The following is a 113,876-nucleotide window of genomic DNA, read 5'->3' on the forward strand; positions in this document are numbered from 1 at the left end:
CTGGCCGGGGAGCCGGGGACGGCGGCATTCCGACAGCTCGCGGGGGCGGCGGCCGCCCTGCGCGCCCCGCGGCAGGCGGTGGCGCACCCGCGCCCCGGGGCACACCCGGTCGCGGGGGCGGTCCGCGACTGCCCGAGGGGCTGGGTCCGTGCCGGCCAGCTCACACCGGCTGGTCTGGCCGGCGCGACCGAGTGCTTCGCCGGCACCCCCGAGCCGGAGCGCGAGTCGCCGCTGGCGAACCTCACCAAGGCCGAGCACGCGGTAGCCGGGCTGGTCGCCGAGGGGCTCACCAGCCGCCAGATCGCCGAGCGGCTGTTCGTGTCGCCGCGCACCGTCGACGCGCACCTCGCGCACATCTACCGCAAGCTCGAGATCCCGTCCCGGGCCAAGCTCGCCGCGCTGATGGCCGAGGTCGCCTGACCACAGCTGCTGCGCCGCGCCGGTGTGCCGTGGCCGCGCGGGGAGTCAGGCCGGCTGGGGCTCGGTGGCTGCCGCCGGCGCGGGCTGGCCGTCGTCGCCACGCCTGACCGCGGCGAGCAGCATCTGGGCGACGTCGACGACCTCGACCTCCTCGCCGCGTCCGTCCGCTTGGGCGGCGGTGAGGCCGTCGGAGAGCATGACGCGGCAGAAGGGGCAGCCGATGGCGATCCGCTCGGCGCCGGTGCCGAGGGCCTCCTCGGTGCGGTTGGTGTTGATCCGGGTGCCGAGCTTCTCCTCCATCCACATGCGGGCACCGCCGGCGCCGCAGCAGAAGGACTTCTCCTTCGAACGCTCCATCTCGCGGTACTCCACGCCGGGCAGTGCACCGATGAGCTCACGCGGCGGTGCGTAGACACCGTTGTGCCGGCCCAGGTAGCACGGGTCGTGGTAGGTGACCGACGCACCGGTCGACGCGGCGCTGCTGGTGATCTCCGCGTCCTCCGGGCGGGCGACCGGCACGAGGCGCTTGTCGCGCACCAGCTTGTTGAGCAGCTGCGTGTGGTGCAGCACCTCGTAATCGCCACCCAGCTGGGGGTATTCGTTCTTCAGCGTGTTGAAGCAGTGCGCGCAGGTGACGACGATCTTGGTGGCGCCGGCCTCGTTGAGCGTCTCGACGTTCTGCGACGCGAGCGCCTGGAAGAGCATCTCGTTGCCCGCGCGGCGGGCCGGGTCACCGGTGCACGCCTCGCCGTCACCCAGCACGGCGAACGAAACCCCAGCGGTGTCAAGGAGTTCCGCGACCGCGCGGGTGGTCTTCTTGGCGCGGTCCTCGTACGCGCCGGCGCAGCCGACCCAGAAGAGGTAGTCGACCTCGTCGAGCTTCTCCACATCCTGGCCGAAGACCTTGACGTCGAAGGGCAGGCCCTTGGCCCAGTCGAGGCGGGCGCGGGCCGCCATACCCCACGGGTTCTGTTTGCCTTCAAGGTTTTTGAAGAGTCCACCGAGCTCGGACGGGAACGCGGACTCGATGAGCGTCTGGTAGCGACGCATGTCGACGATGTGGTCGACGTGCTCGATGTCGACCGGGCACTGCTCCACGCACGCGCCGCAGGTGGTGCAGGACCACAGCACGTCCTCGTCGATGATCGCGCCGGCGTCGCCCAGCGGGTTGTATGCCGTCAGTGGCGACGCTTCGTCATACCCGGTGGTGCCGATCAGCGGGATCTCCATGATCGGGTTGTCGGCGGTGGCCGGGCCGGTGCCCTTGGCGGCTTCCGCCGCCTGCAGGTATGGCGCCCGCGCCTGCGTGTGATCGCGCAGCGTCATCATCAGCAGCTTGGGGGACAGCGGCTTGTCGGTGTTCCAGGCGGGGCACTGCGACTGGCAGCGACCGCACTCGGTGCAGGTCGAGAAGTCCAGCAGGCCCTTCCAGGTGAAGTCCTCGACGTTGCCGACACCGAACGTGGTGTCCTCGTCCATCTCTTCCAGTGACTCCATGGTCACGGGCTTGCCGTCGACCTGCATCGGCTGCAGGGCACCCAACGAGGTGCGACCGTCGGCGTGCCGCTTGAAGAAGATGTTGAAGAACGCCAGGAAACGGTGCCACGCGACACCCATGGTGATCCGCCGCGAGAGGACGATCAGCCAGGTCATCGCGGTGACGATCTTGATGGTGGACACGACCACGATGAGCGCCTTGACGGTGCCCGCGTCCAGGTGGTGCAGCCAGCCGCCATACCAAGCGGTGAGCGGGAAGTGCAGGCCGCTGGCCGAGCCCTCGCCCTCGTACTTGCCGACCGCGTATTCCAGGCCGCGCAGCGTCAGCACGCAGATGATCTCGATCAGGATGACCAGCTCGACGAAGTAGGCCTGCCAGAAGGTGGAGCCGAAGAAGCGCGAGCGGCGCCCGTCCTGGCCGGCGGAGCGGGCCGGGTGGTTCTTGCGGCGGTTCCAGATCAGCCAGCTGATGCCGGCCAGGCCGGTCCAGCCGAGCAGTTCCACGACCCACTCGTAGAGCACGAAGTGGCCCAGGATCGGCAGTGCGAAGGTCGGGTCCCACACCTGGAAGTAGGACGTGAGCACCGCCAGCGACAGGACGATGAACGAGATCATCGTGACCCAGTGCGCCATCGCAACGATCGGCAACCGCGACATCCGGGTGTGTCCGAAGATCTCCCGCACCAGGGTCGCGGTACGCCGGCCCTTGTGGTCGCCACGGTCCTCCGGGCGGCCGAGGTGGAACGTCCGGATGAAACCTTGGACCGCAGGGACTGCAAGGGCGATGCCGACGACGGTGATCGCCAGGGTGATGATCGCGGCGACGATCTGCAGGGCTGTCATGCGTCGCAGTCTAACTGCCTGTTACCCGTCAGTAACTTCCGGAGTGCTGCCGGGGAAGGGTGACGACAGATGGACACTGTTTGCGCGTTCAATAACGAGGTGTTGGAATACACATAACCGGTCCGGGTGTTGGACCGACCGCTGCCGGGCGTGACCCCGGCGACTCCGCGCAAGGAAGGCTACAGACGTGCCCATTTTCGACGACGTCACCCAGGCAATCGGCAACACGCCGCTGGTGCGCATCAACCGGATCATCGACGCCGCGGAGGGCACCACTGTCGCCGCGAAGCTCGAGTTCAACAACCCGGGTGCTTCGGTCAAGGACCGTATCGGTGCCGCCATCATCAAGGCCGCCGAGGACGCCGGCGAGCTGAAGCCGGGCGGGACCGTCGTCGAGGCGACCAGCGGTAACACCGGCATCGCGCTCGCGATGGTCGGCGCCGCGAAGGGTTACAAGGTCGTGCTGGCGATGCCGGAGAGCGCCAGCAAGGAGCGCCGTGCGCTGCTGCGGGCCTTCGGCGCGGAGCTGGTGCTGACCGACCCGGCCGGTGGCATGAAGGGCGCCGTCGAGAAGGCCGAGTCGATCGTGCAGGAGCGCGGCGGAGTACTCGCCCGCCAGTTCGCCAACGAGGCCAACGCCCGGGTGCACCGCGAGACGACCGCCGAGGAGATCTGGCGCGACACCGACGGCAAGGTGGACATCCTGGTGTCCGGCATCGGCACCGGTGGCACGATCACCGGCGTCGGCCAGGTCCTCAAGGAGCGCAAGCCCGAGGTCAAGATCGTCGCCGTCGAGCCGGCCGAGTCGCCGATCCTCAACGGCGGCAAGCCCGGCCCGCACAAGATCCAGGGCCTGGGCGCCAACTTCGTCCCCGAGGTGCTCGACACCAAGGTGTATGACGAGGTGCTCGACATCAACTTCGACCAGGCGATCGAGTGGGCCCGCAAGGCCGCCACCCAGGAGGGCCTGCTGGTCGGCATCTCCTCGGGCGCCGCGCTCGCCGCCGCCGCAGAGGTCGCTGCCCGTCCGGAGTCGGCCGGCAAGACGATCGTCGTCGTCATCCCCAGCTTCGGCGAGCGCTACCTGTCGACGGCGCTCTTCGAGGGTCTGGTTGACTGATCAGTCATGGCTCACGGCGCTCTGCTCACCAATGGTCACCGGTCGAAACCGGTGACCCAGACGGTGCGTGCCGCCGTGGCTTCCATCCGCGAGGACCTCGACGCCGCGCTCGACCGGGATCCGGCCACCACGTCACGCCTGGAGATGGCGCTGGCGTCGCCGGGCCTGCACGCGATCTGGGTGCACCGGTTCGCGCATGTCATGTGGCGTCGCGGCGGTCGCTGGCGGCTGCCGGCGCGCCTGGTCTCGCAAGCTGCCCGTACCGCGACCGGGGTGGAGATCCACCCCGGTGCGCGCATCGGGAAGCGCTTCTTCATCGACCACGGCATGGGCGTGGTCATCGGTGAGACCGCCGAGGTGGGTGACGACGTGATGCTCTATCACGGCGTCACCCTCGGCGGCCGCTCCCTGGATCGCATCAAGCGACACCCCACGGTCGGTAACAAGGTCACCATCGGTGCGGGCGCGCGGCTGCTCGGCCCGGTCACCGTCGGCGACGAAGCGCAGATCGGCGCCAATGCCGTTGTCGTGTCTGACGTTCCGTCATACAGCGTGGCGGTGGGGGTGCCGGCAAAGGTGCGCTCGTCGAAGCCGATCGCCGCACAGCCGGATCCCTACGCGGATCCCGCGCTGTTCATCTGAGGCAGCTTTAATCGCTCGCGCCCCCTCTAGGCTCGGTCCATGACTGAGCAGGAGGCACGACGCGTTGCGGTGGTGACGGGGGCGGGCAGCGGCATCGGGCGCGCGGTCGCCGTCGGCCTGGCCGGAGCAGGTTTCGACGTCGTGCTCGCCGGCCGGCGAGCCGATGCGCTCGAGGAGACCGCGGCGCTGATCGGCGGTGCTTCGTGTCTGGCGATACCTACCGACGTCACCGAAGAGGCAGCGGTGGCAACGCTTTTCGACCGCACCGTCGCTCGCTTCGGGCGGGTCGACGTGCTCTTCAACAACGCGGGTGTGTCGGCCTTCGCGGCACCGTTCGACCAGATCCCGCTGGCCGAGTGGCGGGCGGTGATCGACGTCAACGTCACCGGCATGTTCCTGTGTGCCCGTGAGGCGTTCCGCACGATGCGTGCGCAGCAACCGGCCGGCGGCACGATCATCAACAACGGGTCGATCTCCGCGCACGTGCCTCGGCCGGAGGCCGCGCCATACACCGTCAGCAAGCACGCCGTGAGCGGCCTGACCAAGCAGATCGCGCTCGACGGTCGGCCGCACAAGGTGCGGTGCGGCCAGATAGACATCGGCAACGCGGCGTCCGCGATGACGGCAGGTATGGCGACCGGCATGCTGCAGGCCGACCGGTCGACCAAACCGGAGCCGACGATGCACGTGCAGTCGGTGGTGCGCGCGGTCGTGCTCATGGCGACCATGCCGGACGACGCTGCCGTTTTCGACCTGACGATCGCGGCTCCGGACATGCCGTTCGTGGGTCGCGGCTGACACCGCGCAGGCCCGGCACGGAGACCCGTTCCCGCGGGCGCGAGCGCGAAATCGCCCGGCGTCATTCCTGCTCATTCGGAGCACAATGGAGGAACAACTACTCCCCCACATAGGAGGTGGGTCATGGCAACGCAGCACAGTTTGGACACGTCGATGGCACACCACCCGGACATCGTGGCCCTGCGGGACCGCTTTGACCGGGCGGCGGGGACTCCACGTGCTCAGGTGGCCGAGGGCTTGATGGTCCTCGCCGGCGGGTACGCAGCGATCTCACCATGGGTCATCGGCTTCAGCGGCAGTACGACGCCGCTGGCGATCAACGATCTGATCGTCGGGTTGTCGATCATGGCGATGACGCTCATCTGTGCGGACTCTCGCGGCCGCATGTATGGAATGGCCTGGGTCGCACCGGCGATGGGCGCGTGGCTCATCGTCGCGAATTGGGTCATGAACGGCATCAACCCATCCACCGGCACGATGATCAGCAACATCGTCGTCGGCGCTTGTGTGCTGTTACTGGGCGCTGCGGTCATGGGCGTCACCACGATGAAGTCGGACCAAACCTGATCCGATCCGGCACCGCCGCATGGCCTGTCGCTGCGCGGCATACGCCAAAGGGCTCGGCGACCTCGCGGTCGTCGAGCCCCTTGACGTGTGGTGCGGGGGTGAGTTGTCACTCGCCCTTCGCGGCGGCCTTCAGCTTGGAGCCGACGGTCACCTTGGCGGCCTTGGATGCCGGGATCTGGATCTCCTCGCGGGTGCGGGGGTTGCGGCCGGTGCGGGCCGCGCGGTCGACGCGCTCGATGGTGAGCAGGCCCGGCAGCTGGACCTTCTCGCCGCGGCCGATTGCCTCGAGGATGACGTCGTTGAAGCCGCCGATGACGGCGTTGGCGTCCTTGACGCTCACACCGGTGCGCTGAGCGATGGTGCTGGCAAGGTCAGTGCGGTTCATGAAGTGGGTCCTGTTCCTTGTCTCGGGGATCGGTGCAAACCGATCCGTCGATCGTGGCTAGCCCGCCGAGGATCGGCGTGCCGTTGGGTCCGCATCTTTCAAAGCCCGGATATTCCGCGCCATTGCAAGGGTGTGGCCCGCGCCCCACGTTAGACGCACACTGCGACAAGGTCCACGACACCCCGTCAGCGCGTCGTTTCAGCCGTTTCCGGGACGGGCGCGGTGGCGCTGCTCGCGGGAGCCGTCGACTGCGGGTCGCGGCTGGCTGCTTCGGCGAGACTGCCGTTGACGACGGGGCCCTCCCGGTGGCCCACTGCGGCGTAAAACCCAGCAGTTGCAGCGCTTTTCGCGGCCTGGCCGACTCCCTTGATCGCAGCCTGTCCCGCTGCTGCAGCGACCTCGGGACCGCGCTGCTTGATCTGCTCGGTGGTCCTCGCGCGCTGTTCGACCACTGCCGGGTGATTCCAGGCGTGGCCGCTGACCTGCTTGATCTGCTCGTAGCGGTCGCGTCCGGCGCGTGCGCCCAGGACGTAGCCCGCAGCGATGCCGACGGCGAATGCCAGCTTGCCCATCGGGGTTCCTTTCGTCGGTTTCATCCGACCCTACCTGCCGAGGTATGGCGTCAGTAGCGCCGTTGCGCACGGTGGCTGCCTGATGGCGCCGTGGCGGTTCGGTGGCGGCTCGGTGGTGGCCCTGTGGCGGTTCGGTGGCGGCTCGTTGTTGGCGGCCGCGCACTTCTGGCGACCGTTGCCGGAAAAGTACGCTCCCACGAGGTCTGCGCGTGCTTTGCGCGCGACCGTTGCCGGAAAAGTACATGGTGGCGTATGGCGATTTGTTCGCGAACGCGCGCCACGTAGGATGGCGTGCGCTCGTGCGGCACTGTCGTCGAGCAAGGAGGGCTCGCATAGTGGCCTAGTGCGGCGGTCTTGAAAACCGCTATGGGTGTAAGCCCATCGTGGGTTCGAATCCCACGCCCTCCGCTTACCGAACGTAGTGAGGTTCCGTCGAGGGCCCCTCATGAGGGAGGAAGTCTCGCGAGGGACGAGCGAGACTGACGGTTCCCACGCCCTCCGCTCACGTCGCGACGCTGATTCGCCATACAAGAAGCCCGAGAAGTCACTTACTTGCGAGCACGGCGAGATACCGGCAAGTAAGTGACATCTCGGGCTCGCAATCTCAGCGGCGCAGACGCCGCCGCAGGCCGAATCCGGTCACTGCGCAACCGAACGCACACGCGAAGCCGCCGGCGATCAGTGCTCCGTTCGCGTGGTCGTCGCCGGCCGCCCCGTCGGTAATGATGGCCGGCCCGGTCGACGGGGCCGGGTGCCTGGGAGGTGTCGGAACCTGCGAACCCGTGCTCGTGGGCTGCGGCGCCGTGGCCGTTGCGGTCCGGGTCGTGCTCGGTGACGGCGCAGCACAGTTCTGCGGCACCGTCAGGGGCTCGATGCTGAACAACGTGCCATCATCCGCCGGCGCGGAGATGACGTCCAGTTTCGAGTACTTCGTGCGGAAGGTGAATGTCCCGCTCGGGGCGAGTTCCTCGTCGCCCTCCCACTTGAAGGTGCTTGCCCGGGCCCAGCTGAAGGCGATCCGGTACGACGCACCGTTGGTCACGGTGACACTGCCGCAATGCGTCGTCAGGGTGGGAAGGACACATTCCGGGCTCGGAATCTCGATGTGCCACGAAGTCTTGCCGACCAGCGCGTATCCGGCGAGTGCACGGGCTGTGACGTCGGCGCTGCTCCCATCGTGCCCGAAGTTGGTGACCAAGTTTGCGCCCGATCGTGCGACGATGCCGTTCACGACGTATTCGACGCCCGTGACGCGCGGAATGGTGATCAGATTGTCCAGGCCACCGCAGCCGACCGTCTTCCACGTCGGCGCAACGGCCGTGACTTGCGTGAGCGCAGCGGTTACGCCGGGGCTGGGACTGGCACTCGCAGTCGGGCTGGAACTCGGACTTGGGCTCCCACTCGAGGTGGCTGCGCTGCTGGTCGGTGCCACGAGCACGAACAGTCCGATGAAGAGCGCCAGCACCTGCACCGTGATGCGCCGTGTGTGTCTGAACCCCGCTGCCGCCATGGCGACCCCCTGTATGTGATTGAGAAGACGCCCCGAGTCCACTCAGAGCGGGCAAAGCCTACTCACAGGATCCGCGCTCCCGCGTCGAAATCAGCGGACTTCCCAGGAGGCTGGCAGCGAGGCGTTGCGTCAGAACACCGACCAGTCGGTGAGCGCGGTGAAGCGGTCGAGTGCAGCCACGCCGGCGACCGAGTTTCCGCGCCGGTCGAGGCCGGGGCCCCACACCGCGACGGAGCACCGCCCCGGCACGACCGCCAGGATGCCGCCACCGACGCCGCTCTTGCCCGGCAGGCCGACGCGATACGCGAATTCCCCTGCGGCGTCATACATTCCGCAGGTGAGCAGGACGGCGTTGATGCGCTTGGTGTTGCTGGGCGACAGCATCCGCGTGCCGTCACGGCGGATGCCGTGACGAGCAAGGAACAGGCCGGCGAGCGCGAGGTCGCGGCAGTTGATCGCGATGGCGCACTGGCGGACGTACTGATCGGCGATGCGCCGGACGTCACCGTGGATGTTGCCGTATGACGCGAGGAAGTGCGTCAGGGCGAGATTCCGATCGCCATGCGCTGCTTCGGATTCGGCGACCTCCTCATCGCAGTGGATGTCCGGGTTGGCCGACTCCGTGCGCAGGAGGTCGAGCACCGCCTCGCTCGCGTCACCGCAGGCTCCCGCCAGGTGATCGGTGACCACGAGCGCGCCCGCGTTGATGAACGGGTTGCGCGGTATGCCGTTCTCGTACTCCAGCTGCACCAGCGAGTTGAAGGCGTTGCCGGACGGCTCCCGGCCTACGCGCCACCAGATGCTCTCGTCGTCTCCCTCAAGTGCGAGAGCCAGCGTGAAGAGTTTCGAAATGCTCTGCAATGAAAAAGGTTTGGTCCAGTCGCCAGTGCCGAAACACTCGCCATTCGGGAGGGCGACGGCGATCCCGAACTGCGTCGGATCCACCGCCGCGAGGGCAGGGATGTAGTCGGCGACCGAGCCGGCGCCGATCTGTGGCTCGATCTCACGGGCGATCTGCTCGAGCAGCTGATCCATGTCCACAGCCGCCATGATGGCAGAGCGCTCGTGGGCGTCGGCTGACCGTGCCGTCGGCTTTGGTGGTGCGTACGGCGGTCCTCAGTCCAGGCCCGTGGTGGAAGCACGGACGACGAGCTCCGGCTCGAAGACGACTTGGCGGTGCTGGTGCGTCGGGGACTGGCGTTCGTCGACCAGCAATTGCGTTGCGGTGCGGCCTAGTTCGGTGCGCGGCTGCCGCACCGAACTCATCGGGATCGCCGCCGCCTCGGCGAAATCGATGTCGTCATACCCGATGATCGCGAGGTCCTCGGGAACGCGCAGCCGACGCAGGGTCATCTCCTGGAGGATGCCGAGGCCCAACAGGTCGTTCGCGCAGAAGACAGCGGTCGGTCGCTCGCCGGCATGCAAGCTTGCGAGCTTCGCACCCGCCGTCCGGCCCTCGGCGACGTTCAGTGCCGGCGTCGAAATCACTTGCAGCGCAGTGGGATCGAGTCCGGCGGCGCTGAGGGCAGACCGGGCGCCGGCGAGGCGTTCGCCCACCTGCCGAATCGAGCGCGGGCCGCCGACGAAGCAGATCCGCTCATGACCGATCGCCAGGAGATGCGCCACTGCGAGCTCACCCCCTACCCGGTCGTTGACCGACACCGAGCAGTGGGCACGGCCGGAGCCACGGTCGACGAGCACGACCGGCGTGCCACTGCGCCGGATCTCCTCTATCGCGGGGGTCTTGGCGGCAACAGGCGTGACGAGCACCCCGAACGCACGCTGTTCACGCAGCAGGTTGAGGTGATGGCTCTCGCGGGTGCGATCCTCGCCGCTGTTGCACAACACGACGGACAGGCCGGCGGCCTCGGCGACTTCCTCCGCGCCCTTGGCGACGTCTGTGAAGAACGGGTTCGCGATGTCGAGCACGACCAGGCCGATCGTCCGGCTCGACCCCGAACGCAGCTGGCGCGCGGCTTCGTTGCGCACGTAGCCCAGCGAGTCGATGACCTGCTGGACCCGCTCGCGGGTGGCCGGCGAGACCCGACTGGGGCGGTTGAGCACGTTGGACACGGTGCCGAGAGACACGCCGGCTTCGCGAGCGACGTCGACCACGCTGATTTTGTCCGGCATCTGCCTCTCCTTGTCGTACGACGGCTAAAACGTATCAGCGCCGGCATATCGACCGGGCGGCGGCGGCTCGCGCACTCGTATCTGCTTGAAATCACTGGGGTCCCAGTGGTATCGCGCAGATGTGGTGCCGCAAGTTGCTGCAAAGCGCTTGACCGGTATCTGTGACGCAGATTACATTCATTCGTCATACGGTGAAAGGTTTCATAACGAAGGGCGACAGCCGATGACACCCGCCGACATACCCGAACCGACCCTTGTGCTGAGCCACGCACGCAAGGACTTCGGCGCCGTCCGCGCACTCGTGGACGGACGGATCGCCCTCGAACGCGGAGAAGCGCACGCGTTGGTCGGCGAGAACGGTGCCGGCAAGTCCACGCTGGTCAACATCCTCGCCGGGGTGTACCAGCCGGATGGCGGAACACTCACGGTCGACGGGCAGGACGTCGTGTTCAGCGGGCCCGCCGCAGCACGCGAGGCCGGCGTCTCGATCATCTACCAGGAGCCGACGTTGTTCCCGGACCTCACGGTCGCGGAGAACGTCTTCATGGGCCGCCAACCCATGCGCTCGGGACGGCGGATCGACCGCGCCCGCATGAACGACGAGGCCCGCGCGATCTTCAAGCGACTCGGTGTCGCACTCGACCCTCGCCGCGTGGCACGAGGGCTGTCCGTCGCCGACCAGCAACTCGTCGAGATCGCCAAGGCGCTGTCCCTGTCGGCCAAGGTGCTGGTGATGGACGAGCCGACCGCAGCGCTGACCGGCGTCGAGGTGCAGCGGCTCTTCGATGTGATGACGACCTTGTGCCGCGACGGCGCTGCGGTGATGTTCATCAGTCACCGGTTGGAAGAGGTGTTCGCCAGTTGTCAGCGGGTGACAGTCATGCGTGACGGGCGGTTCGTATCGACCTCGGCCGTCGAGGACACCGACGTCGACACGATCATCCACCAGATGGTCGGGCGCGACCTCGACTCGTTGTTCCCGAAGACGGCGACCACGCCCGGCGACCCGGTGCTTGAGGTGGAAAACCTCGGCCAAGAGGGCGTTTTCGACGATGTCTCGTTCACGGTTCACCAGGGGGAGATCGTCGCGCTCGCAGGCCTGGTGGGTGCCGGTCGCAGTGAAGTCGCCCGCGCGATATTCGGCATCGACCCGCGAAGCCGAGGTGTCGTGCGGGTTGCCGGCACGCCGCTCGAAGCGGGCCGCCCGCTGGCAGCCATGGCAGCCGGAGTCGCGTTGGTGCCCGAGGACCGGCGCCAGCAGGGCCTGGTCATGGACATGGGCATCGACCAGAACTTCGCCCTGGCGTCCTTGCACGCGCTGCGCCGCGGCGGGCTGATGCGTCGTTCCTCCGAGCAGCGGTTGGCAAGGGAATGGGCGGCCAAGTTGCAGGTGAAGTTCGGGCGATTGCGGAACCCGGCGTCGACGCTTTCCGGTGGCAACCAGCAGAAGGTCGTACTCGGCAAGTGGCTGGCCCGTCACCCTTCCCTGCTCATCATCGATGAACCGACCCGTGGCATCGACGTCGGCACCAAGTCGGAGGTGCACCGCATCATCGACGGGCTCGTTCAGGACGGTATGGCGGTGCTGATGATCTCCTCCGAATTGCCGGAAGTGCTCGGTATGGCGGATCGGATCGTCGTGCTGCACGAAGGCAAGGTCACGGGCAACTTCGCTCGCGACGAAGCGGACGAGACGACGATCATCCGCGCCGCCACGGGCCAGAGCGGGAAAAGCGCTGCCGCATGATGACGACGACTGCTCCCCGGACTCCGGTACCCGCCCTTGCCGAAGCAACCTCTGCCGGGCGGCTCGACGCGCTCCTTCGGGCCCGCGAGATCGGGATTGCGCTCGCGATCGTCGTGGTCATCGCGATCACCACTCTCAAGAACAGCCACTTCCTGAGCGCCGACAGCGTGCAGCAGATCCTCAACGGTGGCGCACTGATCGGGCTGATGGCGGTCGGCGAGACATTGGTGATCGTCACCCGCAACGTCGACCTGTCGATCGGATCGACGCTGGGCCTTTCGGCATACGTCGTGGGAGATCTGTTCGCGCACAACGCGATCGATGTCTGGATGGGCTTCGTCGTGGCGATCGCGATCGGCTCCGTCATCGGCCTGATCAACGGGCTCGTGACGGTGTTCTTCCGGGTGCCGAGCCTCGTGGTGACCCTTGCGATGCTCTATGTCATCCGAGGGGTCGACGGGATCATCGTCAACGGCAGGCAGATCGGCGCCAGTGACGTCCCCGGTGGTTTCACCGCGATCGGTTACAAGACGGTGCTGGGCGTCCCGTGGCTGTTCATCCTCGTGGCGGTCATCGTGGTCATTGCGGGCTACGCCATGCGGACCTTCCGCAGCAGCCGCGAGCTCTACGCGATCGGATCGAGCCCGCAGGCCGCGACGCTCGCCGGCATACCGGCAGCCCGCAGGGTCATGACCGCATTCGTGATCAGTGGTGCTCTTGCCGGACTGGCGGGTGCGCTGTTCCTCGCGCAATACGCACAGGTCAACAACAACTCGGGGCTGGGTTACGAACTGACCGTCATCGCCGCCGTCGTCGTCGGTGGGGTCGCGATATTCGGTGGCAGCGGCTCGGTCTTCGGCGCGGCCCTGGGTGCTCTGCTGCTGAACACGATCAACCTGGCGCTGGTGGCAGCGCGGATCAGTGCCTCCTGGAACCAGGCGATCGCCGGGGCACTGCTGCTGGCGGCGATCGCCTTCGACCGATGGCTGAGCCAGCGGGTCACCCGAAGGCTGCGGAACACAGAGGGGGCACACCGTGACATCTGACGTGCAGGCAGCGCCGGCCGGTCGCCCCGAGTCGACTTCCAGAGCGACGTCGTGGCGGGACGCGATCCGGTGGGAGGGCGGCCTTCTCATCGTGCTCGTCGCCGTCATCATCTTCGGCTCGACGCAATCATCGACATTCCTGAGCCAGTCGACGATCTTCTACGCGGGCATCAACACCGGGTTCATCGCGCTGATGGCGCTGCCGATGACCTTCATCGTCATGACCGGCGAGATCGACCTCTCGGTCGCATCCATGCTCGGCCTCGCCGGTTCGTTGATGGGATTCCTGTGGCATCACGGCTGGGGCATCTGGCCGGCGATGATCGCGGCACTGGCCATCGGCGCGCTCGGGGGTGCCCTGAACGGCGTCCTCGTCGCCTACACCGCGCTGCCGTCGATCGCCGTCACCATCGGCACCCTCACGCTGTTTCGCGGCGGAGCCCAGATCCTGCTCGGCCCGTTGACGGTGCCCGGTGTGGGGGACGACCAGTTCCCGGACAGCCTGACCAAGATCGGCACTCAGTCGATCCCGGGCGGCGCGCTGTCCTACTCGACTTTGATCTTCATCGTGCTGGCGATCATTGCCGGGATCGTCCTGCACGCAACACCTTTCGGGCGTTCGTTGCACGCCATCGGGCTGCAGCCAGAGGCCGCGTCGTTCAGCGGGATCCGTGTGACGTGGGTGAAGTTCTGGCTGTTCGTGGCCTCCGGTGTGATCTGCGCCTTCGCCGGGATCCTGCTGACCTTGCAGAACGCCTCCGTCAGTTACACCGCCGGCACGGGGCTCGAGCTCAACGTGGTCGCGATCGTGCTCTTCGGCGGGGTGTCGATCTTCGGCGGTCGGGGGACGATCCTCGGTGTCCTACTGGCCGTGATGATCTTCGGCGCGTTGCAGATGATCCTCACCCAGACGCATGTGGAAGCAGAGAAGCAGCAGGTGATCACCGGGCTCCTGCTGCTGGTCAGTGTGATCGTTGCGAACGGCGGACAGCTGATCACGCGTGCTCGTGCGCGGCTCGCATCTCGGCGGGGGAGTTGACAGCGGCAGGGAACTCACACGGAGCCCACGAGCGGCGCCGTCTCACAGGTCGTGTGCGGTGACACATCGCACGAAATGGAAGGATTGACAATGCAACTCACAATTGTCGGCAAGTCCCGCAACGCACGCGCCATCTCCGCGGCGGTTGCCGCGGCAGCCCTGGTCGTGGTCGCCGGGTGTTCCTCGCAATCCACCGGGTCCGGTAGCTCGACTGCTCCGAAGGGCAAGGCCGCCAGCTCCGGCGGCGCCGTGAAGAAGGGGCTGACGGTCTACTTCATCCCCAAGGACACGCAGAACCCCTATGAAGTGCTCGCGGACAAGGGCGGTCAAAAGGCGCTGAAGGAGCTCGGCGGAAAGGTCGTTGTCAGCAGCGGCACGGCCGACACCGCGGCGGCGCAAATCCCATCGGTGCAGGCCGCGATCCAGGCGAAGGCAGATGCGATCGTGATCGCCGCCAACGACCCGAAGGCGTTGTGCCCCAGCCTGAACCAGGCGGCGAAGGCCGGCATCAAGATCCTGTCCTTCGACTCGGACATCTCGTGCGGCAACAGCCCGCAGCACCTCTTCATCAACCAGGCGGACACCAAGACGATCGGAACCAGCGAGGTGGATCTGCTGGCCAAGCAGATCAACTCGTCGGGCCAGATCGCGATCCTGTCGGCCGCGCAGAGTGCCACCAACCAGAACGCCTGGATCGGCTACATGAAGCAGCAGCTGAAGAAGTATCCAAAGATGAAGCTGGTCACCACCGTCTACGGCAACGACGACCCCGCCACCTCGCTGAATGTGTTGAAGGGCCTCATCTCGGCATACCCGCACCTGAAGGGCATCATCTCGCCAACCACCGTCGGGATCTCTACCGCGGCTCAGTACCTGTCGACGCACAAGAACGTGAAGATCACGTTGACCGGGCTCGGGCTGCCGTCGCAGATGCGGGCGTACATCAAGGACGGAACAGTCAAGAACTTCGCGCTCTGGGATCCGTCGAAACTCGGCTACCTCGCCGGGTATGCCGCAGCCGCGCTGGCTTCGGGGACCGCGACGATGGACACCGGTGCGACCTTCAAGGCCGGCACGCTCGGGTCCTACAAGGTCCTCGCACCGGCCGCCGGCACCGGACCCTCGGTCGTCCTCGGGCCGCCGACGGTCTTCGACAAGAGCAACATCGACAAATTCAAGTTCTGAGCCGGCGATGACCGAGGCGAACGCTCGTTCCCGTCCGCACTGTTTCGTGTTGCAGGTGCGCCCGGACCTGCTGGACGAATACCGCGAGCGGCACGCCGAAGTCTGGCCGGAGATGCTGCGAGCCCTGCGCGACGCCGGATGGAGCGATTACTCGATCTTCGCGCGGAGCGACGGCCTGATCGTCGGGTATGTCGAAACCCCCGACCTGGTCGAGGCGCAGCGTGCGATGGCTGCGACCGAGGTGAACGCCCGCTGGCAGGCGGACATGGCGCGCTTCTTCCTCGGCCTGGACGGTGCACCGGCCGACGAGGGCTTCGAGGTGCTGGACCTGATCTTCCAACTGGAGGACCAGTTGTCCCGAGTGGAGGGAAACTCATGACGGCGGACGTGACCACGGGTTCCGGTCCCATGCTGGGCCGAAAGTCGTTGCGGCATACCAAGGTTGGGCTCGTGTCCGGCGGACTTGGCGCGTACTGGCCGCAGTTTCCGGAGCTGTTGCCCCAGCTGCAGCGTTCGGCCGCACGCGTCAATGAGCGGTTGAGTGCGCTGGACTGCGAGGTGGTGGACGTCGGCTTCATTTCCGATCCGCAGGAGGGCGCTGCAGCGGCCGAACGACTTCGGGCGGCCGGGTGCGACCTGATCGTCGGGTTCCTCACGACATACATGACCGCCAACATGCTGGTGCCGGTCGCACAACGTTCCAACGCTCCGGTGTTGCTGCTCAACCTGCAGCCGACCGAGGCGATGGATCACGAGAACTTCGACACCGGCGCTTGGCTCGCGTACTGCGGTGCGTGTCCGCTGCCGGAGATGGCGAACACCTTTGAACGATGCGGGATCTCGTTCCGCTCCGTCTCCGGGTACGTCGAGGACGAGCGGGCCTGGCAGCGGATCGAGCAGTGGGTACGGGCAGCCGGCGTGCGCGGTGCCCTGCAGCGCGGTCGGCACGGGCTGATGGGTCATCTGTATCCGGGGATGCTGGACGTGTCGACGGATCTCACTCTCGTCACGGCCAACCTCGGCGGTCACGTGGAGGTGCTCGAGTTCGATGACCTGCGGGTCCGCGCAGCTGCGGTGACCGAGCCACAGGTCGACGAGCGTATGGCGCTGACACGCGAGCTCTTCACGGTCGACGACACCGTGGCGGAGGACGACTTCCGCTGGGCAGCAAGGGTTTCGCTCGGACTCGATCGACTTGCCGATGACTTCGAGTTGGACTCGCTGGCCTACTACCACCGCGGTCTCGAAGGGGAGCAACACGAGCGTCTCGGTGCGGGCATGATCCTGGGAGCCTCGCTGCTGACTGCGCGCGGCATCCCCGCAGCAGGCGAGTACGAGCTGAGGACCTCGCTGGCGATGCTGATCACCGACCGGCTCGGTGCGGGCGGATCGTTCACCGAGTTCCAGGCGCTCAACTTCTCCGACGGTGTCGTCGAGATGGGCCACGACGGGCCGGCGCACCTGGGGATCGCCGAGGGCAAGCCGATCCTGCGTGGGCTGGGGGTCTACCACGGTAAGCGGGGGTGGGGCGTGTCCGTCGAGCTCGAGGTGCGACGCGGTCCTGTCACCACCTTCGGCATCGCCCAATTGCGCGATGGGACATACCGTTTCGTCGCGTCGCGCGGCGAAGTGGTGCCCGGGCCGCGGTTGCGGATCGGCAACACGACCTCGCGGGTCGACTTCGGTTGCGATCCCGGAGTGTGGACCGATGCCTGGAGCACCTCGGCCATCAGCCACCACTGGGCACTCGCGACCGGTGACCAGCTCCCGCGGTTGCGCAACGTCGCAGACCTGCTCGGGATCGAGCTCATCGAGGTCGCTCCCTGACCGGTCACGACCGGTTCGTCATACCAACAGAAAGAAGGCAATGTCATGGTCGATCTGGAGGCCGCCGGACCGGTGCTTCGCGCACAGTCGATCGAGCTGCCGTCCTGGGCGTTCGGGAACTCCGGCACGCGGTTCAAGGTGTTCGCGCAGGCGGGCGTCCCGCGGGACCCCTTCGAGAAGGTTGCCGATGCCGCCACGGTCCACGAATTCACCGGTGCCGCGGGCAAAGTCGCGCTGCACATCCCGTGGGACGAGGTCGACGACTACAGCAAGCTCGCGGCATATGCCGTGGACCATGGCATCCAGCTCGGCACGATCAACGCGAATGTCTTCCAGGACGACGACTACCGGCTCGGGAGTGTGGCCAATCCCGATCCGAAGGTGCGCCGCAAGGCGCTGGATCACCTGCTGCGGTGCGTCGAGGTGATGAACGAGACCGGCTCTCGTGATCTGAAGCTGTGGTTCGCCGACGGGACCAATTATCCCGGCCAGGACTCGATCTCGGCCCGGCAGGACCGGCTGGCGGAGGTGCTGGCGAGCGTCTACACGCAGCTTGGCGATGACCAGCGACTCATCCTCGAGTACAAGCTCTTCGAGCCGGCGTTCTACTCCACCGACGTCCCGGACTGGGGCACCGCGCTGACGCACTGCCTGGCATTGGGCGACAAGGCACGCGTGTGCGTCGACACCGGTCACCACGCTCCGGGCACCAACATCGAATTCATCGTCGCCTCCTTGCTGCGGCTGGGGAAGCTCGGTTCGTTCGACTTCAACTCGCGCTTCTACGCCGACGACGACCTGATCGTCGGCGCCGCGGACCCGTTCCAGCTCTTCCGGATCCTCTTCGAGGTCCGCTGCGGTGGTGGGTTTGCCGACGACAGCGGGATCGCCTTCATGCTCGACCAGTGCCACAACATCGAGCCGAAGATTCCTGGCGAGATCCGCTCGGTGATGAACGTGCAGGAGGCCACGGCGAAGGCGATGGCGGTTGACCTGAAGGCGCTGGGCGAAGCCCAGCAGAGCGGAGATGTGTTGGGCGCCAACGGGATCCTGATGGATGCGTTCGACACGGACGTGCGCCCGATGCTCGCCGGGCTGCGGGAAGAGCGGGGACTGCAGGCCGACCCGATGGCTGCCTACGCCGCATCCGGGCATGGTGAACGCATCGCTGCGGAACGGGTGGGCGGCGCCCAAGCGGGGTGGGGCGCCTGATGGGCACCGTCGACGAGCTGATCGGCCGGTCCAACCGGCTCGGCGCGGACCCGCGCAACACCAACTTCGCCGGTGGCAACACGTCGGCCAAGTGCCCGGTGAAGGACCCGGTCACCGGGCATGACGTCGACGTGGTCTGGGTCAAGGGTTCGGGCGGTGACCTCGGCACGCTGACGAAATCGGGTCTTGCCGCGCTCCGGCTGGACCGGTTGCGTGCGCTGGTCGATGTCTACCCCGGCGTGGAGCGCGAGGACGAGATGGTCGCGGCCTTCGACTTCTGCCTGCACGGCAAGGGCGGCGCCGCGCCGTCGATCGACACTGCGATGCACGGACTGGTGACGGCACCGCACGTCGATCACCTGCACCCGGACTCCGGCATCGCGCTCGCCACGGCTGCGGACGGCGAAGCGCTCACTCGAGAATGCTTCGGAAACCGGGTCATCTGGGTTCCGTGGCGGCGCCCGGGCTTCCAACTCGGCTTGGACATCGCTCAAGTTGCTGAGGAGAACCCGCAGGCCATCGGCTGCGTCCTGGGCGGCCACGGCATCACCGCGTGGGGTGCGAACAGCGAGGAGTGCGAACGCAATTCGCTGCAAATCATTCGTGAGGCCGAGCGATTCATCGAGAAGCGGGGCAAGAAGTCGCCCTTCGGCGCGCGACTCGCGGCGAACGAGCCACTGGCGGAGGAGCAGCGCCATACACGGGCCGCAGCCCTGGCGCCGGTCATCCGAGGGTTTGCCTCGACGGATCAGCCACAGGTGGGTCACTTCAACGACAGCGACGTGGTGCTCGACTTCCTCGCTTCGGCCGAGCACCCGCGCCTCGCGGCTCTCGGCACCTCCTGCCCGGACCACTTCCTGCGGACCAAAGTGCGACCGATGGTCCTCGACCTGCCACCGACTGCGCCTCTCGGCGACGCGATCGCGCGGCTGCGCGAGCTGCACACGGCATACCGGGGCGACTACGCCGCGTACTACGACGCACACGCGACAAAGGAGTCACCGCCGATGCGTGGCGCGGACCCGGCGGTCGTGCTCGTGCCCGGTGTGGGGATGTTCAGCTTCGGCCGTAACAAGCAGACGGCGCGCGTAGCGGGGGAGTTCTACGTCAACGCGATCAACGTCATGCGCGGCGCCGAGGCGATCTCGTCATACCAGCCGATCTCCGACGCGGAGAAGTTCCGTATCGAGTACTGGGCGTTGGAGGAGGCGAAGCTGGCCCGGATGCCGGCGCCGAAGCCGCTGGCCACCCGCGTCGCGCTGGTGACCGGCGCGGGGTCGGGCATCGGGCGGGCGATCGCCCAGCGGCTTGCCGCCGAGGGCGCCTGTGTCGTCGTTGCGGACCGTGACGCGAAGTCGGCGGCCGAGGTCGCGTCCGGCATCGGCACGGCCGACGTGGCGGTGCCGGTGACGGTGGACGTGACCGATGAGGCAGCGATTGCAGCGGCTTTCGACGCAGCCGTGCTCGCCTTCGGTGGCGTGGATCTGGTGGTCAACAACGCCGGACTGTCGGTCTCCAAGGCGCTGTCGGAGACGACCGCCGCCGACTGGGACCTGCAGCACGACGTGATGGCACGGGGCTCGTTCCTGGTGGCACGAGAGGCCGCTCGCGTCCTCGAGCAGCAGGGGATGGGCGGCGACATCGTCTACATCTCCAGCAAGAACAGCCTCGTCGCCGGACCCAACAACATCGCGTATGGCGCGGCCAAGGCCGACCAGTCGCACCAGGTGCGCCTGCTCGCGGCAGAGCTCGGTGGCATCGGCGTGCGTGTCAACGGCGTCAATCCCGATGGCGTCGTGCGTGGTTCGGGCATCTTCGCCGGTGGCTGGGGCGCGAACCGGGCGGCCGTCTACGGCGTGAAGGAGGAGGAACTCGGCGCGTTCTATGCGGGGCGCACGCTGCTGAAGAAGGAGGTGCTGCCGGAGCACGTCGCCGCTGCGGTCTTCGCGCTCACGGGCGGGGACCTGTCCCAGACAACCGGCGCGCACATCCCGGTCGATGCCGGCGTGCCGGCAGCCTTCCTGCGCTGACATGGCCCTCGCGGGAGTGCGCAGGTATGCCGCTGTCGATCTCGGCGCATCCTCCGGTCGGGTCATCGTCGGCGAGGTGGGTGGTGGCAGCGGGATCCGGCTGCGTGAGGTATGCCGTTTCGACAACACCCCGATCCGCGTCGATGGTGTCCTGCAATGGGACATCGAGTCGATCTGGGCCGGCATCGTGGCGGGCCTGCGGTCGTATGACTGCGACCTCTCAGGGATCGGAATCGACTCGTGGGCGGTCGATTACGCGCTGTTGGACGAGCGCGGGAAGCTGCTCGGCAACCCGGTGCACTATCGCGATGAGCGCACGAATGGAGTTCCCGAGCAGGTCGACGCGTTGGTTCCTCCGGAGCGACTCTTCGCGGTCACCGGCATACAGCGGATGCCGATCAACACCATCTATCAGCTGTATGCCGAACGACACTCGACGGCGCTCCGGTCGGCACGACACGCACTGCTCATCCCTGATCTGATCGTGCACCTGCTCACCGGAGCACTCGGCTCGGAGCTGACCAACGCCTCGACGACCGCCTTGCTCGCGCTGCGCCGAAGGGACTGGGCCACAGAGCTTTTCACCGATCTCGGGATCCGCGATGATCTCTTCCCTCCGATCGTGCAGCCGGGCAGTAATGCCGGCCCGGTGACCGCGGATGCGACGGGTCAGGTCGGGGTGCCGGTGGTCCGGGTCGGCTCCCATGACACGGCGTCGGCCGTGGTGGGGGTGCCCGCACAGACTGCGGACTTCGCCTTCATCTCGTCCGGCACGTGGTCACTGGTCGGAGTGGAGCTGCCACGTCCGGTACTGACGGAGGACGCGCGAAAGGCCAACTTCTCCAACGAACTCGGCGTCGACGGGAGCGTGCGCTTCCTGCGCAACGTGATGGGTCTGTGGCTGCTGCAGGAGAGCCTGCGCCACTGGGAGGCGGACGGCGACCCGCAGGACCTGCCGGCCTTGTTGGACCAGGCGGCGTCGCTGTCGACTCGTGCCGTTGTGGATGTCGACACGGATGACTTCCTGCATCCGGGCGACATGCCGTCGCGTATTCGCGAGGAGTGCCGGCGTTCCGGCCAGCCCGTGCCCGAGCGCCCGGTGCAGCTGGTGCGCTGCATCCTGGACAGCCTTGCCGACGCCTACCGGCGGACAGTCCGGGAAGCAGCAGCGTTGTCCGGCAAGCGGATCGAGGTGATTCACCTTGTCGGCGGCGGGGCGCAGAACGCATTGTTGTGCCAGTTGACCGCCGACCGGTGCGAACTACCGGTGATCGCCGGGCCGGTGGAGGCGGCAGCGCTCGGCAATGTGCTGGTGCAGGCCCGTGCGGACGGAGCGATCGCGGGCGGTCTGTCAGAGATGCGGCAACGGATGACGTCGGTCGTCCTGCGGCGGTACGAGCCCCGGACCTGAGTTGAGGCGAGGGGCGTGTCGCCGGGGGCGTCAGCCAGTCAGCCGTTGCTGGAACCAGGCGACGTCCCGGAACTCGCCGAACTTGTGGCCGACCTCCTCGAACACACCGACCTGGCGGAAGCCGCACCGCAGGTGCAGCCGCGCCGAGGCTTCGTTCGGCTGGGTCACGCCTGCGACGGCCAGGTGCACGTCCTCGGTCCGCAGTGTCTCGAGCAACGCCAGGTACAGCCGACTACCGAGGCCGCGTCCCGTGTGCTCGGGCGCCAGGTAAACGGTGGTCTCCACGGACGTCGCATAAGCCGCCTTCGGACGGAACGGGCTGCTCGTGGCGTAGCCGAGCACCTGACCGTCGTCCTCGGCCACCAACAACCGATGCGGACCGTGCGCCGGGTGCGCGTCGAGCCACGGCCGCCGCTGCTCGATGGTGAACGGTTCGACGTCGAATGTGATCGGCGTGTTCACGATGTAGTGGTTGTAGATCCGGGTCAGCTCCTCGAGGTCGCCCTCGTGGCCCGCCCGGATCCGCTCGACCGGGGAACTCATCCACCGACGATATCGCCGCTGAGTTACGGCGATGTTTCACAAGTGGCCACGGCCAATTCGTTGCGGCAGCGCTGGATTCGGTCGACCGGGGAGGTGGCAATGCTTTCGGAGACGAGATCCACGGTGCGGTCTCGGGCCTACTCGGCCAGCACTTGCATGATGCGTTCGACCGCCGGGATGTCGGCCGGCGCCCACTCGACGCTCTGCAGCTCTCGCACCGGAATCCACCGCAGCTCGGCGTGCTCGGTGGCCCGCGGCTCACCGGCGTCCAGGGTGGCGAAGTATGTCGTCAGCGTGACGATGCCGAAGTCGTATTCGTACGAGGTCGTCTCGACGTGGTCACCGATCGTAGCCGTGCACAGGAGTTCCTCGTCCAGCTCGCGCGCCAGGGCCTCCTGCGGCGATTCACCGGCCTCGATCTTGCCGCCCGGGAACTCCCAGTGTCCGGCGAGCGCCATCGTCGGCCCGCGCTGCGCGGCCAACACCGTGCCGTCACGCACCAGGACGGCACCGACGACATCGATCTGCTTGGTCATGAGTGCCTTCCCTGAAGCGACCCGGTGCCGGCAGCTTAGGGGCACCGACCGACGGGACAGGTGGGTGGTGCGGACATGAGAAAGCCCCGGCGAGCGTTTCCGCTTGCCGGGGCCCTGCACCGTCTCAACTCAGTACGTGCACCCGTAGGGATTCGAACCCCAAACCTTCTGATCCGTAGTCAGATGCTCTATCCGTTGAGCTACGGGTGCGTGCCGCGCGGTTACCGCGCAACGCTGAGACACTCTACCCGAGCAATCGCCCAGGTGTGAAATCGGGATGGATGGGCCTCGATACGCCCTCCTCCGCCTCGCTCCTCCGGGCTACTCGACCCGCTGGAACTACGCTCCGAAGGGTGCCACCGGCAGGCCGCCGACGCCCGGCTCGACCGCGAAAACCGCTCCGGCGAGCGGTTGTTCGCCCTTCGGCACGTTCTCCCGCGTGGTGGTGATGTAGAGGGTCTGCAGGCGGTCGCCGCCGAAGGTGCACGCCGTGACGTTCGTGACACCCGGGACCTCGACGACCTCGGTGAGCTGACGGTTGACGTAGCGGTGCACGGCCGAGCCGCCATACAACGCGACCCAGACGCCGCCCTCCTGGTCGACCCAGAGCCCGTCGGGGGCGCCCTTCACGTCATCGGGCAGCGTGACCCACGGGCGGCGCTCGGTGAGGCCGGTCTTGGGCTCCCAGTCGAACGCCCAGATGGTGCGCGTCGGGGTGTCGTTCAGGTATGCCGTCGTGCCCTCCGGCGACCAGCCGATGCCGTTGGAGATCGTCAGGTTGTGCAGCACGGGTGACGCCATACCTTCGACGGTGAGCAGGTAGAGCGAGCCGCCGCCCTCGTGCTGGTCGTAGGCCATCGTCCCGCAGTAGAAGTTGCCCATCGGGTCGCAGCCGCCGTCGTTGAACCGCACGGACTCGTCGTCCCAGATCGGCTGCATGACCTGCAGGTCGGACAGGTCGTTGCTGTCGGCGAGCGCGAAGCCGCGCTCCAGTGCGATCACGGCACCACCCGCACCACGTGGGCGTATGGCGGCAGCGACCTTGCCGACGTGGATGCGCTCGACGTCCTCGCCGCGCGCGATCAGCACGTCGCCGGCCATCATGTCGACGTAGCGCAACTCGCCCGGGCCCTCGAGTGACCACTCCGGCCACCAGATCGGACCCTCGGCGTGGAAAGCATGTGGCTTGGCAATGGGTTCGGCGCGCATGCGGCCAAGCCTATGGTCTCGATGGGCCGCTCGTCCCTCGCGGCTGCTCGACCCGCTCGGGGTCAGACCTTCTCGGCTTCCTGGGTCTGTGGGTCCCACTTGGTGATGTGCGCGGCCTCCCAGCCGCGGGCCTTCATCGCGTCACGGGCCTTGCCGCGGTATGTCGGGGTCAGCCTCTCGACATACAGCTTGCCGTCGAGGTGATCGGTCTCGTGCTGCAGGCAGCGGGCCAGCGTGCCGCCGGTGGCCTCGACCACGACCTCGTTGCCGTCCAGATCGGTGCCGGTGACCTTCGCCCAGGTGGAGCGCGGTGTGGGAAACCACTCGCCCGGCACGGACAGGCAGCCCTCGGCGCCGTCATCCGGCGACGGGTCGCCGGGCGGCACGGTGCCCTTCTCGAGCTTCGGATTGATGACCACGCCGCGCTGATCGACGCCGGACTCGTCGGCGCAGTCGTAGACGAAGATGCGCAGTCGCACACCGACCTGATTGGCGGCGAGGCCGGCGCCCTTCGCAGCGTCCAGGGTGTCGAACATGTCCTGCACCAGCGTGCGGATCTCCGGAGTGATCTCCTTGACCTTCTTGGTCGGCTGGTGCAACGCCTTGTGCCCGATGACGGTAATCGGACGGACTGCCATGTAACTCAACTCCTGCCACGGGCTGCGCTGCGAGGGCGGCGCATTGACTCGACCACGCAGGTTATCCGCCCCGCGACCGACGTCGCACCATCGCCCGGCAGACGGTCAGTCGTCGCGCAGGTCGCGCGGCTTGCGCGGCCGCGGCAACGGGACGGGTCGCTCCCACCCGAGATCGCCCTCGTGGCCGAACGCCTGAGGTGGGGGCGGGTCCGTCTTGGCCTTGCGCAGAACGCGCTCGCGCAGGCCGCTGCGCCGCTGGCGTTCCGGGCGGGGAAGGAAGGTCCCGATCGGCCGGACCGGCAGGTTCGTCGGGTCGTCCTCGTATTGGGCGCTCGTGCGGGCGCCGGCCAGCTGTCGGTACAGGAAGGGATCGGTGTCGTCGTCCTGACCCTCCGCGGCATCGGGGTCGTCGTACTCACCCGAGCCGGTGCCGTTGGGGTCGTCCTCGCCGAAGATCTCGCCGACGATTGCCAGATAGGTCCCTTTGGCGTCGCGGATGAAGTCGATGCGGCGCAGCGCCTGCTGCTGGCCGGCGCTCTCCAGGATGAACTGCCCGTAGCCGAGGACCCGTCCCAGCAGGGGCCGGTTGAACGACATGTCGGTCACCTTGGCCAGCGGCATCATGGCGACACGCCGGTTGATCACGCCATACATCATCAGCAGGCGCTTGTCGGTCGCCAGGAACCAGTCGCACCGCCACACCACGATTCGGATCACGGCATTCGCCAGCAGAATGAACCAGAGCTTCCAGGCGAAGTCGGTGAGCACACCGAGTCGGGCGGGAGCGGAGAAGCCGGCGATCAGTGCCAGGAAGAAGCCGGCCACCGCCATCGCGACCGGTTGGCCGACGGTCGCCCAGTGCTGTCGCTGCGCAACGACGATCGTCTCGTCGTCGAGCAGGAAGCGCGCCATCGCGGACTCGGCGCGTGGATCGACATGATCCATCGGGTTGACCGGCCTAGCTGTTCAGGATCTTGTCGAAGAACTTGCCGATCTGCTCCACGCCGTTGCTCAGGATCGACCAGATGCTGTGGACGATGTCGGCCGATTTGCCCGGCGACGTGAAGATCGCGTAGGCGATGAAGGCGATGACCAGCCAGATCACGACTTTGCGGACCTTGTCCAGGGCCATCATTCCTCCGGCGTTCGTAGGGGCTCAGCCCTTGGGCGGGCGGGCGCACGGTCTGGCTTCAAGTGTGACAGATGTGACACCTGTGACTGATGTTGGCGTCCGCCGGTGTGTCGTACGGCGGGCGTCGGCTCCTCACGCTACCGCTTTCGGTCGTCACCCGGTGGCTAGCATGTGTGGTCGCTTCCGCGGCATCTCACCACTTCCCAGCTCATGCCCGACCCGGAGACCGCCCCATGTCGACCACCCCGACGCGCCCGCTCGACCTGCGGTTGCGGGACGCCCTCGATGCTGCCGCAGCCGGCGTGCCACGTGCGCCGCTCGCCGCCTCTGTCGATCGGCTCATCGGTCGCTATCGGGAGGGTGGCGCGGCGTCTGCGCCGATCCTCGGCGGGGCGACCGACGTCATGGCGTACGCGCTCTACCGGATGCCCGCGACTCTCGCGGCCTGCACGAACATGTTGCGGCACAGTGCCTTCCGGTTGCCGGAGATCACCAGCGTGACCGACCTGGGTGGTGGCACAGGTGCGGCCGCGTGGGCGGCGCAGGACCGGTGGCCGGACGCCCGGATCGCCGTGCTCGACCAGGTGGGCGAGGCGTTGCAGCTCGGCCGACAGTTGCGGGCCGCCGAGCGGGGGTCGGTGGAATTCGTGCGCTGGCAGGCAGGTTCACCCGTGCCCGCAGCGGATCTGGTGACAGTGTCGTATGTCCTCTCGGAGCTCGACCCGGCGGCGCAGGACGCATTGGTGCGCGCCGCGATCGGAGCCGCGGTCGGTGCCGTTGCGATCATCGAGCCGGGTACGCCGAGTGGTCACCAGCGGATCCTGGCGGCGCGCCGGGCGCTGCTGGAGGCCGGCTGGCAGGCCGTCGCACCCTGTCCCCATCAGCTCGAGTGCCCTGTGCGACAGCCGGATTGGTGTCACTTCAGCGCACGCGTCGAGCGCTCGTCGGTGCACCGCCAGCTCAAGGGTGGCGAGCTCGGGCACGAGGACGAGAAGTTCTCGTATGTCGTTGCGGTTCCGGGAGGTGTCGACGTTCCGGAGGCCGATGCTGCGCGGGTGCTGCGGCATCCGGTCAAGCGCAAGGGCCTGGTCGAGCTGCAGTTGTGTCGGCCTGATGGGACCGCGAGTCGTGAAGTGGTGACGAAGCGGCAAGGGGCGGCATACAAGCAAGCGCGCGACGTGCGGTGGGGCGACGAGTGGCCACCGCTCTGATCGAGAGGCGTAGTAACTGATTGAGAGGAGTACGAATATCGCTGTTTTTCGTACTCCTGTCGATGCATTTGTACTCCTGTCGATCAGGAAGAAGCGGCACCGCCAAATAACTCTTTGACGGTCGACGCCACCGTGCGCCATACTCCCAAACATGTCTTTGGAGGATGACGCGATCAGTGAGCTGCGCGCCACCGCGCATCCGGTCAGGTTGCGGATGTTGTCGCTGCTCACCGGTGCCGCGCTGAGCGCTGCGGAGTTGGCGCGCGAGCTGGACATCACCCAGGCGAACGCGAGTTATCACCTGCGAACGCTCGCGAAGGCGGGCCAGGTCGAGGTCGCGACCACCGAGAGCGTGCGTGGAGGGCAGGCGAAGAAGTACCGCTACCGCCACCCGGAGGAGCGGGCGCCGGGTCAGCGGCCGCGACGTTCGGTCAGGGTCGCCGACGCCGAGTTCCGGCAGTACCTCGAAGCGCTGCACCACGAGCTCGTACGGCGGGCGGAGCATCGCGTCGACGGTCCGGCGATCAGCAGTGACGCCGAGGTCTGGCTCACCCCCGATGTATGGCGCAGGGCGCGTGACCTGGTGAAGGAGGCATCGATGCTCGTGCACGACGAGGCGCTGCGGCCGCACGCTCCGGGCTCGGTGCACGTCAACTTCCAGACTGAACTCTTCCCGATGCGGGACGAGCGCGACGTGCAGGACGGCGAGCAGGGCGGTGCGCAATGAGCGACCGGTCATCGACGCTGGAAGTGTTGCGCGGCAACGATTTTCGCTGGTTCTTCCTGTCCCGGTCGGTGAACATAGTCGGCAGCATGATGACGCCGGTGACGATCGCGTTCGCCGTGTTGCACATCGACAACTCCTCGGAGTCGCTCGGCATCGTGCTCGCGGCGCAGATGTCGGCCAGCGTGCTGTGTCTGCTCTTCGGTGGGGTCATCGCCGACCGGTTGCCGCGCCGCGCGGTCATGCAGGCCTGCTATCTGGCGATGGCCGTGATCCAACTGACCATGGCCCTGTCATTGCAACAGGAGTGGGCGACGGTCGGTTCGATGATCGTGCTCGCTGCTCTGTCCGGCGGGGTCAGCGCCTTCTCGATGCCGGCGCAGCAGGGCCTCATCCCGCAGCTGGTGCCGAAACACCAATTGCAGCAGGCAGATTCGCTGATGTCGTTCGTGCGCAACGGCGCCACCTTCATCGGCCCGATCCTCGGCACGACGCTCGTCGTGACGACCGGCTCGGCGCTGGCGCTCGCGATCGACGGTGTCACGTTCCTTGCCGCCGCGGCGATGCTGATGAACGTCGCGTTGCCGACGGCGAAGCGCGGGATCCGGACCTCGATCATCGTCGAATTGCGTGACGGTTGGAGCGAATTCACCTCACGCACCTGGCTCTGGGTGATCGTCGCGGCCTTCGGGGTGCTGAACGCCATACACATCGGCGCCTGGGTCGTCGTGGGTCCGGTGGTGGCCAAGAACGACGCGGCGCTCGGCATCCGCGGCTGGGGTCTGGTGGTCGGAGCAGAGGCGGTCGGCATGCTCGTCATGTCGATGATCCTGCTGCGCTGGAAGCTTCGTCACCCGTTGCGAGCGGGCATGCTGGGTATGTCGTGCTTCGCCATACCGTTGCTGATGCTGGGGATTCGCCCGGCGACGTTGCCGATGATGGCGGTCGCGTTCGTCAGCGGCATGGGCACGCAGGTCTTCAGCACCGGCTGGACCGTCGCGATGATGGAGCGCATCCCGACGGAGGTTCTCTCGCGAGTGTCGAGCTACGACATGTTGGGGTCGTTCGTCGCCATACCGATCGGCAGCCTGACCTTCGGGTGGCTGGCGAGCACCATCGATGTCGGCACCCTGCTGGTCGCCGCCGGCTGTCTGTATGTCGCGATCGTCGCGATCACGTTGCTGGTGCCGTCGATTCGCGGCCTCGGTCGAGTGGCCGGCGACGAACCGACCGTCGTCAAGGTCGCGTAGCTCAGACCACGCCGTAGAGCCGGTCGCCGGCGTCGCCCAGGCCGGGCACGATGTAGCCGTTCTCGTTGAGCCGCTCGTCGATCGCGCCGGTCACAAGGGTGATCGGGATGTCCAAGTCGGCCAGGTCCCGCTCGACCGCCTCGATGCCCTCGGGCGCGGACAGCAGGGTGACCGCGGTGATGTCGTCGGCCCCGCGCTCAGCGAGGTAGCGGATGGCCATCGCCAGCGTGCCGCCGGTGGCGAGCATCGGATCCAGCACGTAGCACTGCCGGCCGGACAGGTCGTCCGGCAGCCGGTTGGCGTAGGTGATCGCCTCGAGCGTCTCCTCGTTTCGTTGCATGCCGAGGAAGCCGACCTCGGCGCTCGGCAACAGCCGGACCATGCCCTCGAGCATGCCGAGGCCGGCGCGCAGGATCGGCACGACGAGCGGCTTCGGGGAGGACAGCTTGATGCCCGTGGTCGGGGCGACCGGCGTCTCGATGTGGAACGGCTCGACCCGCACCTCGCGGGTGGCCTCGTAGGCCAGCAGGGTCACCAGCTCCTCGGCGAGGCGCCGGAACGTCGGGCTGTCGGTGCGCTTGTCGCGCAGGTAGGTCAGCTTGTGGGCGATGAGGGGGTGGTTGGCCAGCTCGACACGCATGGCGCAAACTCTAGTCGTGCCCGCGCCCGATGTTTATGACGAATGGATGGCACTGGCCCTGCGCCAAGCCGGTATGGCGCTCACCACCGACGACGTGCCGGTCGGTGCGGTCGTGCTGGACGGTGCGGGGGCCGTCGTCGGTGCGGCACCCAACCGCCGTGTCGCGGACAGCGACCCGCTGGCGCACGCCGAGATCGTCGCGATCCGGTCGGCGGCGGAGACCTTCGGGCACTATCGGCTCGACGACTGCACGATGGTCGTCACGCTGGAGCCGTGCCTGATGTGCGCGGGCGCGATCATGCAGTCACGGATCTCGCACATCGTCTTCGGTGCCTGGGATCCGAAGGCCGGCGCCTGCGGCAGCGCGTGGGACGTCATTGCGGACAACACGAGCCCGCACAAGCCGGACGCGACCGGCGGCATACGGGAGCACGAGTGCGCACAGTTGCTCACCGATTTCTTCCGGGCCCGCCGGCGGGCGAAGCGCTCCGCGGAGTGATCGAGCGCAGTCAGCGCTTCCGGTTGATGGCCTGCATCGCGACGTAGCCGATGCCGAGCACGATGGCGGCGGTGATCGCGAGCCACACGAGCTTGAAGATCGCGGGGACCACGATCAGCAGGATGAGGAGCACGACGACGACCTTCGCCGAGGTGGGCCAGTCACTCATGGGAGCTCCTTGATCAGGGTGGATTCCCAGTCTCGCACAGCGCGGTGCGGGTTATCGGCTAGTTCTGAAAAGCGTTGCTGTCCAACGTGATTGGTGGAGTGGTGGCTGCGTTCGCACGTCGCTTCGCGTGGAACTCCTCCCACGCCAGCCACTTGTCGCGCATGGCGGACTCGACGTCGACGCCCATCCGGTGTGCCACCAGCAGAGCCATCGCCACCACGTCGGCGCACTCGGCGGCGACTGCCTCGTGCTGTTGTTGCTCGGTCAGGTTGCGGTCCCGACCCCGGCCGCTCGCGACCAGCCACGCCTGGCTGAGCTCACCGAGCTCCTCCATCAGCTTCAGCAGCATCCAGTCCGGCGTGCGGTCCACGGCATACACCTCGGCGTATCCCGCAGAGACGTCCTCGAGTCGGCTGGTCCATTCGGCGATGTCCACGCACGCATCCTGTCAGCCGGGTATGACGGCAGGCCCCGGCCGAACCGCTCAGGCCGGTTGCGGCGGACGCTGCGCCAGCACATAGGCGCGCTCGGTCGGGATCTCGACGCCCGGGTGCGGCATACGGGTGGTGACCGACACGATGTCGAGGCCGGCATCGGCGATCTCGTCGATCACCTGGTCCGGCTCGAGGAAGTGTCCGCTGATGTCGACGCTGTGCCCGAACCACGTCTCCAGGTGCTGAGTCTGGCCGGCGGCGAACTCCTCGCTGCGGATGTGGAACGACACCAGCGCGATGCCGCCGGGTCGCAGCGCGCGGAACACCTGGGCGAACGTGCGGGCGCGTTCGGTCGGGCTGAGGTTGATGATCGCGTAGAGCAGCACCGCGCCGCCCAGGCTCTGGTCCAGCTCGGTCAGGTCGGTCATCGACTCCACACGGAACTCGACGCCCGGGTTCTCGGTGCGTGCGATGTCGATCATCGCCGGCGAGATGTCGATGCCGAGCGGTTCGGCGCCGAGCGACTTCAAGTGCTGGGTCACGTGGCCGGGTCCGCAGCCGATGTCGGCGATGCGCCCGCCGTCGCACATCTCCACCACCGCCGCGAGCAGCGCACGATCCAGTGGCTTGCCCGCCAGTTCGTCGCGCATGGCCTCGGCGTACTCCGCAGCCACTGCGTTGTATGCCGCGGCGACCTGACTGTCGCTGTATGCCGTGGTGTCCATTTCGGACGTGGACTCGCTCGTCATACATCTCAATCTAGGTGGTGGCGGTCGCGATGTGACCACTGCGGGCCCGGCGCTCGCGAACGCCCCGGGCGGCGTGAGACCGGACTAGCGTCATTCGGTGGTCCGGTCAGCTCGAGTGAGGAGTCGTGGTGCGTCGTCTGGTGAGCGTTGTGGGAGTGTCCGTCCTGTCCGCTGGTATGGCGCTCGCCGGTGCCACCGGCGCAAGTGCGGCGTCCGGCCGTGCCGCGAGTGGGGTGATCGAATCCTCGGGCGGTGAAACGGTTTCGGCGCAGCCGCCGGTGTCGCGGCCCGAGACGAAGCACTGCACGGTGACGCTCGCCGATCACTTCATGTCGAACGCCGCCGATCTGTCGCCGCAGCTTTACTCCGGCAGCATTCAAGTGCCCGACCAGTGCAAGGGCAAGTGGTCGAAGGTCGTGCTGGACTCGACGACCTCCGTGTCCGGACGGCAGTACGACCGATCGGGGGAGCTCGAGATCGGCGGCGTGCCAGTGTGGTTCGGCACGACACAGGAGCCGAACGGCGCGAAGCCGACGACCTTCTCCTTCAGCAAGGACATCACCGAGTTCAGCGCACTCTTCAAGTCGCCGCAGAAGTTCTCCGGCGGCTACACCAACTACATGTCCGACATCTACACCGGCAACTACGACCAGACGGTGACGATCACCTTCTACCTGGCCGATCGGAACCACCCGGCGCCGGATGTCCCCGACAAGGTCGTCGGGGTGCCCGTCGCCGACCTGACCCCGGACAGCCGCACGGCCTCGGCGACCTTGAGCGACCTCCCGCGCAACATCACCCGCGCCCGGCTCGAGACGACGCTGAAGGGCAACGGCTGCGACGAGCAGTGGTTCACCGCAGTGCCGGACGAGGTCGCCGCGAAGGTCCCGGGTGCCGGGCTGTGTGCAGCCGGTGCCTACCGGGAGGCCGCTGTCACGGTCGACGGCACACGAGCCGGGGCGGTCGGGACGTTCCCGCACATCTACTCCGGCGGCATCGTCCCCACCTTGTGGCGACCGGTCGTCGCGATCAACACGCTCGACATGCGCACCGAGTCGCTGGACCTGACACCGTTCGCCGGGAAGCTCGTGGATGGCAAGGAACACACGATCTCGTTCGGTATCAACCCGATCGGTGACAGGTGGAATGTTCGCGCCACGCTCTTCCTGTGGACCGACCACCACCGCGCGCAGACGTCCGGCGCGTTGACGGAGGACTCGGTGGCCGCCTCGCCGGCGACGTCCACCACCGCTGGCGATCCGGTCGACGGCACCGTGCAGTATGGCGAGACCGCTCAACGCGACGACACGCTCAGCGGGTATGTCGACACTTCCGCCGGACGAGTGGTGACAACCGTGAACACCACTCGGAACTGGTCCAATTCGGGAAGTGTCGGTGACTCCGGCCTTGTTCAGAACATCACGCAGCGCGACGCGATGGCCACCCGGTCGGTCTCCCGCATCGGCAACCGCATCGTGCGCAGCGCGTCGCTGAACGAGTCCTACCCGATCAGCGTCGACTTCTCCGCAGCGGACTACGTCGACGACCAGAACTTCTCGCTCAACGGCACGGTCGACATGACACAACGCGTGTCGAGTCTGGTGAGCGACGGCCGGCAGCTCGTGCGGCGCGGATGGGACTGGAACGTCACGTCATACGGCGTCCTGGCGCGCAAGGACGGCACGACCAGCGAGTCCGACGGGCACTCCACGACAAGCTACGCGGGCACCGACGACCTTGGCCGTCCGTACTGGCACCGGATCACGACCGACCACGGCCAAGTGGTGACCGACAGCCAGCGGTGACGGGACTACGAGACGGTGATCTTGGTTGTCGTCGCCTCGCTCTTGACGCCGTCGTCCGCGGTGACGGTGACTGTGTAGGTGCCCGCCTTCGCGTAGGAGTGACCGCCGGTGATCGACCAGCCGTCGGCTGACTTCGTGACGTCGGCGGTCGCCATTGCGGACCCGTCGCCCCAGTTGACGGTGGCGGTCGGGGTGCCGGATCCGCCTGTGACGGTGGCCAACTCGGCGGTGAACGAGGTGCCGCTGGGCTGGTCCGCAACGGTCTTCGCCGTCAGGGCGATCGGTGTGTATGCCGCCGATCGGCTTCCGTTCGACGCGAACGCGAAGACGTGGATCCGGCCATCGGACGATGCAGTGCCGACTGCTGGCGGGAGCGTGATCGACACGAGCTTCTTACCGCTGGGCAGCTCGACCGGCGCGGTCGAGAAGATCGCCGCGGTGAGGGAGTCAGTGCCACCGCTGGAGACACGGCCGGCCGACTTTCCGACGACGATGTTGCCGAACTTCGGCGAGCCCGCCGCGCCGACCCAGTCGCCGAACCCGATGGCCAACGGCGCCGTCGAGCCATCCGAGAAGTGCATGGTTGCAGTGCCACTCAGGTCCTTCTGGGTCGCCGTGCCGATGACCGAGATCTTCGTCGCGTCGGTGCCCGGGTCGAACATCACCGTCTGTCCGTCGGCCACGACGTTGTCGTTGCCGCCCACCGGCTTCGGTATGTCGAACGACAGGTCCGTGCCCGGCACCTTCTCCGTCTCACCTTGGACAAAACCGTTGTCCGCCAATGACGTTCGCGAGAATCCGACGCCCCCTGCATCACAGTCGGCACCCGACCCGGGGAGCCCGATGCAGGTGCCGTTCATCGTGTCGGCGAAGAGCTGATCCCTGCTGACGGCGATCTCGACCGGGGTCGACACCTGCTTGCCGGAGACGCTCGCGGCAATGTCCACCGATGCGAGCCCGGCGACGTCGAAGGTGTGCGGGGCGCTGACTGCATACCGTCCGAGTGGGGTTCTGCTGACCGTTGCCGGCTGTGGCCCCTTGCCGTCATGGAAGTCCGCGGTGGCGGTGACTGACGTCGCGCCCTCGGGCACACCACTCACGACGGCCAGCGGCGAGGTCACCTTGCTGCCGACCGTTGACTTCAGGCCCTGGACGGGTGAGACCGCCAGATCGCCTTGTTTCCCAGCGGGATCCGCCGAGAGCTCGAACTCCGAGAGCGTCGGCGCACCACCGGTGCTTGCCGTGATCCGCAGTCGATAGGCGTCATACGAACCGGGTTTCGCGATCGAGTAGGGGACGAGTTGGTCGTCCCAGCGGAACGTCTGGTTCTGCTGCTTGTCGAGGGTTGCCCACGACTTCCCGCCGTCGCTCGAGCCTTCGAGGGTCCACGCGGTGGGCGTGCCGCCGCCGGACCCGTTGGTGATGGTGTAGCGGTTGACCGTCATCGGACCGGAACCGCTGCGCCAGGTGACCGTCGGTGTCTTCGACGTGAAAGTCGTGTCGGTGGAGGAGTCGTCGTCGGTCAGTGCAGTCGTCGACGTGCCGTCGGACGAGGTGGTCGTGCCGTAGCCCGGCGTCGTTGCGTCATACAGCGGCTTGGCGGGTGTGCCCTTGCTCGAGCTCGCAGCCCAGGTGGACGGCTTCGGCCCCATCTGGAAGGAGAGATCGCCGCCTTTCTGCAACAGAGAAGCGTCGATCGTGGCGCTCTGCAACGGTTTTCCGTTCAGCGTCGCCGACTGGATGTAGACGTTCTGGGGACTGTTGTTGCGTGCGTCGATCGTCAGCTTCCGGCCACCGGCGAGGTGGACCGTTGCGGTGCGGAAGAGCGGCGAACCGATGACGTACTGGCCGGAGCCGACCGACATCGGGTAGAAGCCGAGCGCCGAGAAGATGTACCAGGAGCTGGTCTCGCCGTTGTCCTCGTCACCGGCGTAGCCCTCGCCGATGTCGCTGCCGACGAAGAGCCGCCGGGTGATCTCCCGGACCTTCGCCTGCGTCGCGCTGGGCTTGCCCGCCGCGGCATACACGTAGGGGATGTGGTGCGACGGCTGGTTGCTCATCCCGAGCTGACCCATCCGGACCGCTGCCGCTTCGCGCATCTCGTGGATCGTGCCGCCGTATCCGCCCGGGTTGGAGGCGGTTTCGGGTGTGGCGAAGAACTTGTCGAGCTTGGCGATCAGGCCCTTGCTGCCGCCATACAGCGACTCGAGGCCCGGGATGTCGTAGGTCGGGTGGAACGCGAAATTCCAGCCGTCGGTCTCGGTGAAGACGTCTCCCCAGCTGGTGGGGTCGAACGGCTTGCCGCCGAAGGTGTGCCAGGAACCGTCGGCGTTGCGGCCCTGGAAGAAGTCCGTGTCCGGGTTGAAGAGGTTGACGTAGTCCTTGGACCGCGACGTCAGATAGGCGGCGTCGTTCCTCAGCTGGGCGATGCGGTTCTTCGGCGTCTTCGGATCGTTCGCCAGCTTGGTCGCCATCCTGGCGATACCGGCGTCATTGATGTAGTCCTCGAGCGACCAGGAGACGGATTCGCCTGTGCTTGTTGACGTGTAGCCGGCATACGGGCTTGTCCTGAGGCCCTTCCGGCCGACGGCGCTGTCCGTCGAGCGCACGGTCGCGTTCTTCAACGCGGCGTCGTATGCCGTGAGCGCTGTCTTCGTGTCGACACTGCCCTCGAGGTAGGCCTCGGCGAACGCGGTGTCGCTGCTCGTGCCGGTCATCAGATCGGCATAGCCGGGGGAGGACCAGCGGGCGACCCAACCGCCCTCGCGGTATTGCTGGGCGAAGCCGTCGACCAGCTCGTCGGCCAGCTTCGGGTAGAGCAGCGAATAGGCCGGCCATTCGGTGCGATAGGTGTCCCAGAAGCCGTTGTTGACGTAGATCTTCCCTGGCTTGACCTGTGCGTTCGTGGCGCTGTCGGTTGCGTCGCCCTTGGTCGGCAGCACCGGACTGGCGTGCTGGTACTGCGGTTTCGCGGCGGTCCCGACGTTCTCGAACTGCGAGTTCGGATAGAGGTTCATCCGGTAGAGGTTGGAGTAGAGCGACTGCAGCTGGGTCCGTCCGGCGCCGGTGACGTCGATGACACCGAGGCGCTTGTTCCACGCGGTGTTCGCAGCCTGCTGCACCCGCTTGAACGATTTGCGGGCCACCTCCAGGTTGAGGTTGTGCTTCGCCTGATCGGTCGAGATGAACGATGTCGCGAGGCGCAGCTCGACCGTCCTGTCCGAGGAGGTGTCGAAGGAGGCGTACCGGGCGCTGTCCGCGCGGTCACCCGTTGCGTCGCCGGTTTTCGTTGGTGTGCGGTCGAATTCGCCATACACGAACATGCGGGTGGCGCCGTCGGAGTTGCCGTTGTCGACCCAGCCGCTCACCGTGCCGTCGGCATCGACGTGCAGCTTCGAGTCGCCGGCCACCTTGTCGAGCAGCACCGAGCCGGTCGAGCCCGGGAAGGTGAATTGGTAGACGCCCGCGTGGTCGCTCGGCGTCACGGAGGCCTTCAGCCCGTCGGTGAACTTCACGCTGTAGAGATCCGGACGCGCCGTCTCGTCGTCGTGGTCGAACGTGAGCGCCCGGTCGGTGAGGGTCGAGGTCGGCTGCGCGGTGGGCGACGGCATGATCGCCAACTGGTTGCGGTCGCCCATCCACGGACTCGGCTCATGGGACACGCCGATGCCTTGCAAAGAGGGCAGATTCGCATCGTTGTTGGACGAGGCGTAGGTGTATTCCCAGCTGCGACTCTTGCCGTTCGTCATCGGGGTGAAGAAGTTGAAGCCGTTCGGCATCGCGGTCGCCGGAAGGTTGTTGCCGCGCGAGAAGTCACCCGAGGAGAGCGTCCCGCGCCGGGTGTCGACGATCGACGCACGGTTCGTGAGGTCGGTTTTGGGCGCGCGCTGCACGCTCAGGTCGTCGAACCAGGCGCTGAACTTCTGGCCGGCACCGCCGTCGTCGGGGTTGTCGTAGACGGCGATGACCTTGTCGACGGTCTTGCCGGCATACCGGCTCAGATCGATGTGGATCGAGTTCCACTGGTCGGTGTAGAGGACCTTCTTCAGGCCGTGGCCGCTCGCCGAAATGGGTGAACCATCAGTGTCGGTCGCGTCGGGCGTCGCGCTCATGCGGGTGCCGTCGGTGAAGACCAGGTCGATGGCCACATAGGTCGAGGCGTATGACGAACTGCTCCCGCGCTCGGGGAACACCTTGTAGCTCAGCTCATCGCCGTTGCTGATCCGGCGACCGACGTTGTCGTAGAGGGAGTCGGCGCCCCGTGCAGGACCTGCTCCGCGATTGACGCCGGAGAACTGCAGCCCGTGGGTGCCGGTGAATCCGGTCCCCTTGTGGATGTTGAACCCGCTGGTCGGTCCGCCGCCGACCTTCGCGACCAGGGGCGCCCCGTCGTCGCCCGTGCCGGAGACGTTGACGAGCGGGCCGAACTGCTTGGACGTGGACGGTGCGGGCTGCGATGTCTCGAAGGAGGTCGTCCACGGCTTGTCGTGCCGGGTGGCCGCTTGCGCCATCGGTGGCGTCAGCAGACAGGTCGCCGTCATGGCGAATGCGGTCGTGGCAATGGTGAAGCAGGATCCCAGGCGCACCGGTGGCTCCTCCGTGAGGCATGGCGGAATGTCGTACGAGTGACGACGATCACAGTGTCGGCCCGACCCGCCGGTAACTGTGGGACTTACGACACGCGCGAAGGTAAAGGATTATCAAAGGAATTCGCGTAGTCGCGCGGCTTCTCGCAACAGGTGGTCGCGTTCCTTGGTGTTGGTGGCCCTGGAAGCTGCCTCGGTGTAGAGGGCGGCGGACTGCGCGAGGTCGCCGGCTTTTTCGTGCAGGTATGCCGCTGCGGCTGTATGGCGGGGCACCGTCGGATCAACTTCCGCGAGTGCCGCCAGGCCGACGTGCGCACCATCGGCCTCGCCGAGTGCAATGGCGCGATTCAACTGCACGACAGGGGAGTTCGTGATGGCGAGCAGTTCGTCATACCAACTCACGATCTGCACCCAATCGGTCTCCTCGACCCGTTGTGCATCCGCATGCAGCGCCGCGATCGCTGCCTGCGCCTGGTATTCGCCGAGCCGGTCGGCGGCAAGTGCGTGCTGCAGGATGGCGATGCCTTCGGTGATCAACTCGGTGTCCCAGCGGGTGCGGTCCTGCTCCCGTAATGGCACCAGCCGGCCCTGTTGGTCCGTGCGTGACGCGCGTCGGGCGTGGTGCAGCAGCATCAGTGCGAGCAGTCCACGAACCTCGGGTTCTGTTGTCAGCGAGGCCAGTTGGCGGGTCAGCCGAATTGCCTCGGCCGACAGGTCGAGGGAGCCGCCATACCCCTCGTTGAAGACGAGATAGAGCACTCGCAGCACGGTGGCCAGGTCGCCGGGAGAGTCCAGCCTCGTGTCCCGCAACTGCCGCTTCGCGCGGCTGATGCGTTGCGCCATGGTCGTTTCCGGCACCAGATAGGCGTCCGCGATCTGTTGCGTCGTCAGCCCGCCGACAGCGCGCAGCGTCAGGGCGACGGCGGACGAGTTGGTGAGTTTCGGGTTGGCGCAGAGGAAGTACAGCTGCAGGCTGTCGTCAGTGCCAGGGGCAGTGCTCGGCTCGGGTTGCTCGGTGGCGCGCAGCTCGCGCGCCCGCCGTGCGTCGGTCGACCTGACCTGGTCGAGGAAGCGACGCCAGGACGCGGTGATCAGCCATGCGAGTGGGTCGTCGGGTGGTGAATCGCGCCAAGCCTCAAGCGCTTTGATCAAGCCATCCTGGACGGCATCCTCTGCCGACGCGAAGTCTGCTCCACGTCGGCAGAGGGCGCTGATTGCTGCGGGAACCAGGTCCCGGACGAGTTGGTCGTCCACTACTCGAAGGTCGGAGCGGTTTCGGCCGTCATGAGAGGTCGCAGCTCCAGCCACTCGCCGATCGGCTTGCCGTCCTTGCCGGGAGCGGCCGACAACTCACCGGCCAGCTCGATCGCCCGCTCCTCCGACTCCACGTCGATGATCATCCAGCCGGCGATGAGGTCCTTCGTCTCGGCGAACGGGCCGTCGGTCACGGGCGGCTTGCCCTCCCCGTCATACCGGACCCACATGCCGGTCTGTGCGAGGGCGTGTTCCTCGACCAGCTGACCGGCGGCTTCGAGACGGTCCGCGAAATCGCTCATGTACTTCATGTGAGCGTCGAACTCGTCGCGGTTCCACTGGTCCATCGGCACGTCGTGCGTTCCCTTGGGTGCGCCGCGGTAGTGCTTCAACATCAGGTACTTCGGCATGGTCGTTCCCTTCGTCGTTGCCAGCCATTGTGGCTGCGGATGTACGAGGGACGGAGCTGAAGCAGCCATCTCGACATCAGGGGACAGACTTTTCCGAACTTTTTGACGGAAGCGATCAGACGATGTCCAGATGCCGTGCGAGCCGGAGGACCTCTGCGCCGGTGGCATCGTCGGAACCGGCCATCCAGTCGATTGCTGCAGCAACGGGCAGGTGCCGGACCGCGGTGATCTGCTCGGCGCCGGCGACGCCTTTCGGCGGAGCAGCGACGACCGTCGTCGGGACGCTGGCGAAGACCCACCACATGATCGGGTGCGGCACGTGAACCAGGTATGGCGCGTCGTTGCGGCTGTGTGCGACGTGGCTGAAGAAGATTCGCAGAGGTCCTGTCGGCGCGGAGCCCGCTTCCTCGTAGAGCTCTCGGGTTGCTGCGGATTCGAGGTTCTCGCCCGGCTCGAGCCGGCCACCCGGGAGGAAGCGCCATCCCTCGATCGACTCGCAGACCGTGACGATGCCCGGCTCCGGCGTGGCGACGAGGTGGATCCGGTGCACCAGCTCGGATGGTGGGTCGTCGAAGGTGCCGACGATGTCGGCGTTCGCGTAATCGACATACGACCGCGCGAAGAGTGCTTCGAAACCCGGCGGACTACCCATCACCCGACGCTAGCAAGCGGATCAGTCGGCAGGCCGAGATCAATCGGCAGGCATTGTGCGGTAGGTGCGTCCGGATGGGCTCGTCCACGTGCACACACCGTCGGGTGTCATCGAGACTCGCCATCCGGTCTCGTGCTTGGCGCGATGGTGGTGCTTGCAGAGGCAGTGCAGGTTGGCGGGTTTCGTCTCGCCGAGCGGCCACGGAGCCACATGGTCCAGCTCGCAGTAGGCCGCCGGCATACTGCACCCCGGGAAGCGGCAGTGCTGATCTCGGGTCGTGACCATCCGACGGATCGCGGCCGTTGGTCGATATTTGCGACTCATCGTCTCGATCACCGTGCCGGTCACCGGGTCGGTGAGTGCCCGGGTCACCGCGGTGCCGACAGTCCGGGCCAACTGCGCCACTTGCGCAGCAGGTATGACGCCAACTCCCGGCACGATGACGTCTTCGAATGGCGATGCGGGTGAAGCGGCGCAGGCCGGGCGAGCGGGTTGTGATGACCGCGCGGATCGGGTCTTCGTCGCCGTCGCCCCGCTTCCTCGAGGCCTGGTCTCGCTTCCCTGAGGTGCCGGGTGTTGTCTCCGCGCCTCGGCAAGCAGCTGGTCCCAGCCGATGTCGCCCAGGTCGAGGTTGTCGAACTCGTCGAGGTCACGGTCGTCGTCGCCGTGGTAGTTGTCGGGGTCCGGCATCACGCCGAGCATGTCGTCCAGCAGTGCGTTGAGCTCGTCGCCGACCGGATCATCGCTGACACGGTCGCCGTGGCCGATGGTGCCGTCGTTCCCGCCCGGCTGATATTCGCCGTCGAAGGTGACATTGCCGAATGCCCCCGTGGGCGAGGAGGTTTCGCCGCAGGTCGGCCGCACCGGAAGGTGGAAGACGATCGTCGTGTCGACGTGGACGTTGCGGAGCAACAGGTCGATGAAGGCATCGGCGCGGCACTCGGCAAGGGTCTTGCCAGTGGTGTCGTCGGCATGCAGTTGTCTGGCGTGCTCATCGATGGCGCGCTGCGCTGCCGCGATGTCCTCGGTCGGCAGGATGGCGACCATCTCGGCAAGACCCGGCTCGTGGTGTGGCCGGGAGAAGACACCAATGTGATTGCGGCGCCTGCGTTTTGCGGCCGGTTCGACGGAGGTCGGCTCCAGCTCGGCCAGGAGCTTCGGAATGCGCCGACGCAGCTGTGTGGTCGTGAGGCCGGCGATGCCTTGGTCCAGCAGGGCGCGCTCGACCGCTCGCTTCGTCTTCGTGGTCGTGCCAGCCAGCATGTCCGTGACGACACCGATCTTGGCCGGGTCGACAGAGCCGCTGCCCGCTTCGGTGATCAGCCGTGGCGCCTGTGTGACCGCGTCGAGGGCGTGCTGGATGCGCGTGCCGACCTGTCGTGGGCCGAGGCCCAGCAGTGGCGCGATCTCGGTGTCGATCCACTCGTCAGCAAACCCGAGATGATGTCGAATCACTTTGGTATCAGCGATATCCGGGTCGAAGACCTCTTCATGGCCGGCAGCCTGCGCGATGCGGACGGCCTGGGCTGAGAGAGCCGAATTCGCGACCCGTTGGGTGGCCGCGACCTGCTCGAGCAGCTCCTCCTTGGTCAACGGATCAGCGTCCGTGCGGGCGCTCTCGAAGGCCAGTGAGGTCAGTTGCAACGCCGCATCCAGCAACTCGGAACTGCTGGCACAGGACAACTCATCCGCAGTGGGGAGGAGTTTATTCGTCATACAGCAATGATAACTGTGTTCGATTGAATTAGAAAGAGCTTAAGTCCCGAATCCGTTCGCTGTCAGCGGAATTCGGTGTTCCCGGACCCAGGTAACGTGGTCGGCGCTCCATCGGATGGGCCGCCTCGTCCGCGTGGTCGACCTAGCGAGGTCGGCTGTCCGAGGTCGCCTCGGCCACCACCTGCTCGAACTGTGCACCCATCGCCTCGGCGAGAGCCTTCGCACCCGACAACGGCCGCACCATGACGACGAAATCGTCGATCAGGCCGGCGTCGTTGACGTGCAGGAAGTCGCACCCGTTGACGAGAGTGCCGTCGATCGTCGCTTCGAAGACGAGCGCATGATCCCGGCCGTCCGGAGAACTTATCTCACGCACGTAGTGGAAGCCCTCGAAGACGTGCGTGACGGCCCGCAGGATGGCCGCGGTGATCGCCTTGCCGTCATACGGCTTGAACGCGACCGGGCTGGTGAATCGCACGTCGTCGGCCAGCAGCGCTGCGATCGCCCCATGGTCGTTGGCTTCCACGGCATCCCGGAAGGCGCGCATCGGATCTCCTCGTCGTTCGGATCCGAAAACACTACGACACCCACCGCATGGTTACTCTTCGGTAAGGTCCGCGTATGACCCGCTCGACCGCACCCCGATGGCGCCGGCCGCCCATGCTCCGCGGCGGTGGATTCGCCAACTGGGCGCGCACCGAGAGTTGCGTGCCCAGCCAATGGATGTCGCCCGCCACCGAGGACGACGTCGTCGCTCTCGTGCAGCGGGCGCGCGTCGACGGCCGCCGGGTCCGCTGCGTCGGTGCTGGACACTCCTTCAACGCGCTCGCGGCGCCCACGGACATCGCCGTCTCGCTCGACAACCTGCGCGGGATCGTCGCGTATGACGACACCACCGTGACCGTCCTTGCCGGCACGCGACTACGTGACCTGAGTGCGGCCCTTGCCGCGCGCGGCCTGGCCCTGCCGATCCTCGGGTCGATCGCGGACCAGTCGATCGCCGGTGCGATCGCGACCGGCACACACGGGTCGAGCCTGACGCATCCGAACCTTTCCGGGCTGGTGCGCGCCATCGGCCTGGTCGACGGCGCGGGCGTCGTCCGTGACCTGGGCGAGGACGATGATCTGCTCGATGCGGCGCGAGTTCACCTGGGAGCATTGGGGATTCTGACCCGAGTGCGCCTTCGGGTGGTGCCGGCCTTCACCCTCCGCGAACGCATCGAGTGGTTGCCTGTCGGCGAGGTGGCGGCGGCCCTGCCCGAGATCAGCACGAGTGCCGAATACACCAAGGTGTGGTGGATGCCGCACACGCCCAAGGCGCTGGTGTTCCGCTACGAACGCGTCCCGGCGCCACGGACATTGCTCGCGGTCCACGCCGACCGCTTCATCGACGAGAAGATCCTGCATCGCAGCCTGCTACCTGCGATCTTCGCCGCGCAGCGTCGGCAGTCGGGCTGGGTCCCGATGTTCAACCGCACCGCCGGCCGAACTCTCAAGAAGGCCAGTCGGATCGGGCCGAGCCCGCTGATCTTCTCCACGCCGATGCCGGCCCGGCATACCGAGACCGAGGCGTCCGTCCCGCTGGCGAGCGGCGGGGCTGCCTTCGACGCGGCCGTGCAGGTGGTCGACGACGCTGATGTCCACGTCAACTTCATCACCGAGCTGCGCTTCGTCAAGGGCGACACCGGCTGGCTGAGTCCGGCGTATGGCGGGGACGTCGTCCAACTCGGTGCCTACACAGCGGTTCTGGGGGATCGGGATCGCTACTTCGGCGAGTTCTGGCGCCGCATGCGCGAGCTCGGCGCTCGTCCGCACTGGGGCAAGGAGCTCGACCACGCCGCTGACGAATTGCGCACTCTCTACCCGCGATTCGACGATTTCACGGCTGCTCGAGCACAACTGGATCCCGACCGGATGTTCGCCAATCCGTTCCTCGACCGAGTGCTTGGCAACTGACAGCGGCGGCCACCGTAGGGGCGCGTCAGCCGGCCAGCTGGTCTCGACGGCGGCTGAGGTACGCGCGTTCGGCAGGGTTGCCGGCCAGCACGATCGCCCGGTCGTATGCCGCGCGCGAGTCACCGCTTCGTCCCAGCCTGCGCAGTAGGTCCGCGCGTGCCGCGTGGAACGCGTGGTAGCCGTCGAGTTCGCCTGCGAGGCGGTCGATCTCGCCGAGAGCCACGTCGGGCCCATCGAGCTCGGCAACGGCGACTGCCCGGTTGAGCCGCACGACCGGCGAGGGATCGATCCTCGCCATACGGTCGTAGAGCGTGACGATCTGCGACCAGTCGGTGTCGCGGGCGGACGAGGCGTACGTGTGCACCGCATTGATCGCGGCGAGCAACTGGTAGCGCCCCGGCGCCTCCCCGCCGGCGGCGACCGCGGTCAGTCGTTCGCGGACGAGGTCGTGCCCCTCGGCGATCAGCGAACGGTCCCACGCACCACGGTCCTGCTCGTCCAGCGTCACGAGTTCACCGGTGCGGGAGACCCGGGACGAGCGGCGGGCGTCGGTCAGCAGCATCAGGGCCAGGAGCCCGGTCACCTCACCGTCCTCCGGCCGGAGCGAGTGCAGCAGCCGGCCCAGCCGGATCGCCTCGTCGCTCAGGTCGGCCCGGACCGGGTCGTCGCCGGCGCTGGCAAGGTAGCCCTCGTTGAAGACGAGATAGACCACCGCGAGCACGCCGGACAACCGCTCCTCGATGTCGGCGGTCGACGGCACTCGATAGGGGATGTGCGCCGCCTTGATCTTCGCCTTGGCGCGGGTGATCCGCTGCGCCATCGTGGTCTCCTGCACAAGGAACGCGTGGGCGATCTCGGCGACGGTCAGTCCGCCGAGCAGGCGCAAGGTGAGCGCCACCCGAGCCTCCATGGCGAGCGCCGGGTGGCAACAGGTGAAGACGAGTCGAAGGCGGTCGTCCTCGACCGGACCCGTTGGGGTAGCAGGGTTTTCGTCGATCATCAGCTGAGCCTCTGCGTGCTTGGAGTCGCGCCGCGACTCCCGCCTCAGCCGGTCGATCGCCTTGCGCGTGGCAGTGGTGGTGAGCCACCCGCCGGGGTTGGGAGGTATGCCGTCGCGTGGCCACCGCTCGACTGCCGCGGCGAACGCTTCCGCCGCGGCGTCCTCGGCGATGTCGAGATCACCGAAGCGACGGGCCAGGCCGGCGACCACCCGGGACCACTCCTCGTGGTGGACCCGGGTGATCGCTTCGTCGACCGAGCCGTCGGTCACGAGTCCAGCAGCGCCTTGAAGGACTCCTCGGTCTGGAACGGGCGCACCTCGACCTTGCCGCGGCATGCCTTGGATCCCTCCGCCGCGAGAGCGAGCGCTTCGTCGAGGTCGGCCGCCTCGATGACCCAGAAGCCACCGAGGTACTCCTTGGCCTCCGCATAGGGGCCGTCGGTGACCACCGGCTTGTCGCCGCGGCCGTCAACCGTGGTCGCCGTCGTTGCGTCCGCCAACCCGTCCGCGAAGACGAAATGCCCTTCCTTCTCGAGCTTTTCGTTGAACGCGCCCGTGTCGGCGAACGACTGCAGCATCTCCTCCTTGCTGGAGTAGCTGCCGAACTCACCCGCGTCGGCCGGTCCGTAGACCGACATCATGTACCGGGGCATGTCACTCACCGTCCTTCTGTTCCAGGATGTGCCTTCTACCGGGGAAGCGATGCACTTCCTGCGGCCAATCCAGAGCGACCGCCAGGCGCCCCGCCCAATAGCCAGCGGCCTCATCGTCGGCGACCTCCACGACGCAGAACCCGCCCAGGTGTTCCTTGGTCTCGACATACGGGCCGTCGCTGAAGACCGGCTTCCCGTTCTTCGCCTCCACGCTGCACACGACGGACTCGGCGCCGATGCCACCGTCGGTGAAGACGAACACTCCATCGTTCTTCATCTCGTCGATCACGCGCATCGAGGCCTCGCCCTTCGCTCGCAATTGCTCCGGGGTGTGCTCGGCGACCCACTCGTCGTTGAATGCGATCAGATACTGGGGCACTGGCCCTCTCCTCTCAGTTCGGGACCGGCCGCTAGCGGCTTCGTCCGGGCGGCCCGGTTGGCCGTCATACCAACGCCACGAACGCGCAGACCGTCATACGACACCTGCCGCAAAGAATCTCAAGAACTTTCCGGTGCCGACAAGGGGCAGGGGCAGCTCAGCGCCGTGGCGCGAGCATGATGACGCCCACCCCGACCAGGCACACGGCGGCGCCGATCAGGTCCCACCGCGTCGGTCGGAAGCCGTCGGCAAGGACACCCCACACGAGCGAGCCGGCCACGAAGATCCCGCCATACGCTGCGAGCACCCGGCCGAAGTGCGCGTCCGGTTGGGCCGTCGCGATGAAGCCGTATGCCGCGAGCGCGACCACACCGCCGAGCGCGAGCCACCACGGCCGGTGCTCGCGGACCGACTGCCAGATCAGCCAGCAACCCCCGATCTCGGCGAGCGCCGCCACGATGAAGAGGCCGTAGATCCGCAGGGTCGTCACGTCAGCACGGTAGTCGGAGCCGATCGACGGCGCGGCGCACGATGTGTGACGTGGCGATCGGATGCCAGTAGCGGTCGGTAGCCTTCGTTCCAGCCGTATGGCGCCCGACCTACTCATCCTTGGGAGTGCTGCATGTCCTACGCCGTTGACTTCAAGACTGTGTCGACCGTCGGCCTGGAGTCGTCACCGGTGGCGGAAGCGCTCGCCGGCCTGCGGGCCAACGAGGCGCGCTACTTCAAGAACAAGTACGACCACACGTTCACCGTCGAGCCCGCCGCGGAGGTGCAGCCGGTGATCGACTGGGTGAGTGGCATCCTCAAGGACGAGCGGGACATCGTCATCGCATCGCCGGCGTTGGAAGCCACGCAGTTCCAGGTCGAGAACATCAACATGGCCTACGTCTTCTACGAGAGCGGCCTGTCGATCAACGTGATGTACACGCTCGACGAGGGCGGCAAGCGTGCGGTCGGGTTCAAGCTGTCCGACGGGATGGAGGTCCCGGAGGAGCTCGGCGCGTTCAAGTTCGCCCGGCAGAAGTCCAAGCTGGCCGGCACCATCCGTGGGTCCTACTTCGTCATCAAGGGCGAGCACTGATGGGGCATCGGCAGGCCGCAGCGGTCTAGCCGATCCGCCGGACTTCCTGCGGCCAGCCGCACGCTTCGGCGATCTTGCCGGCCCAGAGCTTCGCCGCGTCAACATCGGCGACGTCGATCACCGTCAGGCCACCGAGGAACTCCTTGTGTTCGACATACGGCCCGTCGGTGAACTCGACCGAGCCGCTGGTCGTGTCGGCGCTGAACGCGTTGGTGATGTCCTCGTCCAGCCCACCGGCGAACACGTAGACGCCGGCGTCCTTCATCTCCTCGACGACCGCCCCGGCGAGCGGCCCGCGCTCGACGAACCACTCCTCGCTGTGGTCACCGACCCACTGCTGGTTGAAGTAGATGATGAACTGGGTCATGGCAGCTCCCGTGTTTCCGTGGCGGACCCGTTGCCCGCCTCACCCCGTCCACGAACAGGACACCACGGATACGACACCGCCGATCGATCATTTTCGCGCTCCGGCGGAAGGCGCGATGTCGACGGCGAGGCGGGCGCGGGTCAGTGCGGCGAGCGGACTTCGCGGTCGGGTCCGTCCGGTGCGCTCCGCCCAACGATCGAGGGCCCAGTCGTAGACCTGGGCTGTCTCCCGGAGCGAGCGACTCAGCTCGGCGAACTCGTCCGAGCGGGGCATTGCGGCATGCACACGCTGCATGTCCGCTGCGGACAGCTGGGATTCGGCCGTGTGCCATTCGGCTCCGAGCATGGGCACGACACGCCCCATCAGCGTGTCGACCACGCCGGCGCGCACCGCGAATCGCTCGCCGTGCCGTAGGCGTCCCTGCAGTCCCAGCAGCCACGGCCAGGTCGAGCTGTCGAGGGTGGCGGCATCGAACTCGGGTGGGGACCACGCCGCGACGTCCGCGGTCAGGCGGCGCTCGACGTCGGCCCGATCCAGCACGACGGTGAAACCTCGCGCTATGCCCGCGAACACCTGCACCGACCCTTCGGCGATCGTCAGGTCCAGTTCGTGCAAGTCCTCGTCCCAGACCTGATAGCGGAACTCGCCCTGCCAGCTCGGCTCCTGGGCGTATGCCGGTTCGACCCCCATGATGGTCGCTGCGATCGCGGACCGGTCGTCCCAGACCTCTTCGCGGCGCCCGGGCTCCGCCACCAGGATCAGGTCCAGGTCGGAGAAGTCGTGGTCGACACCCTGGGCGACCGAGCCGAAGATGACGACTGCCCGAATCGACGATTGCGCGGACGCCCACGCGACGGCTCGATCGGCGAAATCCCTTGCTGCCGTTGGCACACTTCCTCCTCAGTGACGACGTCCGACCAACGTAGCGCCGGATGCCTGACGGAGACGCGATTCCCTGTGCTCCAGGGTCTTGTCGGGCGGCTCGCGCGTGGCGAGAATAAGAGGCTGCGGTGCCCGGCATACCGCTGCCCGGGCCTCGACGAAAGAAGCGGCTGATGCCCGACGCAGCAATCCACGTATTGGTCGGAACGACCAAGGGCGCGTTCATCCTGGACGGCGACGCCGACCGCACGAAATGGGCGGTCCGCGGCCCATATTGCGACGGCTGGCCGATCAATCACGTCATCGGCGACCCGGCCACCGGGACGATGTGGGCCGGTGGCGGTGGCGACTGGTCCGGTGCCGGCGTATGGCGCTCCGACGACGGCGGCACGACCTGGTCCGTCACCAAGCTGACCACCGGGCAGATGGACACCTGGGCTGCGAGCGACCCGGAGTTCGCCGCGTCGATCGGCTGGACGGACACACCGGCGCCGTTCGGCGACGACTTCTCGCAGGTGTGGTCGCTGGGGCGGGGCGGCGGAAAGCTGTATGCCGGAACGAAACCCGCGACTCTGCTGGTCAGCGACGACGGTGGCGAGACCTGGCAGACGGTGAAGGGCCTGACCGATCATCCGTCGGCGCCCGACTGGGGCCCCGGCGCCGCCGGGCTCGTCCTGCACACGATCGTCGTCGATCCGGAGGACCCCGAGAAGATGTGGATCGGCATCTCCGCGGCCGGCGTCTTCGCCACCGAGGACGGTGGCGTGACCTGGGAGCGGCGCAACGACCTGGCCGACCCCACGGCGGGTGAGGGCAACACGCACCCGGCCGCGGCATCCGACGGGCACACCGGCTTCTGCGTGCACCACCTCGAACGCGCCGAAGGCACCGAACCCGTTCTTTACCAACAGAATCACCACGGCGTATGGCGCTCGCAGGACGGCGGCCACACCTGGCACAACATCACTGCGGGGCTGCCCTCGACGTTCGGCTTCCCGCTCTGGGCGCACCCGCGCGACGGCCGGACGATCTGGACCGTGCCGCTCAACGGCGACACCGAGGGCCGCTACCCGCCGGACGCGGCCGCGGCTGTATGGCGCTCCCGGGATGCCGGCGCCTCCTGGGAAGCGCAGCGCACCGGACTGCCGCAGGAGGCCTGTTTCTTCACCGTCCTGCGACAGGGCATGAGCGGCGATCGCCGGGACCCTGCCGGGGTCTACTTCGGGACGAACACGGGCTCCGTCTTCGCCAGTCGCGACGAGGGCGAGACCTGGGAGGAGATCGCGCGGCACATGCCCACGGTGCTGGCCGTCGAGGTCCTCGAGCCGGCTGCCACCGGGGGAGCCTGAGCGGGTCGCTGCCGCAGCTCCCGGGGCTCGGCGAAAAAGTCGTGGCGCCGGGGAATCATTCGACCAGGTCAAAAGTTGAGTCAGGTAAGCGCAACTTTGGAGCCGTCGGTTTGACATGACCGCCGACACCGGAGTTGAGTCGGACACAGTCAACTTCGCTCGTATGACGCGGGGCTCCTCTGCGTCCGGCGTCGAGACATGACAGACCAACATCTCAACCAAGGGAGAACACAGACATGGGACGTGCGGTAGGTATCGACCTCGGCACCACCAACTCCGCGGTCGCGGTCCTGGAGGGCAACGACCCGGAGATCATCGCCAACGCCGAGGGCGGTCGCACCACGCCGTCGGTCGTCGCGTTCGCCAAGAACGGCGACGTGCTGGCGGGCGACATCGCCAAGCGCCAGGCCGTCACCAACGTCGACCGCACGGTCCGCTCGGTCAAGCGCCACATGGGCACCGACTGGAGCACCGAGGTCGACGGCAAGAAGTACACCCCGCAGGAGATCTCGGCCCGCATTCTGCAGAAGCTGAAGCGCGACGCCGAGTCCTACCTCGGTGAGGACGTCACGGACGCGGTCATCACCGTCCCGGCATACTTCGACGACGCCGAGCGCCAGGCCACCAAGGAGGCCGGCGAGATCGCGGGTCTCAACGTGCTGCGCATCATCAACGAGCCGACCGCTGCGGCGCTCGCCTACGGCCTCGACAAGGGCAAGGAGGACGAGCTCATCCTGGTCTTCGACCTCGGTGGCGGCACCTTCGACGTGTCCCTCCTCGAGGTCGGCAAGGACCCGGAGGACGGCTTCTCCACCATCCAGGTCCGCGCGACCAGCGGTGACAACAAGCTCGGTGGCGACGACTGGGACCAGCGGGTGGTCAACCACCTGGTCCAGCAGGTCAAGAACCAGACCGGCGTCGACCTGTCCAAGGACAAGATCGCCATGCAGCGTCTGCAGGACGCGGCCGAGCAGGCCAAGAAGGAGCTGTCCGGCGCGACGTCGACCAACGTCAGCCTGCAGTACCTCTCGATGGGTGAGAACGGCCCGATCCACCTGGACGAGACCATCACCCGTGCGATGTTCGAGGACATCTCCAAGGACCTCCTGGAGCGCACCAAGGCTCCGTTCGAGCAGGTCATGAAGGACGCGGGCGTCACCGTCAAGGACATCGATCACGTTGTGCTCGTTGGTGGTTCGACCCGTATGCCGGCCGTCACCCAGGTCGTGAAGGACCTCACCGGCAAGGAGCCCAACAAGGGCGTCAACCCGGACGAGGTCGTCGCGGTCGGTGCCGCACTGCAGGCCGGCGTGCTGAAGGGTGAGCGCAAGGACGTGCTGCTCATCGACGTCACGCCGCTGTCGCTCGGCATCGAGACCAAGGGTGGGCTCTTCACCAAGCTGATCGAGCGCAACACCGCGATCCCGACCAAGCGCTCGGAGGTGTTCTCCACCGCCGAGGACAACCAGCCCTCGGTCGAGATCCAGGTGTTCCAGGGTGAGCGCGAGCTCGCCAAGGACAACAAGCCGCTCGGCAACTTCGAGCTGTCCGGCATCGCGCCCGCACCGCGTGGCGTGCCGCAGATCGAGGTCACCTTCGACATCGACGCCAACGGCATCGTCCACGTGTCCGCCAAGGACCGCGGCACCAACAAGGAACAGTCGATGACGATCTCCGGTGGCTCCGCGCTGCCGAAGGAAGACATCGACCGCATGGTCAAGGACGCCGAGGAGCACGCGGCCGAGGACAAGAAGCGGCGCGAGGAGACCGAGGCCCGCAACACCGCGGAGCAGCTGGTCTACTCGACCGAGAAGTTCCTGGCCGACAACGGCGACAAGGTCCCGGCCGACTCCAAGTCCGAGGTCGAGTCGGCGCTGACCGAGCTGAAGGACGCGCTCAAGGACGAAAACGCTTCCGCCGAGGACATTTCCGCCAAGACCACCAAGGTCAACGAAACCTCGCAGAAGATGGGCGCCGCCCTGTATGCCGCGGAGCAGCAGTCCGGCGGTGACGCCCCGACGGGTGACGCCGCGGGTGGCACCGGCGACGCTCCGAAGGCCGACGCCGAGAACGACGACGTGGTGGACGCCGAAGTCGTCGACGACGACGCCGACGCCAAGGGTGACTCCAAGTGACGGACTCCACCAAGGGTTCGCAGCCGGGCTCCGATCTTCCGGGGCCCGGCCGGCGGCCGGAGGAAGAGGACCAGACCGGACCCGTCATCCGCGACAAGCGCCGGATCGACGAGAACGGTGAACTGCGCACGAAGTCGGAGAGCGGATCGGAGGACACAGTGACGGACGACACCGCTGCCGAGCAGCCGGCCGTCGACGAGCCGGCCACGGCAGGCGAGTCGGCGACGGAGGGCGAGCAGACCACCGCCGACACCACCGAAGCCGATGTCGAACACCCCGACACCGTGCTCGCGGCGCAGCGGCTGGAGGATCTGCAGCGCGCCCAGGCGGAGTACTTCAACTACAAGAAGCGCGTCGAGCGCGACCGCGAGGCCCAGAAGGACGCCACCACGGCGCGCGTTCTGGAGTCGTTGCTGCCGGTGCTCGACGACATCTACCTGGCGCGCGAGCACGGGGATCTGGAGGGCACGCCCTTCGAGAAGATCGCCGACAAGCTCGACTCGACGCTGACGAAGCTGGGCCTGACCGCGTTCGGCGCGGTCGGTGAGCCGTTCGACCCCACCCATCACGAGGCCCTGATGCATATCGAGGCCGAGGTGCCGGAGGGTGCGGAGGGCACCACCATCGTGCAGGTCATGCAGCCGGGCTACCGGCTGGGTGAGCGCATGGTTCGACCCGCTCGCGTCGCGGTGGCGGACCCGTCCTGATGCAGCCCCGGTCCTTGGTCGAGCGGGGGTTCATCGCGAATCCCCGCTCGACCAACGACCTTTCGAGGTATGGAGTGATTGATGGCTAGTCAGGATTGGCTCGAGAAGGACTTCTACAAGATCCTCGGTGTCTCCCAGGACGCGAGCGACGACGAGATCAAGAAGGCCTACCGCAAGCTCGCCCGCAAGTGGCACCCGGACCAGAATCCCGGTGACGCTGCGGCCGAGCAGAAGTTCAAGGACATCGGCGAGGCCAACTCCGTCCTCGCCGACCCGGCCAAGCGCCAGGAGTACGACCAGTTGCGCCAGATGGTCGGTGGCGGTGCCCGCTTCACCGCCGGTGGTCCCGGCGGAGCTGCCGGCGGCGCAGGGTTCGAGGACCTCTTCGGCTCCATGTTCGGCGGTGGTGGTCGTGGCCAGAACGTCCGCTTCTCCACCGGGGGCGGTGGCGAGCAGATCAACCTCGACGACATCCTCGGACAGTTCGGTGGCGGCGGTGGTTATGGATCCCCGTATGGCGGCTACCAGGCCGGCCCCCGCAAGGGCGCCGACCTCGAGGCGCGCACGACGCTGAGCTTCCGGGACGCCGCGGCGGGCGAGACGATCGCCCTCCAGGCGGCCGACGGGCAGACCATCAAAACGCGAATCCCCGCCGGTGTCAGGGACGGTCAGACGATCCGGCTGCGCGGCAAGGGACAGCCCAGCCCGAACGGCGGGCAGCCCGGCGACCTGCTGCTGCACATCACGGTGCAGTCGCACCCGGTCTTCCGCCGCGAGGGCAACAACCTCACGGTCGACCTGCCGGTGACCTTCGCCGAGGCCGCACTCGGCGCCACCGTCGCGGTCCCGACCCTGAGCGGCAAGAGCGTCAAGGTCAAGATCAAGCCGGGCACCCCGTCCGGTCGCAAGCTGCGTGTCAAGGGCCAGGGCATCCAGGCCAAGAGCGGCGCGGGTGACTTGATCGCGGTCGTGCAGATCGTCGTTCCGGAGAAGTTGTCCGGCGACGCCAAGAAGGCGGTCGAGGCGATGGCCGAGGAAGAGCGCTCCAGTGGCGTTGACCCACGAGCCGAACTGAGCGCGAAAGCCGCACAGTGATGGTCCGCTCATCGTGGCGAGGCACGTCGCCGCCGCCGGGGGACGCGCCGATCTACGCGATCTCCGCGGCGGCGCAGCTCGCCGGCATACACGCCCAAACCCTGCGTCAATACGACAGATTGGGCATCGTCACGCCGTCGCGCACCAGCGGCGGCGGGCGTCGCTACTCGATGCACGACCTGGACGTCCTGCGGGAGGTGCAGCGCCTCTCCCAGGAGGAGGGGGTTTCCCTCGCCGGCATCCGTCGGATCCTGGAGCTCGAGGACCAGATCGAGGCCCTGCGGTCACGTGTCCGCGAACTCTCCGACGAGCTGGCCCGTGAGCGCAGCAAGGGCATGGGCCGCGTCTTCGCCGCGGCACCGGACGGTCAGATCACGCCGCTGCGCCCGGGTGAGCGGGTCACCCCGGTGCGCACCGAGCGCGCCCTTGTCGTATGGCGCAAACGGGGTTGACCGCCTGAATCTGGCACAGTGGGTCCCGTGATCGAGTACCTCATGGTCTTCCCCGAGCGCAGCGCTGCCGAGGATGCGGCGGAAGAGCTCGCGGATGACGAATTCACTTCCGTCCGTGTCGTTTCCGAGGCCCTCGCCGGCGAGGACGACGCCGAGGACGTCGACTGGGTGGTTCACGTCGTGCAGGACACCATCGACGATCCGGCGAGCGCCGTGGCCAGGGCACTCGCTGAGCGGTTCGCCTCCCTTGCGAAGGAACACGGTGGCTGGCTGGACGACGACTGGTCGACCGCCGGTTGAGTGGGAAATTCGGTGGCCCTGAGTACGGGAGATCCGTAGCGTCGACCATGTGATCCGACTGATCGATCCGGCGGACGACGCCGCCATGCGTCAGGTGTATGACGTGGGCATCGCGTCGAAAGGCGTTGCGCGCCCGTGGTTCTCGCCCCCGTCATACAAGTCGTGGCTCATCGGCATGCGAAAGCCCGATGCCGAGGAGCCGCGCGAGCTCTACGGCTTCTTCGACGCAGCCGGAGCCTGCCTCGGCACGACGTTGCTGTTCGTCCCCTCCCAGGACAATCTGGAGAAGGTGTATGCCGACCTCGATGTCGCACCGCAGCATCGCCGGCAGGGCATCGGCGCTGCGCTGGTGCGTGACGCCATAGCGCGGGTCCGAGAACTCGGCCGGACGGCGCTCTTCGTCGAGACGCTCGCACCCGGCGACGATGACCGGGAAGAGCACGAATACGCCCGGTTCGCAAGGGCGCACGGTTTCAGCCCGGCCTGGCGCGAGCTCGCCCAGCACCTGGCGCTCCCGGTGGGGGACGATGTGCTTGCTCGGATCGTTGCGGACGCCGCCGCGCACAGCGCGGGCTACCGCGTCGAGACCTTCGTCGGGCGTGTCCCCGACCACCTGCTACCGGGGCTGGCCGAGCTGATGGGTCTGCTGGCGGCGGATGCGCCATCCGGTGAGGTCGAGTTCGAGGGCGAGGTGGTCACGCCCGAGCGGCTGCGGCGCATGTACGAGCGCGAGGCGGAACAAGGGCGGATCCGCCTGTCGTGCCTGGCGATCGAGGAGTCGACGGGCGTCGTCGCGGCCCAGACCGATCTGGTCTTCGACGCCTCACTGGACCCGGTCGTCCAGGAGGGCACCTACGTGCACCGGCGACACCGTGGGCATCGATTGGGCGCAGCCGTCAAGGCCGCGAATCTGCAGCGATTGCAGCGCGATTACCCCGGGCGGCCGTTGGTTCGCACCATGAACGCGGACACCAACGAGCATATGGTGGCGATCAACGCCGAGCTCGGCTTCGAGGTCGTCGAGACCTCCACCGAGTGGGTCATCGACCCGACGAATCGCTAGCCACTGCTCACTGCTCGTCGGGCGCGATCTCGTGCAGCAGCTCGAGCGCCCGCCGGGTGACCGGGCTGCCCGCAGCCGCATCGCGCACGTGCACACAGATGCCCCGCCGGATCTCCGGCGACGACAACGGCACCGCGCGTGCCCTGCGGGGCAGGGCGCCGAGGGTGAGGCGCGGTGCCAACGTCACACCGATGCCAGCGGCCACGAGCGCGAAACTCGTGTGGTGATCCTGGCATGCGGCGACCATCCGCGGTGCGACGCCCGACTTGTCGATGGCGCGACGCAGGATGCGGCCGCACGTCTGGTCCTCGTTGCTGTCGTCGACCCAGGGATCCTCGGCCAAGTCGCTCATCGAGATCTCGTCGCGCTCGGCGAGCGGGTGCTTGGCCGGCAGGACGGCGACATACGGCTCGGTCGTCAGCTCGTGCCGGGTGTATCCCTTGATGTGCGAGGGCTTTTCGCTCAGGTCCTCGGTGCGGATGTCGAGGTCGCACTCGGGACGCGCCGACTCGGTGTGCTCGTTGAGGTCGACGGTGATCAGGACGTTCTTGAACTCGCGCTGGAGTTTCGCGACCAGCTTCGGGACCCACTCCTCGCCCGCGGACGAGAAGCACGCGATGGACAAGCTGCCGGTGCGGCCCTGGCGCAGGTCGGTCACGACGTTGTCCAGGCGCGCGAGCGCACCCATGGCGTCGTCGCTCTGCTCGGCCAGCAGGCGTCCGGTCGGTGTGGGGCAGATTCCGCGGCCGGCCTTCTCGAAGAGCGTCAGTCCGGTCTCGCGCTGCAGCTGGTTGATGTGCTGGCTGACGGCGGACGGTGTGTAGCCGAGATGCGTCGCGGCGCCCTGCACGGACCCACTGGCGACGACGGACCGGAAGACCCTCAGGCGGTGTATGTCGAGCATCCTCCAATGCTACAGCAACTCTTAAGCGTCATGAAGGAATCACAGCTTGTGCTGAACAGTTAAGTCATCCAGAATAGAAGACATGAACACGACACAGGCACTGAACAAGAGGACCACCCGCCAGCAGGGACGGACCACGCTCGGCTTCACCGGCCGGGTTCGGGCGTTCTGGCGTGACCAGCAGGAGGCACAGGAACTGCTCATCGAGAAGCAGACCCCGTGGCTGAACCGCCACTGACCGCCATACCCGCCCATAGTCCGGCGAACGTCCCCTGACCGACGGTCAGGGGACGTTCTTGTGTGGGAGCGGTTAGGCCATCGGGTTCTTCAGCAGCAGCTCGGTGTTGCGGTCGACGTCGCTACCGATCCTGTTCGGATCGCGGTGGATGTCGTTGTAGGACAGCTCGCGATAGAGCGAGGCGAGCGCTTCGGGCGAGCCGTCGCTGTATGACGCCTGGTATGGCGCCGCCGACTCGATCAGCGTCGTGAAGAGCGACAGTGTGCCGTCGGCGTTGTCGCACACGTCGATGATCCGGGCGTGCTGCGGGAAATCGACGTGCGACGCGGTGTTGATCTCCCAGAACGAACGCGTCGGGTCGTTGTGGTGGTGCGGCGTGATCTTGTTGTCGTGCGTGTGGCCGTTCACCCATGCCACGACATTCGGGTAGCGCTGCAGGGTGCTCACCAATTCCGAGCCGCTGTGCCGGATTTCGAGCTTGTCGGGCGCGAGCAGCAGGTTGTTCATGCTGTCGCTGGTGTGGTGGCTGAAGAGCACGAACAGCTGGTCGGTGCGCTCCGTGCGGTGCTCGACGCCCCAGCCGTCGTAGTAGCGGCTGGAGGACGCCTCGAGGGTGCGCTTGATCCACCGGAACTGCTCGTCCCCGATCGACCCGTCGGTGAAGCCGGCACGGTTGGTCGAATCCATCGAGATACCAACGACGCCCGGCGCGATCTGGAAGCTGTAGTAGCCGATGCCATCCGCGATCGCGTCGGCGGTGAAGCCGTGCCCGTGCGGGCCGGGTCCGTCGACCTTCGCGTCCAGGTGCGCCGCCATGAATTCGCGCGGGGTGAAGGTCGCCCGGCGCTCGTCCGGCGTGACCTTCCAGCGGTTCTTGCTCAGCTGTGACGACGTCGGTATGGCGGACTGCCCGCCGACCCATGACCGGCGCAGGGCGAGGTTGCCGCTGGTGTCGTCGAACCCGGTGAACTTGAAGCTGCCGGTGTACATGTCGGCCAGGATCGGAGTGGCGGAGGGCAGGGTGCCTTCGATCGAATCGTCGTGGTTGCCGAAGACGCTGTACCACTTCGTGCGCAGGCCCTCGCTGGTGTGTGTAGCGGTGGCATTCATGAAAAAGTCTGTAATCGTTGGGAATCCGGCCTTCTTGTAGAGGTCCTGGGCGGAGGACTCCGGGAGGTAGTAGAGGCTGTCGCCGGCGTTCTGGACGCCTTCCCACTCGGTCGGGGAGCCGGTGTTCGCGGTGATGCGGCCGCCGCTCATCAGGGCCAGGAACCAGTCGAGTTCGATGTGCTCGTGGTTGTCCGAGCTGTCGCCGGTGGTGACCACGCAGTCGAACGCGCGGCCGCTGAACGGACCCTTGCCGAGTTGGTTGACCCGGCGGACGAGCTGCGCGCCGCCCTGGGTGCCGAGGGCCTCGTGCGGCCGGAACGCCGACCCGTTGATCTCGTGCAGCCATTCGAAGCGGACCGGCGACTGGGCGTCCACGAGGTGAAGGTCGGTGAACTGCACGATCGACGCCTGCGCGGTCCGGGTGTCGTCGCGCTTCGCCTTGGCCGGGCACAGGTCGGTGCGCACGGTTAGTGGATAGCCGGGGCCGGCGGTCAACCGGGTGTAACCGCTGGATCGCACTGGGGTGGCGGCGGTCTCGAGGGTCGTGCCATGGCCGATGAGGGCGCGCGACCGCCACCCGATGTCGGACTCGGCCGCGCGGGCGGCTCGGGTGCCGAGTGTCATTGCGGCGGCCGCGCCGATGCCGCCGCCGAGCAGGGACCGGCGTCGAATGGAAGTCATCTCGCTCCTCAGCATCTTGGACGTCCGTCCATCATTGCCGGAGAACGCGGTCCGTGGGTGTCCGGCGAGCAAGGAATCGGTGACGGGCCCCTGATTCTTCGGCCGTGGATCTGCCCGGGTGCTCAGGCCATCGGGTTCTTCAGCAGCAGTTCGGTGTTGCGATCGGCATACGTGCCCATCCGCTTGGCGTTGTTGTGGTGGATGTCGTTGTAGGACAGCTCGCGGTAGAGGGAGGCGAGCGCTTCGGACGAGCCGTCGTCATACGCCGCCTGGTATGGCGCCGCCGACTCGATCAGCGTCGTGAAGAGGGACAGCGTGCCGTCGGCGTTGTCGCACACGTCGATGATCCGGGCGTGCTGCGGGTAATCGATGTGGGACGCGGTGTTGATCTCCCAGAAGCTGCGGGTCGGGTCGTCGTGCCGGTGCGGCGTGATCCTGTTCCGGTGCGTGTGCCCGTTCGCCCAGGCGATGACATTCGGGTAACGCTGCAACATGCTCACCACTTCGGGCCCGCTGTGCCGGAGCTCGAGCAGGTCGGGTGCGGGCAGCAGGTTGGACATCGAGTCGCTGGTGTGGTGGCTGAAGAGGACGAAGAGCCGGTCCGTGACGTCCTGGCGGTGCTCGGTGCCCCGACTGTCGTAGTAGCGACTCGAGGACGCCTCGAGGATGCGCTGGATCCATCGGAACTGCGCGTCGCCGATCGAGCCCTGGACGAAGCCGGCCCGGTTGGTCGAATCCATGGCGATGCCAACGACACCCGGCGCTATCGGGAAGTCGTAGTAGCCGATGCCCTGCGCCAGGGCATCGAGGGTGAAGCCGTGACCGTGCGGACCCGGGCCATCGACGCTGGGGTCGAGGTGCGCGCTCATGAACTCGCGCGGGGTGAAGGGCGCCCGTCGGTCATCGGCGGTCACCTCCCATCGCGACTTCGGCAGTCTCGAATGCTCGGGTATGGCGGGGTGTGCGCCGGCCACGGTGCCGCGCAGGGCCGAGTTGCCGCTCGCATTCGCGAAACCGGTGAACTTGAACCGGCCCGTGTAGAGGTCGGCCAGGGCCGGGCTGTCCGAAGGCGTCATACCGCCGATCGAGTCGTCGTGGTTGCCGAACACGCTGTACCACGGGGTGTTCAGGCCGTCGCTGGTGTGGGTGGCGGTCGCCTGCTTGAAATATGCTGGGATCGTTGGGAATCCGGCCTTCTTGTACGTGTCGGGCGCGTCGGACTCAGGGAGGTAGTAGAGGCTGTCGCCGGCGTTCTGCACGCCTTCCCAGGCGGTCGGGGAGCCGGTGTTCGGGGTGATGCTGCCGCCGCTCATCAGGGCCAGGAACCAGTCGAGCTCCACCTTCTCGTGGTTGTCGGAGCTGTCGCCGGTGGTGACCACGCAGTCGAAAGTGCGGCCGCTGAACGGTCCCTTGCCGACTTGGTTGACCCGGCGGACGAGCTGTGCGCCACCTTGGGTTCCGAGTGCTTCCTGCGGTCGGAACGCACTGCCGGTGACCGTGTGCAGCCACTCGAAGCGCACCGGTGACTGGGCGTCGATGACGTGCAGGTCGGTGAATTGCACGATCGATGCGCGACCGGTCCGCGTCGACAGGCGGTTCGCCCGTGCCGGGCTCAAGTCGGTCCGCACGATCAGCGGATATCCCTGGCCCGCGGTGAGCCGGGTGTACCCCTGCCTGCTGGCCGGTCGTGCGGCCTCGTCCAGCGTCGTGCCCGCGCCGGTGATCGCATGTTCGGTGGGTGGGGGAGTGGCGCCGGTCCGTGCTCGGGCACCCGCGAGGGTGAGTGCCGCCGCGCCGCCGATGCTGCCGCCGAGCAGGGTCCGGCGTCGGATCAAAGTCATGTCGCTCCTCGAAGATCGTGGACCTGCGGGGCGTCCAGCGTTTCGGGGTGTGGCGGCGTCCACGTGTCCGTTGGGCGTGGAGTCGGTGAAGTCGGCGTGCAGATGAAAGTTGAGCGGAATAGACTCAACTTTGCCCTCGTTGTCCACAGCGAGACGTATGTCGTGCTTGCCCGGCCAGACCTGTCAGGTAAGGGTGGACGCAAGCGGTGCGGCATACCAGAGGACCTGACGACACCAACCCGACCAGGGAGGACCGACGAACGTGGATCTACAGCTGACGACGAAGGCGCAAGAAGCCGTTTCGAGCGCCGTGCAGAATGCGACCCGGGCCGGCAACCCGCAGGTGGAACCGGCCCACCTGCTGCTCGCCCTGACCGAGCAGACCGACACGACCACCGGTCCGCTGCTGGAAGCCGTCGGCGCCACCGTTCAGGCCGTCCGCGCCACCGCCGAGCAGGCACTGCGCACCCTGCCCGCGACCCAGGGTGCCTCCGTCGCGCAGCCGACGATGTCCCGCGCGTTCGCCAACGTGCTCGAGCAGGGTCGTCAGGCGATGGAGTCGATGGGCGACACGTTCGTCTCGACCGACCACTTGCTGCTCGCGCTCGCCCAGACCGGTGAATTCGGTTTGAACGCAGACGCTTTGGCGGCAGCGATCCCGCAGACGCGAGGTGGCCGGAAGGTGACCAGCCCAGAGCCCGAGGGCAGCTTCGACGCGCTCGAGAAGTACGGCACCGACCTGACGGCGGCTGCGCGCGACGGCAAGCTCGACCCGGTCATCGGCCGGGACACCGAGATCCGTCGTGTGGTGCAGGTGCTGTCGCGCCGCACCAAGAACAACCCCGTGCTGATCGGTGAGCCGGGTGTCGGCAAGACCGCTGTTGTCGAGGGTCTCGCCCAGCGCATCGTCGCCGGTGATGTGCCGGAATCGTTGCGGGACAAGCGATTGATCTCACTCGACCTGGCTGCCATGGTCGCCGGCGCGAAGTTCCGCGGTGAATTCGAGGAGCGGCTCAAGGCGGTCCTGGAGGAGATCAAGGGCTCCGACGGCGAGGTCGTCACCTTCATCGACGAGCTGCACACCGTGGTCGGCGCCGGGGCCGGCGGTGACTCCTCGATGGACGCCGGCAACATGCTCAAGCCGATGCTGGCGCGCGGTGAGCTGCGGCTGGTCGGCGCGACCACGTTGGACGAATACCGCGAGCACATCGAGAAGGACCCGGCCCTGGAGCGCCGTTTCCAGCAGGTCTACGTCGGCGAGCCGTCCGTCGAGGACACCATCGCCATACTCCGTGGGCTCAAGGAGCGCTACGAGGCGCACCACAAGGTGGCGATCTCCGATGCCGCCGTCGTGGCTGCCGCGTCGCTGTCCGACCGCTACATCACCGCCCGGCAGCTGCCGGACAAGGCGATCGACCTGATCGACGAGTCGGCCTCGCGACTGCGGATGGAGATCGACTCCTCACCCGTCGAGATCGATGAGCTGCGCCGCGCGGTCGACCGGCTGAAGATGGAGGAGCTGCACCTGGAGAACGAATCCGACGCCGCGTCCAAGGAGCGGCTGGCCAAGCTGCGGTCCGACATGGCCGACAAGCAGGAGGAGCTGAGCGCTCTCACCGCCCGCTGGGACCAGGAGAAGGCGAGCCTGAACCAGGTCGGTGACCTCAAGGCCGAGATCGACGAGCTGCGCACCCAGGCCGATCGCCTGCAGCGCGACGGGGATTACGCCGGCGCGTCCAAGATTCTGTATGGCGAACTGCCCGCGCTCGAGCAGAAGCTGGAGGAGGCCCAGGCCGCCGAGTCGACCAGTTCGACGGCCGGCGGCGAGGCGCCGATGGTCAAGGAGGAAGTCGGCCCGGACGACATCGCGGACGTCATCTCGTCCTGGACCGGCATACCCGCCGGGCGGCTGCTGGAGGGCGAGACCGAGAAGCTGCTGCGCATGGAGGACTGGATCGGCGAGCACGTGATCGGCCAGAAGAGCGCGGTGCAGGCGGTGTCGGATGCGGTCCGTCGCTCGCGGGCCGGGGTGTCCGACCCGGACCGGCCGTCCGGTTCGTTCCTCTTCCTCGGTCCGACGGGTGTCGGCAAGACCGAGCTGGCCAAGTCGCTCGCGGACTTCCTCTTCGACGACGCGCGCGCCGTCATACGCATCGACATGTCGGAGTACTCCGAGCGGCACGCGGTCGCCCGGCTGATCGGTTCGCCTCCGGGCTACGTCGGTTACGAGGAGGGCGGCCAGCTCACCGAGGCGGTGCGTCGGCGTCCCTACTCGGTGGTGCTGCTCGACGAGGTCGAGAAGGCGCACCCGGAGACGTTCGACATCCTGCTGCAGGTGCTGGACGACGGGCGGCTGACCGACGGCCAGGGCCGGACGGTCGACTTCCGCAACGTCATCCTGATCATGACCTCCAACCTGGGCTCGCAGTTCCTCGTCGACCCGACGCTGGACCTGAAGCAGAAGCAGGACTCGGTGATGAACACCGTGCGGCAGTCGTTCAAGCCCGAGTTCATCAACCGGCTCGACGAGGTCATCATCTTCGAGGCGCTGACCAAGGACGAGCTGACCCGCATCGTCGACCTGCAGGTCGACGCGATCGCGATGCGACTCGCCGACCGGCGGATCACCCTGTCGGTCACCCCGGCGGCCAAGCAGTGGCTGGCCGACGAGGGCTACGACCCGGCATACGGTGCGCGTCCGCTGCGCCGGCTGGTGCAGAAGCAGATCGGCGACCGGCTGGCCAAGGCGCTGCTCGGCGGCGAGGTGCGTGACGGCCAGACCGTCACGATCGACAAGGCCGCCGACGGCGACGGCCTGGACGTCCAGCCCGCGGAAGCCCCCGCCGCCTGACGGTGGGGGCGCCCGCGCCCCCGCCTGGGCGGGTTCTGGCGGTGGGCGCCCCCGCCCTCGCCTGGTGGTGGGGGCGCCCGCCCCCTTGCCGAGAGGACAGCCAATCACCGACAGGACACCCGATCTGGCTCTCTGACGGCCGAATCGGGTGTCCTCTCGGTACGTCCGGTGTCCTCTCGGCGAGGGGGGTGCGAGGATCGGGCGCGTGGAAAGAGTCGCGCTGATCTCGGACGTCCATGGCAACCTGACCGCGCTCGAGGCGGTGCTGGCCGACATCGAGGGCCGTGGGATCAGCCGCATCTGGAACCTCGGCGACTACGTCGGCAAGGGGCCGCGCGGCCGGGAGGTCGTCGACCTCTGCCGCGAGCGGTGCGAGGTCAACATCCTGGGCAACTGGGACGACTTCCTGCCCGACCCGGCACGCGAATTCGGCGGCGACTCGCTGGCGTGGTGGCTCGCCCAGCTCGGTCCGGGGCAGGGGGACTGGTTGCGTGCGCTGCCCTTCAGTCACGACGAGTGGGTGAGCGGGCGGCGGCTGCGGGTCTTCCATGCCAGCGAGGAGACGGTGCACCGGCGGGTGCGATACGTCCGCAGCCAGGCGGAGTTCGAGGCGCTCTTCAGCAACACCCCGGCGACGGGGGACGGGCCACTGCCCGATCTCATCGGGTATGGCGACACGCACGATCCGCACTACGAGGTGCAGCTCGAAGCGCGCACCGTCTTCAACACCGGCGCGGTGGGCAACTCGATGGGTGACCCGACGGCGATGTACTGCATCCTCGAGGGCGAGTGGGGCTCGCAGGAGACGGCACCCTGGTCGGTCGCCTTCGCTCGCGTCCCGTATGACGTCGAGGCCGAGCTCGCCCACGCCCGAGCGGTGAACATGCCCGACTACGAGGGGTACGAGGTCGAGCTGCGGCACGGCATCTACCGCGGCAACCTGCGGGAGTGGAAGGCCGGCGAGCGTCCCACCGACTACCACGAGCGCCCGCTCTGATCGCGCGGCCCCTTCGCCGAGAGGACACCAAACATACTCAGAGGACACGAAATCCGGCGCTCAGACGCCCGGATTTCGTGTCCTCTCGGGTATTCGGTGTCCTCTCGGCGAGAAAGCGCGGTGGCGAAGGAGGGTGCGAGCGGGAGCGCGTCGCCGACGAGCAGGCAGATCTGTAGGGCGTGGTAGACGTCCGGCTTGCCCGCCCAGGTGCCGTGCGACACCTGGTTTTGTTCGTCGAGCTCGTGATGCCAGGATCCTGCGTCGGTGTCGATCAGGTGCTGCTGGGCATAACGCCACCAGGCGAGCAGCGAGTCATCCCAACGCTTTTCACCGGTCACCAGCCCCAAAGCGTATGCCGCGCCGATGGCCTCGCACACAACCCAGTGCATGCGGGCGCGGACGACCGGCGTGCCGTCCCAGTCGGTCGTGTAGACGAAGCCGTCCGCGCCGTCGACCGCCCAGCCGTCGGCCACGGCGCGATTGGCGAGTTCCGTTGCGGCAGTGACCAGCTCACCACCGTTGTATGACGCATCCAGTCGCAACCGGCTCGCGCGCACCGACAGCGCCAGGCGCGACCACTCCAGACCGTGCCCGACCGTCGCACCGAACGGCCGGAACGGATCCGCGGGACGGTCCCGGTTGTAGTCGGGCATCACGTGACCGTTCGCGTCGAAGTGCTCCGGGATCCGCCAGTCCCGCGCTCGCGCCCAGCCGGCGACCTGGAGGGTCATCGCCTCGGCCCGGTCCAGATAGTGCGGCTCCCCGGTGACGTCGTGCAGTGCGAGGTAGGCCTCGACGGTGTGCATCGTCGCATTGACGCCGAGGTAGGGCTCGGAGCTGCTCCAGTCCGCCGAAAAGCTTTCCTGGACAAGGTTTTTCGACGCAACCCAGAAGTGCTCCTCGTGGACCTGCCGGGCCAGCGCGAGCAACTCGGCGGCGCCCGGCCGTCCCGCGACGACGGCGCTGCTGGCGGCCAGCAGCACGAACGCGTGCGGGTAGGCCTGCTTGCGATCGTCGATGGATTTGCCGCTTGGACCCTCGATCGAGGCGAACCAGCCACCATGGGTCCGGTCCTGGAACGACGTGGTCAGTGCCTGCACCCCGTGGTCGACCAAGGCCGCGAATTCCGTTCGGCCACTGAGGAATCCGAGTGCCGCGACATGCGTCATCCGGCAGGTGAGCCACAACTCGAGCGGCCGGTCGGTGGGGCGCCCGGAATCATCCAGCCAGGCGAAGCCGTGCTCCACTCGCGAGGCGAGGGCGAAGTCGAGCAACCGGTCGGCCTCGGCGCGCATCTCCTTGGCCGCCTCGGGTCCGCCGAGGCTCATGGTGCCGTCGGTCATCGCGCAAGGTCCTCGATCGCCTTGGCAACGCGATCCGGCGCCTCCCACTGCAGCATGTGCCCGAGGTCGTCCAAGGTCTGCAGCTCCGCCTGTGGCAAGCCGGCCGCGATGCGCTGCGCGAGCTTCGGCGGGGTGAGCCGGTCGCGCGAGCCGACCAGCACCTGGGCGGCGACGTTCTGCATGCCCGCCAGGGAGGCCACCTCGTCGTGCTGCATCAGCGCGTCGTAGAACCCGGCGAAGGCGCTGACCCGCGTGCCGCGCGCGATGACGGTCGCCTCGTGGACGTCGGCGGGGTCGGCGCCGGGACCGAATGCCGCGGCGCGATGCGCCTTCTCCGTCATACCGCGCCCGATGCGCACCGGCAGATGCCGCATCGCGGACATCAACTGGCGCTCTCCGGGCCGGCCGGAGCCACGCAACCCGCCGGCCGCCGTCGACACCAGCGCGACACCGCGCACGCGCTCGGCGAACTCGGTCGGCGCCAGCCCGGCATACGCGAGGATCGTCATACCGCCCATGGAGTGCCCGCCGAGCACCACCTGCTCGTCCTGCGGCGCCAGCTGGGCCACCACCTCACGCAGGTCGGCGCCCAGCCGCCGGATCGACTCCTGGCCCACCTTCCGCGAGCCGTCCGCCAGCGTCGATGCGCCGTGCCCCCGCTGGTCCCACAGCACCACGCGCAACGCCGGATCGAGGGTCCGCAGCACCGGCAACCAGGACCGGTGGTCCAGGATCCAGCCGTGCCCGAGCACCACGGTGCGACTGGCCGGCCCGCTCGGCTCGCGGACGTATGCCGCCAACTGCGCGCCGTCATCGGTGGTCACACGGTGCACATGAAGTCCGGACATGGCTACATTCTCCCCCGAGACCCGACCGTGACGGTGGGCAGGGAACCTCTGGGCCTACTCGTGCGTCAACATGGGCAGTTCACCCGCTCCGTCTCGGAAGTTGATGCGGGGTAAGCGTCTCGCGAAAGATAGGTTGCTCTCCATGCGACGTACCCTGACCGTCACCAGCTCGCTGGCGATCGCCGCGACTCTCGCGTTGACCGGCTGCAGCAGCGGTAGCAAGAAGGCGTCCGGCGGTGAGACCTCCGGTAGCGGCAAGGCGGCGGCGACCCCTGCGTCGACACTGGCGCAGGCCAAGAAAACCCTCGACGACACCTCCGGGGTCCACCTGAAGCTGACGTCGGACAAGATCCCGCCCAAGGAGACCGGCCTGATCAGCGGCGAGGGCGACGGATCCCATGCCCCGGCCTTCAAGGGCACGATCGCGGTGCGCATCCCCGCCGCCGGCACGATCAGCGTCCCGGTCATCGCGGTCGACGGCAAGGTGTGGGCCAAGACCCCGCTCAGCCCGAAGATGGCCCCGATCAATCCCAAGCAGTTCGGTGCTCCGGATCCGGCGAAGATCTTCGCCCGGGACGGCGGCTTCTCCTCACTGCTCGTCGCGACCAAGTCCCCGAAGTTCGGCGACAAGAAGCGCGACGGCAAGGACATCGTGCAGACCGTGACCGGCACGCTGCCGGGCAAGGTGATCAACCAGAGCCTCAGCTTCGGCAAGGCCGACCAGACGTATGACGCGGTCTACCTGGTCACCGACAAGGGTGAGTTGCGATCGGCCACGCTGACGGGGGAGTTCTACAAGGGTGCCAATGACACGTCATACACGGTCGAGTTCACCAAGTACGGGCAGAAGGTTGCCGTCTCCAAGCCCTGACGTGGAGCACACCGTCTCCTCACGGGCCAGAGCCCTCCTCGCGACCGCGTCCATCGCGGTCGCGCTCGCCGCGGCCGACACCTACGTCGTCGTGCTGGCGCTGCAGGACATGATGAACGGCGTCGGCCTCGGCGTTGACGCGCTGCAGAAGGCGACGCCGATCATCTCCGGCTTCCTGCTGGGCTACATCGCGGTGCTGCCGCTGATCGGCCGGCTGGCCGATCTCATCGACCGCCAGCGCATCCTGCTCTGCTGTCTGGCGCTCTTCGTCATCGGCTCGGCCGTGACGGCGATCTCCGCGGAGCTGCCGGTCATGGTCACCGGCCGGTTCCTGCAGGGCGTGGGTGGCGGTGGGCTCGTCCCTGCGACCCTGGCGCTGGTCGCCGACCTCTGGCCGGTCGGCAAGCGCGGCACGCCGCTCGGCGTGGTCGGCGCGGTCCAGGAGATCGGCAGCGTCATCGGGCCGCTGCTCGGAGCACTGATCCTGGCCGTCTCCGACTGGCGAATGATCTTCTGGCTCAACGGTTTGGCGGGCATCGTGCTCGCACTGTGCATCGTCGCGTGCGGCGAGCGCGGCTCGCGTGAGCGCATGGGCGCGCCGGTGCCGTGGTGGTGGCACACGCTGACCGGTGCCGCGGCGCTCGCCACGGTCGTGGTCCTCGGGCTGGCGCTGTGGGCACCCGACTCGCTCACCACCTCGATCCGGTGGGGCGGCCCGTTCGTCCCGTATGGCGATCACACTGCCCGCCTGATGACACCGATCGGCGTGTGGGGGCTCATCGCGCTCGCCGTACTGCTGCTGCTGTCGGTGCGCTACTGGTGGCCGATCGCCCGCACTGTCGACGTCCTCGGCGCGCTGCTGATCGCGGTCGCGCTCGGCGCACTGGTGCTGACCTTCGCGGCGTCCAACCCCGAGAAGCAGGTCGTCGGCCCGCTCGGCTGGTGGCTGCTGCCCCTTGCAGTGGTCGCTGCCGCTCTTTATGTATGGCGCCACCGCGCCGCCCGAAACCCGTTGATAGCCAAGGGCGTTGTGGTGGGAAGGGTCCGTCCGGCCCTGGTCGTCTCGGCCTGCGTCGGCACCGCGATCGTGGCGATCGTCGTCGACATACCCGTGCTCGCCAGGCTCACCATCACCGACTCACAGACTGAGGCGGCGTTGGTGCTGCTGCGTTTCCTCGTCGCGGTCCCAGTGGGTGCGCTCGCCGGTGGCTGGTTGCTGCGCAGCCTCGGCCCGGCCGTCGTCGCGGCCCCCGGACTGCTGGTGAGCGGACTCGCGCTGCTGCAGATGTCCACCTGGGAGGGCGACGCCCTCGACTCGTGGCTGCTGCCCACCGTGATGCTGGCGCTGGCCGGTCTCGGTGTCGGCCTGGCGATCGCGCCGGTCAATGACGCCGCGCTGCACGACGCGCCGCAGACGGCGCACGGCGTGGCGTCGTCCTTGCTCGTCGTGGCGCGGATGATCGGCATGGTGGTCGGTCTCGCGCTGCTGACCGCGATCGGGCTGCACCGCTTCTACGGCAAGGTTCAGTCGTTGCCCGACCCGACCAAGGCCCAGGTGACCGCGGCCGGTGTCCTGCAGGTCCAGACGGTATTCCTCGGTGCGGCGGTGGTGGCGCTGCTCGCTGCTGCGGTGGCGCTGCTGCTCGGCCGGCGGGCGAGTGGCGCGCCGGTGGAGGAGGGGCTCTCCGACTACGACACCGATCCGGTGAATTCGTAGTCCACCAGCTCCGGTCGCCCGAGCCGGCGCTCATATTCGCCGACACTGCCCGGCCACAGGGTGCGGTTGCGACCCTCGTCGTCGAGATACCAGCTGGTGCAACCGCCGGACTCCCAGACCGACTGTGCACTGCGCTCGTCCAGCTGTTGCATGTGCGCGGGCACGATCTCCGGGCGCACCTGCACGGCCGTCGCGCCACGAGCGTCGCGTTCGTCGAGCAGCTTGGTGATCAGGCCGATCTGGGCCTCGATCATCAGCACGACGGAGGTATGGCCGAGCACGGTGTTGGGACCGAGGAGGAAGAAGAGGTTCGGGTAACCCGGTGCGGTGACGCCGTAATAGGTCTGGATGTCGTCGGCCCAGTCGGTGTCCAGCGTGTGGCCGTCCAGGCCGGTGATGTTCATGTGCCGGTAGGACCCGGTCACGTCGAACCCGGTTGCGAAGACGAGCAGGTCGAGCTCGTGCACCGTGCCGTCGGCCGTCGTCACGCCGGTGACATCGGCGTCCTGGATCGGTGAGGTCTCGACGGTGACGTTGTCGGCGGCGAGCGCCGGGTAATAGCTGTTGGACATCGTCGCCCGCTTGCAGCCCATCGTGTAGTCGGGCGTCAGCTTCGCGCGCAGCTGCGGATCCTTGACCGCCGAACGGATATGCGCGAGAGCGGCTTTCGAGGCCGCCTTGAGTGCGGCGGGCTGTTTGGTGAACGCGCCGACCCGCACGTCGCCGGCGGCGCGCAGCTTCGACCGGTGCGCCTTCATCAGCCAGGGCCGCTTTTCGTACTGATCGATCAGCCAGTCGGGGTATGCCGGGTCGACCTTCGGCAGCACCCAGGCCGGCGTCCGCTGGAAGACGGTGAGGTGACGCGCATCCTCTGCCAGGGGCGGGATCACCTGCACCCCGCTGCAGCCGGTGCCGACGACACCGACCCGCTTGCCGACCACCGTCGTGCCGGGATCCCATGCCGCCGTGTGCAGCATCTCGCCGCGGAACGACTCGATGCCGGGGATCTGCGGGATCACCGGCTCGTGCAGTGCGCCGACGCCGAGTGCGACCGCTCCGGCGACCAGCTGGCGGACCTCACCGGTGCCGGTCGCGACGGTCACATGCCAGGCGGCCAGGCCCTCGTCATACGTCATCCGCTCGACGCTGTTGCCGAAGCGGATGTGCTCGCGCAGCTCGTACTTCTCGACGCAATAGAGCAGGTAGTCCTGGATCTCGTCGGCGGTCGCGTACGCCTTGGACCAGTAGGGGTTCAGCTCGAAGGAGAACGAGTAGAGGTGGCTCGGCACGTCGCATTCGCAACCGGGGTAGCGGTTGTCGCGCCACGTGCCACCGATCTCGTCGGATTTCTCCAGCACGATGAAGTCGCGGCCGCGGTTCTTCGCCGCGATCGCCATACCGATGCCGGAGAAGCCGGAGCCGACGATGACCAGCTCGTGATCGACGCGAACACTCATGAGAGGCAGGCTACTTCGGCCTGTCGGCGGAGCCGCGCGGCAACGCCGCGTGTGCCCGGATCAGCGGTGGGGATCAGTGGTAGTAGTGCTGTGAACTCGACTGGTTGACGACCACGACGTTGCTCTGCGGGTCGGTGCCGCAAGCCATCACGAGCGCGATCACCCACCCGACGAACGACCAGCCGAGGAAGAAGTTCAGCAGGAAGATGCCGCCTTGGTTGGATTTGTTGCGCGTCGCCGCGATCGCCCAGGGCAAGAGGTAGAAGAAGGTCACCACCGCGAGGATCCACGCGATGGCCACGACCGCTCCGGAGGGCCCGGGGCGGCCGGTCATCACCACCGAGTTGTACGCCGGGGGCGGTCCCATGGGCTGCGGAGCGTAGGGCTGCATCGGGTACTGCGGTCCGGGCGGACCCTGCGGCGGCATCGACTGGTGCTGGACCGGCGCGGGCGGCGGCGAACCGTAATGTCCCGGCGGTGTGGAGTAGGTGCTCGGCTCCGGCGACTGCTGAAAACGCTGCGTGTCCGGTGCGGTCGGGATGCGCTCGGTGTGCTCCGGCTGCGAGTCCTTGCGCAACCGGACCGGCTGGGTCGCGTCGTCGGACGGGCCGTTGTGCTCACTCATGTGTTCCCCCTGGTCGAGTGCCTGCGAATCACTGTATAGGCAGGCACGGACAAGGGGAACCGTCAAGCCTCAGTCGACGAGCGTCACGATGACCGGGGCGTGGTCGGAGGCGCCCTTGCCCTTGCGTTCCTCGCGGTCGATGGACGCGTCGCTGACGCGGGCGGCGAGGGCGGGCGAGGCGAGTGCGAAGTCGATCCGCATGCCCTGCTTCTTGGGGAAGCGCAACTGGGTGTAGTCCCAGTAGGTGTAGGTGCCGGGTCCGGGCGTGAACGGTCGGGCCACGTCGGTGAAGCCGGCCTCCACCACCGCGCGGAAGGCAGCGCGCTCGGCGTCGGTCACGTGCGTCTTGCCGTCGAAGAAGCCGATGTCCCAGACGTCTTCGTCCAGCGGTGCGATGTTCCAGTCACCGGCCAGCAGGATCTGGGCGTTCGGGTCCTCGGCCAGCCAGCCGGCTCCGCTGTCGCGCAGCCTGGCCAGCCAGTCCAGTTTGTAGGCGTAGTGCGCGTGCCCGACCTCGCGACCGTTGGGCACGTAGAGCGACCAGACCCGGACCCCGCCGCACGTCGCGCCGAGCGCGCGTGCCTCGGCAGCGGGCGGTTCGCCATACCCGGGCACGCCCGGGAAGCCGATCGTGATGTCCTCCAGGCCGACCCGGGAGACGACCGCGACGCCGTTCCACTGGTTGAGGCCGTGCATCGCGATCTCGTAACCGGCGGCCGCGAGCGGCAGCGTCGGGAACTGGTCGTCGCGGCACTTGGTCTCCTGGAGCAGCAGCACGTCCAGGTCGTGCCGCTCGAGCACACCGACGACACGGTCGATGCGGGAGCGGATGGAGTTGACGTTCCAGGTGGCAATTCGCACGACGTCAACTTACGTTGCATCAATTCGCGACGGTGAAGCGCGCCCGCCGGTGCTTCGGCTGCTCGATCTCGTCGGCGATGGCGACGGCGAAGTCCTCGGCCGAGATCGCGTCGCCGGCGGGTGTGTCGTCGGCGATCCGATAACGGCCGGTCCGCTCGCCCGGAGCGATCTCCGGGGCAGGCGACAGGAAGACCCAGTCGAGCGACTCGGGTGCCTGGCGGATCGTGTCGAGGGCCTGCGCAGCGCTGAGTGCCTCGGCCTTGTAACCCTCGGGGAAATCGGGCAGGTCGACCAGCCGGGTGCCGTCGATCAGCAGTGACCCGGCGCCGCCGATGACGAAGAGGCGGGCGGCGGCGGCGTTCGCTTCCGCGGTCTGGAGGGCCTCCAGCCAGATCTGGTGGTCCTCGCCGGTGCGGCTCGGTCCAGTCGCGGACAGGACGACGTCGTGACCGGCGGCGAGCTTGCCCACGAACTCGGCGTCGCCGAGATTGCCCGCGACGCTGGTGGCGGCCCCGGGCACCCGGGTGCCGGAGCGGGTGACCGCGGTGACCTCGTGGTCGCGCTGGGCGAGCTCCGCCACAACGCGCGATCCGACCATGCCGCTCGCGCCGATGACTGCAATCTTCATGTCTGCTCCTCGTTCTCTTCGGTGTTCTCTTCGGTCTGTTCGGCAATAACAGTAACTATTGGTAACCTGGTACCTCAACGTAACCAATGGAGGGTTGTCGTATGACGTCCACAACAGCCGACTGGATCGGCGACGGCTACGACCCGCAGTGCCCGACCCGCGTCCTGCTCGACCGGGTCGGCGACAAATGGACGGTCCTGGTGATCGGCGTGCTCGCCGAGGGCCCAATGCGATTCACGGTGCTCCGGGATCGCGTCGGCGGTGTCTCCGGCAAGGTCCTGACCGCGACGCTGCGCGCGCTGACACGTGACGGCCTGGTCACGCGCACGGCATACCCGACGATCCCGCCGCGGGTCGACTACGAGCTCACCGAACTCGGCCGATCCCTGCAGGAGCCGCTCGACGTCATACGCGACTGGTCCGAGCGGCACATCGCGGCCGTCATCGCGCACCGCGAGAAATTCGACGCCGCGGAGTACGAATAGACTCTGCGGCCATGTCCACCGCACTCATCACCGGCGCGAGCGCCGGCATCGGCAAGACCTTCGCGACCCAACTGGCTCAGCGCGGTCACGACCTCGTGGTGGTGGCGCGCAACGAGCAACGTCTCGAGGAGCTCAAGGCGCAACTCGAGGACCGCTACTCCGTGTCGGTCGAGGTGCTGCCCGCCGATCTCAGCGACCGCCTCGACATCCAGCTCGTCGCCGATCGCCTGTCGGACCCGAAGCGACCGGTGGACCTCCTGGTCAACAACGCCGGCTATGGGCTGAAGAAACCCTTCCTGCGCAACGAGATTCGTGACGAGGAGGACATGCTGACCGTCCTCGTCCGCAGCGTCAATGTCCTGTCGCACGCTGCGGCGCTGGCGATGCGCGAGCGTGGGCACGGCGCGATCATCAATGTGTCGTCGGTGGCCGGGTTCATGGCATCCGGCACCTACTCGGCGGCCAAGTCCTACGTGACGGTCTTCACCGAGGGCCTTGCGACCGAGCTCGCCCGCAGCGGTGTCACCGCCACGGTGCTCTGCCCGGGTTTCACGCGCACGGAGTTCCACGAGCGTGCCGGCATCAAGGGCCACGGCATACCCGATTTCATGTGGTTGCAGGCAGATTCGCTCGTCAAGGCCTGCCTCGACGATGTCGACAAGGGCAAGGTCATCTCGATCCCCAGCGCGCAGTACAAGATCGCGGCAACGGCGCTGCGGCTGCTGCCGCGCCCGATCGTGCGTGCGGGCAAGCTCGCGCGCAAGCACCGCCCGTAACACCCAGTCCCATCCGAATTCCCTGAGCGAGGAGTCCGCCGTGTCCAAGCAGGAGTTGCTGGAGCACATCAAGTCCGAGGCCATCGTGCGCGGCAAGGTCACCCTGTCGTCCGGCAAGGAGGCCGACTACTACGTCGACCTGCGGCGGATCACCCTCAGTGGGGTCGCCGCCCCGATGGTCGGCCAGGTGATGCTCGAGCTCACCGCCGACCTGTCGTATGACGCCGTCGGCGGTCTCACGATGGGTGCCGACCCGGTGGCCACCGCGATGTTGCACGCCGCGGCTGCGCAGGGCAGGGCCCTCGACGCGTTCGTCGTGCGCAAGGCGGGCAAGGCACACGGCCTCCAGCAGCGCATCGAGGGGCCGTCCATCAAGGGCCGCCGGGTGATCGTGGTCGAGGACACCTCCACCACGGGCGCGTCCGCGCTCGAAGCGGTCGAAGCGGTCCGTGAGGCCGGCGCGGAAGTCGTCGCCGTCGCGGTCATCGCCGACCGTTCGACGGGCGCTCGCGAGCGGATCGAGGGCGAGGGTGTGGCCTATCTCACGGCCTACGGCCTGGAGGATCTCGGCCTCGCCTGATCGAGTCACCTCGCGCGAAATGCCGCGGATCGGCGGCCTTTTCGCGCCCGATCTCTCACCGCGTCGGGCCGGCCGGTGAGATCACGGTGACGAGCAGGTAACACTGCGGCGCCGCTCGGCGAAACATCCCGTTCCTACCTTCGTGAACCAGAGCCCCACACCCGGGGCGATGGGACACGGAGGTGGAGATGTCACTCGCGACCGATCTCGACGTCGGCGGCAGTTCGGCTGCCGAAGCAGGCCGGCCACTGGTCGGCAAGGGCCGATGGATCTCCGGCTGGGATCCCGAAAACGCCTCCCAGTGGGAGGAGTTCGGCAGGCGAACCGCTCGACGCAATCTCGCGCTGTCGGTGTATGCCGAGTTCCTCGGCTTCGGTGTCTTCGCGATGTGGAGCATCGTCGTGCCGCTGCTGCCGAAGTACGGCTACGTCGGCGCCGCGGCGATCAGCGACAGCCAGCAGTTCTGGCTCATCTCGATCCCGACCCTGGTGGGCGCCACCCTGCGGATCCCGTACTCCTTCATGGTGACTCGGCTCGGTGGTCGGAACTGGACCATCGTGTCCGCACTGCTGCTCCTGCTTCCCACGGCCGGCCTGGCGGTCGCTGTCGGGCAGCGCGCCGGCTTCCCGACCCTGCTTGCGATGGCCGCGCTCGCCGGCCTCGGAGGTGGCAACTTCGCGTCCTCGATGACGAACATCTCGTTCTTCTACCGCCACGCGGAGAAGGGGAAGGCGCTCGGAATCAACGCCGCCGGAGGAAATCTCGGCACCGCGGCAGTGCAGTTCGCCGCTCCGGTGCTGGTCACGGTCGGAGCGGGTTTCTCGACATCCGGCCCGAACCTGCCGGTGGTCGGGTGGGTCTTCGTGCCGCTGGTCCTGGCGGCCGCGATCGGTGCCTGGCTGCGGATGGACAACCTGACCGGCGCACGGTCCGAAGTCGCCACGTACGTCGCGGCGGCGCGCGCCCGGCACACCTGGATCCTGGCGTTCATCTACTTCGGCACCTTCGGATCGTTCATCGGCTTCGCGGGTGTGTTCCCCAAGCTGATGAACGATGCGTTCCCCGGCCGCGGCACCTACGTGCTGCTCGGTGCGGGCATGACGCTCGCCTTCCTGGGCGCGTTCGTCGGCTCGATGTCCCGGCCGCTCGGCGGCATCGTCGCCGATCGGGTCGGGGGCTGGCGGGTGACCGTGGCCGCCTTCACAGCCATGGCACTCGGTGCGGCCGGCGTCGCAATTGCGTTGCAGGCCAAGAGCTTCGGTTGGTTCATGGTCGCGTTCCTGTGGATGTTCGTCTTCACCGGCATCGGGAACGGGTCGATCTACCGGATGATCCCGGCCGTTTTCGCGGCCACCGCCGACACTGACACCTCGGTGTCGAGGGCGACCGCAGGCAAGATCGCTGCGGGAGCGATCGGCATCGTCGGGGCGGTCGGGGCGTATGGCGGATTCGTGATCCCCCAGGTGTTCGCGTTGTCGAAGTCGGCGACGAAAGGCGCGGCACATCCGACCGGCACGATCGTTCCGGCCCTCTGGGGCATCCTGGCCTGCTACCTGCTGATGGCTCTGGTGACCTGGGCGGCCTACGGCCGGAAGCGTGCCGACGGGGTCCACGTATGACGAGCGTCGACACCCACTGCCCCTACTGTGCGCTGCAGTGCGGGATCCGCATGGGCACAACGAAATCCGGTGATGTCACGCTCGAGCCGCGTGACTTCCCGACCAATCGTGGCGGACTCTGCCAGAAGGGCTGGACCGCAGCGGAGTTGCTCCGCACGCCCGATCGCATCACGACCCCGTTGGTCCGCGACGACAGCGGCGAACTCGTCGCGGCCAGCTGGCAGGAGGCGTACGCGCGGATCGTCGCCGCGGTCCGCAGCGCGCAGGCGGCGAGTGGCCCGGATGCCGTGGCAGTCTTCGGCGGTGGTGGCCTCACGAACGAAAAGGCCTACACACTGGGCAAATTCGCCCGGGTCGCATTGGGCACCTCACGCATCGACTACAACGGCCGCTTCTGTATGTCGTCCGCTGCCGCGGCCGGCAATCGCGCGTTCGGCCTGGATCGCGGGCTGCCGTTCCCCCTCACCGACCTTGCCGGCGCCGGTGCGGTGCTGCTGGTGGGCAGCAACCTCAGCGAAACCATGCCGCCGTCGGTGCAGCATCTCTCCGGGGTACGCAGCCGGGGTGGCCTGATCGTGGTCGACCCGCGCCGCACGGCGACCGCTGCGCTGACGGAGTCGGGCGGCGGCATACACCTGCAGCCGGTGCCGGGCACGGACATCGTGGTGCTGCTCGGGCTGCTGCACGTGGTGACGCTGGGCGGTGGCACCGACGACGCCTATCTCGCCGAGCGGGTGACCGGCTGGGACGAGGTGCGGGAAGCCGTCACGATGTGGTGGCCCGAGCGGGTCGAGCAGGTCTCTGGTGTCCCGGCCGACGAATTGCGTGAGACCGCAATGCTGCTCGTCGGAGCGAGTCCGTCCGGGGGCGGCTCTGGCGCTTACATTCTCACCGGCCGCGGGGCGGAGCAGCACGCGCACGGCACCGACACCGTGACGGCCGCGGTCAACCTGGCGCTGGCCCTCGGATTGCCGGGCCGGACGGGCTCCGGCTACGGCTGCATCACCGGGCAGGGCAATGGACAGGGTGGTCGGGAGCACGGTCAGAAGGCCGACCAGCTGCCCGGCTACCGGTCGATCAGCGACCCCGCAGCACGCGCGCATGTGGCGGGTGTCTGGGGAATTCCGGAACAGAGCATCCCCGGCCCCGGGCTGCCCGCCGTGCAGTTGCTCGACGCCATCGGACAGCCGGGCGGGCCGCGAGTGCTCTTGGTGCACGGTGCGAATCCCGTGGTGAGCGCGCCGGATTCGGACCGGGTGCGCCAGAAGTTGGGGCAACTGGAACTGCTCGTCGTCGCCGACTTCGTCCCGTCGGAAACGGCGCGCCTGGCCGATGTCGTGCTGCCCGTGCCGCAGTGGGCCGAGGAGGACGGCACGATGACCTCGCTGGAGGGTCGGGTGCTGCGCCGCCGGCGCGTCATACAACCTCCGCATGGGGTGCGTGACGAGTTGCGGATCTGGAGTGACCTGGCGCAATTGCTCGAAGCACCAGTATCTTTCGTGTCCGACCCGGGCGATCTGCTGCACGAGCTGGCCCACGCGAGCAGCGGAGGGGCCGCCGACTACACCGGCGTCGACCGTGGCCGCCTCGACGCCGGCGAGGAGATCTACTGGCCGTGCCCCGAACGCGACCACCCGGGCACCCCACGGCTCTTCCTCGACCGCTTCGCGACCGCTGACGGCAGGGCGCGCATGATCGCTGTCGACGCGGCCCCTGTCGACGACGACGTGCGACCGGACGCGCCGATCTACCTGATAACCGGCCGGATCCTGCAGCACTATCAGTCCGGTGCGCAGACCCGCCGGGTCAGCGAACTCGTGCGCGGCGAACCGCGTCCGTTCGTCCAACTGCACCCGGTGCTGGCCGCCCGGCTCGGCATCGAAGAGGGCGACACCGTGCGGGTCACCTCGACCCGGGGCAGCGCGTGCGGCGTGGCGCGGCTGTCCACCGAGGTGCGGCGCGACACCGTCTTCATGCCGTTCCACTTCCCAGGGGCCGGGGCCGCCAACGCCGTCACGAACCCGGCCACCGACCCGATCTCCGGTATGCCGGAGTTCAAGGTCTGCGCCGTCAGCGTCGCCCCGGAGCCGGCGGCATGAGCATCCGCATGCGCATCGTCGTCGTCGGACACGGCATGGTTGCGGCACGACTGCTGGACGAGCTCGGCCGGCTCACCGCGGACCGCAGTGACACGACCCTCGAAGTCACCGTGATCGGCGCCGAGCCGCACCGGCCCTACAACAGGCTGCTGCTCAGCGAAGTGCTCGCCGGACGCGCCGACCTCGGCCGCCTCACGCTGCCGGCCCCCACCGTGAGCAGCGGTATGACGCTGCGTGTGCTCCGGGGCACGAATGCGACCAAGCTGGACCGGCACCGACAGGTCGTCGTGTGCGACGACGGATCCGAATTCGCCTACGACACAGTCGTTCTCGCAACCGGAGCAGCAGCGCGCCTGCCGCTGCCCGATGCCGCGCCACAGGGCGTACGCGTGCTCCGCACCATCGACGACTGCCGTGAGCTGCTCGCCGCGTGCTCCTATCCACGGCGGGTGACCGTCGTCGGCGCGGGCCTGCTCGGCCTGGAGATCGCCTGCGGGCTGGCCGCCCGCGGTGCCGACGTGCACGTGCTGCACCGCGGTGGCCACGTGCTGGACCGGCAGCTGCCGGCCGACGCAGCCGAGACGGCGCGCGCGGCCCTCGCCGACAACGGCATCCGGGTGCTGAGCGACGCCGACCTCGAGTCACTGCAGCACGACGGTGACCGGCTCACCGGCGTCCGGCTCCGCGACGGCCGTGAGGTCCCCACCGACCTCGTGGTCGCCAGCGTCGGCATCGCACCACGAACCGAAATCGCTGCCAGGGCAGGGCTTCCCGTGCGCACCGGCATCGTGGTGACCGACGCGTTGCGCAGCCCTGCCGACCCACGGATCGCGGCGATCGGGGACTGCGCCGAACCGGCCTCAGGTTGTACGGGACTGCTCGCCCCCGGCTGGGCGCAGGCGGATCGGCTGGCCCGGGACCTCGTCGGACGACCGGCCGCTCAGGAGGACGCAGCCACGCGGCATACGAGCGCGGTCGTGAAGCTCAAGGCGACCGGCGTCGACGTCGTGACCATCGGCGACGGCCCCGCACCCCCTGACGGCGCACGCACCGTCACGCTCAGCGACCCGGCCGGCCGCCGGCACGTGCAGGTGTCGGTGGCGGGCCGGCGGGTGGTGGCGGCCTGTTGCGTCGGAGCGAAACGGGTCGCGGCCGACCTCACGGCGGCCTACGAGAGGGGCACCCCGGTGCCGGACGACCCGGCGTTGCTGCTGCTCGACCGCCTGCCGAGCGCGACCGTCCCCACCACCGACGACCCGACGACCATGCCGTCGAGGGCCACCGTCTGCCGCTGCAACGGCGTCACCAAGAAGGACATCGTCGATGCCCACTTGGCCGGCGCACGCGAGCTGCCGGAGGTGGCAGCGGCGACCCGTGCGACGACCGGGTGCGGCGGTTGCACCGACGTCGTCTGCGGCCTGCTGGCCTGGATGGACGACGTCAATCCGGCGGAAGACACCGAAGTTGATTCAGAACAGGGAAAAGAGGCTCGAGATCCGCATGCGTTACAGCGAGCTTGCGAGCCGTAACAAATGCGGGGAACGAGCCTTTTTCCACAGCCGAAACATTCACGAAACGACCCCGGAAACATCGCGCTCGTAGCGTCTTCCACGACAGACAAGGAGATCACCTGATGCCTTCCAGGACGGATCAGCAGCACGTGGTGGTGGCCGGTGCAGGAATGGTCGCCTACCGCTTCGTCGAGGCCCTGCGGTCCCGCGACGACGCGGACCGCTACCGCGTCACGGTCATTGGTGACGAACCGCGCCCGCCATACGACCGGGTGGCGTTGACGACCTACTTCACCGGCCGTGACCCGGAGGACCTGCACCTCGGCGGTGACGTCTGGCAGGACCCGCTGGTCACCCTGCGCAAGGGCACGACGGTCACCGCGATCGACCGCGACGCCCGGCGCGTGCAGACCGATCGCGGCGATGACGTCGGCTACGACCACCTCGTGCTGGCCACCGGCTCGTATGCCGCCCGTCCGCCGGTCGACGGGCGCGACCTGCGTGGTTGCTTCGTCTACCGCACCATCGACGACGTCGCGGACCTGCGTGGGTATGTCGAAACCCTTCGCGCGGACCAGGATCGGCCGCTGCGCGGGGTCGTGGTCGGCGGCGGGCTGCTCGGTCTCGAAGCCGCCGGAGCGCTGCAGGCGCTCGGTGTCGAAACCACGGTCGTCGAGTTCGCATCCCGGCTGATGCCGCTGCAGGTGGACGACGGGGGAGGCGCCGTCCTGCGGCGACTGATCGAGAATCTCGGTGTGACCGTGCGTACCAGCACCGCCACGGCCAAGGTCCTCGGAGCCCGACGCGGACGGGTCGACGGCATGCGCTTCGCGGACGGCAGTTCGATGCCGGCCGATGTGGTCGTCTTCGCCACGGGTGTCCGGCCGCGTGACGAATTGGCCCGGGACATAGGGCTTTCCGTCGGTGAGCGGGGCGGTGTCATCGTCGATGCGTCGTGCCTCACCGACGACCCCGCGATCAGTGCCGTGGGCGAGGTCGCGTGCATCGACGGTCGGGTCTGGGGACTGGTCGCGCCCGGCTACACGATGGCCGAGGTCGCTGCCGACCGGCTGCTCGGAGGCGCCGCGACCTTCCCCGGCGCGGATTCCTCGACCAAGCTGAAGTTGCTCGGCGTGGATGTCGCGTCGTTCGGCGACGCGTTCGGAACCGAGCCCGGGTGCCTGGAAGTCTCCTACGCGGATGCCGTCGCCGGCGTCTACAAGAAGCTCGTGCTGTCCGACGATGCCCGCACACTGCTCGGCGGGATCCTGGTCGGCGACGCCTCGTCATACGCGGCCTTGCGCCCCATGATCGGGCGGCCGCTGCGCACGGATCCGAGCGCCTATCTCGTCGCTTCCACCGACGGCCCACCGCCGGACGACGACCTGCCCGCCGACGCGACGGTCTGCTCGTGCAACAACGTCACCGCGGGCGAGATCCGCAGCGCGGTCACCGACCAGGGCTGTTGCTCGGTGGCCGAGGTGAAGGGCTGCACCCGCGCGGGCACGAGCTGCGGGTCCTGCGTGCCGCTGGTCAAGCGGCTCACCGACGGTGCACTCGAGGAGGCGGGGATCGCCGTCGCGAAGGGGATGTGTGAGCACTTCGAGCTCACGCGTTCCGAGCTCTTCAACGCCATCCAGGTCACCGAGCTGCGCACCTTCAGCGACATCATCGCCCGCCACGGTCGTGGGCGGGGCTGCGACATCTGCAAGCCCGTCGTCGCATCCCTGCTGGCCAGCCTCGGCACCGGGCACATCCTCGATGACGACCGGGGCACCCTGCAGGACACGAACGATCACATGCTGGCGAACCTGCAGAAGGACGGCACCTACTCGATCGTCCCGCGTATCCCCGGTGGTGAGGTGACGCCCGACGGACTGATCGAAATCGGGCGCATCGCAAAGGAATTCGACCTCTACACGAAGATCACCGGCGGTCAGCGGATCGACATGTTCGGTGCGCGTGTGGAGCAGCTGCCACTGATCTGGAAACAGCTGGTCGACGCCGGGTTCGAATGCGGTCACGCCTACGGCAAGTCGCTGCGCACGGTGAAGTCCTGCGTCGGCAACTCCTGGTGCCGGTATGGCGTGCAGGACTCCGTCGCGATGGCGATCCGGCTCGAATTGCGCTACCGCGGCCTGCGCTCGCCGCACAAGCTGAAGCTCGGCGTCTCCGGCTGCGCGCGGGAGTGCGCCGAAGCACGCAGCAAGGATGTCGGCGTCATCGCGACCGACAAGGGCTGGAACCTGTATGTCGGTGGCAACGGCGGCTTCACACCGCGGCACGCGACGCTCTTCGCGGAGGACCTGGATGATGAGGAGCTGGTCCGGGCGATCGACCGGTTCTTCAGCTACTACATCCGCACGGCCGACCGGCTGCAACGCACCGCGGCCTGGCTGGAGGAACTCCCCGGCGGGATCGAGCACCTGCAGGACGTCGTGCTGCGTGACGGGCTCGGCATCGCCGCGGACCTGGACGCGGCGATGGAACGACACGTGGCGTCATACCGCGACGAGTGGAGCGAAGTCCTCGACGACCCGGTGAAGCTGGCCCGTTTCACGTCGTTCGTCAATGCCGCCGACGTGCCGGACCCCGACCTGCGGTACGAGACCGAACGCGGCCAGCGCCGCCCGGTCCTCATAGCCGGCGACCGGCTGGAGGTCCGCTCATGAGCAGTTGGACGACGGTCTGCGGGCTGGCGGACGTGCCGAGGGACGGGGCAGTCGCGGTGCTGATCGACGGAGAACAGGTCGCGGTGGTGCGGCTGGCCGACGACACGCTCTTCGCGGTCGGCCATCGGGACCCCGTCGGCGGTGCCAATGTGATGGCCCGCGGCCTCGTCGGATCGACCACCGTCGATGGTGTCGAGGTGCCCACGATCGCATCGCCGATGTTCAAGCAGGTCTACGACCTGCGCGACGGCCGGTGTCTCACCGACCGGCAGACCGTGCTCGCCACCTGGGACGTGCGGTTACATGATGGTGATGTCCAAGTCGGCCCGGCGCGACTCGCGCCCGGTTCGGCGATCGACGCAGACGACCAGACCGAGTCCGAGGTGGCCACACATGAGCGAAGATGATCCCGCGGTGCCGGGTGCATCGCCGATCGGCCGTGTCGTGCTGGTCGGCGGGGGACCGGGCGCCGAGGATCTGATCACCGTGCGCGGCCTGCGCGCGCTGGAGCGCGCCGACGTCGTGGTCGCCGACCGGCTGGCGCCGACCGGCCTGCTGGGCGACCTCGGACCGGACGTCGAGATCGTCGATGTCGGCAAGACCCCACACCACCACCCCGTGCCGCAGCACGAGATCAACACACTGCTGATCGAGTATGCGAAAGAGGGCAAGTACGTCGTGCGGCTCAAGGGCGGTGATCCCTTCGTGCTCGGCCGTGGCGGCGAGGAGCTCCTGGCCTGCCGTGCGGCGGGTGTTCCTGTCGAGGTCGTGCCGGGCGTCACGTCGGCCTTCGCCGGTCCGGCGGCGGCGGAAGTGCCGGTGACCCACCGTGGCGTGGCCCATGGGGTGCTGGTCATCTCCGGTCACGACGAGCTGGACGTGCCGTCACTCGTCGCGTGGCCGCACACGATCGTGGTGCTGATGGGCATGCGGCGGTTGCGTGAACTCACCGCCGGGCTGATCCGTGGCGGCAAGGCGGCGGACACCCCCGTCAGCATCGTGCAGAGTGCGTGGACGAAGGAGCAGCGCCAGGTGGCGGGGACGCTGGACGACATCGCCGACGTGGTGGACCGCGAAGGACTCGGCAACCCGGCGGTCATCGTGATCGGCGACGTGACGAGAGCCCTTGCCGAACAGCCGGATCCGTTGTGAGCGCGACGAATGAGCAACTGCGCGGCTGCCGGGTGATCCTGACCGGTCAACGGCGGTCGGCCGAGCTGGCGGCCGCGCTCGAGCGCCGTGGTGCGATCGTCGATCACGCGCCGACGCTGTCCGTCGTGCCGCACGTGGATGATGCCGAATTGCTCGCCAGGACAAAGGAACTCATCGGCGAACCGCCCGACACGGTGATCGTCACCACCGGTGTGGGCTTCACCGGCTGGGTCGAGGCGGCCGACGCCGCAGGCATTGCCGGCCCCTTGCTGGAGCTGCTGGGCACCGCCCGGCTCGTCGCGCGTGGTCCGAAGGCCAGGGGCGCCATACAAGCTGCGGGGTTGAGCGCCGACTGGGTCGCCGAGTCCGAGACGAGCGCCGAGATCCGCGACTTCCTGCTCGCCGAAGGCGTGGCCGGCCGGCGAATCGCGGTGCAGCACCACGGTTCCGGGGCCGACGGGATGGACGACGCCTTCCAGGAGGCGGGCGCCGACGTCTGCTCGCTGGTGGTCTATCGCTGGGGGCCGGCACCGGACCCGGACGCCGTTCGTGCAGCCGTGCACGCGGTCGTGCAGCGCGACTGTGACGCAGTGACGTTCACCGCCGCCCCCGGGGCAGCAGCATTCCTGCGGGCCGCCCGTGACGAAGGTGTGCTGCCCGAGGTGGTGGCCGCTTTCACCGATCCCGCAGGCGTGCTCGCCGCCGCGGTCGGTGACACGACCGCAGCGCCGTTGCGCGACGCAGGCATCGAACCGCTGGTGCCGGACCGGTTCCGGATGGGAGCGCTGGTGCGCACCCTGGTCGCGCACCTGGCCGGCCGGCACGGGCTACGGCTGCGGACCGCGGCGGGCGAGCTTCGCGTGCTGAGCGGCGCCGCCCTGCTGGACGATGAGGTTCTCGCGCTGTCGCCCACCAGTCTCGTGGTGTTGCGAGTGCTCGCAGAGGCCGGAGGTGCGGTCGTGTCGCGCGCCGACATCCTCGGTGCGTTGCCCGGCAGTTCCACCGACGCACATGCCGCCGAGGTCGCGATATCCCGGCTGCGGGACGCCGCGCACGGCAAGCAACTGGTGACTACGGTCGTCAAGCGTGGTTATCGACTCAGCGTCCTCGAGGTCCCGGGTGTCCCCGATGCACCCTGACCGCGCCCTCGTCGTCGTGGCGCACGGCACGGACAACCCGTCCGGGCAGGCGACGGTGACCTGGTTGCGGGACCGTGTCGCCGAGTTGTTGCCCGACGTGCACGTCGTCGATGCGTATGTCGATGTGCAGCGACCGCGACTCGACGAGGTCGTCGACGCCATGGTCCGCAAGCAGAGCCGGACCGTGATCGTGCCGGCCCTGCTGTCCACCGGCTATCACGTCGAGGTCGACATCGCCCGCGCCGTCGAATCATCCGAATTGGTAACAGCTGCACCGCCATTGGGACCGCACCCGATCCTTGCCGCGATCCTGCAGGACCGGCTGTCGGCGGCGGGCGTCATACCCGATGAGCCGGTGGTGCTGGCCGCCGCGGGATCCTCGCGGGCCTCGGGTGTCGCAGCCGTATGGCGCCAGGCGGAACTGCTGGCGGCATTGCGGCCCGGACCGGTCACGGCCGCGTTCCTGTCCGCCGCGGAACCCCGCGTGCCGGAGGCGCTGGAGGCCGCCGGCAGCGGAGCAGCCGTTGCGTCATACCTGTTGGGGCACGGGGTGTTTCACGACCGGCTGCGTGGCCTCGAGGCAGTGGTCTCCGAGCCGATCGGCGAGGATCCGCGGCTCGCCGAGCTGGTGCGCGAACGCTATTCGCGGGGCAGGTTGAGCCAGTAGATGTCCCGCTTGCGGGCGTCCGCCGGCGACGTCCGCGGGTCGTGTCGGTCGTTGAAGCGGTGGACGGCTTCGTCGACGAGCCTGTCCAGCTCCGCGACCTCGTCATCGGTCAGGTAGATCCCGCCCAGCTGGACGACGGTCGCATGCTCGTCGGGGTCGTTGCGCTCGACCATCCCTTCGACCGTCCGGCTGACCCGGCGAATGAACGCCCCGAGCAACGAATTCGCCACACGGGCACCGATGCCCGTACTCGCTTCATCGCTGATCCTGATCGATTCGGCGGCCAGTTTCCAGGGGCGCTCGCGACCGTCGGTGCTCTCGACCCGCTCGACGATGCCCCAGCGCTCCATGGCGCGCAGGTGGTAGCTCATCGCGGACGGGGTGATGCCGCAGCGCTGCGCGGCCTCGGTCGCGGTGAGCACCTCACCACCACTCAGCTCGTCCAGCAATTGCTGCCGGACCTCATGCGCCAGCACCCGTATGGCGCGCGGGTCGGTCAGCGTCAGCGTTCGCCGCTCGGTCATGCGGACCATCGTGCCGCACCGGTGAGCTGCCGTGCTCTACGGTCGATCTCGTGGAACGCGTGGTGGTGCAGATCGACTCCGACGCCACGCTGCCGTTCTGGCGCGGGGCGCAGGTCTTCCGGTTCGCGTCGGTCGCCTACGCGATCGGTGCGCAGGTCGTGTCGGTCAACGCCGAAGCGCCTGTGGGATCAGGGATTCCGGCATACAGCCACCCATTGATCAGTTGGCTGCTGATCGCGCTGCTGGTGATCTGGTCGGGTGTGAGCGGGCTGGTCCACGCCTTCGAGCTGCTGCCGCGACCTCCCGTCGTGATCGTCGAGCTCGTCGTCACCGTGCTGCTGATCGCGTCGACGGTCTGGGTCGTGCGGCCGGAGTACTTCCACCATCACCAGAGCCTGCCGTCGACCTTCTGGATCACCAACGCCGTGGTGTCCGCCGCGCTGCTGTGGGGCCCGGTCGCCGGTGGTGCGGCCGGTGTCGGCTTCTCCCTGCTGAGCCTCGGCATCGAGCAGCAGATGCACAACTTCGTCACCGATGCGACGACCCCGATCCTGCTGACCGTCGGCGTGACGCTCGGGATCGGCGCACGCATCGTGTCGCGCGCCCAGCAGGAGCTGTCGGCCGCGGTCCGGATGCAGGCCGCCACCAAGGAACGCGAGCGGCTGGCCCGGGAAGTGCACGACGGCGCCCTGCAGGTGCTGGCGCTGATGCGTCGCCGCGGTGCCGATCTCGGGGGTGACGCCGAGGAGTTGGGTCGCCTCGCCGGCGAGCAGGAGCAGGCCCTGCGCACGCTGATCAGTGAGCAGGCCGCCGTGCCCGGCATCGACGAATCGACCGAGCTACGAACGAGATTGCAGGCAGTGCTGCCGGCGTCGGCCGCCTTCTCCGGTCCGGCCGAGCCGGTGTATCTGTCCAGCGCGGTGGTGACCGAGCTGGTCGCCGTCGTCCGCACCATTCTGGACAACGTCGACCGGCACGCCGGTGCGGACGCCCGGGCCTTCCTGCTGTTGGAGGACCTGGGTGACGAGGTCGTCCTCACCGTCCGTGACGACGGGCCCGGCATACCCGAGGGCCGGCTCGCCGAGGCGAAGGCCGAGGGCCGGATGGGAGTGAGCAGGTCGATCCACGGCCGGATGGCGGATCTGGGCGGCGAGGCGGTGCTGGAGACCGGACCGGACATCGGCACCGAGTGGGAGTTGCATGTTCCCCGCACCTGAGACGGCAGGATGAGGCACGTGACCGAGACACAGCGAACAACGGTGATGGTGGTCGACGACCACCCGATGTGGCGCGACGGGGTGAGCCGCGACCTGGAGGGCTCCGGTTTCACGGTCGTCGCCACGGCCGACAGCGTGGCCTCGGCGGCGACGCGGGCGCAGGCGACGCAGCCGCAGGTCGTGCTCATGGACATGCAACTGCCCGACGGCAACGGCGCGGAGGCGACCGCCCGCGTGCTCGAGGTGGCGCCGCACGCCAACGTGCTGGTGCTCTCAGCGTCCTCCGAGCGCGACGACGTGCTGCAGGCGGTCAAGGCCGGCGCCTGCGGCTATCTGGTCAAGAGCGCGTCGGCGGCGGAGCTGCTCGACGCGGTCAACGCCACCGCCGACGGGCAAGCGGTCTTCACCCCCGGACTCGCCGGGCTCGTGCTCGGCGAATACCGACGTATGGCGAGCGAGCCCACGCCGGCCGGAACAGAGCCCACGCCGAGCCTCACACCCCGCGAGCTCGAAGTGCTCCGACTGGTCGCAAAAGGTCTGAGCGCCAAGCAGATCGGGCGTCGACTCGACGTCAGCCACCGCACCGTGGAGAACCACGTGCAGGCGACCTTGCGCAAGCTGCAGCTGTCCAACCGGATCGAGCTCACGCGCTACGCGATCGAGCACGAACTCGACTGAACGCCGGACCACTCAGGTCCGACCGGGTAAACCCGCACACTCCGTCGTTGCCGACATTCCCCATGCCTCCTGAGTAGTCGTACTCAAGCCCGCGAGCGGTGGCGAAGCCAGCCTTGAGGGCATGAACACGACACCGCAGAATCCAGGTCCCAATGGGCCGGGCATGCCCCCGGCCAACCAGTTCGCCGGCCCCGCGAACCCCTTCGCGGCTCCCGCGCACCCGTATCACCAAGGAGTCCGGGGACCTGTCATGCCGCCGCCGGTCATGAAGCCGCGCAAGGCGCCGTGGTGGCAGCGCGAAGGCGTCGTCAGCAAGCTGCTCGTCCTCACCGGCGGCGCGATCACGCTCATCGGCGTGGTGATGATGCTGGTCATCGCGGCTCATGCCGGACTGCTCAGCCCGCAGGTCCGCGTCGCCGGCGGCACCGTCCTGGCCCTCGTCCTGATCGGCGCCGCGCTCTGGATCCACGACCGACCGGGTGGCTCGATCGGCGGCGTGGCGCTCGCCGGCACCGGCATCGCCGGGCTGTTCATCGTGACGGTCGCCGTGACCACGTTCTACGAGTGGCTGCCGGTAGTGGGCGGTCTCGCGCTCGCCGGTGTGATCGCCGCGGCGTCCGCAGCGTTGGCCATGCGCTGGAACTCCGAACTGCTCGCGGTCTGCGTGACGGTAGCCGTCGCCGCACTGGCGCCCGTGCTCACCGAGGGCGTCACCGACACGCTCGTATGGTTCCTGATCATCCTGCAGGTCGTCGGCCTCGCGCCGGAGCTGGTGAAGCGCTGGGCCTGGCTCGGGCTGGTTCGGACGATGCCGGCTGTCGCGGTGACTGCGGCATACGCGATGAACGTCCAGAACACCGCTGCCGTCGCGGCCAGTCTGGTGGTCCTGACGCTCGGGGTCGTCTCCGTGTTGGCCTCCCGTGGCGCCGACGATGAACTCCACTCGGCGAACTTCCTCACCACCGCCGCTCCGCTCTTCGTGCTGCTCAGCCAGGTCGACAGGGACGTTGCGCTGGTGACCGGTGGCGCCGTTGCGCTGGTGATGGGCGCGGGCGCCCTCGGTCTTCGCTCGCTCACCGTGCTGCGCCGGGCGGCCCTCGCTGCGGTGGCCGTTGTCAGTGCCCTGGAGGCCTGCTTCATCTTCACCCGGGGTGAGTGGCTGCCGGTGCTGTTGCTGGTGCCCGGCCTGCTCGTGACCGTCGCCGGTCGCACCACGAAGTCGCCGGTTGCGGCCCTTGCCGGTGTCGTTCTGGGTGGGGTCGGCGGCGCGGTCTATCTGACCTTCGCGTCCCCGGAGATGCTGGCCGATGCCGGTATGGCCACCGCGCACCTGTCGATCGGGACGACGCTCGGCGGACTCGTCCTCGCGCTCTGGGCGGTCTTCGCGGGCCTGGTGACGCTGGACCACCTGCCGGAGATTCCGCGCAGCGGGACCATCGCCGTCGCCGGTGCCGTCGTCCTGTATGGCGTCACCGCCGCAGCCCTGTCCTTCGGCACGGCCGTCGCCGCGACGCCCGGCTTCCACTCGGCGCACCTGGGTGTGACCGTCATCTGGATCACCACCGCGATGTTCGTCCTTGCTGTCGGCCTGCGCTTCCCGCAGTACGCGGCCGCGACCCTGGCCGGCGGCCTGATCCTGGCCGGTTGCGCCCTGGCGAAGTTGTTCCTCTTCGATCTGTCGATGCTCGGTGGCGCGACGCGGGCGGCGGCCTTCATCGCGGTCGGACTGGTGATGCTCTTCGCCGGCTCGCGGTACGCGCAGGCTTTCGCCCGGATCCGCGGTGAGCAACGTCAGCCGCAGCTGCCGGTGATGTCGCAGCACTGAGCCGCTCGCAAAACGGTCCGACCTTTCAGGGGAAGGTCGGACCGTCTGCGCTGTGGGGTGGCGAAAGTCGATGTGAAGCAGTACTTTCATAGTTATGAAAGAAGCGCTTCACGAATCTGTATGGCGGCATCGGGACGTGCGGCTTATCGTCCCGGCCCGGGCACTGTCGGTGTTCGGCGACGGTCTGCTCTCGATCGTGTTGCTGCTGCGTGTCTACGACTCCGGGGTGGGGCCGTGGGGTGTCACCGGACTGCTGATCTGCGAGGGCCTGCCGCTGATCGTGTTGATCGGTGTGGCCGGCCGGGTCGCCGATCGCCATGACTCGCGACTGATCCTCGCCCTGGCGCTCAGCGGTCAGGTCGTGGGCTGCCTGGTGCTCGCGGGTGTCAACGACCTGATCGCGACCTACGCGCTGACCCTGCTCGTGCAAGCGGGGCAGGCGTTCAGTGGGCCGACCTGGAGTGCGCTGGTGCCCCGGGTCGTGGGGGACGAGGCGTTGGGCAAGGTGGTCGCGCTACAGCAGGGCTTCAACATGGCGCTGATTCCCGTCGGTGCTGCGGTCGGCAGTGTGCTGTATGGCGGCATGAGTGCGCGCTGGATCATCCTGGCGGATGGCGCAACGTTCGCGGTGCTGCTGGCCACGGCGCTCGCGGTGCGAACGCGACGAGGGGGTTCGCGTGACATCGCGCTGGAGCCGGGCGGGCCGACTCGTGGTGGCGGTCTGAGCATCCTGCGCGCCGACCGGCTGGTCTGGCCACTGCTCGTCGGTGCGCTCGCGATGGTGCTGGCGGCCGGTGGAACGAATGTGCTCGACGTGTTCCTGATCCGTCAGGAACTCGGAATGTCCGCCGGCTGGTACGGCGTGACCGAGGTCGCGTTCACGATCGGTGCCGTCATGGGCTCTGCCGGCGCCGGACGGATCGACTCGGAGTATGCGCGGGTCCGTGCGACCCTGGCGGGATTCTTCGCGATCGCGCTGGGAGTGCTCGGATTCGGGCTGGCACCGTCATACTGGCTGATTCTTGTGCTGTGCCTCGAGATCGGCGCGGCGCTCGGTGCGATGAGCGCGTGCTTCGGCACGCTCTTCACCACCAGGACTCCGGATGCCGCGCGAGGACGGGTGTCCTCGACCGTCAACGGACTGATGCAGGCGACGAACGTCACCTCCCTGGTCGTGTTCGGAGGGGTCGGCACGTCGTTCGGCGTCCGCAACAGCTACGTGGCCGCCGGTGTGTTGTCGGCTGTCGTCGTCTCGTGGTGCGCGGTGCGGGTGCTGGCGCGCGGACGTGACGACGGTAGCGATCCACTCGCCGTGGATCGGGCGGAACTGGCCGCTCGGGCCGACTGACGGGCGACAGTCGTGAGTTACTCGCCGGCGGCGGCCGCTGCAGCCTTCTCGCGGCGGTGCTTGAGGTACTCGTAGGCCATCGGGATGACCGAGAGGATCACGACGATCATGATCGCGACGTCGATCTTGTCGCCCAGGCCCGGGAACGCCCGGCCGAGCACGACGCCTGCCGCGACGACGATGCCGACCCACAAGACTGCTCCGACGGCGCTCCAGGTGAAGAAGCGCCTGCGGTCCATCCGGCCGGCGCCGGCGACCAGGGTGATGAAGGTCCGCACGATCGGCACGAAGCGACCGATGACCAGCGCCTTGTTGCCGTGCTTGTCGAAGAAGGCGTTGGTCTTCTCGAAGTACTCCTTCTTGAGGATCCGGCCGTCCCGCTCGTAGATCGGCTTGCCGACCGCACGGCCGATCTCATAGCCGACGACGTTGCCGGCGAACGCGACGATCATCAGCAGCGGCACCGACACATAGAGCGGCACGTGGAAGTTGTACTTCGCACTGGAGCTGAACAGGCCGATGGCGAAGAGCAGCGAGTCGCCCGGCAGGATCGGGAAGAGGACGCCACACTCGATGAAGACGATCAGCAGCGCGATGATGAAGAAGGCTCCCCCGAACTGGTCGAGGAGATAGGTCGGGTCCATGAAGCTCGGGCCGAGGGAGTGCATCACGAGCGCAAGCGTACGTGAGCGCCGCTGAGGGGACGCTTAGAGCGCGTCCCCTCGGCAGCAGTGCGTCATACGCCGGTGGGTGCGGGATCCTTCGGGCTCCACGGGGTGAACCAGTCGCTGGCGGGCCACCCTTCGACGGACCCGAGCAGCTGGTACATCGTTGCGCCGTCGATGGATTCGCGGATGATGTCCGCGTGGCCGGCGTGCCGGGCGATCTCCTCGACCACATGCAGCAGCGTCCAGCGGATCGTCCAGGACTCGACGTCCTTGGGCCACCAGGGAGCGTCGGTCGGCACCGGAACCCGTTCGTCCAGGTTGTATGACGGCACCTCGCTCGCCACACGCTCGATCAGGGCGTCGAGGTTGGCGCGCAGCCGCTCACCGGTGTCTTCGGCGGTGAGCTGGAACTCGCCGAAGTGCTCCTTGATCCGCTCCTCCTGCGGTGTCGGGTCGTCGGCGGGCGGCCAGACGCCCGGCGCCGCTGCGGCCCGGTCCAGCCAGGACGCCGCGCAGCGGGTGCCGTGCTTGGCGAGCGCTCCGATGCTCAGCGCCGAGACCGTCGGGGTCTCGCCCAATTGCTCGTCGGTCAGTCCGTGTGCCGCGGACTTCAGCCCCAACAGCTGCTGGTTGATGTAGCCGGCGAACAACTCGCCCTCGTGGTCGGTCTGCGGTGCGTGAGCAGGCATGTCATGGGTCCCTTCGGTGGCTGGTGCGTTGGTGTGGGTCGAGGCTCTCGCGACTAGCGGACAACTTCTGTCCGCTGCGTCGCCGATGATGGATCCATGGCGACGACGACCGCACGACTGCTGCAACTGCTCGGGCTGCTCCAGGCGCAGGCCGTCTGGACCGGCGAGGACCTGGCCGACCGGCTCGGGGTGACGACACGCTCGGTGCGCAGGGACGTCGACCGGCTGCGTGAGCTCGGCTACCCGGTCCAGTCCAGCCGCGGCACCGGCGGGGGCTATCAGCTCGGTGCGGGGCGTGCGCTGCCGCCGTTGCTGCTGGACCAGGACGAGGCGGTCGCCGTCGCTGTCTGCCTGCGACTTGCCGCGGGCGGCACGGTCGCCGGCGTGGGGGAGGCGGCGCTGCGCACGATGGCGAAGCTGGATCAGGTGATGCCGGCCGCCATACGGGCACATGTCGCGGCGGTGCAGGAAGCAACGGTGACCGTCGAATATCAGGCGACCACCGTCGACGCCGACGCGCTGCTGACGCTGGCGCGGGCCGTGCGTGAGCATCACCAGGTGCGCTTCGACTACACGGCACGCGACGGCGCTGCGTCATACCGGAGGGCGGAGCCCTACCGCCTCGTGGCGACCGGAAGACGTTGGTATCTCATGGCATTCGACCTCGACCGGGAGGATTGGCGGTCGTTCCGGCTCGACCGGATGCTGGAGGTGCGGGCATCGACCTTCGGTTTCTCGCCGCGTGAGGCGCCGGACGCCGAGGAGTACATCCGGCGATCCGTGCAGTCCGGCTGGGAGAACGAAGCGACCGTGCGGCTGGCCTGTTCCCTCGAGGACGTCGACGACTATGTCGCGCGGTGGGGGACGCTGAGCGCGGTCGACGAATCGCACTGCGACCTGCGGGTCGGGTCGCAGAACCTGGACACGATGGCGTGGTGGTTGCTCCGGCTGCCAACGGATTTCGAGGTCCTGGACAACGACGAGCTGGTCGCGGCATACCAGCGACTGGCGACCCGCACGGCCAAGCTGGCGGGACATGCGGTTGGCTGAGTGACCGTGGACGAAGAACCCGTGGTCGGTGTCGGGCCGTATGCCGGCGAGTGGCCGACACTGCCCGACGGCACGGCGGATCCGCGGTTCGATCCCGAGTTGCTGGCCGGCGGCGACCGGCGCAACGTCGAGGACCGCTACCGCTATTGGACGCACGACGCGATCGTGGCCGATCTCGACGAGCACCGGCACGACTTCCACGTGGCGGTCGAGAACTGGGGTCACGACTTCAACATCGGCTCGGTCATCCGCACCGCGAACGCCATGGGTGCCAAGGCTTTTCACATCGTCGGCAAGCGCCGCTGGAACCGCCGCGGCGCGATGGTGACCGACCGCTACCAGCACGAGTTCCACCATCCCGACGTTGCGGACGTGGCCGGGTGGGCAGCGGCTGAGGGACTGCCGCTGATCGGCATCGACAACATCCCCGGCAGCAAGCCGATCGAGACGTACGACCTGCCGAGGAGGTGTGTCCTCGTCTTCGGGCAGGAGGGTCCGGGACTCACGCCGCCGATGCAGGAGGCGTGCGTCGACGTCCTGCACATCGAGCAGTTCGGCTCGACGCGGTCGATCAATGCGGGTGCCGCGGCCGCCATCGCGATGCACGTGTGGGTGTTGCGGCACGTGCACGGCTTCGGCGCCTCCGGTCCGGGTTAGAACCTCGTCGTTGTCCTCATTGACGGTCGAAACGGCGGTTGACGGCGCAGCAGGAGCGTCATTCGCTGTTTCGACCGTCAATGGCGGCTCGGGCCGTCAGGATGCCGATATCCGGTAGGTCAGCCACATCGCCCCGGACGGGAGAACGAGCGAGTCGATGAGTGTGAGCGGTGTGAGATCGGTGACTCGCTCGGTCAGCCGGCGCCCGACCGGGTCGAGGACCGGTGCGACGGTCAGTTGCAGCTCGTCGACCAAGCCCTCGGCGAGCAGTTCCTGGGCCAGCGTGATGCTGCCGTGGACGCCGACATCGCCGGTGGTGCGCGCCTTCAGGTCGGCAACGATCTGCGCCAGCGGACCCGACACCGGCTCCGCATTGGTCCAGCCGCCGTCGAGCGGACTCGACGTCACGATGTACTTCGGGATGTTGTTGATGAAGTCCGCGAAGAAATCGTCGGATGTCGGCCAGAACCGGGCCCATTCGTCATACATGCCACGGCCGAGCAGCACCGCGGTCTGAGCGCCGATGAGCTGCCGGAAGCGTCCCTCCATGGCGTCCTCGAACTCCGGTGGGGCGGCCTCGGTGGTGTCGCTCGGCGGGAACAGTCGGGTCGGGTCGTCGACCGCGCCGTCGAGGGAACAGATGGAGTAGAGCACGAGCTTGCCCATGGCGGAACCTTTCGACGGTCGGTACTTCCATGATGACGACGAACGAGCCCGACGCCGATCGACATCGTCAGTAGAAATTTCGGCCGAGTTGTCGATTCCGGTTCGTCATACCCGTCATCGTGCTGTCAGAGGATGTGAAGGACGCGAGGTGGAAGGGAACCACTCATGACCGAGTACGTGATCCTCATCGTCGGCGACGGCGAGCGGTGGGCGGCATTGTCGCCCGAGGAGAAGAAACACGGGTATGCCGAATACGGCGGCTTCTATGTGGAGCGTGCGTCATGACGAAGTACCTGGTGCTGCTGGCCTACCGGGAGAACGAGTGGGAGGACGCCGCCCCCGCCGACCGGGAGCGCTGGCACCAGAACCATGTGAACTTCGGCCGCGAGGTCGGTGACGCGATCCTCGGCGGTGAGGCGCTGGCCGGCACGGACACCGCGACGACGGTGCGCCGGCGCAGTGGGTCGGTCGAACTCACCGACGGGCCGTATACCGAGGCCGCCGAATACCTCGGCGGGTTCTACCTGGTCGAGGCGCCCGATCTCGATCAGGTGGTGAAGTGGTCGGAGCTGTTGCCGGAGATCTACTCGATCGAGATCCGGCCGTGCGTCCCGATCGAGGGATTGACCGATTGATCGAGCCGCTCGAGGTCGTATGGCGCGACGAGTGGGGCCGGTTGCTGGCCCTGCTCGTCGCGCAGACACGTCGGCTCGACCTGGCCGAGGACGCGCTCGCGGACGCGTTCGAGCGTGCCGCGCGGACGTGGCCCGAGGCGGGTATGCCGGACAACCCGCCGGCCTGGCTGCTGACGGCGGCCCGGCGGCGGGTGCTCGACCGGTTGCGCGCGGAGGCCGTGGCGGCCCGGAAGCAGCCGTTGCTGGCGGTGGAGGAGGTGAGGCGGCAGGAGGCCCTTGGTTTCGATACGGCGTCCCCCGCTTCGCTCCGCCCGCCTACTCAACCCGCGGGAGTCGGTACTCAACCCGCGGGGGCCGACGACTTGTTGCGGTTGGTGCTGCTGGCCGCGCATCCGGCTCTGAGCGAGGAAGCCGGTGCCGCGCTGACGCTGCGCCTGGTGCTGGGCATCTCGACCGCGGACATCGCTCGACTGTTCCTGGTGCCGGAGCCGACCATGGCCGCGCGGCTCACGCGGGCTCGCAAGAAGGTCGTGGCAGCGGGAGTGCCGCTCGCCATACCCGATGACGATGTGTTGCCGCGGCGACTGGAAACCGTTGCGCGCGTTGCATATCTGGCGTTCACGGCGGGCTACGCGCCCGGGAGTGGGGACGACGTGGTGCGCGCCGAGCTGGCGGGGGAGGCCATCCGGCTCGTGCAGCTCGTGCGGGCCACCGGACGGGCCGCCGCGGACAGTCCGGCGCTGCGGGCCCTGCTCGCGCTCATGCTGCTGCAGCACGCCCGTCGCGATGCGCGCGTTGCCACCGACGGGTCGCTCGTTCTTCTGCCGGATCAGGACCGAAAAGCGTGGCACCGCAACGAGATCGATGATGGCTTGGCGTTGTTGGGGGAGCTGACCGGTGGGTCTCGATACGCGCTCGTTCCTCGCGCTAGTCGACCCGCCGCAGCGGGAGTTGCGCTGGAGAGCGCGCTCGCTGCTGAGTACGTCCTGCAGGCGCTGATCGCGGCGGAGCACGCGCGTGCGCCGCGGGCGCAGGAGACCGACTGGCGCGCGATCGCGGACTACTACCAGCAGCTCGAGCAGCTCACCGGGTCGCCGGTGGTGCGGCTGAACCGAGCTGTCGCCGTCGCCGAGACGGGCGACCTCGATGCCGCTCTGGGTCTCCTCGACGGGCTGGACGGGGCCTTGCCCAATTCGCACCGCCTGCCGGCCGTGCGAGCCGAGCTGCTGGTGCGGGCCGGGCGCCATACCGAGGCCGGGACGGCATACGACCTCGCGATCGAGCGGTGCGCGAACGAGCCCGAGCGCGAGCAACTGCGGTCCCGGCGCGACCGGCTCACCATCCGGTGACACATCGAGTTCAGTGGTACGGATGCAGGACACTCTGCATGCCGGCGGAATGAGGAGCAGAATCCCTCCCCGGCTGGACGGAAGGAACTGAAGTGCAACTGTTGTTGGTTCGGCACGGCGAGACGGCGTGGAGCGTCACGGGGCAGCACACGGGGCTGACCGACATACCGCTGACGGCCAATGGGTACGAGCAGGCAGCCGGCGCCGCGAACGCCGCGCGCCTGCTACTCGGGGACGAGTTCGCGCGCGCATCGGTCTTCTCCAGCCCCCTGAGCCGGGCGCGGATCACCGGCGAGTCCGTCGTGGGGCCGGGGCGGCGGATCCAGGTGTGCGAGGAACTGCTGGAACTCGACTACGGCGAGTACGAGGGCCTGACGCCCGCCGAGATTCGCCACGAGCGTCCGGGCTGGGACATCTGGACGGACGGCTGTCCCGGGGGCGAGACCGTGGAAGCGGTGGGGGACCGCGTCGATCGATTCCTGCAGAAGATCGAGGACGCGCCGACGAATATCGCGTTCGCGCACGGGCACGTCATTCGCATCCTGGCCGCACGTGCGGTGGGGCTCCCCGCGCGGTCCGGGCAGGCCTTCACGCTGGACACGGCGACGGTGTCGTTGATCGCCGACGTCCGCGGTAAGCGGGTCATCAAGATGTGGAACGTGGACCCCAGACTCCTGTCGGACGCCCCCGGTTCGCGGGCCCACGACTGACTGGGCTGCAGGCGCTCATCCAACGATGGTTGGATGGTGCCGAAGAATGTTCGTCGACGCCTGCAGGAGGGCCTCCATGCCGATCGCGACCCCTGAGAAGTACGCCGAGATGCTCGATCGGGCCAAGAAGGGCGGCTTCGCCTATCCGGCCATCAACGTCTCCAGCAGCCAGACCCTGAACGCCGCCATCAAGGGCTTCGCCGATGCCGGCAGCGACGGCATCATCCAGGTCTCCACCGGCGGCGCGGAGTACTTCTCCGGTCAGGGTGTCAAGAACATGGTGACCGGCGCGCTCGCGTTCTCCGCGTTCGCGCACGAGATCGCCAAGGCGTATGACGTCAACATCGCGCTGCACACCGACCACTGCCCGAAGGACAAGCTGGACAGCTTCGTGCGTCCGCTGCTCGAGGCATCGACCGAGCGGGTCAAGCAGGGCGGGCTGCCCTACTTCCAGTCGCACATGTGGGACGGCTCCGCGGTCGAGTTGCACGAAAACCTCCAGATCGCAGAGGAATTGCTCGCCCAGTGCAAGGCGGCCAAGATCATCCTGGAGATCGAGGTCGGTGTCGTCGGCGGCGAGGAGGACGGCGTCGAGGGTAAGATCGACGACAAGCTCTACTCCACGCCCGAGGACGCCATCGAGACCGCGAAGGCGCTCGGCACGGGTGAGCAGGGCTACTACATGACCGCCCTCACCTTCGGCAATGTGCACGGCGTCTACAAGCCGGGCAACGTCAAGCTGCGGCCCGAGGTGCTGAAGAAGGCCCAGGCCGCCGTGCACGAGGAGTTCAAGACCGCCGACGACAAGCCGTTCCACCTGGTCTTCCACGGTGGCTCCGGCTCGGACCCGAAGGAGATCGCCGAGGCCGTCTCCTATGGCGTGGTGAAGATGAACGTCGACACCGACACCCAGTACGCCTTCACCCGCCCGATCGCGGGCTGGATGATCGGCAACTACGACGGCGTGCTGAAGATCGACGGCGAGGTCGGCAACAAGAAGCAGTACGACCCGCGTGCATGGGGCAAGGCGGGCGAAGTCGGTATGTCGGAGCGCGTCGTCGAGGCGTGCGAGAACCTCGGATCGGCAGGAAAGCACTCTTGAGCGCCGACCTGAGCGAGGATCGCAGCGAGGCACGAGCGAGGACCGGAGCGATGGGAAGAGGCGCGACAGCATAATGAGTGAGAACCTGCTCGGCATACCCGAGACGAAACTGCCTGTGGATCCTGCAAGTTCGCCGCTTGAACAGGGCGTGGACCCACGCGACGTGGCGCGTTCCTATCCGAGCTCGTCGCTCGCCTGGGCGACGCTCGCCGAGGATGCGCTGGCCGACGGCGATGTGATCGAGAGCTACGCATTCGCCCGGACCGGCTATCACCGGGGGCTGGACTCGTTGCGCAAGTCGGGCTGGCGCGGGCAGGGCCCGGTGCCGTGGGAGCACGAGCCCAACCGTGGCTTCCTGCGTGCGCTGGGCGCGCTGGCCAAGGCGGCCGGCGAGATCGGTGAGACCGACGAGCAGCGCCGCTGCGCCGATTTCCTGCGCGACTCGTCGGCGACGGGTGCCCGGGAGTTGGGTCTCTAGGGACTGTCATGGCGGCGAAGCACCGTGGGAAGCCGGCGACCGCACAGGACGTCGCCGATCTCGCCGAGACTTCGCGCACCGCCGTGTCGTTCGTCCTGAACGGCAAGGAGGACGGGAACGTCTCGGCTGCGACACGCGAACGCATCCTGCGGGCTGCCGCCGAACTCAACTACTCGCCGCATCCGGGCGCGAGGAGCCTGCGGACGCAGCGCACCCACCTCATCGGAGTCATCACCGACTCCATCGCGTCCAGCCCGTTCGCCGGGCAGTTGCTCGACGGTGCATCACAACTCGCCCGCCGGCACGGCTTCCTGGTGGCGGTCTATGACACCGGCGGGCACGCCGACCGCGAGCTCGAGGGAGCGCAGGAGTTCCGGCGACGCCGGGTCGACGGCCTCATCTATGCGTCGATGGGGCTGCGGCAGATCTCGGACGTGCTGGCGGTCGGGCTGCCGACGGTGCTCGCCAACTGCTTCGCTCCGGACACCGATCTGCCGAGCGTGATCCCGGCGGAGCGGGAGGCCGGCGCCGCGGCTGCAGCTGTGCTGCTCGACCACGGGCATCGGGCGATCGCGACGATCAACGGCGACACCGCGATCGCCGGCCCACTGCGACACGAGGGGTTCGTCGGCCACCTCGCCGAGCACGACTGCGTCCCGGAGGTCCAATCACTTGGCGGGCGGGACTGGACGATCGACGAGGGCTTTCGGGCGGCCACCGCGCTGCTGAACCGGCCGCCGGCCGATCGCCCCACCGCGATCTTCTGCGTGACCGACCGCGTCGCGGCCGGAGCGTTGCTCGCGGCGACGCGGCTCGGACTGGGCATCCCGGATGACGTGTCGATCCTCGGCTTCGACGATCAGGAGGAGCTCGCGGCGAACCTCGTTCCTGCCCTCACCACCTTCGCCCTCCCGCACCGGCAGATGGGCGAGGCGGCGGTCGCGATGCTGATCGATCAGCTGGCGGGCGTCACGCTGTCGTCGAGACCGACTCTGCTGCCGTCCCCGTTGGTGCTTCGGGAGTCGGTGGCGGCGCCACCTCGCAGACGCTGAGCGTCGTCGCCGCGTCCGTCGTGATCCGCCAGTGCTCGGTGCCCGAGTCCCGAAGGGTCACGGTCGGGGCGCCGGTCGGAAAGACCTCGACAACCTCACCGTCCGTCCAGAGCTCGAAGTCGCCTGCCGGGCAAGGGATTTCAACATCCTGACGATCTCCCTGCAGGCGGATGGCGGGCGCTGCACCACGGACCCTGGCCTGCGGCGGCAGCTGTGTGGACCGGCCGGCCCCAAGTCCGAGGGGTATGGCGGCCGACCCGTCGGCGTATTCCTGCAGGCCCGCGTCCACCGTCATACGCAGGCGACCGCCGGAGGTGTCGACGCGGCGCGGCAGAGTCAGGCAGCCGCTGATGCCGGACGCGGCCGCCGCGTGGTCGTCGAACTCGCGGATCCAACCGAAGAGCAGCGGTGCGCCCGCAGCGTCGAGGGCGACCTGCGGCGCATAGAACGGCTCACCGTCATCGAGGCGCTCGACGTTGTCGACGGTCAGTGCCGGCGTTCCGTTGCGATCGGAGATCCGCCCGTCGAACACCAGGACGTCGAGCGTGACGTTCTCGACCCAGCGCGAGACGATCAGCCAGCAGCGGTCGCCGTCGATGAGGAGCTGCGGGCACTCCCAGATCTCGGCGTGCGGTGCGTCGAACTCGAGGTCCGCACCACGCAGGAGCACCCCGAGATACCGCCAGGAGTCCGGGTCGGCGACGTCATACAGCAGCACGGCCGCGTCGCCGTCGCTCAGCCGACCGCCGACGATGGCCAGGTGCCGCCCGCCCCAGGTGAAGCAGAAGGGATCGCGCATCTCGCGCACGCCGTCGGGCGTGCGGGCGACGACCTGCGGCTCGCTCCAGCGGATCAGTTCGGGGTCGAGTGCCTCACGCACGCAGACGGTCGAACTCGGTTCTCCCGCAACGACTCCCGAGTACGCGACGGCGGGCCGGCGTGACCAGGGAAGATGCACACCGCTCCAGCAGCCACCGGAATCCGGTCCGCCCGGGGTGGGTGCGAACGCCGTCGGGTGATGCTGCCAGCGCACCAGGTCGGTGCTGCTGGCGTGGCCCCAGACGATGTCACGGTGCACCGGCTGATGCGGATTCGCCTGGTAGAAGACGTGCCATCGATCGTGGAGTCGAATGATGCCGTTGGGGTCGTTCAGCCAGCCGGTCGGCGGCTGAATGTGCAACTGCGGCAAGGTGTTCGGCATCTGTGGTGAGGACCTTCTCGTGGTGGGTGGCGTGGAGTCGGGTAGCGGGACGGATCAGCGAACGGTGCCGGTGGTCAGGCCCTGGCGGAGGGTGCGCTGACCGAAGACGAACACGAGCAGGGCCGGGATCATCGAGATGATCACGCCCGCGAGGACGACCGAGACACTGCCGGTGCCCATGTTTCCCTGCAGGGAGACGAGTCCCAGGGGGAGCGTGAAGTTGCGCGCGCTGATCTCCATGATCAGCGGCCGGAAGAATTCGTTCCAGATCGCGTTGAACGCCAGGATCCCGACGATCGCCAGGCCCGGCGTCGACAGCGGCGCGTAGATGGACCGGAAGGTCCGCCAGGGGCTCGCGCCGTCGATCGCGGCTGCCTCGCCCAGCTCCGGCGGAAGCGTCAGGTAGTACTGCCGCATCAGGAACGTCCCGAACGCGGTCGGTATGGCGGGGATGATCAGCGCCCACAGCGTGTCCGACAGGCCCATCCCGCGGATCAGCATGAACACCGGAACGATCGTCACCTGCATCGGGACCATCATCGTGGCGAGCACGACGCCGAAGAGCACGCCGCGGCCGCGGAAGGGAACCCGGGCGAAGATGTAGCCGGCGAAGCCGGCGGTGATCATCTGGGCCAGCGCGATCAGCCCGGTCACCAGGACGCTGTTGACGATCAGCAGCCACATGTCGACCTGGGCGAAGGCCTGCTTGTAGGCGTCGAAACTGAGGTGGCTGAAGCTGATCGGCGATCCGCCGAGCGACTCGCTGGGTGGGCGCAGCGAGGACAGCACGGTCCAGGCGACCGGCCCCAGCGTGACGATCACGGCGAGGAGCAGGATCAGGATCTTCGGCAGGCTCGCCAGACGCGCCGAGCGCTTGCGGGGCTCGGTCCCGGGTGTTGCGGAGATCGTGGCCATGGCGGGATTCCTAGCTGTAGTAGACGAATCGGCGGGACAAGCGGAACTGCAGCGCGGTGACGAGCATGATCACGACGGTCAGCACGACGCCGATCGCGGAGGCTGCGCCGAACTGCAACTGCCCGAACGCGTCCTGGTAGATCACCATCACGACGGTCCGCGTGGAGTCGCCCGGGCCGCCGCGGGTCAGGACGTAGGACTGGTCGAAGATCTGCAGTGCCGCGATGATCGCCATCACCGAGGCGACGAGCGTGGTCGGCGACAACAGCGGGAGCGTGACGTGCCGGAACTGTCGCCATCCGCCGGCACCGTCGATGGCGGACGCCTCGTAGATGTCCTTGGGTATGGCGGCCAGCCCGCCGAGGAAGAGCAGGAACGTGAAGCCGAAGTTCTGCCAGACGTAGACCAGGACGACCATCACCTGGGCGCTGAACCCGTTCGTGAGCCAGTGGACCGGGCCGAACCCGAGGTCCTGCAGGTAGGTGTTCACGAGGCCGAAGTCCTGGTTGAACAGGTAGGACATGATGATCGACACCGATGCGGCGGACAGGATCAGCGGGAAGAAGAAGACCGACCGCAGGGTCGACTGCAGCCAGCCGGGCAACCGGCTGCTGACCAGGACGGCGAGCAGCAGCGCGACGCTGAGCTGGAGGGTGACGCTGACGATCACGAACAGGATCGTGTTGATGAACGACGTGCGCAGGGTCGGGTCGCTGAAGAGGCTGCTGAAGTTGTCCAGGCCGACCCATCGGGGACTGCTGATGACGTCCCACTTGAAGAAGGCGAGCACGACCGAGGCGATGATCGGGACCAGGGTGAAGAGGCCGAGCCCGATGACCGTCGGCGCGAGAAACGCTACGGCCAGGCGCTTTTCACGCTTGCGGACCGCGGACTGCGGGAGCTGGGTGGCGACGTCGTCGACGGGCGTGCGCGCTTTGAGGGCGATCGTCATGGCGTTTCCTCCAGGGCTCGGCTCAGGTCGCCCTGCAGGGACCGAAGAGCGGACTTCAGTTGGCGGGGGCCACCCGTCACCGCGTTGATGGTGTTCTTGTCCAGCGCGAGCTCGATGGCGCTCTCGTTCGGGGGAGCAGGTATGGGCCGGGTGCCCGGGAAGTCATCGAGCGTGTCGTAGAAGACCTTCCAGTGCTTGGGACCCTCCTTGCCGTAGAAGGTGCCGTTGCACATCGACCGGCGCGTGGGTGTGTTGTTCGGGATCGGGTAGGTGATGCCCATCCCTTCGCGGCTGACGCAGAACTTCAGCCACTCCCAGGCGGCGTCCTTCTTCTCCGACGTCTTCATGATCGACCAGCCGGCCGCACCGAACTGGGCGTTCTGGGACTTCCACTTCGGCATGTACTGCACGTCATACACGTCGTTGGGTATGCCGGCCTGGTGCAGGCCGTCCACCCAGTAACCACCGGCGACCGTCATCGCGACGCGGCCGCTGGCGAACTGGGGCACCAGCGTGTTGCCGCCGCCCTGGGCGGGGCTGCTGGCGAGGCCGTCGGTGATCAGTTCCCGCAGGAACTCGAAGGTCTCCTCGACGGGCGCGCTGTCCGCCTGCGCCTCGAGCCAGAGCGGACCGCCGCCGCGGCCGCGCGCGCCGGCAGCGCCGGAATAGAAGGTGTCCCAAAGCCATTCGCCGCCGGCTGCCTCGGTCTGCTTCAGGATCGAGGTGTTGTTGGTGTAGAGCCAGGGCGTCACGCCACCCCACATGCGGTTGGTCCAGTAGAACGGCACGACGTGGTGGCCGGAGGTGCGTTTGATCGCCCGGAGCATCCTGACGAAGTCGTCCTTCGTCCAATTCTCCGGTGGGTAGTCGAAGCCTGCCTTGCGCAGCGCCTTGGTGTTCATGAAGACGTTGCCGGCGTTGAAGTTGTCCGGGAGCTGGAAGAGCGATCCGCGGTACATGAAGGCGTCGATCAGCGCCGGGTGCACGTCGGAGAAGTAGTCCCGCATCTCCGACGTGTCCTGCTTGACGTAGTCGTCCAGCGGGTGGGCGAGCCGGGAGGCGAAGAGCTGGGCGCCCTCGGTGGCGACATTGACCACGTCCGGTGGTGTCCCGGCGGCCACCATCGTCAGGATCTTGGCGAAGAAGTCGCCCCAGTCCGCGCCCTGGATCGGCATGATCATGACGTCGATGTCGGGGTGCTTCTTGCGGAACGCCTTGACCAGGCCGGCCTGGGCGTCCGCCGTTTGCTGGGTGCCGTTCAACGCGATCTTGAGTGCGTTGGTGCGCCGCGACGGGATGTCGAGGCCCGACAGGCGGGGGAAGCCGGCTGTCAGTGCGGCGAGGGTGCCGACGCCCGCTACTCCGAGCGCGGCGCGTCTGGTGAGGTCGGTCATTGATGTGTGCTCCAGATCACCTAAATCGTGTTAGGTAAGGATGGGGGACGTTCCTTCGCGGCGTCAAGACCTACGGACGAGTTGGTCGGCACGCGAGATCGGCACGCCTTGCGCCATACCCTGAACGGGTGGACGGAAGACTCGGAGTGCTCGGCGTCGGCTCGCAGGGTGAGGAGCTGTACCGCCACGTGCTGCGCTCGCCGGGGCTGACTCTGGCCGCGCACGTCGCGCAGCTGGGCTGGACCGACTACGAGGCGGAACACGCCATCGAGCAACTGCGCGCCCGGCGACTGGTGCGGCTGACCGACCTCGGCGAGGTCGTCGCGGATCACCCACGGGCAGCGCTGGAGCGCGTCGTCAGCGCGGAGGAAGCGCGCCTGGCCACGCGCCGGCAGGACCTGGCGCGGGTGCGTGACGCGATCGACAGCTTCGTCACCGATCACCGTGCGGGACAAGAGCTTTCGACCTCGGACCAGCCGCTGCGCGAACGCGTCGACCAGGCTGTTCTGCCCTCGGTTCACGAGCATCTGGTGGCGTCGACCGTTGGCGTCATACGCCAGGCGACCGCGGGTGCTCCGCGTGCCCTGGATGACTACCCGACGGTGCGTCAGCAGTTGGCGGGCGGCCGGGAACAGCGGACGCTGTACCTGCCCGACGCGCTGCACGAGCACGCCGATGCATTGGCCGCATGGGCCGAGTTGGGTGAGCAACAGCGCATCGCGGCGGGGCTGCCGTCGGAGTTCGTCGTCTTCGGTGAGGAAGTCGCGATCGGGACGACCGAGTGGGGACGCGGCGGTGGCGACTACGTGCTGTTGCGCGACCCGATGGTCGTTGCCGCGTTCATCGCGCTCTTCGACCGGTTGTGGGCTGCGGCCTCACCCGCCGAACACAGCGACGACGCGTCGGGCGGTGCACTCGTGGAGTGGATGCAGCAGGGCCTGACCGACGAGGCGATCGCCCGCGCGATGGGCGTCTCGTTGCGCACGGTACGCCGCCGGATCGCCGCGATGATGAGCGAGCACGACGTCAGCACGCGTTTCCAACTGGCGTTGCGGATTGCGGAACGCCGGCACAAGTCCTGACGTCCCTTCACCAAACACCGTCGGCAAACGCGTGCAGCGCGTGTGAGGATGAATCGCATGACCCAGCTGACCAAGGGCTCGAACACACCGTTGAACGCCGGCCGGATCCGGATCACGCTGCACTGGAGCACCGGGCCGGGCGTGCCCGACGTGGACGCTTCCGCCCTGCTCCTGCAGGAGAACGGCAAGGTCGCCTCGGACGACGACTTCATCTTCTACAACCAGCCCACCCACCCCAGTGGTGCGGTGCGACACCTGGGCAAGCAACCCGGCGCCGATGCGCTGGAGATCGACCTGGCGCAGTTGCCGCAGCCCGTGACGAAGGTCGTGCTCGCGGCCTCTGCCGACGGCGGTGCCTTCGGGCAGGTGCCGGGGCTGAGCCTGGTCGCTACGGATGCTGCGAGCGGCGCCGAGCTCGCGACGTTCGCCATGGAGGCCGAGAACGAGACGGCCTTCGTCAGCGGCGAGGTCTATCAACGCAACGGGCAGTGGAAGCTGCGGGCCGTCGGCCAGGGGTACAGCTCCGGATTGGCCGGACTGGCAACGGATTTCGGGATCTCGGTCGAGGGCGACCCGGAGCCGCAGGCCGCACCGCCGACGTCCGTTCCGCCGCAGGCCGCACCGCCCACGCAGCAGCCGCCCCCGAACCAGCCACCGCCGCCGAACCAGCCGGCTCCACCGAATCAGCCACCGCCGCCGGGCCAGCCGCAGCCGCCGCTGCCTCCCATGCCACCGGAGCCGGCTCCACCCGTGCAGCCGCCGGCGCCACCACAGCCGGGAGCCGTCGGCGTGGTGAATCTCGACAAGGGACGCGTCAACCTGACGAAGAACGCCCGGGTCGACCTCACCAAGACCGGCGCGCCGCCACTGGCCAAGGTCACGATGGGCCTCGGCTGGGATCCGGCGCCGGGCCGCGGCAACATCGACCTCGACGCGTCGGTGATCGCGTATGACGGTTCCGGCAAGAAGCTGGAAATCGTCTGGTTCATGCACAAGAAGGAGTTCCGGGGCGCCATACAGCACTCCGGCGACAACGTGACCGGTGCGGGTGAGGGCGACGACGAGCAGATCAAGGTCGACCTGCTCGCCATGCCGCCGCAGGTCGCGACGCTCGTCTTCACCATCAACTCGTTCAGCGGCCAGAAGTTCACCAACATCCGGCGTGCCTTCTGCCGCCTGGTCGACGACGCGACCGGTCAGGAACTGGTCCGCTTCGACCTGTCGGACTCGCAGCCTGCGACGGGTGTGCTGATGGCCGCGATGCGCCGGACCGGGCCGCAGAGCTGGCAGATGCGCGCGATCGGTGAGTTCCACGACGGCAAGACGGTCAAGAAGCTGGTCACGCCGGGTGAGGCGCACGCGCTCGCTCCGTGAGCGAAGTCCCGGAACTCCTTGTCGGCGCTGCCGAAGAGTGATCCGATGAAGACATGAAGAAACTGATCAATGATCCGGCGGACGTCGTCTCGCAAGCGCTCCTCGGGATGGAGGCCGCCCACGGCGACCGGCTGCGAGTTGATCACGAGCACAAGGTGATCTTCCGCAAGGACGCGCCGCGTTCGGGCAAGGTGGGCCTGGTCTCCGGGGGTGGGTCCGGCCACGAGCCGATGCACGGCGGGTATGTCGGTGTCGGAATGCTCGACGCCGCTTGTTGCGGTGAGGTTTTCACGTCCCCGGTGCCGGACCAGATGCTCGCGGCGACGACTGGGGTCGACGGCGGCGCCGGGGTGCTGCACATCGTCAAGAACTACACCGGCGACGTGATGAACTTCGAGATGGCCGCCGAGTTGGCCGCCGACAGTGGAGCGCAGGTGCGCTCCGTGGTCGTGGACGACGACGTGGCGGTGCAGGACAGCCTCTACACGGCCGGCCGTCGCGGGGTCGGCACGACGGTGCTCCTGGAGAAGCTGGTCGGTGCAGCAGCCGAGAGCGGCCGATCGCTCGACGAGGTGGCCGAGCTCGCGACACGGATCAACTCGGTCGGCCGAAGCATGGGCCTCGCGCTCACCTCGTGCACCGTGCCGTCCGCCGGCAAGCCGACCTTCGAGCTCGGCGACGACGAGATGGAGCTGGGCATCGGCATCCACGGCGAGCCCGGACGCAAGCGGGTGCCGCTCGCCTCCGCTGCCGAAGCGGCTCAGCAGCTGGTCGACCCCATCGTCTCCGACTTGCCTTATGGCGCAGGGGATTCGGTGCTCGCGATGGTCAACGGCATGGGCGGCACACCACTGATCGAGCTCTACCTGATGTATGGCGAGGTGCACCGACTCCTCGAGAAGGCGGGCATCACCGTGGCACGGTGCCTGGTCGGCAACTACATCACCTCCCTGGAGATGGCCGGCTGCTCGGTCACGCTCGTGAAGGCGGACGATGAACTCGTCGGCCTCTGGGACGCACCGGTGAACACCCCCGGCCTCCGGTGGGGAGCTTGAACATGACCGACGTGATCGAGACCCGGCAGTTCGCCGACTGGATGCGACGCTTCGCGGGCGTCATACATGAGAACGCCGGGCTGCTCACCGAGCTCGACTCGGCGATCGGGGATGCCGACCACGGCAGCAACATGGATCGCGGCATGAGTGCGGTCGTTGCCGCCCTCGACAGCGCCGAATTCGCCTCTGCTGCTGAGCTTTTCAAGAAGGTCGGTATGACGCTCGTCAGCTCGGTCGGTGGTGCGAGCGGGCCCCTCTACGGCACGTTCTTCCTGCGCTTCGGCAGCAAGCTCGGTGACGAGCCGGCCGATGCGGAAGCGCTCGGCAGCGCCCTGCGCGCGGGCGTCGAGGGCATCAAGCAGCGCGGCAAGGCCGAGGTCGGTGACAAGACGCTGATCGACGCGTGGGCGCCGGCGCTGGATGCGTATGACGCTGCACGCGCCGACGGCCTCGGTGCGGCACTGCAGGCGGCCGCGGCGGCCGGTGCCGAAGGGCGTGACGCGGCGACGCCTCTCGTCGCGCACAAGGGCCGAGCCAGCTACCTGGGCGAACGCAGTGCGGGACACCAGGATCCGGGCGCCACCTCGACGGTGCTGTTACTGGAAACCGCTGCCGCGACCCTCGCCTGAACCGGGAGACGACCGTGATCGGCATCGTTGTCGTGTCCCACAGCCGAGCGCTCGGCGATGCTGTCGCGGCGCTCGCGAAGGAAATGGTCGGCGGCGACAAGGCACCCGCCCTTGCCGTCGCGGCCGGATTGGACGAGACCACGTTCGGCACCGACGCCACCGCCGTCGCATCGGCGATCGAGGAGGTTGCCGCGTCGAGCGATGGTGTCCTGGTGCTGGTGGACATCGGCAGCTCGGTGCTGAGCGCCGAACTCGCCTGCGAACTGGTCGATCCGGACCTGGTGGAGCGCGTGCGGATCTCGTCCGCACCGCTGGTCGAAGGGATGGTCCCGGCGGTTGTCTCGGCGGCGTCCGGTGCGAGCCTGGATGAGGTCGCGGGCGAGGCGGAGGAGGGGCTCGACGCCAAGCGCGCGCATCTCGGCGGGTCCGCTGGTTTCGATACGCAGCCTCGTTCCTCGGCTGCTACTCAACCCGCGAGTGATGACGCTCGTTCCTCGGCTGCTGCTCAACCCGCTGTGTCTGCTGAGTTCGTGCTGACCGACCCGCACGGGTTGCATGCCCGGCCGGCCGCGAAACTGGTCGCGCTCGTCCGGTCGTATGACGCCCGGGTCACGCTGACCGACCTGGACACGGGTGCTGGGCCGGTGTCCGCCAGCAGCCTCAGCAAGGTCGCCACCCTGAACGCCGGTCACGGGGCACGGCTGCAGGTCGCGGCGGACGGTTCGCAGGCCGACGAAGCAGTGCAGGCCGTGGTCGAGCTGGCGGCGCGGAACTTCGAGGACGCCCCGACGGGTGAGCCGCAGACGCCCGCACCCTCCGGGCCGCCGCCCAGCTCCGGCTCCGGACTCGACGCCGCGATGGGCCCGGCGTACGTGCTGCACCATGAGGTGAATATCGAGGACTACCAACCCGGTTCGCCATCGGACGAGCACGAACGATCGGATGGCGCGGTGGCTGCGGTCGCCGACGCCATACGCCGGCAGCGGGACACCGACCCGGCGGCCGCAGACATCCTCGACGCCCACCTCGCGTTGTTGCAGGACGAGGCCGTCGTGGCGCCCGTGGCAGAGCACATCGAGGACGGCAGACCGGCGCCCAGCGCCTGGCGAGCAGTGCTGCAGGGGCTGGCGGCAGACTTCGAAGCGTTGGCCGACCCCTACCAGCGGGCACGAGCACAGGATGTGCGGGCGATGGAGCGGCAGCTGCTCACCGTTCTGGTTGACGGGCCGGAAGCTCTTGCGGCACAGGCTGATTCGGTGCCGGATGGCGCGATCGTCGTCGTCGACGAGCTCGACCCGGCCACGGCGTCAGGCCTGGATGCCGGGGCCGTCGCCGGAGTCGTCACGATGCGCGGCGGCAGCACGGGACACGGCGTGATCGTGGCGCGATCACGAGGGATCCCGATCTTCACCGACGGCGGTGACGCAGCGTCGGATGTCGAGAGCGGCACGATCGTCGGATTCGATGCGTCCACAAGGCTTCTCGTCATCGATCCGGATGCTGCATCCGCGGAGCGCCTGCGTGACACCATCGCGCGCCGCGAGGCCGATGCCACCGAAGCACACCACCGGGCAGGCGAACCCGCGGTCACCTCTGACCACGCACCCGTCCGTGTCGGCGCGAACATCACGAGTCGGGCGGACGCAGTCTCGGCGGCCGCATCCGGCGCCGAGGGCTCCGGGCTGGTGCGCACCGAGATTCTCTTCGGGTCCGCGCCGGCCCTGCCGCTCGCCCGGGAGCAGGCCGAGGCCTTCGTGTCGATCGGCCGTGCGCTGCACGATCAGCCGATCACGATCCGCACCTGGGACGTCGGCGGGGACAAGCCGCTGCCGTTCCTGCCCGGTCCGCACGAGGTCAATCCGATGCTCGGCGTGCGGGGACTGCGGCTCATGCGGCAACACGCGGAGGCGTTCGACGCGCAGCTCGAGGCCGTGTGCGCTGCCGCCGAACAGACTCCGGTCCGGGTGATGTTCCCGATGGTCACCGCTCGCGAGGAGGTCGACTGGGCGCTCGAGCGCCTGGCCACGGCGCGCTCGAAGGTGGGTTCGAAGCTAGGTCCGGAGAAGGCCACCGTGCAGCTCGAGGTCGGCATCATGGTCGAGGTGCCCGCCGCTGCCCTGCGCATCGCCGAACTCGCCGCCGGGCTCGACTTCGTCAGCATCGGGACCAACGACCTGACGCAGTACACGCTCGCCACCGACCGGGGCAACGCCGGTGTCAGCGAACTCGCCGACGGCCTGGATCCTGCTGTGCTGCAGCTGATCAGGCGGGTCGCCGTCGACGTGCCCGATGGTGTGGAGGTCGGCGTCTGCGGCGACCTCGCGAGCCGGGTCGACGCCGTCCCGTTGCTGGTCGGGCTCGGCATACGGGAGTTGAGCGCCGTCGGCCCGATGATCCCGCGGATCAAGCAGGCGGTCCGGCGGACGAGTGCCGAGGAGGCGAGCCGCCTGGCCGAACGTGCGCTCCGCGCATCGTCGGCACGGGCCGTCCGGGAGTTGCTCGCCGCCCACCGGTAACCTGGGACACTGCTGACGACGAGCAGCCCGATCCGGTCACTGCTCACCACCGACCGGATAGGGGCAGCAGCATGCCAGCGATCGTGCTTGTCGGAGCTCAATGGGGCGATGAGGGCAAGGGCAAGGCGACCGATCTCCTCGGCGACCGCATCGACTACGTCGTGAAGTTCAACGGCGGCAACAACGCCGGCCACACGGTCGTCATCGAGCAACCCGACGGCAGCCGCGAGAAATACGCACTGCACCTGCTGCCCAGCGGGATCCTGTCGCCCGGCGTGACGCCGGTCATCGGCAACGGCGTCGTGGTCGACCTGACCGTGCTCTTCGAGGAGCTGGACGCCCTGGAGTCCCGTGGCCTGGACACCTCCGCGCTGCGGATCAGCGGCAACGCCCACGTCATCGCCGAATACAACCGGGTGCTCGACAAGACGGTCGAGCGGTTCCTCGGCTCGCGGAAGATCGGCACCACCGGGCGAGGCATCGGCCCGACATACGCCGACAAGATGAACCGCGCCGGCATCCGGGTGCAGGACCTCTTCGACGAGTCGATCCTGCGGCAGAAGGTCGAGGCCGCGCTCGAGGTCAAGAACCAGATCCTGGTCAAGCTCTACAACCGCCGGGAGATCAAGGTCGACGAGGTCGTCGACGAGCTGCTGTCGTATGCCGATCGCCTGCGCCCGATGGTCACCGACACGTCGCTGGAGATCAGCCACGCCCTCGACGACGGCAAGGTCGTGCTGTGCGAGGCCGGCCAGGCGACCCTGCTCGACGTGGACCACGGCACCTACCCATACGTCACCTCCTCCAACGCCACCGCCGGCGGTGCCTGCACCGGCGCGGGCATTCCGCCGACCCGGATCAGCTCGGTGATCGGCGTCTTCAAGGCCTACACCACACGTGTCGGCGAGGGCCCCTTCCCGACCGAGCTGCTCGACGACTCCGGCGAATTCCTGCGCAAGACCGGCGCCGAGTTCGGCGTCACCACCGGTCGCCCGCGCCGCTGCGGCTGGATCGACACCGTCATCGGCCGCTACGCCTACCGGATCAACGGCATCACCGACTTCGTGCTCACCAAGCTCGACGTGCTGTCGGGCCTGGAGAAGGTCCCGGTGTGTGTCGCGTATGACGTCGACGGCGTCCGCTACGACGAGATGCCCGCCGACCAGAGCGCCTTCCACCACGCCAAGCCGATCTATGAGGAGCTGCCCGGCTGGTTCGAGGACATCTCGCACTGCCGCACCTACGAGGAGTTGCCGGCCAACTGCCGCGCGTATGTCGAGTTCGTCGAGGAGCGCATCGGCGCGCGCATCTCGGTGATCGGTGTCGGCCCGGGCCGCGCGGAGATCATCGTGCGGCACGATCTTCTCGAGGGCTGACTTGCTCACGCAGTTCGTCGCGCGGACGGTCAGCGGCAAGACCCCGCCGTTGGCCTTCCGCATCACCCTCTGGTTGCTGGTGGTGTTCTTCCTCGGGGTGGCCGTGTTCGCGGCGGTCACCTGGTGGCGGCTGCGCCGGGAGGTCCAGCAACTGCCCGACGGCGAGGAACAACAGTCCAAGCGGGGCCGGGCAGGTTGTCTCATGGCGGGCGCCATACCCGCCCTGTTGTTCGGGCTCTTCCTGCTCGACTGGGCGATCCAGGTCAGCTGAGCGGGCGGGCGGTCCTCGGCATACCGGGGAATCTGTGGGACCCTGGGGGCCGTGGGTTCTGTGGAGGACTTATGGATGAGCATGACCGCGGTCTCGAGCTCGAGCCGCCACTGCCGGAGGACGCACGCCGCAAGGGCCTGACTCCAGTGGTCGCGCCGGGTCTGCAGTTCGCCAGTTCGTTGCGCGCCGACAAGTTCTCGCACCGGGTCATCGCCTGTGGGACCCTCGGGCTGATCGCGGCGTTCGTGCTGATCTGTGCCGGCACCGTGCTGAGCGGTTGAGCGCCCCGGTCGTGGTCGGACCACTGCCGAACGGCCCGTAAAATAAGCGATCGTGACTGATCAGCAGCTTGACGACTGGGTGTCCCGACTCGCCGACGAGACCATCGCCGACGCGAAGGCCAAGGGCACCAAGGTCGTGTGCGCCTCCGGCATCTCGCCGTCCGGGCCGATTCACCTGGGCAACCTGCGCGAGGTGATGACCCCGCACCTGGTGGCCGACGAGGTCCGCCGCCGCGGCATCGAGGTCGAGCACATCATCAGCTGGGACGACTTCGACCGCTTCCGCAAGGTGCCCAACGTGCCGGGTGTCGACAGCTCCTGGGAGGAGCACATCGGCAAGCCGCTGACCGACGTGCCGCCGCCGAAGGGTTCGACCGCGACCAGCTGGGCGGAGCACTTCCGCGGCCAGCTCGAGGACAGCCTCGCCGATCTCGGCATCAGCTATCGCGGGATCAGCCAGACCGGCCAGTACCTCTCCGGCACCTACACCGAGCAGATCATCTTCGCGATGTCGCAGCGCGGCGAGATCGACAAGGTGCTCGACCAGTACCGCACGCTGGGCCCGAAGAAGGCCAAGAAGCAGCCGAAGCTCTCCGAGGAGGAGGCCGCCGCGGCCGCCGAGGCCGAGGCGGGCTCCGGCGCCGCCGCCGAGGACGACGGCCGCGGCGAGACGGGTTACTACCCCTACAAGCCCTACTGCACCGAGTGCGGCACCGACTTCACCACGGTCACGGCGTATGACGATGCCACCACCGCGATGACCTACACCTGCCGGTGCGGTTTCACCGAGACTGTCAACCTGCGCACCTTCCGGCGCGGCAAGCTGGTCTGGAAGGTCGACTGGCCGATGCGCTGGGCCTTCGAGAAGGTCACCTTCGAGCCGTCCGGCGTCGACCACCAGTCGCCGGGGTCGTCATACGTCGTCGGCAAGGAGCTGGCGCCGATGT

General features: G+C 67.9%; 110 protein-coding genes and 2 tRNA genes (1 of these 112 running past the window's edge). 66 read left to right on the forward strand and 46 right to left on the reverse strand.

Features of this window, described 5'->3' with window-relative positions; all coding sequences use genetic code 11:
- On the forward strand, positions 1-420 hold a 420-nt coding region (locus VG502_RS18500; RefSeq protein WP_325551566.1), incomplete at its 5' end, for a helix-turn-helix transcriptional regulator.
- 45 nt (positions 421-465) lie between these two features.
- On the opposite strand, the gene VG502_RS18505 is transcribed toward VG502_RS18500, so the two are convergent.
- The gene (locus VG502_RS18505) at positions 466-2,760 is read right to left on the reverse strand and encodes a (Fe-S)-binding protein (RefSeq protein ID WP_325551567.1); all 2,295 of its coding nucleotides are present in this window, start codon (positions 2,758-2,760) and stop codon (positions 466-468) included.
- A gap of 187 nt (positions 2,761-2,947) precedes the next feature.
- Between VG502_RS18505 and cysK the strand changes: the two genes are divergently transcribed.
- The 4 genes from cysK to VG502_RS18525 all read left to right on the forward strand — a co-directional run bounded on the left by cysK (position 2,948) and on the right by VG502_RS18525 (position 5,887).
- Entirely contained in the window at positions 2,948-3,880 is a 933-nt protein-coding gene (gene cysK / locus VG502_RS18510; protein ID WP_325551568.1) for a cysteine synthase A, read from the forward strand.
- Positions 3,881-3,886: 6 nt separating this feature from the next.
- A complete protein-coding gene (gene epsC, locus VG502_RS18515; protein ID WP_325551569.1) occupies positions 3,887-4,522 on the forward strand; it encodes a serine O-acetyltransferase EpsC in 636 nt (211 codons plus the stop codon).
- A 39-nt stretch (positions 4,523-4,561) separates the two neighbouring features.
- Entirely contained in the window at positions 4,562-5,320 is a 759-nt protein-coding gene (locus tag VG502_RS18520; RefSeq protein WP_325551570.1) for an SDR family oxidoreductase, read from the forward strand.
- A 123-nt stretch (positions 5,321-5,443) separates the two neighbouring features.
- Positions 5,444-5,887, forward strand: coding sequence for an SPW repeat protein (locus tag VG502_RS18525; RefSeq protein ID WP_325551571.1), 444 nt, complete (start codon positions 5,444-5,446; stop codon positions 5,885-5,887).
- A 106-nt stretch (positions 5,888-5,993) separates the two neighbouring features.
- Here VG502_RS18525 and VG502_RS18530 read toward each other — a convergent pair whose 3' ends face one another.
- Together VG502_RS18530 and VG502_RS18535 are read right to left on the reverse strand one after the other, a co-directional pair.
- Positions 5,994-6,272: an HU family DNA-binding protein gene (locus VG502_RS18530; RefSeq protein ID WP_188836899.1), complete on the reverse strand. Its 279-nt coding sequence runs from the start codon at positions 6,270-6,272 to the stop codon at positions 5,994-5,996.
- A gap of 185 nt (positions 6,273-6,457) precedes the next feature.
- Positions 6,458-6,844 (reverse strand): hypothetical protein, encoded by a 387-nt coding sequence (locus tag VG502_RS18535; RefSeq protein WP_325551572.1) that lies wholly within the window; start codon positions 6,842-6,844, stop codon positions 6,458-6,460.
- 321 nt (positions 6,845-7,165) lie between these two features.
- On the opposite strand from VG502_RS18535, the gene VG502_RS18540 reads away from it, so the two are divergent.
- Positions 7,166-7,252, forward strand: a tRNA-Ser gene (locus tag VG502_RS18540).
- A 196-nt stretch (positions 7,253-7,448) separates the two neighbouring features.
- On the opposite strand, the gene VG502_RS18545 is transcribed toward VG502_RS18540, so the two are convergent.
- The 3 genes from VG502_RS18545 to VG502_RS18555 form a co-directional block, all read right to left on the reverse strand.
- On the reverse strand, positions 7,449-8,354 hold the full coding sequence (locus VG502_RS18545) for a hypothetical protein (protein WP_325551573.1): 906 nt from the start codon (positions 8,352-8,354) through the stop codon (positions 7,449-7,451).
- A 129-nt stretch (positions 8,355-8,483) separates the two neighbouring features.
- Complete coding sequence (locus tag VG502_RS18550; RefSeq protein WP_414655759.1) at positions 8,484-9,404, reverse strand: glutaminase; 921 nt, start codon at positions 9,402-9,404, stop codon at positions 8,484-8,486.
- Between the two features lie 66 nt (positions 9,405-9,470).
- Positions 9,471-10,487, reverse strand: a complete 1,017-nt coding sequence (locus VG502_RS18555; RefSeq protein ID WP_325551575.1) for a LacI family DNA-binding transcriptional regulator — start codon at positions 10,485-10,487, stop codon at positions 9,471-9,473.
- 223 nt (positions 10,488-10,710) lie between these two features.
- Between VG502_RS18555 and VG502_RS18560 the strand changes: the two genes are divergently transcribed.
- The 9 genes from VG502_RS18560 (at position 10,711) to VG502_RS18600 (ending at position 21,984) form a co-directional block, all read left to right on the forward strand.
- On the forward strand, positions 10,711-12,234 hold the full coding sequence (locus VG502_RS18560; RefSeq protein WP_325551576.1) for a sugar ABC transporter ATP-binding protein: 1,524 nt from the start codon (positions 10,711-10,713) through the stop codon (positions 12,232-12,234).
- Complete coding sequence (locus VG502_RS18565) at positions 12,231-13,280, forward strand: ABC transporter permease (protein WP_325551577.1); 1,050 nt, start codon at positions 12,231-12,233, stop codon at positions 13,278-13,280. Before VG502_RS18560 ends, VG502_RS18565 begins: the two co-directional genes overlap by 4 nt.
- Positions 13,270-14,319, forward strand: coding sequence for an ABC transporter permease (locus VG502_RS18570; protein WP_325551578.1), 1,050 nt, complete (start codon positions 13,270-13,272; stop codon positions 14,317-14,319). The genes VG502_RS18565 and VG502_RS18570 overlap by 11 nt, the downstream gene beginning before the upstream one ends.
- Before the next feature lie 90 nt (positions 14,320-14,409).
- Positions 14,410-15,504 (forward strand): substrate-binding domain-containing protein, encoded by a 1,095-nt coding sequence (locus VG502_RS18575; RefSeq protein WP_325551579.1) that lies wholly within the window; start codon positions 14,410-14,412, stop codon positions 15,502-15,504.
- A gap of 7 nt (positions 15,505-15,511) precedes the next feature.
- Entirely contained in the window at positions 15,512-15,883 is a 372-nt protein-coding gene (locus tag VG502_RS18580) for an L-rhamnose mutarotase (protein WP_325551580.1), read from the forward strand.
- A gap of 71 nt (positions 15,884-15,954) precedes the next feature.
- Positions 15,955-17,331 carry an L-fucose/L-arabinose isomerase family protein gene (locus VG502_RS18585; protein WP_325551581.1) on the forward strand — a complete coding sequence of 459 codons (1,377 nt, stop codon included), beginning with the start codon at positions 15,955-15,957 and terminating at the stop codon, positions 17,329-17,331.
- Positions 17,332-17,376: 45 nt separating this feature from the next.
- Entirely contained in the window at positions 17,377-18,543 is a 1,167-nt protein-coding gene (gene rhaI, locus VG502_RS18590) for an L-rhamnose isomerase (RefSeq protein ID WP_325551582.1), read from the forward strand.
- A complete protein-coding gene (locus VG502_RS18595) occupies positions 18,543-20,573 on the forward strand; it encodes a bifunctional aldolase/short-chain dehydrogenase (protein WP_325551584.1) in 2,031 nt (676 codons plus the stop codon). The genes rhaI and VG502_RS18595 overlap by 1 nt, the downstream gene beginning before the upstream one ends.
- Position 20,574: 1 nt before the next feature.
- Positions 20,575-21,984, forward strand: a complete 1,410-nt coding sequence (locus tag VG502_RS18600; RefSeq protein WP_325551586.1) for a rhamnulokinase — start codon at positions 20,575-20,577, stop codon at positions 21,982-21,984.
- A gap of 30 nt (positions 21,985-22,014) precedes the next feature.
- Here the strand turns inward: VG502_RS18600 and VG502_RS18605 are convergent, their stop codons facing one another.
- The 7 genes from VG502_RS18605 to VG502_RS18635 all read right to left on the reverse strand — a co-directional run bounded on the left by VG502_RS18605 (position 22,015) and on the right by VG502_RS18635 (position 26,042).
- A complete protein-coding gene (locus VG502_RS18605; RefSeq protein WP_325551587.1) occupies positions 22,015-22,527 on the reverse strand; it encodes a GNAT family N-acetyltransferase in 513 nt (170 codons plus the stop codon).
- A 137-nt stretch (positions 22,528-22,664) separates the two neighbouring features.
- Positions 22,665-23,063 (reverse strand): (deoxy)nucleoside triphosphate pyrophosphohydrolase, encoded by a 399-nt coding sequence (locus VG502_RS18610; protein ID WP_325551589.1) that lies wholly within the window; start codon positions 23,061-23,063, stop codon positions 22,665-22,667.
- A gap of 137 nt (positions 23,064-23,200) precedes the next feature.
- Positions 23,201-23,273: transfer RNA gene (locus VG502_RS18615), tRNA-Arg, on the reverse strand.
- 129 nt (positions 23,274-23,402) lie between these two features.
- The gene (locus VG502_RS18620) at positions 23,403-24,272 is read right to left on the reverse strand and encodes an SMP-30/gluconolactonase/LRE family protein (RefSeq protein WP_325551591.1); all 870 of its coding nucleotides are present in this window, start codon (positions 24,270-24,272) and stop codon (positions 23,403-23,405) included.
- A gap of 62 nt (positions 24,273-24,334) precedes the next feature.
- A complete protein-coding gene (gene def / locus VG502_RS18625; protein ID WP_325551593.1) occupies positions 24,335-24,910 on the reverse strand; it encodes a peptide deformylase in 576 nt (191 codons plus the stop codon).
- 105 nt (positions 24,911-25,015) lie between these two features.
- Complete coding sequence (locus VG502_RS18630) at positions 25,016-25,855, reverse strand: PH domain-containing protein (protein ID WP_325551594.1); 840 nt, start codon at positions 25,853-25,855, stop codon at positions 25,016-25,018.
- 13 nt (positions 25,856-25,868) lie between these two features.
- The gene (locus VG502_RS18635) at positions 25,869-26,042 is read right to left on the reverse strand and encodes a hypothetical protein (RefSeq protein ID WP_325551595.1); all 174 of its coding nucleotides are present in this window, start codon (positions 26,040-26,042) and stop codon (positions 25,869-25,871) included.
- 233 nt (positions 26,043-26,275) lie between these two features.
- Here VG502_RS18635 and VG502_RS18640 point away from each other — a divergent pair, with 233 nt between their 5' ends.
- From VG502_RS18640 to VG502_RS18650, 3 genes are all read left to right on the forward strand, one after another.
- Positions 26,276-27,253, forward strand: coding sequence for a small ribosomal subunit Rsm22 family protein (locus tag VG502_RS18640; RefSeq protein WP_325551596.1), 978 nt, complete (start codon positions 26,276-26,278; stop codon positions 27,251-27,253).
- 151 nt (positions 27,254-27,404) lie between these two features.
- The gene (locus VG502_RS18645) at positions 27,405-27,980 is read left to right on the forward strand and encodes a helix-turn-helix domain-containing protein (protein ID WP_325551597.1); all 576 of its coding nucleotides are present in this window, start codon (positions 27,405-27,407) and stop codon (positions 27,978-27,980) included.
- Positions 27,977-29,227: an MFS transporter gene (locus tag VG502_RS18650; RefSeq protein WP_325551598.1), complete on the forward strand. Its 1,251-nt coding sequence runs from the start codon at positions 27,977-27,979 to the stop codon at positions 29,225-29,227. Before VG502_RS18645 ends, VG502_RS18650 begins: the two co-directional genes overlap by 4 nt.
- Position 29,228: 1 nt before the next feature.
- Here the strand turns inward: VG502_RS18650 and upp are convergent, their stop codons facing one another.
- Complete coding sequence (gene upp / locus VG502_RS18655) at positions 29,229-29,867, reverse strand: uracil phosphoribosyltransferase (protein WP_325551599.1); 639 nt, start codon at positions 29,865-29,867, stop codon at positions 29,229-29,231.
- Positions 29,868-29,883: 16 nt separating this feature from the next.
- On the opposite strand from upp, the gene VG502_RS18660 reads away from it, so the two are divergent.
- On the forward strand, positions 29,884-30,366 hold the full coding sequence (locus VG502_RS18660) for a nucleoside deaminase (protein WP_325551600.1): 483 nt from the start codon (positions 29,884-29,886) through the stop codon (positions 30,364-30,366).
- Between the two features lie 10 nt (positions 30,367-30,376).
- Here VG502_RS18660 and VG502_RS18665 read toward each other — a convergent pair whose 3' ends face one another.
- From VG502_RS18665 to VG502_RS18675, 3 genes are read right to left on the reverse strand one after another with little or no spacing between them, the layout of a single operon-like run.
- Positions 30,377-30,535 carry a hypothetical protein gene (locus tag VG502_RS18665; RefSeq protein WP_325551602.1) on the reverse strand — a complete coding sequence of 53 codons (159 nt, stop codon included), beginning with the start codon at positions 30,533-30,535 and terminating at the stop codon, positions 30,377-30,379.
- Between the two features lie 58 nt (positions 30,536-30,593).
- Positions 30,594-30,971: a nucleoside triphosphate pyrophosphohydrolase family protein gene (locus VG502_RS18670; protein WP_325551604.1), complete on the reverse strand. Its 378-nt coding sequence runs from the start codon at positions 30,969-30,971 to the stop codon at positions 30,594-30,596.
- A gap of 48 nt (positions 30,972-31,019) precedes the next feature.
- Positions 31,020-31,718 carry a class I SAM-dependent methyltransferase gene (locus tag VG502_RS18675; RefSeq protein WP_325551605.1) on the reverse strand — a complete coding sequence of 233 codons (699 nt, stop codon included), beginning with the start codon at positions 31,716-31,718 and terminating at the stop codon, positions 31,020-31,022.
- A 128-nt stretch (positions 31,719-31,846) separates the two neighbouring features.
- On the opposite strand from VG502_RS18675, the gene VG502_RS18680 reads away from it, so the two are divergent.
- Positions 31,847-33,523, forward strand: coding sequence for a peptide-N4-asparagine amidase (locus tag VG502_RS18680; RefSeq protein WP_325551606.1), 1,677 nt, complete (start codon positions 31,847-31,849; stop codon positions 33,521-33,523).
- Between the two features lie 5 nt (positions 33,524-33,528).
- Here VG502_RS18680 and VG502_RS18685 read toward each other — a convergent pair whose 3' ends face one another.
- The 6 genes from VG502_RS18685 to VG502_RS18710 form a co-directional block, all read right to left on the reverse strand.
- Positions 33,529-38,109 carry a GH92 family glycosyl hydrolase gene (locus VG502_RS18685; protein ID WP_325551608.1) on the reverse strand — a complete coding sequence of 1,527 codons (4,581 nt, stop codon included), beginning with the start codon at positions 38,107-38,109 and terminating at the stop codon, positions 33,529-33,531.
- Positions 38,110-38,223: 114 nt separating this feature from the next.
- A complete protein-coding gene (locus VG502_RS18690) occupies positions 38,224-39,417 on the reverse strand; it encodes an RNA polymerase sigma factor (protein WP_414655760.1) in 1,194 nt (397 codons plus the stop codon).
- Positions 39,363-39,773 carry a YciI family protein gene (locus VG502_RS18695; RefSeq protein ID WP_325551610.1) on the reverse strand — a complete coding sequence of 137 codons (411 nt, stop codon included), beginning with the start codon at positions 39,771-39,773 and terminating at the stop codon, positions 39,363-39,365. Before VG502_RS18695 ends, VG502_RS18690 begins: the two co-directional genes overlap by 55 nt.
- 115 nt (positions 39,774-39,888) lie before the next feature.
- On the reverse strand, positions 39,889-40,425 hold the full coding sequence (locus VG502_RS18700) for an NUDIX domain-containing protein (protein ID WP_325551611.1): 537 nt from the start codon (positions 40,423-40,425) through the stop codon (positions 39,889-39,891).
- A 39-nt stretch (positions 40,426-40,464) separates the two neighbouring features.
- Complete coding sequence (locus VG502_RS18705; RefSeq protein ID WP_325551612.1) at positions 40,465-42,141, reverse strand: HNH endonuclease signature motif containing protein; 1,677 nt, start codon at positions 42,139-42,141, stop codon at positions 40,465-40,467.
- Positions 42,142-42,283: 142 nt separating this feature from the next.
- Positions 42,284-42,688: a nuclear transport factor 2 family protein gene (locus VG502_RS18710; RefSeq protein ID WP_325551614.1), complete on the reverse strand. Its 405-nt coding sequence runs from the start codon at positions 42,686-42,688 to the stop codon at positions 42,284-42,286.
- 74 nt (positions 42,689-42,762) lie between these two features.
- Here VG502_RS18710 and VG502_RS18715 point away from each other — a divergent pair, with 74 nt between their 5' ends.
- Positions 42,763-44,097, forward strand: coding sequence for a D-arabinono-1,4-lactone oxidase (locus tag VG502_RS18715; RefSeq protein ID WP_325551615.1), 1,335 nt, complete (start codon positions 42,763-42,765; stop codon positions 44,095-44,097).
- Between the two features lie 25 nt (positions 44,098-44,122).
- Here VG502_RS18715 and VG502_RS18720 read toward each other — a convergent pair whose 3' ends face one another.
- The 4 genes from VG502_RS18720 to VG502_RS18735 all read right to left on the reverse strand — a co-directional run bounded on the left by VG502_RS18720 (position 44,123) and on the right by VG502_RS18735 (position 46,619).
- Positions 44,123-45,367: an RNA polymerase sigma factor gene (locus VG502_RS18720; RefSeq protein WP_325551617.1), complete on the reverse strand. Its 1,245-nt coding sequence runs from the start codon at positions 45,365-45,367 to the stop codon at positions 44,123-44,125.
- Positions 45,364-45,750, reverse strand: a complete 387-nt coding sequence (locus VG502_RS18725; RefSeq protein ID WP_325551618.1) for a YciI family protein — start codon at positions 45,748-45,750, stop codon at positions 45,364-45,366. The genes VG502_RS18720 and VG502_RS18725 overlap by 4 nt, the downstream gene beginning before the upstream one ends.
- Position 45,751: 1 nt before the next feature.
- Positions 45,752-46,129, reverse strand: a complete 378-nt coding sequence (locus tag VG502_RS18730; protein WP_325551620.1) for a YciI family protein — start codon at positions 46,127-46,129, stop codon at positions 45,752-45,754.
- A gap of 157 nt (positions 46,130-46,286) precedes the next feature.
- A complete protein-coding gene (locus VG502_RS18735; protein ID WP_325551622.1) occupies positions 46,287-46,619 on the reverse strand; it encodes a YnfA family protein in 333 nt (110 codons plus the stop codon).
- A gap of 132 nt (positions 46,620-46,751) precedes the next feature.
- Between VG502_RS18735 and VG502_RS18740 the strand changes: the two genes are divergently transcribed.
- On the forward strand, positions 46,752-47,213 hold the full coding sequence (locus tag VG502_RS18740; protein ID WP_325551623.1) for a phage tail protein: 462 nt from the start codon (positions 46,752-46,754) through the stop codon (positions 47,211-47,213).
- A gap of 25 nt (positions 47,214-47,238) precedes the next feature.
- Here VG502_RS18740 and VG502_RS18745 read toward each other — a convergent pair whose 3' ends face one another.
- On the reverse strand, positions 47,239-47,580 hold the full coding sequence (locus VG502_RS18745; RefSeq protein WP_325551625.1) for a YciI family protein: 342 nt from the start codon (positions 47,578-47,580) through the stop codon (positions 47,239-47,241).
- A gap of 87 nt (positions 47,581-47,667) precedes the next feature.
- Entirely contained in the window at positions 47,668-48,471 is an 804-nt protein-coding gene (locus tag VG502_RS18750) for a nucleotidyltransferase domain-containing protein (RefSeq protein WP_325551626.1), read from the reverse strand.
- A 164-nt stretch (positions 48,472-48,635) separates the two neighbouring features.
- Here VG502_RS18750 and VG502_RS18755 point away from each other — a divergent pair, with 164 nt between their 5' ends.
- From VG502_RS18755 to VG502_RS18785, 7 genes are all read left to right on the forward strand, one after another.
- Positions 48,636-49,811 carry a beta propeller repeat protein gene (locus tag VG502_RS18755; RefSeq protein ID WP_325551627.1) on the forward strand — a complete coding sequence of 392 codons (1,176 nt, stop codon included), beginning with the start codon at positions 48,636-48,638 and terminating at the stop codon, positions 49,809-49,811.
- Positions 49,812-50,047: 236 nt separating this feature from the next.
- On the forward strand, positions 50,048-51,946 hold the full coding sequence (dnaK, locus tag VG502_RS18760; RefSeq protein ID WP_325551628.1) for a molecular chaperone DnaK: 1,899 nt from the start codon (positions 50,048-50,050) through the stop codon (positions 51,944-51,946).
- Positions 51,943-52,653 (forward strand): nucleotide exchange factor GrpE, encoded by a 711-nt coding sequence (locus VG502_RS18765; RefSeq protein WP_325551630.1) that lies wholly within the window; start codon positions 51,943-51,945, stop codon positions 52,651-52,653. The genes dnaK and VG502_RS18765 overlap by 4 nt, the downstream gene beginning before the upstream one ends.
- An 81-nt stretch (positions 52,654-52,734) precedes the next feature.
- A complete protein-coding gene (locus VG502_RS18770) occupies positions 52,735-53,748 on the forward strand; it encodes a DnaJ C-terminal domain-containing protein (RefSeq protein WP_325551631.1) in 1,014 nt (337 codons plus the stop codon).
- On the forward strand, positions 53,748-54,200 hold the full coding sequence (locus tag VG502_RS18775; protein ID WP_325551632.1) for a heat shock protein transcriptional repressor HspR: 453 nt from the start codon (positions 53,748-53,750) through the stop codon (positions 54,198-54,200). The genes VG502_RS18770 and VG502_RS18775 overlap by 1 nt, the downstream gene beginning before the upstream one ends.
- A 27-nt stretch (positions 54,201-54,227) precedes the next feature.
- A complete protein-coding gene (locus VG502_RS18780; protein ID WP_325551634.1) occupies positions 54,228-54,500 on the forward strand; it encodes a ribonuclease E inhibitor RraB in 273 nt (90 codons plus the stop codon).
- A 49-nt stretch (positions 54,501-54,549) separates the two neighbouring features.
- Positions 54,550-55,563 carry a GNAT family N-acetyltransferase gene (locus tag VG502_RS18785; protein ID WP_325551635.1) on the forward strand — a complete coding sequence of 338 codons (1,014 nt, stop codon included), beginning with the start codon at positions 54,550-54,552 and terminating at the stop codon, positions 55,561-55,563.
- Between the two features lie 7 nt (positions 55,564-55,570).
- On the opposite strand, the gene VG502_RS18790 is transcribed toward VG502_RS18785, so the two are convergent.
- The gene (locus VG502_RS18790; protein ID WP_325551636.1) at positions 55,571-56,467 is read right to left on the reverse strand and encodes a LysR family transcriptional regulator; all 897 of its coding nucleotides are present in this window, start codon (positions 56,465-56,467) and stop codon (positions 55,571-55,573) included.
- Positions 56,468-56,549: 82 nt separating this feature from the next.
- Here VG502_RS18790 and VG502_RS18795 point away from each other — a divergent pair, with 82 nt between their 5' ends.
- A complete protein-coding gene (locus VG502_RS18795; RefSeq protein ID WP_325551638.1) occupies positions 56,550-56,705 on the forward strand; it encodes a hypothetical protein in 156 nt (51 codons plus the stop codon).
- A gap of 72 nt (positions 56,706-56,777) precedes the next feature.
- On the opposite strand, the gene VG502_RS18800 is transcribed toward VG502_RS18795, so the two are convergent.
- Both VG502_RS18800 and VG502_RS18805 read right to left on the reverse strand, forming a co-directional pair.
- Entirely contained in the window at positions 56,778-58,496 is a 1,719-nt protein-coding gene (locus VG502_RS18800) for a TIGR03767 family metallophosphoesterase (RefSeq protein WP_325551639.1), read from the reverse strand.
- 122 nt (positions 58,497-58,618) lie between these two features.
- Complete coding sequence (locus VG502_RS18805; protein ID WP_325551641.1) at positions 58,619-60,337, reverse strand: TIGR03767 family metallophosphoesterase; 1,719 nt, start codon at positions 60,335-60,337, stop codon at positions 58,619-58,621.
- A gap of 262 nt (positions 60,338-60,599) precedes the next feature.
- On the opposite strand from VG502_RS18805, the gene clpB reads away from it, so the two are divergent.
- Together clpB and VG502_RS18815 are read left to right on the forward strand one after the other, a co-directional pair.
- Positions 60,600-63,188: an ATP-dependent chaperone ClpB gene (gene clpB, locus VG502_RS18810; RefSeq protein ID WP_325551642.1), complete on the forward strand. Its 2,589-nt coding sequence runs from the start codon at positions 60,600-60,602 to the stop codon at positions 63,186-63,188.
- A gap of 205 nt (positions 63,189-63,393) precedes the next feature.
- Positions 63,394-64,185: a metallophosphoesterase family protein gene (locus tag VG502_RS18815; RefSeq protein ID WP_325551643.1), complete on the forward strand. Its 792-nt coding sequence runs from the start codon at positions 63,394-63,396 to the stop codon at positions 64,183-64,185.
- Here VG502_RS18815 and VG502_RS18820 read toward each other — a convergent pair.
- Together VG502_RS18820 and VG502_RS18825 are read right to left on the reverse strand one after the other, a co-directional pair.
- Positions 64,164-65,528, reverse strand: coding sequence for an AGE family epimerase/isomerase (locus VG502_RS18820; RefSeq protein ID WP_325551645.1), 1,365 nt, complete (start codon positions 65,526-65,528; stop codon positions 64,164-64,166). The genes VG502_RS18815 and VG502_RS18820 overlap by 22 nt on opposite strands.
- Entirely contained in the window at positions 65,525-66,376 is an 852-nt protein-coding gene (locus tag VG502_RS18825) for an alpha/beta fold hydrolase (RefSeq protein WP_325551647.1), read from the reverse strand. The genes VG502_RS18820 and VG502_RS18825 overlap by 4 nt, the downstream gene beginning before the upstream one ends.
- A 142-nt stretch (positions 66,377-66,518) precedes the next feature.
- Between VG502_RS18825 and VG502_RS18830 the strand changes: the two genes are divergently transcribed.
- Positions 66,519-67,247 (forward strand): LppX_LprAFG lipoprotein, encoded by a 729-nt coding sequence (locus VG502_RS18830; protein ID WP_325551648.1) that lies wholly within the window; start codon positions 66,519-66,521, stop codon positions 67,245-67,247.
- A 1-nt stretch (position 67,248) separates the two neighbouring features.
- On the forward strand, positions 67,249-68,964 hold the full coding sequence (locus tag VG502_RS18835; protein WP_325551649.1) for an MFS transporter: 1,716 nt from the start codon (positions 67,249-67,251) through the stop codon (positions 68,962-68,964).
- Here VG502_RS18835 and VG502_RS18840 read toward each other — a convergent pair.
- The 4 genes from VG502_RS18840 to VG502_RS18855 all read right to left on the reverse strand — a co-directional run bounded on the left by VG502_RS18840 (position 68,937) and on the right by VG502_RS18855 (position 72,535).
- Positions 68,937-70,421, reverse strand: coding sequence for a flavin-containing monooxygenase (locus VG502_RS18840; RefSeq protein WP_325551651.1), 1,485 nt, complete (start codon positions 70,419-70,421; stop codon positions 68,937-68,939). The genes VG502_RS18835 and VG502_RS18840 overlap by 28 nt on opposite strands.
- A gap of 73 nt (positions 70,422-70,494) precedes the next feature.
- Entirely contained in the window at positions 70,495-71,046 is a 552-nt protein-coding gene (locus tag VG502_RS18845; RefSeq protein WP_325551652.1) for a superinfection immunity protein, read from the reverse strand.
- A 69-nt stretch (positions 71,047-71,115) separates the two neighbouring features.
- Positions 71,116-71,907 (reverse strand): exodeoxyribonuclease III, encoded by a 792-nt coding sequence (locus VG502_RS18850; protein WP_325551654.1) that lies wholly within the window; start codon positions 71,905-71,907, stop codon positions 71,116-71,118.
- Between the two features lie 19 nt (positions 71,908-71,926).
- Positions 71,927-72,535 (reverse strand): NAD(P)-dependent oxidoreductase, encoded by a 609-nt coding sequence (locus VG502_RS18855; protein ID WP_325551656.1) that lies wholly within the window; start codon positions 72,533-72,535, stop codon positions 71,927-71,929.
- Positions 72,536-72,636: 101 nt separating this feature from the next.
- On the opposite strand from VG502_RS18855, the gene VG502_RS18860 reads away from it, so the two are divergent.
- From VG502_RS18860 to VG502_RS18910, 11 genes are all read left to right on the forward strand, one after another.
- Complete coding sequence (locus VG502_RS18860; protein ID WP_325551657.1) at positions 72,637-73,020, forward strand: winged helix-turn-helix transcriptional regulator; 384 nt, start codon at positions 72,637-72,639, stop codon at positions 73,018-73,020.
- Positions 73,021-73,031: 11 nt separating this feature from the next.
- Complete coding sequence (locus VG502_RS18865) at positions 73,032-73,796, forward strand: SDR family NAD(P)-dependent oxidoreductase (RefSeq protein ID WP_325551658.1); 765 nt, start codon at positions 73,032-73,034, stop codon at positions 73,794-73,796.
- 40 nt (positions 73,797-73,836) lie between these two features.
- Positions 73,837-74,376: an orotate phosphoribosyltransferase gene (pyrE, locus tag VG502_RS18870; protein ID WP_325551660.1), complete on the forward strand. Its 540-nt coding sequence runs from the start codon at positions 73,837-73,839 to the stop codon at positions 74,374-74,376.
- Positions 74,377-74,564: 188 nt separating this feature from the next.
- Positions 74,565-75,995 (forward strand): MFS transporter, encoded by a 1,431-nt coding sequence (locus VG502_RS18875; RefSeq protein WP_325551661.1) that lies wholly within the window; start codon positions 74,565-74,567, stop codon positions 75,993-75,995.
- The gene (locus tag VG502_RS18880) at positions 75,992-78,094 is read left to right on the forward strand and encodes a molybdopterin oxidoreductase family protein (protein ID WP_325551662.1); all 2,103 of its coding nucleotides are present in this window, start codon (positions 75,992-75,994) and stop codon (positions 78,092-78,094) included. Before VG502_RS18875 ends, VG502_RS18880 begins: the two co-directional genes overlap by 4 nt.
- A complete protein-coding gene (locus VG502_RS18885) occupies positions 78,091-79,623 on the forward strand; it encodes an FAD-dependent oxidoreductase (protein ID WP_325551663.1) in 1,533 nt (510 codons plus the stop codon). Before VG502_RS18880 ends, VG502_RS18885 begins: the two co-directional genes overlap by 4 nt.
- Before the next feature lie 104 nt (positions 79,624-79,727).
- Positions 79,728-82,277, forward strand: a complete 2,550-nt coding sequence (nirB, locus tag VG502_RS18890; protein ID WP_325551664.1) for a nitrite reductase large subunit NirB — start codon at positions 79,728-79,730, stop codon at positions 82,275-82,277.
- Complete coding sequence (gene nirD, locus VG502_RS18895; protein ID WP_325551666.1) at positions 82,274-82,684, forward strand: nitrite reductase small subunit NirD; 411 nt, start codon at positions 82,274-82,276, stop codon at positions 82,682-82,684. The genes nirB and nirD overlap by 4 nt, the downstream gene beginning before the upstream one ends.
- On the forward strand, positions 82,671-83,429 hold the full coding sequence (gene cobA / locus VG502_RS18900; RefSeq protein WP_325551667.1) for a uroporphyrinogen-III C-methyltransferase: 759 nt from the start codon (positions 82,671-82,673) through the stop codon (positions 83,427-83,429). Before nirD ends, cobA begins: the two co-directional genes overlap by 14 nt.
- The gene (locus VG502_RS18905; RefSeq protein ID WP_325551668.1) at positions 83,426-84,568 is read left to right on the forward strand and encodes a uroporphyrinogen-III synthase; all 1,143 of its coding nucleotides are present in this window, start codon (positions 83,426-83,428) and stop codon (positions 84,566-84,568) included. Before cobA ends, VG502_RS18905 begins: the two co-directional genes overlap by 4 nt.
- Entirely contained in the window at positions 84,558-85,235 is a 678-nt protein-coding gene (locus tag VG502_RS18910; protein WP_325551670.1) for a sirohydrochlorin chelatase, read from the forward strand. The genes VG502_RS18905 and VG502_RS18910 overlap by 11 nt, the downstream gene beginning before the upstream one ends.
- On the opposite strand, the gene VG502_RS18915 is transcribed toward VG502_RS18910, so the two are convergent.
- Positions 85,208-85,759 (reverse strand): ArsR/SmtB family transcription factor, encoded by a 552-nt coding sequence (locus tag VG502_RS18915; RefSeq protein WP_325551671.1) that lies wholly within the window; start codon positions 85,757-85,759, stop codon positions 85,208-85,210. The two genes, VG502_RS18910 and VG502_RS18915, sit on opposite strands and share 28 nt — an antisense overlap.
- A gap of 50 nt (positions 85,760-85,809) precedes the next feature.
- Between VG502_RS18915 and macS the strand changes: the two genes are divergently transcribed.
- The 4 genes from macS to VG502_RS18935 all read left to right on the forward strand — a co-directional run bounded on the left by macS (position 85,810) and on the right by VG502_RS18935 (position 90,827).
- Complete coding sequence (macS, locus tag VG502_RS18920; protein ID WP_325551673.1) at positions 85,810-86,976, forward strand: MacS family sensor histidine kinase; 1,167 nt, start codon at positions 85,810-85,812, stop codon at positions 86,974-86,976.
- Positions 86,977-86,985: 9 nt separating this feature from the next.
- Entirely contained in the window at positions 86,986-87,654 is a 669-nt protein-coding gene (locus tag VG502_RS18925; protein WP_414655761.1) for a response regulator, read from the forward strand.
- Positions 87,655-87,904: 250 nt separating this feature from the next.
- The gene (locus VG502_RS18930) at positions 87,905-89,479 is read left to right on the forward strand and encodes a DUF2339 domain-containing protein (protein ID WP_325551675.1); all 1,575 of its coding nucleotides are present in this window, start codon (positions 87,905-87,907) and stop codon (positions 89,477-89,479) included.
- A 94-nt stretch (positions 89,480-89,573) separates the two neighbouring features.
- Positions 89,574-90,827 carry an MFS transporter gene (locus VG502_RS18935; protein WP_325551676.1) on the forward strand — a complete coding sequence of 418 codons (1,254 nt, stop codon included), beginning with the start codon at positions 89,574-89,576 and terminating at the stop codon, positions 90,825-90,827.
- A gap of 17 nt (positions 90,828-90,844) precedes the next feature.
- On the opposite strand, the gene VG502_RS18940 is transcribed toward VG502_RS18935, so the two are convergent.
- A complete protein-coding gene (locus VG502_RS18940; RefSeq protein WP_325551797.1) occupies positions 90,845-91,495 on the reverse strand; it encodes a DedA family protein in 651 nt (216 codons plus the stop codon).
- Positions 91,496-91,563: 68 nt separating this feature from the next.
- Positions 91,564-92,184 (reverse strand): mycothiol transferase, encoded by a 621-nt coding sequence (locus VG502_RS18945; RefSeq protein WP_325551677.1) that lies wholly within the window; start codon positions 92,182-92,184, stop codon positions 91,564-91,566.
- Positions 92,185-92,280: 96 nt separating this feature from the next.
- On the opposite strand from VG502_RS18945, the gene VG502_RS18950 reads away from it, so the two are divergent.
- Positions 92,281-93,234, forward strand: coding sequence for a helix-turn-helix transcriptional regulator (locus VG502_RS18950; protein ID WP_325551678.1), 954 nt, complete (start codon positions 92,281-92,283; stop codon positions 93,232-93,234).
- A gap of 6 nt (positions 93,235-93,240) precedes the next feature.
- Positions 93,241-93,891, forward strand: a complete 651-nt coding sequence (locus VG502_RS18955) for a TrmH family RNA methyltransferase (protein WP_325551679.1) — start codon at positions 93,241-93,243, stop codon at positions 93,889-93,891.
- A 96-nt stretch (positions 93,892-93,987) separates the two neighbouring features.
- Here the strand turns inward: VG502_RS18955 and VG502_RS18960 are convergent, their stop codons facing one another.
- Positions 93,988-94,557 carry a dihydrofolate reductase family protein gene (locus tag VG502_RS18960; RefSeq protein WP_325551680.1) on the reverse strand — a complete coding sequence of 190 codons (570 nt, stop codon included), beginning with the start codon at positions 94,555-94,557 and terminating at the stop codon, positions 93,988-93,990.
- A 281-nt stretch (positions 94,558-94,838) separates the two neighbouring features.
- Between VG502_RS18960 and VG502_RS18965 the strand changes: the two genes are divergently transcribed.
- The 6 genes from VG502_RS18965 (at position 94,839) to VG502_RS18990 (ending at position 99,883) form a co-directional block, all read left to right on the forward strand.
- Entirely contained in the window at positions 94,839-95,192 is a 354-nt protein-coding gene (locus tag VG502_RS18965; RefSeq protein WP_325551682.1) for a YciI family protein, read from the forward strand.
- Positions 95,189-96,541, forward strand: coding sequence for an RNA polymerase sigma factor (locus VG502_RS18970; RefSeq protein WP_325551683.1), 1,353 nt, complete (start codon positions 95,189-95,191; stop codon positions 96,539-96,541). Before VG502_RS18965 ends, VG502_RS18970 begins: the two co-directional genes overlap by 4 nt.
- A 92-nt stretch (positions 96,542-96,633) precedes the next feature.
- Positions 96,634-97,251, forward strand: a complete 618-nt coding sequence (locus tag VG502_RS18975) for a histidine phosphatase family protein (RefSeq protein WP_325551685.1) — start codon at positions 96,634-96,636, stop codon at positions 97,249-97,251.
- A gap of 76 nt (positions 97,252-97,327) precedes the next feature.
- Entirely contained in the window at positions 97,328-98,353 is a 1,026-nt protein-coding gene (fbaA, locus tag VG502_RS18980) for a class II fructose-bisphosphate aldolase (RefSeq protein WP_325551687.1), read from the forward strand.
- Positions 98,354-98,426: 73 nt separating this feature from the next.
- Entirely contained in the window at positions 98,427-98,831 is a 405-nt protein-coding gene (locus tag VG502_RS18985; protein WP_325551689.1) for a DUF3151 domain-containing protein, read from the forward strand.
- Positions 98,832-98,839: 8 nt separating this feature from the next.
- Complete coding sequence (locus VG502_RS18990; RefSeq protein ID WP_325551690.1) at positions 98,840-99,883, forward strand: LacI family DNA-binding transcriptional regulator; 1,044 nt, start codon at positions 98,840-98,842, stop codon at positions 99,881-99,883.
- Here VG502_RS18990 and VG502_RS18995 read toward each other — a convergent pair.
- Genes VG502_RS18995 through VG502_RS19010 form a run of 4 tightly spaced genes read right to left on the reverse strand, consistent with a single transcriptional unit; the run spans position 99,801 to position 104,345 of the window.
- Positions 99,801-101,084 carry a glycoside hydrolase family 32 protein gene (locus VG502_RS18995; RefSeq protein ID WP_325551691.1) on the reverse strand — a complete coding sequence of 428 codons (1,284 nt, stop codon included), beginning with the start codon at positions 101,082-101,084 and terminating at the stop codon, positions 99,801-99,803. The two genes, VG502_RS18990 and VG502_RS18995, sit on opposite strands and share 83 nt — an antisense overlap.
- Before the next feature lie 54 nt (positions 101,085-101,138).
- A complete protein-coding gene (locus VG502_RS19000) occupies positions 101,139-101,999 on the reverse strand; it encodes a carbohydrate ABC transporter permease (RefSeq protein ID WP_325551692.1) in 861 nt (286 codons plus the stop codon).
- Positions 102,000-102,009: 10 nt separating this feature from the next.
- Positions 102,010-102,951, reverse strand: a complete 942-nt coding sequence (locus tag VG502_RS19005; RefSeq protein ID WP_325551693.1) for a carbohydrate ABC transporter permease — start codon at positions 102,949-102,951, stop codon at positions 102,010-102,012.
- Positions 102,948-104,345 (reverse strand): ABC transporter substrate-binding protein, encoded by a 1,398-nt coding sequence (locus VG502_RS19010; protein ID WP_325551694.1) that lies wholly within the window; start codon positions 104,343-104,345, stop codon positions 102,948-102,950. The genes VG502_RS19005 and VG502_RS19010 overlap by 4 nt, the downstream gene beginning before the upstream one ends.
- A gap of 128 nt (positions 104,346-104,473) precedes the next feature.
- On the opposite strand from VG502_RS19010, the gene VG502_RS19015 reads away from it, so the two are divergent.
- The 9 genes from VG502_RS19015 to lysS form a co-directional block, all read left to right on the forward strand.
- On the forward strand, positions 104,474-105,427 hold the full coding sequence (locus VG502_RS19015; RefSeq protein ID WP_325551695.1) for a hypothetical protein: 954 nt from the start codon (positions 104,474-104,476) through the stop codon (positions 105,425-105,427).
- A 57-nt stretch (positions 105,428-105,484) separates the two neighbouring features.
- A complete protein-coding gene (locus VG502_RS19020; RefSeq protein ID WP_325551697.1) occupies positions 105,485-106,801 on the forward strand; it encodes a TerD family protein in 1,317 nt (438 codons plus the stop codon).
- Between the two features lie 53 nt (positions 106,802-106,854).
- Positions 106,855-107,856, forward strand: coding sequence for a dihydroxyacetone kinase subunit DhaK (dhaK, locus tag VG502_RS19025; protein WP_325551699.1), 1,002 nt, complete (start codon positions 106,855-106,857; stop codon positions 107,854-107,856).
- A gap of 2 nt (positions 107,857-107,858) precedes the next feature.
- Entirely contained in the window at positions 107,859-108,485 is a 627-nt protein-coding gene (gene dhaL / locus VG502_RS19030) for a dihydroxyacetone kinase subunit DhaL (RefSeq protein ID WP_325551700.1), read from the forward strand.
- Between the two features lie 14 nt (positions 108,486-108,499).
- Complete coding sequence (gene ptsP, locus VG502_RS19035; protein WP_325551701.1) at positions 108,500-111,001, forward strand: phosphoenolpyruvate--protein phosphotransferase; 2,502 nt, start codon at positions 108,500-108,502, stop codon at positions 110,999-111,001.
- A gap of 71 nt (positions 111,002-111,072) precedes the next feature.
- Positions 111,073-112,377 carry an adenylosuccinate synthase gene (locus VG502_RS19040; RefSeq protein ID WP_325551702.1) on the forward strand — a complete coding sequence of 435 codons (1,305 nt, stop codon included), beginning with the start codon at positions 111,073-111,075 and terminating at the stop codon, positions 112,375-112,377.
- Between the two features lies 1 nt (position 112,378).
- Complete coding sequence (locus VG502_RS19045) at positions 112,379-112,648, forward strand: hypothetical protein (protein WP_325551703.1); 270 nt, start codon at positions 112,379-112,381, stop codon at positions 112,646-112,648.
- 71 nt (positions 112,649-112,719) lie between these two features.
- Positions 112,720-112,929: a hypothetical protein gene (locus VG502_RS19050; RefSeq protein WP_325551705.1), complete on the forward strand. Its 210-nt coding sequence runs from the start codon at positions 112,720-112,722 to the stop codon at positions 112,927-112,929.
- Positions 112,930-112,981: 52 nt separating this feature from the next.
- Positions 112,982-113,876 carry the 5' portion of a lysine--tRNA ligase gene (gene lysS / locus VG502_RS19055; protein WP_325551707.1) on the forward strand. The gene runs 848 nt beyond the window's last position, so the window shows 895 of its 1,743 coding nt (coding positions 1-895); its start codon is at positions 112,982-112,984; the stop codon falls past the right edge of the window.

This window comes from Flexivirga sp., from assembly GCF_035551235.1.
Lineage (GTDB): Bacteria > Actinomycetota > Actinomycetes > Actinomycetales > Dermatophilaceae > Flexivirga.

Excerpts from the sequence above, each read along its gene's own strand:
- VG502_RS18610 (WP_325551589.1), bottom strand. The coding sequence starts at position 23,063 with ATGACCAAGCAGATCGATGTCGTCGGTGCCGTCCTGGTGCGTGACGGC.
- VG502_RS18990 (WP_325551690.1), top strand. The coding sequence starts at position 98,840 with ATGGCGGCGAAGCACCGTGGGAAGCCGGCGACCGCACAGGACGTCGCC.
- VG502_RS18605 (WP_325551587.1), bottom strand. The coding sequence starts at position 22,527 with ATGAGTTCCCCGGTCGAGCGGATCCGGGCGGGCCACGAGGGCGACCTC.
- VG502_RS18525 (WP_325551571.1), top strand. The coding sequence starts at position 5,444 with ATGGCAACGCAGCACAGTTTGGACACGTCGATGGCACACCACCCGGAC.
- VG502_RS18710 (WP_325551614.1), bottom strand. The coding sequence starts at position 42,688 with ATGCGCGCCTTCCGGGATGCCGTGGAAGCCAACGACCATGGGGCGATC.
- VG502_RS18725 (WP_325551618.1), bottom strand. The coding sequence starts at position 45,750 with ATGCCCCGGTACATGATGTCGGTCTACGGACCGGCCGACGCGGGTGAG.
- VG502_RS18675 (WP_325551605.1), bottom strand. The coding sequence starts at position 31,718 with ATGACGAGCGAGTCCACGTCCGAAATGGACACCACGGCATACAGCGAC.
- VG502_RS18860 (WP_325551657.1), top strand. The coding sequence starts at position 72,637 with ATGACGTCCACAACAGCCGACTGGATCGGCGACGGCTACGACCCGCAG.
- VG502_RS18580 (WP_325551580.1), top strand. The coding sequence starts at position 15,512 with ATGACCGAGGCGAACGCTCGTTCCCGTCCGCACTGTTTCGTGTTGCAG.
- VG502_RS18965 (WP_325551682.1), top strand. The coding sequence starts at position 94,839 with ATGACGAAGTACCTGGTGCTGCTGGCCTACCGGGAGAACGAGTGGGAG.
- VG502_RS18855 (WP_325551656.1), bottom strand. The coding sequence starts at position 72,535 with ATGAAGATTGCAGTCATCGGCGCGAGCGGCATGGTCGGATCGCGCGTT.
- VG502_RS18880 (WP_325551662.1), top strand. The coding sequence starts at position 75,992 with ATGACGAGCGTCGACACCCACTGCCCCTACTGTGCGCTGCAGTGCGGG.
- VG502_RS18945 (WP_325551677.1), bottom strand. The coding sequence starts at position 92,184 with ATGCCTGCTCACGCACCGCAGACCGACCACGAGGGCGAGTTGTTCGCC.
- VG502_RS18665 (WP_325551602.1), bottom strand. The coding sequence starts at position 30,535 with ATGAGTGACTGGCCCACCTCGGCGAAGGTCGTCGTCGTGCTCCTCATC.
- VG502_RS18535 (WP_325551572.1), bottom strand. The coding sequence starts at position 6,844 with ATGGGCAAGCTGGCATTCGCCGTCGGCATCGCTGCGGGCTACGTCCTG.
- VG502_RS18545 (WP_325551573.1), bottom strand. The coding sequence starts at position 8,354 with ATGGCGGCAGCGGGGTTCAGACACACACGGCGCATCACGGTGCAGGTG.
- fbaA (WP_325551687.1), top strand. The coding sequence starts at position 97,328 with ATGCCGATCGCGACCCCTGAGAAGTACGCCGAGATGCTCGATCGGGCC.
- VG502_RS18565 (WP_325551577.1), top strand. The coding sequence starts at position 12,231 with ATGATGACGACGACTGCTCCCCGGACTCCGGTACCCGCCCTTGCCGAA.
- VG502_RS18800 (WP_325551639.1), bottom strand. The coding sequence starts at position 58,496 with ATGACTTCCATTCGACGCCGGTCCCTGCTCGGCGGCGGCATCGGCGCG.
- nirD (WP_325551666.1), top strand. The coding sequence starts at position 82,274 with ATGAGCAGTTGGACGACGGTCTGCGGGCTGGCGGACGTGCCGAGGGAC.
- VG502_RS18600 (WP_325551586.1), top strand. The coding sequence starts at position 20,575 with ATGGCCCTCGCGGGAGTGCGCAGGTATGCCGCTGTCGATCTCGGCGCA.
- VG502_RS19000 (WP_325551692.1), bottom strand. The coding sequence starts at position 101,999 with ATGGCCACGATCTCCGCAACACCCGGGACCGAGCCCCGCAAGCGCTCG.
- nirB (WP_325551664.1), top strand. The coding sequence starts at position 79,728 with ATGCCTTCCAGGACGGATCAGCAGCACGTGGTGGTGGCCGGTGCAGGA.
- VG502_RS19010 (WP_325551694.1), bottom strand. The coding sequence starts at position 104,345 with ATGACCGACCTCACCAGACGCGCCGCGCTCGGAGTAGCGGGCGTCGGC.
- VG502_RS18830 (WP_325551648.1), top strand. The coding sequence starts at position 66,519 with ATGCGACGTACCCTGACCGTCACCAGCTCGCTGGCGATCGCCGCGACT.
- VG502_RS19005 (WP_325551693.1), bottom strand. The coding sequence starts at position 102,951 with ATGACGATCGCCCTCAAAGCGCGCACGCCCGTCGACGACGTCGCCACC.
- VG502_RS18695 (WP_325551610.1), bottom strand. The coding sequence starts at position 39,773 with ATGCCGAAGTACCTGATGTTGAAGCACTACCGCGGCGCACCCAAGGGA.
- VG502_RS18910 (WP_325551670.1), top strand. The coding sequence starts at position 84,558 with ATGCACCCTGACCGCGCCCTCGTCGTCGTGGCGCACGGCACGGACAAC.
- upp (WP_325551599.1), bottom strand. The coding sequence starts at position 29,867 with ATGCGTGTCGAGCTGGCCAACCACCCCCTCATCGCCCACAAGCTGACC.
- VG502_RS18795 (WP_325551638.1), top strand. The coding sequence starts at position 56,550 with ATGAACACGACACAGGCACTGAACAAGAGGACCACCCGCCAGCAGGGA.
- VG502_RS18995 (WP_325551691.1), bottom strand. The coding sequence starts at position 101,084 with ATGCCGAACACCTTGCCGCAGTTGCACATTCAGCCGCCGACCGGCTGG.
- VG502_RS18875 (WP_325551661.1), top strand. The coding sequence starts at position 74,565 with ATGTCACTCGCGACCGATCTCGACGTCGGCGGCAGTTCGGCTGCCGAA.
- VG502_RS18930 (WP_325551675.1), top strand. The coding sequence starts at position 87,905 with ATGCCGCCGCCGGTCATGAAGCCGCGCAAGGCGCCGTGGTGGCAGCGC.
- VG502_RS18640 (WP_325551596.1), top strand. The coding sequence starts at position 26,276 with ATGTCGACCACCCCGACGCGCCCGCTCGACCTGCGGTTGCGGGACGCC.
- VG502_RS18620 (WP_325551591.1), bottom strand. The coding sequence starts at position 24,272 with ATGCGCGCCGAACCCATTGCCAAGCCACATGCTTTCCACGCCGAGGGT.
- VG502_RS19050 (WP_325551705.1), top strand. The coding sequence starts at position 112,720 with ATGGATGAGCATGACCGCGGTCTCGAGCTCGAGCCGCCACTGCCGGAG.
- VG502_RS18745 (WP_325551625.1), bottom strand. The coding sequence starts at position 47,580 with ATGACCCAGTTCATCATCTACTTCAACCAGCAGTGGGTCGGTGACCAC.
- dhaK (WP_325551699.1), top strand. The coding sequence starts at position 106,855 with ATGAAGAAACTGATCAATGATCCGGCGGACGTCGTCTCGCAAGCGCTC.
- VG502_RS18740 (WP_325551623.1), top strand. The coding sequence starts at position 46,752 with ATGTCCTACGCCGTTGACTTCAAGACTGTGTCGACCGTCGGCCTGGAG.
- VG502_RS18505 (WP_325551567.1), bottom strand. The coding sequence starts at position 2,760 with ATGACAGCCCTGCAGATCGTCGCCGCGATCATCACCCTGGCGATCACC.
- VG502_RS18825 (WP_325551647.1), bottom strand. The coding sequence starts at position 66,376 with ATGTCCGGACTTCATGTGCACCGTGTGACCACCGATGACGGCGCGCAG.
- VG502_RS18645 (WP_325551597.1), top strand. The coding sequence starts at position 27,405 with ATGTCTTTGGAGGATGACGCGATCAGTGAGCTGCGCGCCACCGCGCAT.
- VG502_RS18775 (WP_325551632.1), top strand. The coding sequence starts at position 53,748 with ATGGTCCGCTCATCGTGGCGAGGCACGTCGCCGCCGCCGGGGGACGCG.
- VG502_RS18560 (WP_325551576.1), top strand. The coding sequence starts at position 10,711 with ATGACACCCGCCGACATACCCGAACCGACCCTTGTGCTGAGCCACGCA.
- VG502_RS18925 (WP_414655761.1), top strand. The coding sequence starts at position 86,986 with ATGAGGCACGTGACCGAGACACAGCGAACAACGGTGATGGTGGTCGAC.
- VG502_RS18550 (WP_414655759.1), bottom strand. The coding sequence starts at position 9,404 with ATGGCGGCTGTGGACATGGATCAGCTGCTCGAGCAGATCGCCCGTGAG.
- VG502_RS18790 (WP_325551636.1), bottom strand. The coding sequence starts at position 56,467 with ATGCTCGACATACACCGCCTGAGGGTCTTCCGGTCCGTCGTCGCCAGT.
- dhaL (WP_325551700.1), top strand. The coding sequence starts at position 107,859 with ATGACCGACGTGATCGAGACCCGGCAGTTCGCCGACTGGATGCGACGC.
- VG502_RS18630 (WP_325551594.1), bottom strand. The coding sequence starts at position 25,855 with ATGGATCATGTCGATCCACGCGCCGAGTCCGCGATGGCGCGCTTCCTG.
- VG502_RS18635 (WP_325551595.1), bottom strand. The coding sequence starts at position 26,042 with ATGGCCCTGGACAAGGTCCGCAAAGTCGTGATCTGGCTGGTCATCGCC.
- cobA (WP_325551667.1), top strand. The coding sequence starts at position 82,671 with ATGAGCGAAGATGATCCCGCGGTGCCGGGTGCATCGCCGATCGGCCGT.
- VG502_RS18840 (WP_325551651.1), bottom strand. The coding sequence starts at position 70,421 with ATGAGTGTTCGCGTCGATCACGAGCTGGTCATCGTCGGCTCCGGCTTC.
- epsC (WP_325551569.1), top strand. The coding sequence starts at position 3,887 with ATGGCTCACGGCGCTCTGCTCACCAATGGTCACCGGTCGAAACCGGTG.
- VG502_RS18650 (WP_325551598.1), top strand. The coding sequence starts at position 27,977 with ATGAGCGACCGGTCATCGACGCTGGAAGTGTTGCGCGGCAACGATTTT.
- VG502_RS18935 (WP_325551676.1), top strand. The coding sequence starts at position 89,574 with ATGAAAGAAGCGCTTCACGAATCTGTATGGCGGCATCGGGACGTGCGG.
- VG502_RS18915 (WP_325551671.1), bottom strand. The coding sequence starts at position 85,759 with ATGACCGAGCGGCGAACGCTGACGCTGACCGACCCGCGCGCCATACGG.
- VG502_RS18520 (WP_325551570.1), top strand. The coding sequence starts at position 4,562 with ATGACTGAGCAGGAGGCACGACGCGTTGCGGTGGTGACGGGGGCGGGC.
- VG502_RS18755 (WP_325551627.1), top strand. The coding sequence starts at position 48,636 with ATGCCCGACGCAGCAATCCACGTATTGGTCGGAACGACCAAGGGCGCG.
- VG502_RS19020 (WP_325551697.1), top strand. The coding sequence starts at position 105,485 with ATGACCCAGCTGACCAAGGGCTCGAACACACCGTTGAACGCCGGCCGG.
- VG502_RS18940 (WP_325551797.1), bottom strand. The coding sequence starts at position 91,495 with ATGCACTCCCTCGGCCCGAGCTTCATGGACCCGACCTATCTCCTCGAC.
- VG502_RS18820 (WP_325551645.1), bottom strand. The coding sequence starts at position 65,528 with ATGACCGACGGCACCATGAGCCTCGGCGGACCCGAGGCGGCCAAGGAG.
- dnaK (WP_325551628.1), top strand. The coding sequence starts at position 50,048 with ATGGGACGTGCGGTAGGTATCGACCTCGGCACCACCAACTCCGCGGTC.
- VG502_RS18865 (WP_325551658.1), top strand. The coding sequence starts at position 73,032 with ATGTCCACCGCACTCATCACCGGCGCGAGCGCCGGCATCGGCAAGACC.
- VG502_RS18950 (WP_325551678.1), top strand. The coding sequence starts at position 92,281 with ATGGCGACGACGACCGCACGACTGCTGCAACTGCTCGGGCTGCTCCAG.
- VG502_RS18575 (WP_325551579.1), top strand. The coding sequence starts at position 14,410 with ATGCAACTCACAATTGTCGGCAAGTCCCGCAACGCACGCGCCATCTCC.
- VG502_RS18715 (WP_325551615.1), top strand. The coding sequence starts at position 42,763 with ATGACCCGCTCGACCGCACCCCGATGGCGCCGGCCGCCCATGCTCCGC.
- VG502_RS18845 (WP_325551652.1), bottom strand. The coding sequence starts at position 71,046 with ATGAGTGAGCACAACGGCCCGTCCGACGACGCGACCCAGCCGGTCCGG.
- VG502_RS18530 (WP_188836899.1), bottom strand. The coding sequence starts at position 6,272 with ATGAACCGCACTGACCTTGCCAGCACCATCGCTCAGCGCACCGGTGTG.
- VG502_RS18770 (WP_325551631.1), top strand. The coding sequence starts at position 52,735 with ATGGCTAGTCAGGATTGGCTCGAGAAGGACTTCTACAAGATCCTCGGT.
- VG502_RS18985 (WP_325551689.1), top strand. The coding sequence starts at position 98,427 with ATGAGTGAGAACCTGCTCGGCATACCCGAGACGAAACTGCCTGTGGAT.
- VG502_RS18555 (WP_325551575.1), bottom strand. The coding sequence starts at position 10,487 with ATGCCGGACAAAATCAGCGTGGTCGACGTCGCTCGCGAAGCCGGCGTG.
- VG502_RS18960 (WP_325551680.1), bottom strand. The coding sequence starts at position 94,557 with ATGGGCAAGCTCGTGCTCTACTCCATCTGTTCCCTCGACGGCGCGGTC.
- rhaI (WP_325551582.1), top strand. The coding sequence starts at position 17,377 with ATGGTCGATCTGGAGGCCGCCGGACCGGTGCTTCGCGCACAGTCGATC.
- def (WP_325551593.1), bottom strand. The coding sequence starts at position 24,910 with ATGGCAGTCCGTCCGATTACCGTCATCGGGCACAAGGCGTTGCACCAG.
- VG502_RS18805 (WP_325551641.1), bottom strand. The coding sequence starts at position 60,337 with ATGACTTTGATCCGACGCCGGACCCTGCTCGGCGGCAGCATCGGCGGC.
- VG502_RS18700 (WP_325551611.1), bottom strand. The coding sequence starts at position 40,425 with ATGGGTAGTCCGCCGGGTTTCGAAGCACTCTTCGCGCGGTCGTATGTC.
- VG502_RS18595 (WP_325551584.1), top strand. The coding sequence starts at position 18,543 with ATGGGCACCGTCGACGAGCTGATCGGCCGGTCCAACCGGCTCGGCGCG.
- VG502_RS19040 (WP_325551702.1), top strand. The coding sequence starts at position 111,073 with ATGCCAGCGATCGTGCTTGTCGGAGCTCAATGGGGCGATGAGGGCAAG.
- VG502_RS18705 (WP_325551612.1), bottom strand. The coding sequence starts at position 42,141 with ATGACGAATAAACTCCTCCCCACTGCGGATGAGTTGTCCTGTGCCAGC.
- VG502_RS18885 (WP_325551663.1), top strand. The coding sequence starts at position 78,091 with ATGAGCATCCGCATGCGCATCGTCGTCGTCGGACACGGCATGGTTGCG.